The organism is Staphylococcus piscifermentans (genome assembly GCF_900186985.1).
Lineage (GTDB): Bacteria > Bacillota > Bacilli > Staphylococcales > Staphylococcaceae > Staphylococcus > Staphylococcus piscifermentans.
Genome location: NZ_LT906447.1, coordinates 2,364,530 through 2,479,872, shown reverse-complemented (window position 1 = coordinate 2,479,872; position 115,343 = coordinate 2,364,530). Strand labels below are relative to the sequence as shown.

The window sequence follows — 115,343 nt, the reverse complement described above, 5'->3', positions numbered from 1 at the left end:
AACGCTTGCTGCCAGGAGGCTATCTTTTCTTATCTGATCTCATGGGTAATCCGGAATTATTGAATAAAGTCGGCCGTTTGATAGCCACAATTTACATGGATGAGGAATTAGATGCAATCGTAACGATTGCGACTAAAGGTATATCTCTTGCTAATTCAGTGGCAAATATATTAAATTTACCAGTAGTGGTTATTCGTAAGGATAATAAAGTAACAGAAGGTTCTACAGTATCGATCAACTACGTTTCAGGTTCCTCACGCAAGATTGAAACGATGGTGCTTTCGAAACGTACGCTGCAAGAAAACTCTAACGTATTAATCGTCGATGATTTCATGCGTGCCGGTGGTTCTATCAACGGCGTGATGAATTTGATGAATGAGTTTAAAGCGCATGTCAAGGGGGTATCAGTACTTGTAGAATCTAAAGAAGTTAAACAAAGATTGATTGAAGATTATACTTCCTTGGTCAGACTTTCTGACGTAGATGAATACAATCAAGATTTCAAAGTTGAGCAAGGTAATGTATTATCTAAATTCTCATAAAGGAGCGAATAAACAACATGAACACAATTCACACTAATAAAGCACCAGAAGCATTAGGACCTTATTCACAAGCTGTTGTTATCGGCGATTTAGTTTATACTTCTGGTCAAATTCCGTTAAACGAATTCGGCGAGTTAGTCAGCAATGAAATAGCAGTACAAACAAAACAAGTGCTTAATAACTTAAGCCACGTTTTAGAAGCAGCGGGTGCTGACTTAGACTCAGTAGTGAAAACAACAATTTTCATTGCAGATATGGATGATTTCCAATATATCAATGAAGTCTACGGTCAATTTTTCAATGCACACAGACCAGCGAGAAGCTGCGTAGAAGTGGCACGTTTGCCGAAAGACGTTAAAATTGAAATAGAAGCAATCGCTCAAATAAAAGGAAAATAATTTTTAATTAAATATTGTAAGCTTCTAAAAAGATAAAAGAGAGAGATACTAGGGGGGCTCACTACATGAAAGTGACAGATGTAAGACTTAGAAAAATACAAACAGATGGAAGAATGAAAGCGCTTGTGTCTATTACACTTGACGATGCATTCGTAGTCCATGATTTGCGTGTAATTGAAGGCAACTCAGGTCTATTCGTCGCAATGCCAAGTAAACGTACACCAGATGGTGAATTCCGTGACATCGCGCATCCAATTAATTCAGACATGAGACAAGAAATTCAAGATGCAGTGATGAAAGTATACGAAGAAACTGATGAAGTCATTCCAGATAAGAATGCACAACCGTCAACAGATTCTGAAGACGGCAGTAGTGAAGAAGAAGCTTAATAATATTGATACACGAAATGAAGAGGCTCTCGGTCAAAGGATCGGGAGCCTTTTTGTCTAAATTCTTTTTCAAAAAAGAAAGCTTTGGAGAGCAGGCAACCATTAAAATTGCTTTCTGGCTCAGTCTTGAAAGTACAAGCCACGTTAAATTATAATAATATAGAAGTGTAAAATTATTGGAGGGTTAGCAGTCATGCAGAGATACGCGGTGGTATTAGCAGCTGGAAAAGGCACAAGAATGAAATCGAAATTGTACAAAGTGCTGCACAAAGTAGCAGATAAAGCGATGATTGAACACGTAGTAGACAGTGTCGCACAATCAGGCGCAGATCAGATTGTAACGATAGTCGGTCATGGTGCAGAAAGTGTGAAAGAAACATTAGGAGAACGCTCAGCTTATGGTTTCCAAGAGGAACAATTAGGTACAGCACATGCAGTGAAAATGGCGGCTGAAGAATTGAAAGATAAAGAAGGCACAACGTTAGTAGTATGCGGTGACACACCGTTAATCACAGCAGATACCTTGAATGCTTTAGTGAAGCATCATGAAGAAAGCGACGCAGAGGCGACAGTATTGTCAGCTACAGCGCCTAATCCATTTGGATATGGCAGAATTGTCAGAGACGCTGAAGGACATTTATCTAAAATTGTAGAACAGAAAGATGCTACAGCAGCAGAACAGCAAATTGATGAAATCAGTTCAGGAATCTTTGCATTCGACAATCAAACTTTATTCCGTTTGTTAGATGCAGTGAAAAATGACAATGCACAAGGCGAATATTATTTGCCGGAAGTGTTAACTTTAATATTATCTGAAGGTGGTAAAGCTGAGGTTTACCATACAGATGACTTTGAAGAAATTATGGGTGTGAATGATAGAGTGGCTTTAAGCAAAGCAGCGCAAGCAATGCGCGCACGTATCAATGAATATCATATGCGCAATGGCGTTACCATCATTGATCCGGCATCTACTTATATCGCTTCAGATGTTATAATAGGGATGGATACTGTTATCGAACCAGGGGTACATATTGGACAAGGCACACATATCGGCGAAGATACAGTCATCGGCCAATACTCGGATATCAATAATAGTACGATTGGCAATCGCACTACAGTCAAACAATCTGTCATAAATGATGCGACAGTCGGTGATGATACAACAGTCGGTCCATTTGCGCAATTAAGACCGAATGCACATTTAGGCAACGAAGTGAAAGTCGGCAACTTTGTGGAAGTGAAGAAAGCAGATATTAAAGATGGCGCTAAAGTTTCACATCTCAGCTATATCGGAGACGCAGAAATCGGAGAACGTACAAATATCGGCTGCGGTTCCATTACAGTCAACTACGATGGTAAAAATAAATTCAAAACGATTATCGGAAAAGACTCATTTATCGGCTGCAATACTAACTTAGTAGCCCCTGTGACACTTGGTGATGATGTACTGATTGCAGCAGGCTCAACGATTACAGACAATGTGCCGAATGACAGTTTAGCCTTAGCCCGTTCTAGACAAACAACGAAACCTGGTTATTTAAATAAAAATAAAGAGTAGCAAGTATTGAAGTCAGCGTATCAATTCAGTAAAATTAAATAGGATGTAATGTAACAGTTCGACTTGAACAACGCATGAATGCAAATAAATGGAGGACTATAAATGTTAGCTAATGAATATAAAAATTCATCTTTAAAGATTTTCTCGTTGAAAGGAAATGAGCCGCTTGCACGTGAAGTAGCTGATAATGTCGGTATTGAATTAGGAAAGTGTTCAGTAAAACGTTTCAGCGATGGCGAAATTCAAATCAACATTGAAGAAAGTATCCGTGGTTGTGATGTATTTATTATCCAACCTACATCTTATCCAGTTAACGTACATTTAATGGAATTACTTATCATGATTGATGCATGTAAACGTGCTTCAGCGGCTACAATTAACATTGTGGTTCCTTATTATGGTTATGCACGTCAAGACAGAAAAGCCCGCAGCCGTGAACCGATTACTGCTAAATTAGTAGCTAACTTGATTCAAGTAGCAGGTGCTGATCGTATGATCGCATTAGATTTGCACGCACCGCAAATTCAAGGTTTCTTTGATATTCCAATCGACCACTTGATGGGTGTGCCGATTTTAGCTGAATATTTCAAACAAAACCCAGATATCAACCCTGAAGAAACAGTTGTAGTATCACCTGACCATGGTGGTGTAACACGCGCTCGTAAATTAGCAGACATTTTAAAAACACCTATCGCAATTATTGATAAACGCCGTCCGAAACCGAATGTTGCCGAAGTCATGAATATTGTCGGTGATATCGACGGACGTACTGCAATTATTATTGATGATATTATCGATACAGCAGGTACGATTACTTTAGCAGCACAAGCATTGAAAGATAAAGGCGCGAAAGAAGTTTATGCATGTTGTACGCACCCTGTACTTTCTGGTCCAGCCAAAGACCGTATCGAAAATTCAGCAATCAAAGAATTGATTGTTACAAATTCAATCCGTTTGGATGAGGAACGTAAACCTGAAAATACAACTGAATTATCAGTTGCAGGATTGTTAGCACAAGCTATTGTACGTGTTTACGAAAGAGAATCTGTCAGCGTATTATTCGACTAATATTTTAAATAAAGCTGTCGCTCAGTTGAGTGGCAGTTTTTTGATGAGTCAATTTTTCAAACCTTTATTTCTTGAAGTATTTTTACGTAGTTGACGTAATTTGAAAAAATGTGTATAATAACTCCGTTCGCGACTTTAATTGCGTGAACCTATTAAACACTTGCAAGCGATAGCACATCGATGGGCAAGTGCGGAGAGATTTACAAATGTATACTTATAACAAGTGACGCTATTAAATCTCAAATACGAAAGGTGGAAAAAGGAAATGGCTTCATTAAAGTCTATTATCCGTCAAGGTAAACAAAGACGTTCTGATTTAACAGCAATCAGAAACTCAGGCAAAGTACCAGCAGTAATGTATGGTTACGGTCAAAAAAACGTATCAGTTAAAGTTGATGAAGTAGAATTCATCAAAGTTATCCGTGAAGTTGGACGTAACGGTGTTATCGACTTAGGCGTAGGTTCTAAAACTATTAAAGTAATGGTTGCAGACTACCAATTCGATCCACTTAAAAACCAAATCACTCACATCGACTTCTTAGCTATCAACATGACTGAAGAACGTACTGTTGAAGTACCTGTACACTTAGTTGGTGAAGCAGTAGGCGCTAAAGAAGGCGGCGTTGTTGACCAACCATTATTCAACCTTGAAGTTACAGCAACTCCAGAAAATATCCCAGAATACCTTGAAGCAGAAATTTCTGGTTTAGAAATCGGCGACAGCTTAGCTGTTAAAGATTTAAACATTACTGGCGACTTCAAAATTGAAAACGAACCAGAATCTACAGTTGTTACTGTAACACCTCCAACACAAGGACCAAGCGAAGCAGAAATCGAAGAAGTTGAATCAGGCGACGCTGATACTCCAGAACCAGAAGTAGTTGGAGACGACAAAAAAGAAGAAGAATAATCTACTCGATTTGATTCTTTAATAAAGAAAGATGGCTGAGACAAATTCATGTCTCAGTCATTTTTTTACAAAAAATACAGCTTCCTAAAACAAAAAGATAAAAATATGAGATACAAACGCTGAAAATGACGCAAAATTGTATTTTTTAGCAAATGAAAGTACGCAAGAAAAGCAATATAATATTCTTGTGAAGCATTGTTTTGCATACAAAATACATCTTAGATATAATACTGAACTTGAATCTGTCAAAATAATATTCACAGAGTTATAATATCATGGAGATATGAGCGTTCCCCTGATATATCTCTCATATTGAACCTCTCATGCTTAACTCGTTAAGCTGAGAGGTTTTTGTGTTAAGATAGGGTGTGAAACTATATTACATAGACCGTGCTGCCTAATTAATACGACGCAGCATCAAGGTCATTGAAACGACTATATTTCGAGAGATGGAGGAAACAAGCATGAAATGTATTGTCGGATTAGGCAATATCGGTAAACGATTTGAACAAACAAAGCATAACATCGGCTTTGAAGTTATAGATTATGTATTAGATTCCAATCAATTCAAATTAGATAAACAAAAATTCCGCGGCGCTTATACCATCGAAAGATTAGGCGGAGAAAAGGTTCTCTTAATCGAACCTATGACAATGATGAATTTGTCAGGGGAAGCAGTCGGCCCTTTAATGGATTATTATAATGTCGATCCTGAAGACTTATTAGTACTTTATGATGACTTAGATTTACCGCAAGGCCAAGTGCGTTTGCGCCAAAAAGGAAGTGCTGGCGGACATAACGGTATGAAATCAATTATTCAACATTTGGGTACAGATAACTTTAAACGTATCCGTATCGGCATCGGCCGACCAACTAATGGCATGTCTGTTCCAGATTATGTATTACAGAAATTCTCGAAACAAGAAATGGAAACTATGAACAAAGTAATAGAACATTCTGCACATGCTGTCGAAGATTATATTTCTAGTTCTCGATTTGATCATGTGATGAATGAATATAATGGTGAGGTCTCGTGAAATCAATAATTACAGATTATATAAATAAAGATAAAAGATATGAAGAACTGAGTGACGTATTCGGCCAAGAGAATGTGTTGGTAACAGGACTTTCAGGTGCAGCCAAAGCTACTATGATGGCTGAAAAGTATTTATCTTCTAATCGCCCGATGGTAGTCGTAACTAATAACTTGTATCAAGCAGACAAGTTGGAAGCCGACATCCAACATTACGTGAATGACGATGAAATCTATAAGTATCCGCTTCAAGACATCATGACTGAGGAATTCTCTACCCAAAGTCCCCAATTGATGAGTGAGCGTGTACGCACCCTTACTGGCTTAGCAGAAGGACAGCGAGGGTTCTTTATCATACCGTTAAACGGTTTGAAAAAATTACAAACGCCTGTCGATATTTGGCAATCACACCAAGTGAAACTATCAGTAGGAGACGATATCGACGTTGATGACTTTCTCAATAAATTAGTCGATATGGGTTATCGCAGAGAAACTGCTGTGTCACATATCGGTGAATTCTCCTTACGAGGCGGTATTATTGATATTTATCCGCTTATCGGCAACCCAGTACGTATCGAGCTTTTTGATACAGAAGTAGATTCTATCCGTCAGTTTGATATCGAATCACAACGCTCTGAAGAGAATCAAGATATAGTAGCAATCACTTCAGCTAGTGATTATATTATTACTGATGATGTACTCAAACGTATTAAAGTACAATTAAAAGAAGCGTATGAACAAACACGTCCTAAAATAGATAAAGCTGTCCGCAATGATATTAAAGACACATATGAGAGTTTCTTGCAATTCGACAGTAATTTCGTCGATCACCAAGTCATTCGCCGTTTAGTAGCATTTATGTATGAGCAACCTGCTACACTCGTGGACTATATCAGCAACAACGCTATTATTGCGGTAGACGAATATAACCGCGTGAAAGATACTGAAGAAACTTTGACCACTGAAGTCAATGACTTTATGACTCAATTGATTGAAAGTGGTAAAGGCTTTATCGGCCAACAGTTCATGAATGACAAAGCGTTTGAGGAACTCATCAATTCCAGACAAATCACTTATTTCACTCTTTTCACAGCAAGTATGCCTGTCAAATTGAACCATATTGTTAAATTCTCCAGCAAACCTGTACAGCAGTTTTATGGTCAGTATGATATCATGCGTTCGGAATTTCAGCGTTATGTCAATAATGGCTACACGGTCGTGGTCTTGGTAGAGACGGAAACGAAAAAAGACCGTGTGAAATCTATGATGAGTGAGATGCATATTCCAGTAGTGGAAGGTGCTGCAGGAGAACATATTGAAGGCGGCCATGCAGTGATTACGGAAGGCAGTCTTTCTGAAGGTTTCGAATTGCCTTACATGCAACTGGCGGTAGTCACAGAACGTGAATTATTTAAATCTAAGCAGAAGAAGGCTAAGAAACGTACGCCGACAATGACCAATGCCGAACGTATCAAATCTTATCAAGACTTGAAAATCGGCGATTATGTGGTACATGTCCACCATGGTGTCGGACGTTATTTAGGTGTGGAAACGCTGGAAGTCGGCGATGTGCATCGGGACTATATTAAAATTCAATATAAAGGAACGGATCAGCTCTTTGTACCGGTCGACCAAATGGATCAAGTGCAGAAGTATGTGGTTTCTGAGGACAAGACACCAAGACTCAATAAACTCGGCGGTACTGAGTGGAAGAAAACGAAGGCTAAAGTACAACAAAGTGTCGAAGATATTGCCGATGAATTAATCGAACTTTATCGCGAACGTGAATTGGCCCAAGGTTACCAATATGGAGCTGATTCGGAACAACAACACGAATTTGAAATGGATTTCCCATACGATTTAACTGCAGACCAAAGCAAATCGATTGTGGAAATCAAAGAAGATATGGAAAAAGAACGCCCAATGGACCGCTTGTTATGCGGCGATGTAGGTTACGGCAAGACAGAAGTAGCGCTTCGTGCAGCCTTTAAAGCAGTAATGGAAGGTAAACAAGTAGCTTTCTTAGTGCCGACAACTATCTTAGCGCAGCAGCACTATGAAACGTTGATTGAACGTATGCAGGATTTCCCGGTAAATATTCAATTGATGAGCCGCTTCCGTACACCAAAAGAAGTCAAAGAAACCAAGCAAGGATTGAAAGACGGCACAGTAGATATCGTCGTGGGTACACACAAACTCTTAGCTAAAGATGTAAAATATAAAGACTTGGGCTTGCTCGTTGTCGATGAAGAGCAACGTTTCGGCGTCCGTCATAAAGAACGTATTAAATCCTTGAAAACGAATGTTGATGTGCTGACACTGACAGCAACACCGATTCCGCGTACACTCCATATGAGTATGCTCGGTGTACGGGACTTGTCAGTCATTGAAACGCCGCCAGAAAACCGCTTCCCAGTTCAAACTTATGTCCTAGAACAAAATTCAAACTTTATCAAGGAAGCGTTAGAACGAGAATTATCTCGTGGCGGCCAAGCATTCTATCTCTACAATAAAGTTCAATCTATTTATGAGAAGAAAGAACAGCTGCAAATGTTGATGCCGGAAGCGAATATCGGTGTCGCACATGGACGGATGACTGAACGTGAACTAGAAGATACGATGATTGGGTTTGTTAACGGCGAATACGACATTTTGGTAACGACAACGATTATTGAAACCGGTGTCGACGTACCGAATGCGAATACGTTGATTATCGAAGATGCGGACCGCTTCGGCTTGAGCCAATTGTATCAATTGCGCGGACGTGTCGGTCGTTCATCGCGTGTCGGTTATGCTTACTTCTTGCATCCGACAAACAAAGTATTATCTGAAACAGCGGAAGAACGCTTGCAAGCTATTAAAGAGTTTACTGAACTCGGCAGCGGATTCAAAATTGCCATGCGTGATTTAAATATCCGTGGTGCCGGAAATCTGCTCGGTAAACAGCAGCACGGCTTTATTGATTCAGTCGGCTTCGACTTGTATTCACAAATGTTGGAAGAAGCGGTTAATGAAAAACGAGGCATTAAAGAAGAAACGGCAACACCAGAAATTGAAATCGACCTTAATATTGATGCTTACTTGCCGACAGAATATATTCCGAACGAACAATCTAAAATTGAAATCTATAAAAAGTTACGTCAAATTGAAAATGACGAACAATTGATGGACATTAAAGATGAACTAATAGATCGCTTCAACGAATATCCAGTACAAGTTGAACGTCTGCTCGATATCGTAGAAATACGTATTCATGCACTGAATGTCGGAGTAGAATACATTAAAGATACTGGCAAAGCCGTCGAAGTGCAGCTGTCAGAAAAAGGCACAGAAGATATTAATGGGGAAGCCTTATTCAAACAAACCTTGCCATTAGGACGTGACATGAAAGTCGGCGTTGAAGACGGCGCCATGAAGATTACCTTGACGAAAAATAAACGTGCAGGCGCTTGGTTCGACCGCTTGAAATTCTTAATGAAAGCCTTAGAAGAAAGCATGGTTATCCCAGATGAAGCGTAAGTCAGCCTTTAATGGTGTTGTCATTCTTACGCTCGCGCTGATTGCAGTTAAAATACTCAGTGCCATTTATCGTGTACCGTACCAAAACGTTTTAGGCGATGCCGGACTCTATGCTTACCAACAAGTGTATCCATTTCTATCCTTAGCAACCATTTTATCCATGAACGCCATTCCCAGTGCAGTGACACAAAATTTCGGCGAACATTGGACAGCGAAACGCATCAGCCAAGTCATGATTTGGATACAAACAGCCTGTTTCGTTATTTTCTTAGTCGTCTTTACTGGTGCACCTCTGATTGCACGGATAATGGGCGATATGCATCTTACACCGATGATAAGAATGGCCAGCTGCAGCTTTTTAGTCGTCGGCATTCTCGGCGTATTGCGCGGCAGTTACCAATCACGCCAACAAATGGAATTGCCCGCCTATTCACAAGTCATAGAACAAATCGTGCGCGTCGGCATTATACTCGTCATGATTGTCATATTTGCCATCAGCGACTGGACCATCTATCAAATCGGAAAGTGGTCTATCCTCGCTTCCGCACTCGGCTTTTTAGCCGCAGCACTCTACTTGATGTGGCAACGACCATTTCAATTTCAGTGGCACTGGCGTGACAAAGAAACCGATTGGAGAGTATGGCAACGCTTAACAGCAGCTATAATTATTTTTGCGGCCTCGCACCTGATTGTGACAACTTGGCAATTAATGGATAGTTTCAGTGTGATCCGCGAATTGCAACATTATGGATTACCGTTCAAAGAAGCGATTGTTGAAAAAGGTATTTATGATAGAGGCGCTTCCTTTATTCAAATCGGCTTAATCGTGACTACAACATTTTGTTTTGTCTTGATTCCGTTATTAACCAATGCCTTTCAAGAAGGTCGATTTGAACGCATGAACCGCTATGCGAATGCTTCTTTGAAAATCACAGTGACTATCAGTGTGGCAGCAGGTGTCGGATTAATGAATTTATTACCTTTGATGAATCGCGTATTCTTTAAAAATGATGTGCTGACAGCAACGTTAGTCATTTATATGTTAACTGTTATCTGTGTTTCACTGATTATGATTAATATTGCACTGTTAGAAGTGCGCCAGCAATCGCGGTTGATTTTAATTGCTTTTGCCTCAGGGGCAGTGTTGAAATTACTCATCAACGTACTCTTGATTCCGCGCATTGGCATTATAGGAGCGAGTATCAGTACCGTAAGTTCATTATGCTTGTTTGCAGGCGTCTTGCAATGGCGAACTTTCCAATTTTACCGTTTCCGTCACTTGCGCACCTTTGTGCTGAAACTAGTGGTTTCTATGCTTGGTATGACTTGCGCCGTTCAAGGTGTCATGTGGATCTTGCCGACTGCTGGACGCTTGACCGGAATGTTAGAATTATTAGTCGCAGCAATAGCTGGTGTAGGTGTCGTAGTTGCAGCAATCGCAGGTTTGAACTTGCTGACATATCGCGAACTGCAACATATGCCATTCGGCGACAAATTGTATCACTTTAAGAAAGGACGAAAATAATGACACATACAATTACCATTGCAGGTTTAGGCAACTATGGATTAGAGGAGCTGCCGTTAGGTGTGTATCGCTATTTAATCAACGCACCTAAAGTTTACGCACGTACATTGGAACACCCAGTGATACAAGAACTTCGCGAAACTGAAAATGCAGAGATTGAGTGGTTGAGTTTCGATGAAGTTTACGAGGCGCATGATGAATTTGCTGAGGTCTATAAAGAGATAGTGTCGCAGTTAATTGAAGCGGCTCAAACAGAAGATGTGGTTTATGCGGTACCTGGCCATCCTAGAGTTGCTGAAACGACAACCGCTATGTTGACAGCCTATGCGGCAGAGCATGACGATGTAGAGGTTCGCGTGCTGGGCGGCAAAAGCTTTATTGATGATGTCTTTGAAGCGGTACAAGTCGATCCGAACGATGGGTTTACGTTACTGGATGGTACTGCGCTCAGACCAGAACAGTTGAACATTCGTACGCACACTTTGATTACTCAAGTGTACAGTGCCATGACGGCAGGCGATTTAAAACTCACCTTAATGGAACGTTATCCTGATGATTACCGCGTATGGATTGTAGATGGTGCGCGCAGTACAGGGGCGGAACTAATTGAAACACCATTATTCGAGTTGGATCACCACGATTTATTCAGCAATTTGACCAGCGTATTTATTCCGCGAGTTGAAGATGCAGATTTAATGCATCGTGATTTCGATTTTGCCGAAAGCGTTATTGACACTTTAGTAGATGACGACACAGGTTGTCCATGGGATAAACAGCAAACGCATGCTTCCTTGAAACGTTACTTGCTTGAAGAAACCTTTGAACTTTTCGAAGCCATAGATAATGAAGATGATTGGCATATGATTGAGGAATTAGGCGATATCTTGCTGCAAGTGATGCTGCATACGAGTATCGGCAAAAAAGAAGGCTACATGGATGTACGAGAAGTTATTGAAAGTATGAATGACAAAATGATTCGACGCCATCCTCATATTTTTGGTGAAGCCCAAGCAGACAATATCGAGGATTTAAAAGAGATTTGGCAAGATGCTAAAGCAAAAGAAGGCAAAAAAGAACGCGTTAAATTTGAGAAAGTATTTGCAGACCATTTTATGGCGTTGTATGATGATATCAAAAATAAAGACTATAATGAGGCAGAACTGAAAGCCTTTTTAGAAAAGAAAGAGGGAAAATAGAGTGAGATTAGACAAGTTTTTAAAAGTTTCACGTTTAATCAAGCGCCGTACATTGGCTAAAGAAGTCAGCGACCAAGGACGTGTGCAAGTGAATGGCCACATAGCTAAAGCCGGCACAGATGTGAAAGTCGACGATGAAGTGGTAATCCGCTTCGGTCAACGTATTGTTACTATCAAAGTAACTGGATTAAACGAACATGCTTCTAAAGAAAATGCTAAAGGCATGTACGAACTCGTCAAAGAGGAACGTATTAACGACAATGATTAAGGAGGTGACATGCCATGAATAGAAAAGTAGAACATATGGAGAATCAATATATTGAAAAAGAAAACCGCAAAAAGAAACGACATGAGATGAAAAAGCGGGTTGTGAAGCGTCGTGTCACATTGTTTGCGGGTATTCTGCTGGCAATTATATTAATACTTTCTATCGTGGTCATCACCCAAATCAAAAGCAATGCAGACGATGCTGAAGAACGTAAAGCCAAAGAGGAAAAGTTTCAGAAGCAGCAAGATGAAGAAATCGCTTTGAAAGAACAGCTGAATAACTTAAATAACAAAGATTATATCGAAAAAATTGCACGTGACGATTATTATTTAAGTAATGACGGCGAAGTGATTTTCAAATTGCCTAAAGATAAAAAGTAACTGCGCAAAATGCCTCTATTAGGGGAAAATGAAATATCTAGGCGAATTAACTGATATAGCATTGTTAAATTGTGACAACAAGCATATAATAGAGTTAAATTAAAATTGAAAGAAATCGGAGGATTTATTTAGGATATGTCAATCGAAGTAGGAAGCAAGCTTAAAGGGAAAGTCACTGGTATCAAGAAATTTGGTGCGTTTGTAGAATTACCTGAAGGGAAAAGTGGCTTAGTTCACATCAGTGAAGTTGCAGACAAATATGTTGAAAATGTAGAAGAACATTTGTCTGTTGGAGATGAAGTAGAAGTTAAGGTACTATCTATTGCTGACGACGGCAAAATTAGTCTTTCAATTAAAAAAGCAAAAGATCGTCCAAAAAGACAACATCATAGAGGCGGAAACCACCACCATGGCAAACCGGCACAAAGCAAACCAGAGGACTTTGAAAAGAAATTAAGCAACTTCTTAAAAGATAGCGAAGAGAAAATGACTTCTATCAAACGTCAAGCTGAATCTAGAAGAGGCGGCAGAGGTTCAAGACGCTAATTTAAATTAATATATAATCTAAAGACTGTTTCGTGAGAGACGGTCTATTTTATTTTTTAAAAATTAAATACGTATCCCTTTGTATTGGTGTTTGAAACAGGTATAATATAGGGGCGATTTGAAATGATTATGGCCTCAGCTGCAAAGTATATTGCTAGCAGCTTTCTTCATAAAAGAACCTCACTTAATTAAAGCGATGCCCTGACGATAACTGCTTCAGTATAACGATACATAAACGATGCGAGGTGAAGCTATTGAATATTTATACGCGGGGTTGGACAGAAAACGACCACATTGCGCTTGCAGTATCCACTGGAGTGGATAGTATGGTACTGCTCAACTTATTAGCAACTGAACTTTCACATACCTATCGAAAATTAACGGTGCTGCATGTGAATCACGGAATACGTGAAGCCTCGACAGAAGAAGAAACATTTATACGTGCTTATTGCAAGGACCACCATATTCCCTTGCATGTGCATCATTTGGATTTATCAGAGCTTACGCTTCAAGGGAAAAGCATTCAATCAAAAGCGCGGGAGCAACGTTATGCGTGGTTTATGACTCAAATGGCTGAGATTGATGCGAATGTTTTAATGACTGCTCATCATCAAGATGATCAGTTAGAAACTATTTTTTATCGCATTATGACAGGCAGAACAACACGTAGTCCGTTAGGCATGTCTGAAAAGGAAGCGTACTCAGGTATCCGCTTGGTTCGTCCTTTGCTCAATGTATCTAAAGCAGAAATCAGAGCTTACCAGCAACGTCATGACGTTCCGTATCATGAAGATGCCTCTAATGAGGATAATCATTATGTACGAAATGACATTCGTAACCGTTTGTTCCCGGCAATAGATGAAAATTCACAACTAGACGTTGCACAATTATTGAAATTGAAACAGTGGCATGATGAACAATTTCAATCTTTACAGAACTTTGCGGAAGACTTTATTGCGCGGCAAACTGAAATTGAGAGTGAGCAGATAACAGTAGACCGTGCAGCCTTTAATCAGTTGAATCACTCACAAAAGACGACAATTATGGATAAATTGTTGAATAAATGGACGGAGAATCAACCGATTTCAGAACATGCTTATCGCGAATGGTTTACACAATTGGAAAGTTCAACAGTACAAGCTGTAATTTATTCGACAGATAAATGGAATATTCAAATTGTGTATGATAAATTTATAATAATGGGTTATACAGATATAGATTTAACACCGAAGCGGATTACACAACCAGGACATTATCAGTTTGGTACATATCAAATTATAATTAATAAGACGCTAGATAATACTGATTTTCCGATGACTTTACGTATCCGGCAGCAAGGCGACCGTTTTGTCTTGCCTCATCACAGTGGGCATCAGAAAGTCAACCGCTTGATGATCAATCGCAAAGTTCCAGCTTATGAACGCGATCGATTACCCATATTGCTGAATAAACAAGGGGAGATAGTCGCAGTCGGCACACTTTATACTGCGCCGAATTATGAAAAAAAACTAGAGATCACAAATTTAGGAGTGTAATCATGATGAAAGATGATTTAAAGGAAATATTACTGACTGAAGATGAAATTCAGCAGATTTGCCGCCAGCTCGGCGCAGAAATTACAAAGGACTACAGAGGGAAAGACCTTGTTTGTATCGGTATCTTAAAAGGGTCTGCCATGTTTATGTCAGATTTAATCAAGCGTATTGATACGCATTTATCTATCGATTTCATGGATGTTTCCAGCTACCATGGCGGTACTGAATCGACAGGTGAAGTCAAAATCTTAAAAGATTTAGGCAGCTCAATTGAAAATAAAGATGTATTGATTATCGAAGATATCTTAGAAACAGGTACGACTTTGAAATCTATTACTGAGTTATTGAAATCACGTCGCGTCAACTCTTTAGAAATCGTTACTTTATTAGATAAACCAAACCGTCGCAAAGCAAATATCGAAGCAAAATATGTCGGTCGCAAAATTCCAGATGAGTTTGTGGTGGGTTATGGTTTAGATTATGCGGAATATTACCGTAATCTTCCATATGTCGGCACTTTGAAACCTGAAGTTTACGAAAATAAATAAACAATTGAATAATATGTATGGTCAAGTTTTTCTTAAAGTTGAAATACTAGCCATAAAAAGTTATATTGTGTTACAATTTTTGTTAGTTTTATTATTGGAGTAGGAGGAAAAAACGCATGCAGAAAGCTTTTCGCAATGTGCTTGTAATCGCAATCATTGGCGTTTTTATATTCGGTTTATTTTCCTGGCTGAATGGTAATGGCAATATGCCAAAGCAACTTTCTTATACACAATTCTCGAATAAACTCGAAAAAGGCGATTTGAAAACTTTAGAAATCCAGCCTGAACAGAATGTGTATCTAGTAAGCGGAAAAACCAAGAACGGTGAAGATTATTCTTCAACGATGCTATATAATAACCAAAAAGACTTACAAAAAGTCACAGATGAAGCACACAAACAAAAAGATTTGAAGTTTACAGTTAAAGAAGAAGAAAAACAAAGCGTATTTGTAAGTATTCTTTCAACATTGATTCCAGTATTGGTTATTGCTTTATTATTTATTTTCTTCCTTAGTCAAGCACAAGGCGGCGGTGGCGGCGGCCGTATGATGAACTTTGGTAAATCCAAAGCGAAAATGTACGATAACCAAAAACGCCGTGTACGTTTCTCAGACGTAGCCGGTGCAGATGAGGAAAAACAAGAATTAATCGAAATTGTAGATTTCTTGAAAGACAATAAGAAATTTAAAGATATGGGCTCTAGAATTCCAAAAGGGGTACTTCTAGTAGGGCCTCCAGGTACAGGTAAAACATTGCTTGCACGTGCAGTTGCAGGTGAAGCAGGTGTGCCATTCTTCTCAATCAGTGGTTCTGATTTCGTTGAAATGTTTGTCGGTGTCGGTGCAAGCCGTGTCCGCGACTTATTCGAAAATGCTAAGAAGAATGCACCTTGTATCATTTTCATCGATGAAATTGACGCAGTAGGACGCCAACGTGGTGCAGGTGTCGGCGGCGGTCACGATGAACGTGAACAAACGTTGAACCAATTACTAGTAGAAATGGATGGCTTCGGCGAAAATGAAGGTATTATCATGATTGCCGCTACAAACCGTCCTGATATCTTAGACCCAGCGTTATTACGTCCAGGTCGTTTCGACAGACAAATCCAAGTCGGACGTCCAGATGTTAAAGGCCGTGAAGCCATTCTATATGTACATGCTAGAAACAAACCTCTAGATGAAACAGTAGATTTGAAAGCTATCGCACAAAGAACACCAGGCTTCTCTGGCGCCGATTTAGAAAACTTGCTGAACGAAGCGTCATTAATTGCAGTGCGTGACGGCAAGAAGAAAATCGATATGCGTGATATTGAAGAAGCAACAGACCGCGTTATCGCAGGTCCAGCTAAAAAATCACGTGTTATTTCTGAAAAAGAACGTAATATCGTGGCACATCATGAAGCCGGTCATACGATTATCGGTATGGTCTTGGATGAAGCAGAAGTGGTACACAAAGTTACCATTGTTCCGCGCGGTCAAGCTGGCGGATATGCAATGATGCTTCCTAAACAAGATCGTTTCTTAATGACTGAACCAGAATTGCTTGATAAAATCTGCGGCTTATTAGGTGGTCGTGTATCAGAGGATATCAACTTTAATGAAGTCTCTACAGGTGCATCGAACGACTTTGAACGTGCAACACAAATTGCGCGCTCTATGGTAACTGAATACGGTATGAGTAAGAAACTCGGACCAATGCAGTTTACTAAAGGAAGCGGTCAAGTCTTCTTAGGTAAAGATATGCAAGGCGACCCAGAATATTCTGGCCAAATTGCTTATGAAATCGATAAAGAAGTACAACGTATCATTAAAGAACAATATGAACGTTGTAAACAAATCTTGACTGAGCACTTGGATCAACTTAAATTGATTGCTAAAACATTGTTGACTGAAGAAACTTTAGTACGTGAACAAATCCATTCATTATTCTACGATGGCAAATTGCCTGAAGTGAACTATGATGACGCTAAAGTGGTCAACCATGGTAATGAAGACTTCAAAGAAGGTAAGTTCGGCAAGTCTTATGACGAAATTCTTGATGAAGTGCAAGACGAAGATAAAAAGTATCAAGAAGAAGAAGCTGAAGTAGACGAACAAGAAAAACAACAAAAAGAATACGAAGAACATAAGCGCGAAGACACACAACGTGACAACGATGCTTATGATACAAATCATCGTGATAATCATTCATCAGATTCTGATAAAAATGACCGTCGCAACGATTAATCGTTAACTTATTGTTGGAAATCAAATAATGTAGTTTAAAATCTCTTTCTGCTATCATGAGAATACGCAGGAAGAGATTTTTTGAACTGAAATAAATAAGACGAGTGAAGTATGAAATATATAAACTAAGTAAGAGGAGTAATTAAGAATGACACAAGATTATATCGTAAAAGCATTAGCATTTGATGGTGATATCCGTGCTTATGCAGCGGTTACCACAAATGCGGTGCAAGAAGCGCAAACAAGACACTACACATGGCCGACAGCATCCGCAGCGCTAGGTCGTACGATGACTGCCACAGCCATGATGGGTGCAATGTTGAAAGGCGAACAGAAATTAACAGTAACGGTAGATGGACATGGCCCTATCGGACGTATTGTAGCGGATGCAAATGCTAAAGGAGACATTCGCGGCTATGTTACAAATCCACAAACACATTTCCCATTAAATGAACAAGGCAAATTAGATGTACGTCGTGCAGTGGGTACAGATGGTACATTGACAGTCGTCAAAGATGTCGGCTTGAAAGATTATTTCTCAGGTTCAAGTCCAATTGTTTCTGGTGAACTTGGAGAAGACTTTACGTATTACTATGCAACAAGTGAACAAGTACCTTCTTCAGTAGGACTTGGTGTGCTAGTTAATCCAGATAATTCGATTAAAGCTGCAGGCGGTTTCATCATTCAAGTCATGCCGAATGCGAAAGAAGAAACAATCGATCAAGTTGAGAAAGCAATCGGCAACATGACTCCTGTTTCAAAATTAATTGATCAAGGATTGTCTCCTGAAGAGTTGTTAACAGAAATCCTTGGTAAAGAAAACGTGAAATTCTTAGAAACAGTGCCTGTTAAATTTGAATGTAACTGCAGCCATGAAAAATTCTTAAATGCCATCAAAGGATTAGGAGAAGCTGAGATTCAAGCGATGATTGATGAAGACCATGGTGCAGAAGCAGAATGCCATTTCTGCCGTGCTAAATATCAATATAGCGAAGCGGAACTTAAAGGATTAATTGAAGAACTCAATGCATAAATATTAAATGCTAAGCGGATTCAATGCTGAAATTCAAGCATTGGATTCGCTTTTTTTACGGGTTTTCTTTTTCAAAAAGAGGAAATATAAAAGAATAGAGACAATCAGCTTGTGATTTGTCATACAAGTCTGATAAAATAATAATATCCGATGAAATAGCTAAGGTATATTTGAAATAGAATTAAATATTAATTGAGATGCGATAAATGGGGCTTTAAGTATAGTGAAATCTGCATCTCGACAGTTTGTTTTTCAATATCTTTTTAACTAAAAAAGGAGTGTTTTTTTATGGCAAAGAAACCTGTAGATAATATTGTTCAAATAATTGGAGATACACCCGTTGTTAAACTACGCAATGTAGTACCTGAAGACGCAGCTGATGTTTATGTGAAATTAGAATATCAAAATCCAGGCGGCTCAGTTAAAGACCGTATTGCTTTAGCAATGATTGAAAAAGCTGAAAGAGAAGGCGCAATTAAACCAGGCGATACAATTGTAGAACCAACAAGTGGTAACACTGGTATCGGTTTAGCATTCGTTGCAGCTGCAAAAGGTTATAATGCGGTCTTTACAATGCCAGAAACAATGAGTATAGAACGTCGTAACTTATTAAAAGCATATGGCGCAGAAGTAGTATTAACACCTGGATCAGAAGCGATGAAAGGTGCAATTAAAAAAGCTAAAGAATTAAAAGAGGAATACGGTTATTACGAACCTCAACAATTCGAAAACCCTGCAAACCCACTTGTGCATGAATTGACAACTGGTCCAGAATTAGTAGAACAATTCGAAGATAGAACAATCGATGCTTTCTTAGCAGGTGTCGGTACAGGCGGAACATTGACAGGTGTCGGCAAAGTCTTGAAAAAACAATATCCAGACATTGATATTGTAGCAATCGAACCAGAAGATTCACCTGTATTAAGCGGCGGAGAACCTGGACCACACAAATTACAAGGTTTAGGTGCAGGATTTGTTCCTGATACTTTAGACACTCAAATTTATGATGAAGTTATCAAAGTAGGCAATGAAATTGCGATGGAAACTTCTCGTCGTGTTGCTAAAGAAGAAGGTATCTTAGCAGGTATTTCTTCAGGAGCTGCTATTCACGCTGCAATTCAAAAAGCTAAAGAATTAGGCAAAGGTAAAACAGTGGTTACTGTATTGCCAAGTAATGGCGAACGTTATCTTTCAACTCCGCTGTATTCTTTTGAAGAAAAATAAGCAGACGGTAATACAGCTGTCAGCAGTACACTCAAAACAGAGGGTGCTGCGGCAGCTTTTTTTATTTAAGAATTTAATTTTTGAAAACTAATACATTCGGTCATTAATCGAAGTTTGCTATAATGAGAGCATATATTTCGAAAGGAAGGTCATCATGGCACATACAAAGATTATGGGAATTTTGAATGTCACACCGGATTCTTTTTCAGATGGTGGAAAGTATAATTCAGTAGAGGCAGCTGTTGCCCGTGTGAAAGAAATGATGGATGAAGGTGTCGATATTGTGGATATCGGAGGCGTTTCCACTCGTCCAGGACATAGCGAGGTAACTTTAGAAGACGAATTAGAACGTGTCATTCCAGTAGTACGCGCACTTTCTGACTTTAATGTTCAACTTTCAGTGGATACTTTCAGAAGCGAAGTGGCAGAACAAGCTTTAGAAGCTGGTGCAACCATGATTAATGATCAATGGGCAGGCTTGTATGATTCTAAAATGTTTGAAACCGTAGCACGCTATAATGCAGAAATTGTATTGATGCATAATGGAGACGGCGAACGTGATGAACCTATTATGGATGAAATGTTATTGTATTTATTAAAACAAGCTAATCGTGCAGAAGAAGCAGGCATTGCGCATGATAATATTTGGATTGACCCAGGCATTGGGTTCGCTAAAAGCAGAGCAGAAGAGCGTACGGTAATGAATCGGTTAGATGAGCTTGTAGCAACTGAGTATCCTGTATTATTAGCAACGAGCCGTAAACGTTTCATCAAAGAAATGATCGAAACAGACTCTCGTCCAGAAGACCGCGATGAAGCAACAGCCGCTACGACTGCTTATGGTATTATGCAGGGAGTCAAAGCTGTCAGAGTACATAATGTTAAACTGAATGCGCGTATTGCTCAAGGTATAGATTACTTGAAGGAGAATGAATAATGGCAGATACGATATTTCTTAATGGCATGCGCTTTTACGGTTATCACGGAGTATTGCAAGCCGAAAATGATATCGGACAGATATTCGTTGTAGATATTACTTTGAAAGTAGATTTAATAGCAGCAGGAGCTTCAGATGCTGTAGAAGATACAGTGAATTATGCTGAAGTTTACGCAGACGTGAAAGAGATAATGGAAGGTGAACCTAAGAATTTGCTCGAACATTTAGCTACGCTTATTGCAAAACGTATAAATTCACACTATAATCGGGTATTGGAAACTAAAGTGAGAATTACAAAAGAAACACCACCTATTCCAGGTCACTATGACGGAGTGGGAATTGAAATAACGAGGGTGAATGCTGAGCATGACTAAAGTTTATTTAGGCTTAGGCAGTAATGTCGGAGATAGAGAACAACAATTGAATGAAGCACTTCGTTTATTAGATGCACAACCAGGTATTCAAGTAACTCAAGTTTCTTCACTTTTTGAAACAGCGCCAGTCGGCTATGTCGACCAGCCTGATTTTTTTAATTTATGCGCAGAAATTGAAACGCATTTAACACCGCAAGAGGTTTTAGATTGTGGTTTGAAGATAGAACAGCAATTACATCGTGTTCGCAAGGAACGATGGGGACCGCGCACATTAGATATAGATATTTTACTTTATGGTAATGAAATCATTGAAAATCAAGCACTGAGCATTCCTCATCCTAGAATGGCAGAACGTGCCTTTGTCTTGGTTCCTTTGCAAGAAATTGCACCTGAAGTGATTCATCCATTGAAACAGACGAAGATTAAAGATATTGAAGTTCCTGATGAAACTGTGACTAAGTATCATAAACGTTAGAGAAAGATTGAGAGGTAGTTATTATGTGGAAGATTGGAGATGTAGAAATCGACAATAGAGTCGTGCTTGCTCCGATGGCCGGAGTTTGCAACTCTGCATTCAGATTAACAGTTAAAGAGTTTGGCGCAGGATTAGTATGTGCTGAAATGGTCAGTGATAAGGCCATCTTGTTTAATAATCCTAAAACGATGAATATGTTGTATATTGATGAGAATGAACGTCCATTATCCTTGCAGATTTTTGGCGGAGAAAAAGAAACATTGGTAGAAGCGGCAGTTTATGTCGATCAAAATACAACTGCTGATATTATTGATATCAATATGGGATGTCCCGTTAATAAGATTATACGTTGTGAAGCGGGCGCCCGTTGGTTGTTAGACCCTAATAAAATTTATGAAATGGTCTCTGCTGTAACTGAAAAAGTCAGCAAACCAGTGACGTGCAAAATGCGTATCGGCTGGGATGAAGATCATATTTATGCTGTTGAAAATGCAAAAGCAGCAGAGCGTGCAGGCGCAGCAGCTATTTCATTACATGGACGTACACGTGTCCAAATGTATGAAGGTCACGCAGATTGGGATATTATCAAACAGGTGAAAGAAGCGGTTAACATTCCAGTTATCGGGAATGGTGATGTAACAAGCCCTGAACTCGCACAAAAAATGTTAGACGAAACGGGCGTAGATGCTGTTATGATTGGTCGCGAGGCTTTAGGAAATCCTTGGATGATTTATCGTACAGTGCATTATTTAGAAACAGGCGAATTGATGGATGAGCCTACCGTAAAAGAAAAAGTAGAAATTGCTTTATTACATTTGCGTCGACTAGTAGAATTAAAAGGTGAGAAGATTGGTGTTATGGAAATGCGTAAACACGCTTCTTGGTATTTGAAAGGCGTGAAAGGGAACGGAAAAGCCCGTAAAGCATTGAACCAAGCAAACACTGAACAAGAAATGATTGATATTCTGCAGAATTTCCAGGCAGAATCAACTGCAGCAACAGCAACCCAACAAGCTTAAAGGAGGAGCAAGATTGTTACTAAAAATATAAGCAAACGATTATAAGCATATCCAAACATATTTATAATTCAATTGAGGTGACAATGATGTATAAGACTAAAGAAATAATTGGAAAATTAAGCAGTGCTGTTTCCAAACCATCTAATCGTAAATATACAGCATACAGTCGAGATACGAACCCATCGCAATCTGATGCATTACAAAATCAATTTGAAATTTTAACACATCACCGTAACTATTCATACTTTTAGCGACTGTATCTATGGTTTTTGTCAATTGAAAAAAGAGGGTGGTAAAATATGCTGAGAGCTTTTAGAACCGAAATCAATCCTTCTTTTGGACAACGACAAACCATCAACCAAACTATCGGCACATGCCGTTGGATGTACAACAAATTTATCGAGACTAACCAGAATTTCCATAAAACCGGGCACTCATACATGAACGGTTTTGCCTTCAGCAAATGGATGAACAATGTATATCTTCCAAGTCATCCGGATAAACATTGGGTTAAACAAAGTGCCAGCAAAGCCGTCAAACAATCCATTATGAATGCACATCGTGCTTATCAGACATTTTTCAAAAATAAACAAGGTTATCCGAAGTTTAAAAAGAAATCAGGCATTGGAAGCTATTATTTGATCGGTACAATCCATGTACAACGGCATCGCATCCAATTGCCGAAGCTGGGATGGGTTAAATTAAAAGAAAAAGGTTACATTCCAACAAATAATATAAAATCTGCCACTATTGTTAAAGAATATGACAGATATTATGTCTCGGTATTAGTTGATCAACCTCCTTCTCCTGTTTTTAAATCCAAACAGACAGAAGGCATCGGTATCGATTTGGGATTAAAAGAAGCTGTATTCACACCCTCCGGTGTGAAAATCAGAAGTTTCAAAACAAATCAAATGATTGTTAAACTTGATAAATCTTTGAAACGACAGCAGCGAAAATTATCCAGAAAGAAAAAAGGCTCTCATAATTGGTATAAACAATTGTTGAAAGTACAAAGATTATACCGATGCATTAAAAACATTAAAAGAAATATCAAACGCAAAGGCATACTCTCTATTGTCCGCACAAATCCGCAATTTATTACCGTTGAAAATTTGAACATCAAAGGTATGATGAGAAACAAAAGATTGGCCAATAGTTTTCAACAGATCGGACTCGGCTGCATTGTTGAATGGTTAAAAATCAAATGTCAAGATTATGGTATTGAATTACGCCAAGTCGACAGATTTTATCCCTCCAGTCAAATATGTTCGGATTGCTGCCACATACAACCCATGCCTTTGAATCAAAGAACGTACCATTGTCCTCATTGCGGAATGATTAAAGACAGAGATATCAATGCCAGTATTAATTTAAAGCAAGCAACAGATTACACCGTGATAGTGTAATAAAAATAACGAAAGGAAAACTGCTAAAAGATTATCACACAATTTAAATGTATCTACAAAGTTTCAAACTACGGTGGGCTACATCGGAAGTAACGCTCTGGGAGAGGTTCATAGACCTGATTTCAAATGAAATCAACCTCGTTGAAAAGAGAAACTCTCTAATGACATTTAAATATGTTTTTAGTAGCAGAGGTAACAATGTCAGAAGAAATGAATGACCAAATGCAGGTCCGCCGTCAAAAATTACAAGAATTAATCGATTTAGGAATTGATCCTTTCGGTAAACGTTTTGAACGTACAGCAGATGCTGAAGAATTAAAAGAAAAATGGGATCGATTTTCTAAAGAAGAATTACATGAAAAAGAAGATGAGCCAGAAGCACACGTAGCGATTGCTGGCCGTTTAATGACTAAACGCGGTAAAGGTAAAGCGGGCTTTGCACATATCCAAGATTTATCAGGACAAATCCAAATTTATGTGCGTAAAGACCAAGTTGGTGAAGAACAATTTGCAATTTGGAAAATGGCTGATTTAGGCGACATCGTAGGTATCGAAGGTGTAATGTTCAAAACTAACACAGGTGAACTTAGTGTTAAAGCTAAATCATTTACATTGTTATCAAAATCATTACGTCCATTACCAGACAAATTCCATGGTTTGCAAGACGTAGAACAACGCTATCGCCAACGTTATTTAGATTTAATTACAAACCAAGAAAGTACACAAACTTTCATTAACCGTAGTAAAATCATCCAAGAAATGCGTAATTATCTAAATGATAAAGGTTTCTTAGAAGTTGAAACACCAATGATGCACCAAATCGCAGGTGGTGCTGCTGCACGCCCATTCGTAACACATCACAATGCATTAGATGCAACGTTATATATGCGTATTGCAATTGAGTTGCACTTAAAACGTCTTATTGTAGGCGGATTGGAAAAAGTATATGAAATTGGTCGCGTCTTCCGTAACGAAGGTGTATCAACAAGACATAATCCTGAATTTACGATGATTGAATTATATGAAGCCTATGCTGATTTCCATGATATTATGGATTTAACAGAAGGTACTATCCGACACATTTCTAAAAAAGTATTAGGTACAGCAGTTGTGCCTTATGGAGAATACGAAGTAGATTTAGATTCACCATGGAAACGTGTCCACATTGTAGACGCTGTAAAAGAAGCAACAGGTGTGAACTTCTTTGATGTAAAATCTGATGAAGAAGCACGTGAACTTGCGAAAGAACATAATATCGAAATAACAGATCATATGACTTATGGACATATCTTGAATGAGTTCTTTGAACAAAAAGTTGAAGAAACGCTTATTCAACCAACATTCGTTTATGGTCATCCAATCGAAATTTCTCCATTAGCTAAGAAAAATCCAGAAGACCCTAGATTTACAGACCGTTTTGAATTGTTTATCGTAGGTCGTGAACATGCAAACGCATTTACAGAGTTAAATGACCCTATCGATCAAAGAGAAAGATTCGAAGCACAATTAAAAGAGAAAGAGCAAGGCAACGATGAAGCACACGAAATGGATGAAGACTACATTGAAGCATTGGAATACGGTATGCCTCCAACAGGCGGACTAGGAATTGGTATTGATAGACTTGTAATGCTGTTAACTAATTCACCATCTATCAGAGACGTGTTATTATTCCCATACATGCGCCAGAAACAATAAAATTAGAAGTAAAGTGATCGGGGAGTTCGGCAGAATAATAATATATTGTTCTACCTCCCTCTAAAAGCTAACCAGAATAGAAAGAAGCCTAAAATAAATACACATTCTATTTAGATAGCTATTATCAACTCAAGAGAAAGAGACCGGAACATGATGTTATTCCGGTCTCTTTTAATATTATAGGAAGGGTAATAAACTAGTTTCAGCATCTCAAAGTGCTGATATTAAACGCATATTACAAAAGCTTAAAAGAATTTCAAAAAACTTAAGAAAAACCCTTGCATTAATTTTTAAAGCGTGTATAATTGTTAATTGTTCTGATAAATAAAGCAACAATTTATGAGCGTTTTTGCATGAATATGAATGATTCAAAAAAACATTCTAAAAAAGTGTTGACAAAGACTTTGAGATGTAGTAATATATAAGAGTCGTCAAAAAGAACGCGTTACACATTTGTAAATAAGATTTTAACTGAGTGTAAAATTGACTATTGCAAATGTTAAGAAAACCAGTTAATATAGTTTAAGTGGAAAACACGAAAAACTACATTAACAATACATTGTCTGGTGACAATGGCAAAGAGGTCACACCTGTTCCCATGCCGAACACAGAAGTTAAGCTCTTTAGCGCCGATGGTAGTCGGACTTACGTTCCGCAAGAGTAGGACGTTGCCAGGCAATATAATTCGGAGAATTAGCTCAGCTGGGAGAGCATCTGCCTTACAAGCAGAGGGTCGGCGGTTCGAACCCGTCATTCTCCACCATTTAGTAGCCGGCCTAGCTCAACTGGTAGAGCAACTGACTTGTAATCAGTAGGTTGGGGGTTCAAGTCCTCTGGCCGGCACCATCTTAATCTTTTGAGCCATTAGCTCAGTTGGTAGAGCATCTGACTTTTAATCAGAGGGTCAGAGGTTCGAATCCTCTATGGCTCATCAGTTTTCCATTATACTTACAAAATAATGCAGAAGTAGTTCAGCGGTAGAATACAACCTTGCCAAGGTTGGGGTCGCGGGTTCGAATCCCGTCTTCTGCTCCATTATTTTGCCGGGGTGGCGGAACTGGCAGACGCACAGGACTTAAAATCCTGCGGTAAGTGATTACCGTACCGGTTCGATTCCGGTCCTCGGCACCATATAAATATTAGCGCCCGTAGCTCAACTGGATAGAGCGTTTGACTACGGATCAAGAGGTTATGGGTTCGACTCCTATCGGGCGCGCCATTTATAATTTTATTACCATTACATAATTGAATGACGGGAAGTAGCTCAGCTTGGTAGAGCACTTGGTTTGGGACCAAGGGGTCGCAGGTTCGAATCCTGTCTTCCCGACTCTTATTTGATTGTTATATTGGGGGCTTAGCTCAGCTGGGAGAGCGCCTGCTTTGCACGCAGGAGGTCAGCGGTTCGATCCCGCTAGTCTCCACCATTTATATTAAAATGAACATTGAAAACTGAATGACAATATGTCAACGTTAATTCCAATTAACAAACGTCTTGGACGTTTTAAAACAAATTAGTTTTTTATGAGCTAGTCAAACAAATCATAAACTTTTATGGAGAGTTTGATCCTGGCTCAGGATGAACGCTGGCGGCGTGCCTAATACATGCAAGTCGAGCGAACAGACGAGGAGCTTGCTCCTCTGACGTTAGCGGCGGACGGGTGAGTAACACGTGGGTAACCTACCTATAAGACTGGAATAACTCCGGGAAACCGGGGCTAATGCCGGATAATATGCGGAACCGCATGGTTCCGCAATGAAAGATGGTTTTGCTGTCACTTATAGATGGACCCGCGCCGTATTAGCTAGTTGGTAAGGTAACGGCTTACCAAGGCAACGATACGTAGCCGACCTGAGAGGGTGATCGGCCACACTGGAACTGAGACACGGTCCAGACTCCTACGGGAGGCAGCAGTAGGGAATCTTCCGCAATGGGCGAAAGCCTGACGGAGCAACGCCGCGTGAGTGATGAAGGTCTTCGGATCGTAAAACTCTGTTATTAGGGAAGAATAAGTGCGTAGGTAACTATGCGCACCTTGACGGTACCTAATCAGAAAGCCACGGCTAACTACGTGCCAGCAGCCGCGGTAATACGTAGGTGGCAAGCGTTATCCGGAATTATTGGGCGTAAAGCGCGCGTAGGCGGTTTTTTAAGTCTGATGTGAAAGCCCACGGCTCAACCGTGGAGGGTCATTGGAAACTGGAAAACTTGAGTGCAGAAGAGGAAAGTGGAATTCCATGTGTAGCGGTGAAATGCGCAGAGATATGGAGGAACACCAGTGGCGAAGGCGACTTTCTGGTCTGCAACTGACGCTGATGTGCGAAAGCGTGGGGATCAAACAGGATTAGATACCCTGGTAGTCCACGCCGTAAACGATGAGTGCTAAGTGTTAGGGGGTTTCCGCCCCTTAGTGCTGCAGCTAACGCATTAAGCACTCCGCCTGGGGAGTACGGCCGCAAGGCTGAAACTCAAAGGAATTGACGGGGACCCGCACAAGCGGTGGAGCATGTGGTTTAATTCGAAGCAACGCGAAGAACCTTACCAAATCTTGACATCCTTTGACCGCTCTAGAGATAGAGTCTTCCCCTTCGGGGGACAAAGTGACAGGTGGTGCATGGTTGTCGTCAGCTCGTGTCGTGAGATGTTGGGTTAAGTCCCGCAACGAGCGCAACCCTTAAGCTTAGTTGCCAGCATTAAGTTGGGCACTCTAAGTTGACTGCCGGTGACAAACCGGAGGAAGGTGGGGATGACGTCAAATCATCATGCCCCTTATGATTTGGGCTACACACGTGCTACAATGGACAGTACAAAGGGCAGCGAAACCGCGAGGTCAAGCAAATCCCATAAAGCTGTTCTCAGTTCGGATTGTAGTCTGCAACTCGACTACATGAAGCTGGAATCGCTAGTAATCGTAGATCAGCATGCTACGGTGAATACGTTCCCGGGTCTTGTACACACCGCCCGTCACACCACGAGAGTTCGTAACACCCGAAGCCGGTGGAGTAACCTTTTAGGAGCTAGCCGTCGAAGGTGGGACGAATGATTGGGGTGAAGTCGTAACAAGGTAGCCGTATCGGAAGGTGCGGCTGGATCACCTCCTTTCTAAGGATATATACGGAACAGTTTCAACAGAAACTGACGGAATAACGTGACATATTGTATTCAGTTTTGAATGCTCATACGAGTATTCATGATTGTACATTGAAAACTAGATAAGTAAGTAAAAAATAGATTTTACCAAGCAAAACCGAGTGAATTAGAGTTTTAAAAGCTTTATTCATTTAAATGAATCGCTAGTAATCGATTTGCCTACGGCAAAGAAGATTACTCACATAATTAATAACGTGATTAAGTTATTAAGGGCGCACGGTGGATGCCTTGGCACTAGAAGCTGATGAAGGACGTTACTAACGACGATATGCTTTGGGTAGCTGTAAGTAAGCGTTGATCCAGAGATTTCCGAATGGGGGAACCCAGCACAAGTTATGTTGTGTTATCGACATGTGAATACATAGCATGTCCGAAGGCAGACGCGGAGAACTGAAACATCTTAGTACCCGCAGGAAGAGAAAGAAAACTCGATTCCCTGAGTAGCGGCGAGCGAAACGGGAAGAGCCCAAACCAATGAGCTTGCTCATTGGGGTTGTAGGACACTCTATACGGAGTTACAAAAGAATTGATTAGACGAATCGTACTGGAAAGTCGAACCAGAGAAGGTAAGAGTCCTGTAGTCGAAAGTCAATTCTCTCCTGAGTGGATCCTGAGTACGACGGAGCACGTGAAATTCCGTCGGAATCCGGGAGGACCATCTCCCAAGGCTAAATACTCTCTAGTGACCGATAGTGAACCAGTACCGTGAGGGAAAGGTGAAAAGTACCCCGGAAGGGGAGTGAAAGAGAACTTGAAACCGTGTGCTTACAAGTAGTCAGAGCCCGTTAATGGGTGATGGCGTGCCTTTTGTAGAATGAACCGGCGAGTTACGATCTGATGCAAGGTTAAGCAGCGAATGCGGAGCCGCAGCGAAAGCGAGTCTGAACAGGGCGTTGAGTATTTGGTCGTAGACCCGAAACCAGGTGATCTACCCTTGGTCAGGTTGAAGTTCAGGTAACACTGAATGGAGGACCGAACCGACTTACGTTGAAAAGTGAGCGGATGAACTGAGGGTAGCGGAGAAATTCCAATCGAACCTGGAGATAGCTGGTTCTCTCCGAAATAGCTTTAGGGCTAGCCTCAAGTGATGATTGTTGGAGGTAGAGCACTGTTTGGACGAGGGGCCCCTCTCGGGTTACCGAATTCAGACAAACTCCGAATGCCAATCAATTTAACTTGGGAGTCAGAACGTGGGTGATAAGGTCCATGTTCGAAAGGGAAACAGCCCAGACCACCAGCTAAGGTCCCAAAATATATGTTAAGTGGCAAAGGATGTGGTATTGCCCAGACAACTAGGATGTTGGCTTAGAAGCAGCCATCATTTAAAGAGTGCGTAATAGCTCACTAGTCGAGTGACACTGCGCCGAAAATGTACCGGGGCTAAACATATTACCGAAGCTGTGGACTGTCCTTCGGACAGTGATAGGAGAGCGTTCTAAGGGCGTCGAAGCATGATCGCAAGGACATGTGGAGCGCTTAGAAGTGAGAATGCCGGTGTGAGTAGCGAAAGATGGGTGAGAATCCCATCCACCGATTGACTAAGGTTTCCAGAGGAAGGCTCGTCCGCTCTGGGTTAGTCGGGTCCTAAGCCGAGGCCGACAGGCGTAGGCGATGGATAACAGGTTGATATTCCTGTACCGCCAATAATCGTTTTAAGCGATGGGGGGACACAGTAGGATAGGCGAAGCGTGCTGTTGGAGTGCACGTCCAAGCAGTAAGACTGAATGGTAGGCAAATCCGCCATTCATAAGGTCAAGCTGTGATGGGGAGAGGAAACATGTTTTCCTCGAGTCGTTGATTTCACACTGTCGAGAAAAGCCTCTAGCTAGAGATTTGGCGCCCGTACCGCAAACCGACACAGGTAGTCAAGATGAGAATTCTAAGGTGAGCGAGAGAACTCTCGTTAAGGAACTCGGCAAAATGACCCCGTAACTTCGGGAGAAGGGGTGCTCTTTAGGGTTCACGCTCTGAAGAGCCGCAGTGAATAGGCCCAAGCGACTGTTTATCAAAAACACAGGTCTCTGCTAAACCGTAAGGTGATGTATAGGGGCTGACGCCTGCCCGGTGCTGGAAGGTTAAGAGGAGTGGTTAGCTTCTGCGAAGCTACGAATCGAAGCCCCAGTAAACGGCGGCCGTAACTATAACGGTCCTAAGGTAGCGAAATTCCTTGTCGGGTAAGTTCCGACCCGCACGAAAGGCGTAACGATTTGGGCACTGTCTCAACGAGAGACTCGGTGAAATCATAGTACCTGTGAAGATGCAGGTTACCCGCGACAGGACGGAAAGACCCCGTGGAGCTTTACTGTAGCCTGATATTGAAATTCGGCACAGCTTGTACAGGATAGGTAGGAGCCTTGGAAACGTGAGCGCCAGCTTACGTGGAGGCGTTGGTGGGATACTACCCTAGCTGTGTTGGATTTCTAACCCGCGCCATTGATCATGGCGGGAGACAGTGTCAGGCGGGCAGTTTGACTGGGGCGGTCGCCTCCTAAAGTGTAACGGAGGCGCTCAAAGGTTCCCTCAGAATGGTTGGAAATCATTCATAGAGTGTAAAGGCATAAGGGAGCTTGACTGCGAGACCTACAAGTCGAGCAGGGTCGAAAGACGGACTTAGTGATCCGGTGGTTCCGCATGGAAGGGCCATCGCTCAACGGATAAAAGCTACCCCGGGGATAACAGGCTTATCTCCCCCAAGAGTTCACATCGACGGGGAGGTTTGGCACCTCGATGTCGGCTCATCGCATCCTGGGGCTGTAGTCGGTCCCAAGGGTTGGGCTGTTCGCCCATTAAAGCGGTACGCGAGCTGGGTTCAGAACGTCGTGAGACAGTTCGGTCCCTATCCGTCGTGGGCGCAGGAAATTTGAGAGGAGCTGTCCTTAGTACGAGAGGACCGGGATGGACATACCTCTGGTGTACCAGTTGTCGTGCCAACGGCATCGCTGGGTAGCTATGTATGGACGGGATAAGTGCTGAAAGCATCTAAGCATGAAGCCCCCCTCAAGATGAGATTTCCCAACTTCGGTTATAAGATCCCTCAAAGATGATGAGGTTAATAGGTTCGGGGTGGAAGCATAGCGATATGTGGAACTGACGAATACTAATCGATCGAAGACTTAATCCAATTTCAAGTTTTGATTGGTAAACTGATTTTACTTACTATCTAGTTTTGAATGTATAATCATTCTATTGTCTGGTGACAATGGCAAAGAGGTCACACCTGTTCCCATGCCGAACACAGAAGTTAAGCTCTTTAGCGCCGATGGTAGTCGGACTTACGTTCCGCAAGAGTAGGACGTTGCCAGGCAATTTCACTTTTGGCCGCTAGGTCATTTTTTTGTGAAAGAAAGCTGTTGAATTAAAAAACTTTTAAAAAAGTGTTGACTTCTCTTAAGAAAGAGAGTATAATTAATTCTTGTCAGTGAAAAAATGAACATTGAAAACTGAATGACAATATGTCAACGTTAATTCCAATTAACAAACGTCTTAAGACGTTTTAAAACAAATTAGTTTTTTATGAGCTAGTCAAACAAATCATAAACTTTTATGGAGAGTTTGATCCTGGCTCAGGATGAACGCTGGCGGCGTGCCTAATACATGCAAGTCGAGCGAACAGACGAGGAGCTTGCTCCTCTGACGTTAGCGGCGGACGGGTGAGTAACACGTGGGTAACCTACCTATAAGACTGGAATAACTTCGGGAAACCGGGGCTAATGCCGGATAATATGCGGAACCGCATGGTTCCGCAATGAAAGACGGTTTTGCTGTCACTTATAGATGGACCCGCGCCGTATTAGCTAGTTGGTAAGGTAACGGCTTACCAAGGCAACGATACGTAGCCGACCTGAGAGGGTGATCGGCCACACTGGAACTGAGACACGGTCCAGACTCCTACGGGAGGCAGCAGTAGGGAATCTTCCGCAATGGGCGAAAGCCTGACGGAGCAACGCCGCGTGAGTGATGAAGGTCTTCGGATCGTAAAACTCTGTTATTAGGGAAGAACAAGTGCGTAGGTAACTATGCGCACCTTGACGGTACCTAATCAGAAAGCCACGGCTAACTACGTGCCAGCAGCCGCGGTAATACGTAGGTGGCAAGCGTTATCCGGAATTATTGGGCGTAAAGCGCGCGTAGGCGGTTTTTTAAGTCTGATGTGAAAGCCCACGGCTCAACCGTGGAGGGTCATTGGAAACTGGAAAACTTGAGTGCAGAAGAGGAAAGTGGAATTCCATGTGTAGCGGTGAAATGCGCAGAGATATGGAGGAACACCAGTGGCGAAGGCGACTTTCTGGTCTGCAACTGACGCTGATGTGCGAAAGCGTGGGGATCAAACAGGATTAGATACCCTGGTAGTCCACGCCGTAAACGATGAGTGCTAAGTGTTAGGGGGTTTCCGCCCCTTAGTGCTGCAGCTAACGCATTAAGCACTCCGCCTGGGGAGTACGGCCGCAAGGCTGAAACTCAAAGGAATTGACGGGGACCCGCACAAGCGGTGGAGCATGTGGTTTAATTCGAAGCAACGCGAAGAACCTTACCAAATCTTGACATCCTTTGACCGCTCTAGAGATAGAGTCTTCCCCTTCGGGGGACAAAGTGACAGGTGGTGCATGGTTGTCGTCAGCTCGTGTCGTGAGATGTTGGGTTAAGTCCCGCAACGAGCGCAACCCTTAAGCTTAGTTGCCAGCATTAAGTTGGGCACTCTAAGTTGACTGCCGGTGACAAACCGGAGGAAGGTGGGGATGACGTCAAATCATCATGCCCCTTATGATTTGGGCTACACACGTGCTACAATGGACAGTACAAAGGGCAGCGAAACCGCGAGGTCAAGCAAATCCCATAAAGCTGTTCTCAGTTCGGATTGTAGTCTGCAACTCGACTACATGAAGCTGGAATCGCTAGTAATCGTAGATCAGCATGCTACGGTGAATACGTTCCCGGGTCTTGTACACACCGCCCGTCACACCACGAGAGTTCGTAACACCCGAAGCCGGTGGAGTAACCTTTTAGGAGCTAGCCGTCGAAGGTGGGACGAATGATTGGGGTGAAGTCGTAACAAGGTAGCCGTATCGGAAGGTGCGGCTGGATCACCTCCTTTCTAAGGATATTATACGGAACAGTTTCAACAGAAACTGACGGAATAACGTGACATATTGTATTCAGTTTTGAATGTTTATTTAAAACATTCATCGTGGAATGGGCCTATAGCTCAGCTGGTTAGAGCGCACGCCTGATAAGCGTGAGGTCGGTGGTTCGAGTCCACTTAGGCCCACCATTAAAATTGTACATTGAAAACTAGATAAGTAAGTAAAAATAGATTTTACCAAGCAAAACCGAGTGAATTAGAGTTTTAAAAGCTTTATTCATTTAAATGAATCGCTAGTAATCGATTTGCCTACGGCAAAGAAGATTACTCACATAATTAATAACGTGATTAAGTTATTAAGGGCGCACGGTGGATGCCTTGGCACTAGAAGCTGATGAAGGACGTTACTAACGACGATATGCTTTGGGTAGCTGTAAGTAAGCGTTGATCCAGAGATTTCCGAATGGGGGAACCCAGCACAAGTTATGTTGTGTTATCGACATGTGAATACATAGCATGTCCGAAGGCAGACGCGGAGAACTGAAACATCTTAGTACCCGCAGGAAGAGAAAGAAAACTCGATTCCCTGAGTAGCGGCGAGCGAAACGGGAAGAGCCCAAACCAATGAGCTTGCTCATTGGGGTTGTAGGACACTCTATACGGAGTTACAAAAGAATTGATTAGACGAATCGTACTGGAAAGTCGAACCAGAGAAGGTAAGAGTCCTGTAGTCGAAAGTCAATTCTCTCCTGAGTGGATCCTGAGTACGACGGAGCACGTGAAATTCCGTCGGAATCCGGGAGGACCATCTCCCAAGGCTAAATACTCTCTAGTGACCGATAGTGAACCAGTACCGTGAGGGAAAGGTGAAAAGTACCCCGGAAGGGGAGTGAAAGAGAACTTGAAACCGTGTGCTTACAAGTAGTCAGAGCCCGTTAATGGGTGATGGCGTGCCTTTTGTAGAATGAACCGGCGAGTTACGATCTGATGCAAGGTTAAGCAGCGAATGCGGAGCCGCAGCGAAAGCGAGTCTGAACAGGGCGTTGAGTATTTGGTCGTAGACCCGAAACCAGGTGATCTACCCTTGGTCAGGTTGAAGTTCAGGTAACACTGAATGGAGGACCGAACCGACTTACGTTGAAAAGTGAGCGGATGAACTGAGGGTAGCGGAGAAATTCCAATCGAACCTGGAGATAGCTGGTTCTCTCCGAAATAGCTTTAGGGCTAGCCTCAAGTGATGATTGTTGGAGGTAGAGCACTGTTTGGACGAGGGGCCCCTCTCGGGTTACCGAATTCAGACAAACTCCGAATGCCAATCAATTTAACTTGGGAGTCAGAACGTGGGTGATAAGGTCCATGTTCGAAAGGGAAACAGCCCAGACCACCAGCTAAGGTCCCAAAATATATGTTAAGTGGCAAAGGATGTGGTATTGCCCAGACAACTAGGATGTTGGCTTAGAAGCAGCCATCATTTAAAGAGTGCGTAATAGCTCACTAGTCGAGTGACACTGCGCCGAAAATGTACCGGGGCTAAACATATTACCGAAGCTGTGGACTGTCCTTCGGACAGTGATAGGAGAGCGTTCTAAGGGCGTCGAAGCATGATCGCAAGGACATGTGGAGCGCTTAGAAGTGAGAATGCCGGTGTGAGTAGCGAAAGATGGGTGAGAATCCCATCCACCGATTGACTAAGGTTTCCAGAGGAAGGCTCGTCCGCTCTGGGTTAGTCGGGTCCTAAGCCGAGGCCGACAGGCGTAGGCGATGGATAACAGGTTGATATTCCTGTACCGCCAATAATCGTTTTAAGCGATGGGGGGACACAGTAGGATAGGCGAAGCGTGCTGTTGGAGTGCACGTCCAAGCAGTAAGACTGAATGGTAGGCAAATCCGCCATTCATAAGGTCAAGCTGTGATGGGGAGAGGAAACATGTTTTCCTCGAGTCGTTGATTTCACACTGTCGAGAAAAGCCTCTAGCTAGAGATTTGGCGCCCGTACCGCAAACCGACACAGGTAGTCAAGATGAGAATTCTAAGGTGAGCGAGAGAACTCTCGTTAAGGAACTCGGCAAAATGACCCCGTAACTTCGGGAGAAGGGGTGCTCTTTAGGGTTCACGCTCTGAAGAGCCGCAGTGAATAGGCCCAAGCGACTGTTTATCAAAAACACAGGTCTCTGCTAAACCGTAAGGTGATGTATAGGGGCTGACGCCTGCCCGGTGCTGGAAGGTTAAGAGGAGTGGTTAGCTTCTGCGAAGCTACGAATCGAAGCCCCAGTAAACGGCGGCCGTAACTATAACGGTCCTAAGGTAGCGAAATTCCTTGTCGGGTAAGTTCCGACCCGCACGAAAGGCGTAACGATTTGGGCACTGTCTCAACGAGAGACTCGGTGAAATCATAGTACCTGTGAAGATGCAGGTTACCCGCGACAGGACGGAAAGACCCCGTGGAGCTTTACTGTAGCCTGATATTGAAATTCGGCACAGCTTGTACAGGATAGGTAGGAGCCTTGGAAACGTGAGCGCCAGCTTACGTGGAGGCGTTGGTGGGATACTACCCTAGCTGTGTTGGATTTCTAACCCGCGCCATTGATCATGGCGGGAGACAGTGTCAGGCGGGCAGTTTGACTGGGGCGGTCGCCTCCTAAAGTGTAACGGAGGCGCTCAAAGGTTCCCTCAGAATGGTTGGAAATCATTCATAGAGTGTAAAGGCATAAGGGAGCTTGACTGCGAGACCTACAAGTCGAGCAGGGTCGAAAGACGGACTTAGTGATCCGGTGGTTCCGCATGGAAGGGCCATCGCTCAACGGATAAAAGCTACCCCGGGGATAACAGGCTTATCTCCCCCAAGAGTTCACATCGACGGGGAGGTTTGGCACCTCGATGTCGGCTCATCGCATCCTGGGGCTGTAGTCGGTCCCAAGGGTTGGGCTGTTCGCCCATTAAAGCGGTACGCGAGCTGGGTTCAGAACGTCGTGAGACAGTTCGGTCCCTATCCGTCGTGGGCGCAGGAAATTTGAGAGGAGCTGTCCTTAGTACGAGAGGACCGGGATGGACATACCTCTGGTGTACCAGTTGTCGTGCCAACGGCATCGCTGGGTAGCTATGTATGGACGGGATAAGTGCTGAAAGCATCTAAGCATGAAGCCCCCCTCAAGATGAGATTTCCCAACTTCGGTTATAAGATCCCTCAAAGATGATGAGGTTAATAGGTTCGGGGTGGAAGCATAGCGATATGTGGAGCTGACGAATACTAATCGATCGAAGACTTAATCCAATTTCAAGTTTTGATTGGTAAACTGATTTTACTTACTATCTAGTTTTGAATGTATAATCATTCTATTGTCTGGTGACAATGGCAAAGAGGTCACACCTGTTCCCATGCCGAACACAGAAGTTAAGCTCTTTAGCGCCGATGGTAGTCGGACTTACGTTCCGCAAGAGTAGGACGTTGCCAGGCAAACTGAGACCCGTAAGGGTCTCTTTTTTTATATAGAAATTTAGATACGCTTGATAGTCATATAATTTGTGTTTATTTACTGAGTGAAGAGTTATTCTTAATATCTTGTGCAATTATTTTTTAAGGCAGACTAATGAGGAATCTCATAAGGCTGCTTTTTTAATTTGTAATATTCCTCGTCTCTGTACCTAGTTAAAGATAACCTAATGATTTACCTAAGTTGACTGTATAATTTTGTGGGCATAAAAAAACTCCTATAAAATTTCCACTTTTTCAGTGTCTAATTTCATAGGAAGTTAATTAGATCTTTCATCAATGAAATGCAGTTTTATTTTGCTTTTCTACATATATGGAAATGAGAAGGAATACAAGGCCGATTAATGTGAGTAACGGTGCTACCAAGCTTAAAGAGGCTAATGGCAAGTTTGTTACTACTAATCCGCCAACAAATGCACCTAAAGCATTTCCTAAGTTAAATGCTGATTGATTCAAGGTACTCGCTAATGTAGGAGCATCTTGAGAAATCAAGGTACTTTTAAATTGAAGTGAAGGACTCATACTGAAGCCGATAACTCCAAATAAGAAAATACCTAATACCATGAGTATTCCATTCATTTGTATGAAATACAATAATACAAAGTAAATGATAAAGGTAGAAAAAATAATTTTGAGTGCTTTGTTTAAATTCCAATCCGCTAATTTACCGCCGATTACATTACCTAATGTGACACCTATTCCGAAGATGATAAGCATATAAGAAATTAAATTTTCTTTAATATGAGAAACATCTACTAGGATAGAAGAAATATAAGTGAAATAAGCAAATACACTGCTGAATCCAAATAGTGTTATGGCTAAAGTCAGCCACAATTGTTTTTCTTTCAAGATTTTCAGTTCGTTCATTACAGAAGATTTCTGTGTTTCCTTATGATTTGGTACAAAGATAATGATTCCAATTAATGCCAGTCCGCCTATGATAGCAATAATGACGAATGTCATAGCCCAACCGAAGTTTTGCCCAATCAATGTACCAAAAGGAACGCCTAGTATATTACTGAGAGAAAGTCCCATAAACATCAAGGCCATAGCACTTGCTCTATAAGCAGCCTGTACCATACTAGCAGCCAAAATTGAGCCAATTCCAAAGAATGAACCATGTGCTAGAGAGGTGATGATTCTGCTGGTCATCATAAAGCCGTAAGTTGGACTTAATGATGCGGCAATATTACCTATCATAAAGATAATCATGAGCAAGATTAATAGATACTTTCTGTTCAATTTAATAGTAAGCATGACCAAAATAGGTCCGCCTATTGCTACACCTAAAGCATAACCCGTGATTAATTGTCCTGCTTGGCTGACAGAGACATGAAAATCTCGAGCAATATTAGGAAGTAATCCCATGATTACAAATTCTGTCATGCCGATCGCAAATGCACCGATAGCTAGCATCCATATTGCGATAGGGTATTTCTTCATATTAACACCTCCAAATTTTGCAAACATGAGAAAAATTATATTAAAAATTAAAACTTGCGTCAATGGTTTATTTTTAAACTAATATCAATAGAACTTCCTAACTTTTATTTTCTACAATGAATCATGTCATGGTAAGTGACATGACATATTGATTTCCAGCCCTACCTCCGATAACTTTTCCGGTATCTACAAAGCCGCATTTTTCGTATATATATTTTGCTTTAGGATTTCTGAAATTCACAGAGAGTACAATTTCATTGATTGTATCTGAATAGTGAGCCTGAATATAGTGAGGTAATTCAGCCAAAGCCTGTTGTGCTATTTTCTGACCTTGCATAGTTTCAGTTACGGAAAATGACTTTAAGAGTACGGAATTGGAATTCTGTGTAAGCCCATAACGTTCATCATTAAAATTTAACCTAAAAAATCCGGCAAGTGTGTGATTTGAAAAAATGAGTATAGCATCTTCCTTGTCTGCTAGGTCCTTTATTGCCTTTAAGGGTGTCAGTGCAAAGTCGCTTTCTTCATCTGCAATTGAGTAGTGATTAAGTTGTGAATCATAGCTGGATTGGTAAGGTATGAGTGTAATCATTAGCGAATTTCCTCCTAAATCGTAAGTGTTTTAAGCAATGCTTCTGTATGGGCTTTTAAATCTTCATCTTTAATGCCCCCAAAGCCAATAATAAATTTAGGGACATGTTTATTTCGGCTATTTTTTTTCATATAACGATTCAAAGGGGTTAATCTTACATGATTTTTTTTGGCTCTGTTTAAAATATCCTTTAAAGATAATCCATTTTGTACGGTGAGCGTAAAGTGCATGCCAGTAGTTGCACCTTCAATATGCAGTTGGTCTTTGTAAGGGGCTAAAGCATCTAAAATATATGTCAGCTTATAGCGATAGACTTTACGCATTTTATTCAAATGTCTTTCGAAAGAACCTTTTTCCATAAATTCTGCCACCATATATTGCATTGGTGCCGGGACAGTCGTACCTTCTTTATTGGGTAAATGATGATAGCGTTCCATTAAATCTTCTGGCAATACCATAAATGCGATGCGGCAACTTGGGAAAAGTGATTTTGAAAAGGTACTTATATAAATAACCTTTCCTGTGGTATCCAAACTTTGCAAGGCAGGAATAGGCTTGCTGAAATAACGAAACTCAGAATCATAATCATCTTCAATAATGTAGCGTTCTGGATGCTGCTGGGCCCAGTTGATTAATTGTGTACGTACCTTCAAATTCATAACATAGCCTGTTGGGAATTGATGAGAAGGCGTAACATAAACTACTTCACGCTTAGAATTTCGGATTGCTTTCATATCAATACCGCTTTTTTTAACAGGTACTCTTTTATAATTCAATCCTTTCTTGTCTAAGACTTGCTTGATTGGCGGATAGCTTGGATATTCAATGATATAAGAACGGTCCGTTAAAATATCAGTGACTTGATTGATTAATTGTTCTGTTGATGAACCAATAATGATTTGATCTGGATGGCAATTGACGCCTCTGCTATTGAAAAGGTAATGCGCTATCGCTTGGCGTAATTTGTATTCGCCTTGTTGCATACCTGGCTGCAAGATGTCAGCCATTGATTGATCGAAGACATCTCTGGCATATTTGCGAAATTGCTGCCACGGAAAGTGTTCGGTATCAATACGGGCGAGATCAAATTGGTAGCGGGTCTGCCGCTCTTCAAGGGTTTCTTTTTCCTGGAAGGAAGTTGCAGTTTCTTTGGTCACTATTGGAAGGGACTCGATATCGGAAACGTAGTAGCCTGAGCGGGGTTTGGAGTAGATATAGCCTTCATCTAGTAAATATTGGTAGGCATGCTCGATGGTGGTGTTGCTGAGTGAATGGTGTTCGGCGAGACGGCGTTTGGATGGGAAGCGGTCGCCGGATTGATATTGGCCTTCGATAATTTGTTCTTTCAAGGTTTGGTAAAGTTGCATGTAAAGCGGTTGAGACATAGAAACTGGCCTCCTAATTTTTATTGAAATTGACTCTTTAACACTATCAGTTTATCCTTTAAACTGAATTTAATCAATTAGAAAAGGGGTATTTAGTATGTCTAAACAAGTAGGTTCAGATCGAGTTAAACGTGGAATGGCTGAAATGCAAAAAGGCGGCGTTATTATGGACGTTGTCAATGCAGAGCAAGCTAAAATTGCAGAAGAAGCGGGAGCTGTAGCAGTTATGGCTTTAGAACGTGTGCCTTCTGACATCAGAGCAGCTGGTGGGGTAGCACGTGCTTGTAATCCTAAGATTGTTCAAGAAGTAATGGATGCAGTTTCCATTCCGGTTATGGCAAAATGCCGTATCGGTCACATTACTGAAGCGCGTGTGCTTGAAGCGATGGGCGTTGACTACATTGATGAATCTGAAGTATTAACACCAGCAGATGAAGAGTATCATTTATTGAAAAGCGATTATACTGTACCATTCGTATGCGGATGCCGTAATTTAGGCGAAGCTGCACGCCGTATTGGTGAAGGTGCTGCGATGTTACGTACAAAAGGGGAACCTGGAACAGGTAATATCGTAGAGGCAGTGCGTCATATGCGTCAAGTGAACTCTGAAGTGGCGAAATTAACTGTAATGCCAGATGATGAAATTATGACATTTGCAAAAGAAATCGGTGCACCATACGAAGTATTGAAATCTATTAAAGATAACGGCCGTTTACCTGTTGTTAACTTTGCAGCTGGCGGTGTTGCAACACCTCAAGATGCTGCTTTAATGATGCAACTAGGCGCAGACGGTGTGTTCGTAGGTTCAGGTATCTTTAAATCTGATGATCCTGAAAAATTTGCGAAAGCGATTGTTCAAGCAACAACACATTACACTGATTACGAATTAATCGGTAAGCTTGCTCAAGAATTAGGCGAAGCGATGAGAGGATTAGATGTTAATCAATTGTCACTAGAAGAACGTATGCAAGAGCGTGGCTGGTAAGATGAAAATCGGCGTACTCGCTTTGCAGGGCGCAGTTAGAGAACATTTGCGTCATATTGAATTGAGCGGACATGAAGGTGTCAGTGTAAAACGTGTTGAACAATTAGAGGAAATTGACGGCTTGATTCTGCCTGGTGGTGAATCAACGACATTACGTCGTTTGATGAACTTATACGGTTTTAAAGAAGCGTTGGTTAATTCAGATTTACCAATGTTTGGTACTTGTGCAGGTTTGATTGTATTAGCGCAAGACATCGTAGGCGAAGAAGGCTATTTACAAAAGCTGGATATTACGGTGGAACGTAATTCTTTCGGCCGCCAAGTTGACAGCTTTGAAGCAGAATTAGATATTAAAGGTATTGCGAATGATATAGAGGCTGTCTTTATCAGAGCACCACATATTGAAAAAGTAAATAGTGACAACGTGGAAATTTTAAGTACGGTAGATGATAAAATTGTAGCCGTGAGAGAAGGTAACTATTTAGGTGTTTCATTCCATCCTGAATTAACAGATGACTACCGTGTGACACAATATTTCATTGATCATATTGTTGCAGAATATAAACATGGGAGCGGGACAGAAATAATTTGTGATTAAAATTATTTCGTCTTCCCGCCCCGGCAAGGCTAACTAGAATAGGGAGCAGAACAGAAATAACATTGGTTAAAATTATTTCGTCGTTCTGCCCCGACAAAGCTAACTAGAATAGAAAAAAGCTTGGAACAAGTGCATTTTCTATTCAGATAGCTACTGTCAATTTGGGACAAGCGTATTTTCTATTCAGATAGCTACTGCCAGTTCAGGGAGATGGGTTGAGATATTATTACGCCCATTCTCATCATTAAAGCGAGGACTCTTTTTATAGAGTGCTCGCTTTTTTAAACTTTTCTAGAAAAATCAAACCAACATCGTCAGGCTCTTTAATACCATTCTTATAGTCATAGCCACGTTTACGATAGAAATTAACACCGGTGATAGAAGCGGGAATTTCTAAACGCTCAGCACGATGGTAATAGTAATCATCTTCTAATGTATCCATAATTAATGTACCGATACCATGTTTTTGATAATCTGGTGAGACGAAGATGGAGAAAAAACAAGATTCAGTTTTGCTGCCGTAATAAGGACCGATTGCTCCTGTCGCAATCAGTTCATTATTGAATTTGAAAACATAGAAATTAACATTTTCAGCTTTATATTGAATACTTTCAGGTGTAATATCTTTAACGTAGCTTTCGATATCTTCTGCAGGTTCATCTTGGATGTTAGTCGTTCTTAGTGTGTGAATAATAAGATCCACGACGGTTTGTGTATCGGATTCATGAAACTTATTGATTTGAATCTGATTTATGTCCATTCAATCACCTCATTTTTAATTTAAAACGTATGTATACATTCAAATTCTTCACAAACCATTATTTCTTCTTCAGAAAAAGATTGGTTGATTAAGTTGAACTCTTTCTCGAAAAAGTCCGTATGAACAGTTTTCCAGTAGCTTAATGTGCGGTCTCCTTCGCCTTCCTTATAGGCATGCATTTCTGATACTTCAGAGAAAGGGACTTGATATACTTTAGTGTTTTTAATTATACAGATAGGATTGTCTTGTGCATTTAAAACCATGCTCAAATCGCCAACTTTTGGTAACGGTTCTTGATCTGCTGTATAAAAAGATAAACCGCTTGTTGTTGCAGTTTTAATACCACGTTTAACTAAATCTGCAAGATTACTTGGATCCTCTCCAAATTGCCATGCTGTATAAGATTCATTTTGATACTCAGGCTGGCATGATACAAATGTTTTCCAGTATTCTTCAATAGTCATTTGGTTGTTCCTTTCTTTTTTATATTAGTGAAATTTTACATTACATCCTGCTGAAAAGCAATTCTATATAGTTGCCGTTATTATACAAGTATTTTTGCGTTGAATAACCAAAAAGATGACTCCCTTAAATGAGGAAGTCATCTGCTGAGATACGTGTATTTACATAAAGAATCCTGCGATTGCTGCAGAAATGAAGGACACTAATGTTGCCCCAAATAATAATTTAAGTCCGAAACGCGCAACCACGTCACCTTTTTCATTATTTAATGATTTGATTGCACCTGAGATAATACCGATTGAACTGAAGTTCGCAAATGATACTAAGAATACGGAAGTAATACCGATTGCGCGGTCCGATAAGCCGTGCATTTTTCCTAGACCTTGCATAGCAACGAATTCGTTGGAAAGTAACTTAGTTGCCATCAATGAACCAGATTTTACTGCTTCATGCCAAGGTACACCTGTTAAGAATGCAAATGGTGCGAAGACAAATCCAATTAATGTTTGGAAATCCCATTTAATATGTCCGCCTGAAACCATCGTGAAGATTCCGCTGACGATACCATTTAACAAAGCAATGATTGCGATATAACCGATTAACATCGCCCCTACGATGACCGCAACTTTAAATCCATCTAAGATATATTCTCCCAACATTTCAAAGAAGGATTGTTTGTTTTCAGTTTCTTCTACTAATAACTTGTCATCTTTTTCATCCACTGTATAAGGATTGATAATAGAAGCGATAATAAAACCGCCGAATAAGTTTAATACGATAGCTGTTACGACATATTTAGGTTCGAGCAATGTAAAGTAAGCGCCGACAATTGAGGCGGACACTGTGGACATTGCTGAAGCTGTGAGTGTGTATAAACGTTGCTTAGGTATGTAAGGAAGTTGCTTTTTTAGTGAGATAAACACTTCAGATTGTCCTAAAATAGCCGCAGCAACTGCGTTATATGATTCTAAACGACCCATACCGTTGATTTTGGAAATTAAAAATCCTAAGACATTAATCACCAACGGCAAAATTTTTGTATATTGTAAAATACCGATAATAGCTGAGATAAAAACAATCGGTAATAATACGCTGAAGAAGAATGGCGGATTTTTAGGATCCACGTATTTAAATCCTCCGAATACGAAGTTTACTCCATCAGCTGCTTTAGCCAACAGGTAAGAGAAGCCGTTTGCAATGCCGCCAATTACCGTGATTCCTATATTAGTTTTTAATAGTAGGAAGGCAAAGACGAATTGGATAACAAGCAGAATGCCGACATATTTCCATTTGACATTTTTCTTATCTGAGCTAAAAACAAATGCAAGTGCTAAAAAGAAAATAATCCCTATTAAAGCAATAATGATATGCATGTTTTTCTTCATCCTTTATTTTTTTATTTTCATACCATATCATACATTAAAATGGTAGTAAGTTACATCCCAATTTTTCACGAAAACCAAATTTTTTAGAAACATATTGGTTGAAAAAGGTCAAAGTTGGTCATATAATATAGTCAAAGAAGGTCAAAAAAGGGGTGATATCCATGCATAATATGTCCGACATCATAGAACAATACATTAAACATTTATTTGAGGAATCAAATAAGGATGTTGTTGAGATTCAAAGAGCCAATATTGCGCAACGCTTTGACTGTGTACCTTCTCAACTTAATTATGTGATTAAGACAAGATTCACCAATGAACACGGTTATGAAATAGAAAGTAAACGTGGCGGCGGCGGTTATATAAGAATCACCAAAGTTGAAACGAAAGATACAAAAGGTTATATTGACCATCTCTTACAAATTATCGGAGATTCTATTTCTCAGCAACAAGCGCACTATGTGATTGAAGGCTTGCTTGAAAATCAATATATTACTATTCGTGAAGCGAAAATGATTCTAGCAGTGGTCGATCGCGACACGCTAAGAATGGATGTAGCAGCAAGAGATATTGTACGAGCAAATATATTGAAACAGCTCTTGCCAGTCATTAATTATTATTAATAGACAAGGAGGTTGCACATGTCTGACGATAAAATAGAAGCAATAGATTCTGAAAAGCATGATGGAATGTTGAAAGAAGCATATCCTGAACATGTTGAACCTATAAAAGCAGAAAATTACGATGAAGAACCTTCATTTGAGAATCATCAAGAAGATATGGAAGGTTCATTTGTAATCAAACAAATCTTGCAGCACTTAGCGACAAAGCATGGTATTCATTTAGAAGAATTCAATGTTAAAGAAGAAAAGCGCTGCCCAAACTGCCATATGACAATTAAAGATATTGCCTATAAAGGGAAATTCGGATGTGCGCAATGCTACACGACTTTCAAAGAGGATATTGTGGATATTGTAAGACGTGTGCAAGGTGGACAATTTGAACATGTCGGTAAGACACCTGTTTCCTCAACGCATAAAATAGCACTTAAGAAATTAATCGAATCTAAAAATAAATATTTACAGCAATTAGTAGATAAGCAATTGTTTGAAGAAGCGGCTGTAGTACGCGATGAAATTAAAGCACTTCAAGCAGAAAGCGAGGGATAGCTGCATGAAAGAACATTCAATGTATATGAGTGAATGGATGGAACATGGTGAAGAAACACCTGTGGTAATGTCTTCACGCATTCGACTCGCAAGAAACTTGGATAATCATGTGCACCCCTTAATGTTTACTTCAGATATTGAAGGTCAAAAGGTAATTAATGAAGTACAAGATGCATTGCCGAAAATGCAGACTTTGCAGCTGAGCAATCTGGAACAAAGAGATAAACTTAAACTTGTAGCCAAACATTTAATTAGTTCAGAGCTGATTAAACAACCTGCCTCAGCAGTATTGTTGAATGAAGATGAATCATTAAGCATAATGGTAAATGAAGAAGATCATATCCGGATTCAAACGATGAGTACCGATATGAATCTTGAATCTTTATTTCAAAAGGCTTCAGAAGTAGACGATGAGTTAGATCGCAAACTCAGCATCAGCTTTGACGAAACACTTGGTTATCTTACAACCTGTCCCACGAATATTGGTACAGGAATGCGTGCCAGCGTAATGCTGCATTTGCCTGGTCTTTCGATTACCAAACGTATGAATCGAATCGCGCAAACGATTAACCGCTTCGGCTTCACCATCAGAGGTATTTATGGCGAAGGCTCGCAAGTGTATGGCCACGTCTTCCAAGTTTCAAACCAATTGACGTTGGGAAGAACAGAAGAACAAATTATAGAAACTTTAATAGAGATTGTACAACAAATCATTACAGAAGAATTGAATGTCAGAAAACAATTGGACCAACATAGTTCAGTTGAAATGGAAAATCGCATCTATCGTTCTTTCGGATTGTTGCGATATAGTCGCTTGATGTCACTTGAAGAAGCGGCAATGCGACTCAGCGAAGTGAAACTAGGTATAGATTTAGGGTATATTGAAATACCAGACTTTAATTTTAATGAAATGATGGTCGCTATACAAACACCATTTTTAATAAATGACACAGATGAAGTATCGATAAATGAACAAAGAGCAAATATTATTAGAGAACATATAAAATAGGAGGTTATGCTATGTTATTCGGCAGACTTACAGAACGTGCACAGCGTGTATTAGCGCATGCACAAGAAGAAGCGATTCGTTTGAATCACTCAAATATCGGAACTGAACACTTACTTCTCGGTTTAATGAAAGAACCAGAAGGCATCGCAGCTAAAGTATTAGAAAGTTTCGGTATTACAGAAGATCTTGTAGTAGCAGAAGTAGAGAAACTAATCGGACAAGGTCAAGAACAAGTCGGCACATTGCACTATACGCCAAGAGCTAAGAAAGTTATCGAACTTTCAATGGATGAAGCACGTAAACTTCACCATAATTTCGTCGGAACAGAGCATATCTTGCTTGGTTTAATCCGTGAAAATGAAGGCGTAGCAGCACGTGTGTTTGCAAACTTAGACTTAAATATTACAAAAGCACGTGCTCAAGTTGTTAAAGCACTTGGCAGCCCGGAAATGAGCAACAAAAATGCGCAAGCCGCAAAATCTAATAACACACCGACATTAGATGGTTTAGCACGTGATTTAACAGCGATTGCTAAAGACGGCACATTAGATCCTGTTGTCGGACGTGACGCAGAAATCACACGTGTGATCGAAGTATTGAGCCGTCGTACTAAAAACAACCCAGTATTAATCGGGGAACCTGGTGTAGGTAAAACAGCAATTGCAGAAGGCTTAGCTCAAGCAATTGTAAATAATGAAGTACCTGAAACATTGAAAAATAAACGTGTGATGTCATTAGATATGGGTACAGTGGTTGCTGGTACTAAATATCGTGGTGAATTCGAAGAAAGACTTAAAAAAGTAATGGAAGAAATTCACCAAGCAGGCGATGTTATCTTATTCATCGATGAATTGCACACATTAATCGGTGCAGGCGGTGCTGAAGGCGCAATTGATGCCTCTAACATCTTGAAACCAGCACTTGCACGTGGTGAATTGCAAGCAATCGGTGCCACAACATTAGACGAATATCGTAAACACATTGAAAAAGACGCAGCGTTAGAACGTCGTTTCCAACCTGTACAAGTAGATGAACCAACTGTTGAAGACACAGTATCTATCTTGAAAGGTTTACGTGATTGCTATGAAGCACATCACCGTATCAACATCTCTGATGAAGCTATCGAAGCAGCAGCACGTTTAAGTGACCGTTATGTTTCAGATCGCTTCTTACCAGATAAAGCTATCGACTTAATCGATGAAGCAAGTTCTAAAGTAAGACTTAAAAGTCATACCACACCAACGAACTTGAAAGAAATCGAACAAGAAATTGAAAAAGTGAAAAACGAAAAAGATGCAGCTGTACATTCACAAGAATTTGAAAATGCTGCTAATCTTCGTGATAAACAAACTAAATTAGAAAAACAATACGAAGACGCTAAAAATGAATGGAAAAATGCACAAGGCGGTTCTAATACAACTTTAAGTGAAAATGACATCGCTGAAGTGATTGCTGGATGGACTGGTATCCCATTGACTCGTTTGAACGAAACAGAATCTGAACGTCTGTTGAACTTAGAAGACACATTGCATGAACGTGTCATCGGTCAAAAAGATGCTGTAACTTCAATCAGTAAAGCAGTAAGACGTGCTCGTGCAGGATTGAAAGACCCTAAACGTCCAATCGGAAGCTTTATCTTCTTAGGACCAACTGGTGTAGGTAAAACAGAATTAGCTCGTGCCTTAGCTGAATCAATGTTCGGAGACGAAGATGCAATGATTCGTGTAGACATGAGTGAATTCATGGAAAAACACTCAGTCAGTCGTTTAGTTGGTGCCCCTCCAGGCTATGTAGGTCATGATGACGGCGGACAATTAACTGAAAAAGTAAGACGCAAACCTTATTCAGTTATCTTGTTCGATGAAATCGAAAAAGCACATCCAGATGTATTCAACATCTTGCTTCAAGTCCTAGATGATGGTTTCTTAACTGATACGAAAGGACGCAGAGTCGATTTCCGTAATACAGTTATCGTTATGACTTCAAACGTTGGTGCACAAGAATTACAAGACCAACGCTTTACAGGTTTCGGTGGCGGTTCATCAGAAGGTCAAGACTATGAAACAATTCGCAGCACAATGTTGAAAGAATTGAAAAATGCCTTCCGTCCTGAATTCTTAAACCGTGTAGATGATATTATCGTCTTCCACAAACTTAATAAAGAAGAATTGAAAGAAATCGTAACTAAAATGGTTAATAAACTTACAGAACGCTTATCTGAACAAGATATTAATATCAGCGTTACTGACCAAGCTAAAGAAAAAATTGCTGAAGAAGGTTACGACCCTCAATATGGTGCACGTCCGCTTATCAGAGCAATTCAAAAAACAGTTGAAGACAACTTGAGTGAATTGATTTTAGACGGCAACCAATTAGAAGGCAAAGATGTAGTTGTGGATCATAACGGCGAAAAATTCGAATATAATATCAACGACCGTGAAACAGATGAAACGGTTAAAACAGCTACAAAAGCGTAAAATCAAATACAAATTGAATAGATAGAGTAAGAGCATGCGTTGCATTGTAATATCAACGTATGCTCTTTCTTTATGCATTTGAGACCCTGTAAAAATTCAAAATCTGATATGATGGAATTTAGCATAGTAAAGGTGTAAAATAATTATGCTTTTCACAAAAAATAGGAGGTGTGATTTTGGCAAAGAAAAAAGTCATCTTTGAGTGTATGGCATGTGGGTACCAATCTCCGAAATGGATGGGTAAATGTCCGAATTGTGGAGCATGGAACCAAATGGAAGAAGTCGTTGAAAAGAAAGAAGCACCAAGCGGCAGAGGCATGCGTACACGTGAGCAGACAGCGAAAGTAACGAAGCTGAATCAAGTACAAAATGAGACGACTCCGCGTATTCAAACGAGTTCTCCTGAATTCGACAGAGTCTTAGGAGGCGGCGTTGTACAAGGGTCACTGGTCTTAATCGGCGGAGATCCAGGAATTGGTAAATCTACGTTGCTACTGCAAATCTGTTCAGCCTTATCACAAAAGAAAAAAGTTTTATATATAACTGGTGAAGAATCACTTAACCAAACCAAGTTGCGTGCAGATCGTCTGGAAGAAGATTCCAGCAATTTGAATGTATTTGCAGAAACAGATTTAGAAGTGATTAAAGAAGCGGTCAAACAGACACAACCTGATTTAGTGGTGGTAGATTCCATTCAAACAATTTATCATCCGGATATTAATTCTGCGCCAGGTTCGGTCTCGCAAGTAAGAGAAAGTACACAAATTTTAATGGGTATTGCAAAGCAGATGAATATTGCAACCTTTATAGTAGGGCATGTAACGAAAGAAGGCCAAATTGCAGGACCAAGATTACTAGAACACATGGTGGATACAGTATTGTATTTTGAAGGTGATGAACACCATGCCTACCGTATTCTGCGCGCAGTTAAAAACCGCTTCGGCTCTACTAATGAAATGGGTATTTTTGAAATGAAACATAGCGGATTGAAGGGCGTGAAAAATCCTTCTGAAATGTTCTTAGAAGAACGTTCTACCAATGTGGCAGGTTCGACTATCGTACCAACCATGGAAGGTACCAGACCGCTATTGATTGAAGTACAAGCCTTAGTTACACCGACAACTTTCAATAATCCTAGACGTATGGCTACAGGTATTGACCATAACCGTTTGAATTTATTGATGGCTGTACTTGAGAAGAAAGAAAGCTATTTATTGCAACAGCAAGATGCTTATATCAAAGTAGCAGGCGGAGTCAGATTAACTGAACCAGCTGTCGACCTAGCAATCATTGCTTCGATTGCTTCTAGTTTCAAAGATCAGCCGGTCAACGGCATGGACTGCTATGTGGGTGAAGTAGGATTGACTGGTGAAGTACGTCGTGTTTCACGTATTGAGCAGCGCGTACAAGAAGCAGCGAAACTTGGATTTAAACGTGTGATTATCCCTAAAACAAATATCGGCGGTTGGGAATTCCCTGAAGGAATCCAAGTTATCGGCGTTACAAGTGTTCATGAAGCGCTTGATTTCGCTTTGATGAAACGCTGAGACAGATAAAGAGAGGGGGACATCAGCGTGAAAATTATTAAAATGATTGTGATAGCAAGCTATGTTATTTTAGGTGCCACGCTAGGCGTTATCATTATTCCGTCAGTGGCACGCGATACAGGAATACTGCATACTTATCCTTGGCTTGCCAACAAATATATTGTCAGCTTATTCGGTATACTATTATTCTTTTTAATTTTTGGAATTTTTATTCCGCGCATCACAAAATATGTGCGGAAGCTTGAAATCTTTATCATGCGCCATAGTGCAATCGAAATTTTATTTGCAGCCATTGGTTTGATTATGGGCTTATTAATTTCTGTAATGATTTCTTTCATCTTAAATTTAATTGGTTCTTCATTATTTCTTCATGTTTTACCTATTATCATTACAGTTTTCTTAAGTTACTTAGGGTTCCAATTCGGTTTGAAAAAAAGAGACGAGATGTTGATGTTTCTGCCTGAAAAAATGGCGCGTTCTGCACAATTGAACACCTACAGTGCTGCACCTAAAATTATTGATACAAGCGCAGTCATTGATGGCAGAATTTTAGAAGTGATAGAATGCGGATTCTTAGACGGTGAGATATTAATTCCGCAAGGTGTGATTAATGAACTGCAAATTGTGGCAGATTCTACGGACAGTGTTAAAAGGGATAAAGGCCAACGCGGTTTAGACATCTTGAATCGTCTGCATGATACTGCTTATCCTACGCGTATTATACATCCGCAGAAATCTTATAATGATATTGATGCGTTGTTAATTAAATTAGCACATAAATATAAAGCAGACGTGATTACTACTGATTTTAATTTAAATAAAATATGCCATGTTCAAGGCGTGAAAGTCTTAAACGTCAATGATTTATCTGAAGCAGTGAAACCGACTGTCCGTCAAGGCGACCAGATGAACCTCTTGTTGACAAAAATAGGTAAAGAGCCTGGTCAAGGTGTCGGCTATTTAGAAGATGGCACGATGGTAGTGATTGATGATGCGAAAACATATGTGGGTGAATATGTAGATATTGAAATCATAAGTATTTTACAAACTTCGTCGGGCCGCATTATATTTGCTAAATTAATTTAAATACAATCTATTTAAAAAGAAAACTTCAGAACGCTCTACTAGATTTTTGCAAGCATTGGGCTTACCAAATAGCGCTTGTAATGCTACAATAAATAAGAATGGATACAGAATGTTTGATGATTTTTGTGTCACGAAATGAACTGTTGATTCAAGACAATGGTGTAAGACTGCAACACTGAATACACTGGCATTCTATATGAATAAGGAGAAAGCGAAGACAACAAGGAGCAACTTGCTTTTTGAGGTTTTCTTTTTCCGAAAAACAATAAAAACAGGAGTGAACGATATAATGAGTGAACGCGTAAGAGTAAGATATGCACCGAGTCCAACAGGTTATTTGCATATCGGAAACGCTAGAACAGCACTATTCAACTACTTATTTGCTAAACATTATGATGGAGATTTTATTGTACGTATTGAAGATACAGATAAAAAACGTAACTTAGATGATGGTGAATCTTCTCAATTCAGCAATTTGGAATGGTTAGGTCTTGAGTGGGACGAATCAGTGGATAAAGATAAAGGTTACGGTCCTTACCGTCAATCAGAACGTGCGAAATTCTATGATCCTTTAGTGGAACAATTATTAGCAGAAGATAAAGCTTATAAATGTTATATGACTGAAGAAGAATTAGAACAAGAACGTGAAGAACAGATTGCACGTGGTGAAACACCGCGTTACGCAGGTAAACATGCTCATTTAACACCTGAAGAACAAGAAGCGTTTGAAGCGGAAGGCCGTCAACCTTCAATTCGTTTCCGTGTGCCTAAAGGTAAAGTCTATAAATTCGATGATATGGTTAAAGGTGAAGTATCGTTTGAATCTGATAATATCGGCGACTGGGTTATTGTGAAAAAAGACGGTGTACCGACTTATAACTTCGCTGTAGCAGCAGATGACCATTACATGGAAATTTCTGATGTTATCCGTGGCGATGATCACGTTTCCAACACACCTAAACAATTAATGATTTATGAAGCGTTCGGCTGGGAACCACCACGTTTCGGCCACATTTCACTTATCGTGAACGAACAACGCAAAAAATTAAGTAAACGTGACGGTCAAATCTTGCAATTTATCGAACAATATCGTGACTTAGGTTACTTGCCTGAAGCATTGTTCAACTTTATTACATTGCTTGGCTGGTCTCCTGAAGGTGAAGAAGAAATCTTCTCTAAAGAAGAATTCATTAAAATCTTCGATGAAAACCGCTTGCAAAAATCACCTGCTTTCTTTGATAAGAAAAAATTAGCTTGGGTGAACAACCAATACATGAAACAAAAAGACTCTGAAAAAGTCTTTGAATTGGCCTTGCCTCATTTAATCAATGCAGGTTTAATTCCTGAATCTCCTTCTGAAGCAGATTTGGACTGGGGTCGCAAATTGATTGGTTTATACCAAAAAGAAATGAGTTATGCGGGTGAAATTGTACCGTTATCTGAAATGTTCTTCCGTGATGAAATTGAGTTGAATGATGAAGAAAAAGAAGTTATCAGCGGAGAACAAGTACCAGAATTGATGCATCATTTATATGGCAAGTTGGAAGCTTTAGAACCGTTTGAAGCGGCTGAAATCAAAAAAACAATCAAAGCAGTTCAAAAAGAAACTGGTATTAAAGGTAAACAATTATTCATGCCGATTCGTGTAGCTGTAACTGGTGAAATGCATGGACCAGAATTGCCGAATACGATGGAAGTATTAGGTAAAGAAAAAGTACTTACACGCTTGAAAAAATATCTTTAAAATATATTGAAGTTGCTTGAATTTTTGAAATAAACCACCTATTATTAAAGGTGATTACTGAGGATTAGTAGATAATAGTTTATGTTCAGAGAGTGTGCGGAAGCTGCGAGCACATCATAACTATTATTGAATGCACCTTGGCGTATGAAATAGTGAATACGGGATTATTTGAGAGTATGTAAGAAATCGCTTGAGCGTTATTTCAACATGCTGAAGAAGAGTGGAACCGTGCGATTGCACCTCTGACATTAAGTTGTTGGAGGTGCTTTTTTTATAATTAGGAGGGGATTACGTGTTTAGAAGAATGAGAGACGATATAAAAATGGTGTTTGAACAAGACCCTGCTGCCAGAACAGCATTCGAAGTTGCAACGACTTATGCAGGACTACATGCAGTTTGGAGTCATTTAGTGGCTCATAAATTATATAATAAGCAGCACTATGTGGCTGCGCGCATTATTTCGCAAGTTTCACGTTTTTTTACAGGTATTGAAATTCATCCAGGAGCTAAAATAGGTAAACGTTTATTCATTGACCATGGTATGGGTGTAGTTATCGGGGAGACATGTACTATCGGTGATAACGTTACAATTTATCAAGGTGTGACGCTTGGCGGTACTGGTAAAGAGAAAGGGAAACGTCACCCTGATATCGGGGACAACGTTTTAATTGCTGCAGGTTCAAAAATTCTAGGCAATATCAAAGTAGATTCTAATGTGAATATCGGAGCGAATTCGGTTGTACTGCAAAATGTACCAAGCTATACAACAGTAGTAGGTATTCCAGGACATATTGTAAAACAACATGGTAAACGTATCGGTAAAAACTTTGACCATCTCAATCTGCCAGATCCAATTTATGAACAAATGAAACAATTAGAAAAACAACTAGAGCAAGTTAAGAATGGAGAGATTCAAGATGATTACATTATATAATACTTTAACTAGACAAAAAGAACCCTTTGAACCGCTAGAACCGGGTAAAGTTAAAATGTACGTCTGCGGGCCAACGGTTTATAACTATATTCATATCGGCAACGCACGTCCTGCTATCAATTATGATGTGGTGCGCCGTTACTTCGAATATAAAGGATATGATGTCAATTACGTCTCTAACTTTACAGATGTGGATGACAAATTAATCAAACGCTCTAAAGAGTTGAATGAAAGTGTCCCTGAAATTGCGGACCGCTACATCCAAGCTTTTTACGAAGATACAGGTGCTTTAAATGTTAAAAAAGCGACTTCTAATCCGCGCGTTATGAATCATATGGATGATATTATCGCATTCATTAAAGATTTAGTAGATAAAGGCTATGCTTACGAAAGTGGCGGAGATGTTTACTTTAGAACGCGTAAATTCGAAGACTACGGTAAATTAAGCCATCAATCTATTGATGATTTGAAGGTCGGCGCACGTATTGAATCAGGTGAACAAAAAGAAGATGCGTTGGACTTTACACTATGGAAAAAAGCGAAACCAGGCGAAATCAGTTGGGATAGTCCATTTGGTAAAGGGCGTCCAGGTTGGCATATTGAATGCTCAGTAATGGCATACAATGAATTAGGTGAAACGATTGATATTCACGCAGGCGGCAGTGATTTACAATTCCCTCACCACGAAAATGAAATTGCACAATCAGAGGCACATAACCACGCACCATTTGCAAACTACTGGATGCATAATGGATTTATTAATATTGATAATGAGAAAATGAGTAAGTCATTAGGCAACTTCGTATTAGTGCATGACATCATTAAAGAAGTGGACCCAGATGTATTACGTTTCTTCATGATCAGCGTACATTACCGCAGTCCGATCAATTACAATATGGAACTGGTTGAGTCAGCTAAAAGCGGTTTAGAACGTATCCGCAACAGCTATCAAGCAATCGAAGAACGCGAAGCTATTGCAACAGATATTGAAGAACAATCTGAATATATTGAACAAATTGACCAATTGTTGGCACAATTCGAGAAAGTAATGGATGACGATTTCAATACAGCGAATGCAATCACTACTTGGTATGACTTAGCGAAATTAGCGAACAAATATGTATTGGAAAATACCACTTCTAAAAAAGTAATCGCCCATTTTAAAGAAGTCTTCCAAATCTTCAGTGATGTCTTAGGTGTTCCATTGAAAGGCAAACAACAAGATGAATTGTTGGATGAAGATATTGAAGCCTTAATTGAAGAACGTAATGAAGCACGAAAAAATAAAGACTTTGCACGCGCTGATGAAATTCGCGATCAATTAAAAGAACAAAATATTATCCTTGAAGATACAGCGCAAGGCGTGAGATTCAAACGTGGATAATAACAATAATATAAAATTGCTGAACCCATTATCATTAGCATACATGGGGGATGCAGTTTTAGATCAATTCGTCCGCAAACATATCATTTTGAAATTACGTGCAAAGCCGAATCGTTTGCATCAGCAAGCTAAACAATATGTAACCGCTAAAAGCCAAGCTGCTACATTAGATTATCTGATGCATGAAGATTGGTTTACAGAAGAAGAACAAGAAATCATACGACGAGGCCGTAATGCTAAAAGTCATACTAAAGCTAAAAACACTGACGTACAGACTTATCGTAAGAGTTCGGGGTTAGAAGCGGTAATAGGCTATTTATATTTAGAAAATAAAGAAGAAAGACTGCAAGCATTATTAGAAAGTATTGTAGCTGCAGTAGAAGAAAGGGAGTGATGGACGTGGAAGATTCAGTGATTGTCGGTCGCCATGCCGTCAAAGAAGCTATTACATCAGGACATTCAATCAACAAAATCTTAATTCAAGATGGCGTAAAAAAACAACAACTTGAAGAAATATTAAAACATGCAAAAAATCAAAAAATAGTGGTCCAAACTGTCCCAAAATCAAAATTAGATCATTTAGCTGAAGCACCGCATCAAGGAGTCGCCGCATTAGTAGCACCGTATGAATATGCTGAGTTAGACGACTTGCTCGCTCAATTGCAAGACAAAGAAGGATTGCCGACGTTGGTCATACTAGACGGATTAGAAGATCCTCATAATCTAGGGTCTATTCTACGTACCGCAGATGCTGCAGATGTTGACGGAGTCATTATTCCAAAAAGACGTTCTGTTGCCTTGACCCAAACCGTTGCCAAAGCTTCTGCGGGAGCGATTCAACATGTGCCTGTCGTACGCGTGACAAATTTATCGCAAACGATGGATTTATTGAAAGATAAAGGTTACTGGATAGCGGGAACAGCTGCTGATAATGCAACAGACTATCGACAAATGGCAGCGGACATGCCGCTTGCAATTGTCATCGGTAATGAAGGGCACGGTATGAGCAGATTGGTAAAAGAGAAATGTGATTTTTATATCAAAATTCCTATGGCGGGACATATCAACAGCTTAAACGCATCTGTAGCTGCAAGCTTAATGATGTATGAGATTTATCGCAAACGCCATCCGGCAGGTGAATAAATCATGAAGGATCGCTATTTAATTATTGATGGTTATAACATGATAGGTCAAAGCAGCTATCTTACAAATTTAGCTAAAGACAGTTTAGAAGAAGCGAGAGAGAAGTTGTTGTTATCTATAGGCAATTACAATGCTGCAGTCGCTGATGAAATTATTTGCGTATTTGATGCCTATGAACAAGAGGGCAATGAAAGCGTGAGTTACTATCATGGGATTAAAACTATTTTTACGAAAGAAAATGAGACGGCAGATAGTTATATAGAACGACTAGTGTATGATTTGTACGATAAGCACACCACGCATATTGCTGTAGTAACAAGTGATTTGAGTGAACAGCATGCTATTTTCGGGACAGGCGCTTATCGTATCCCGTCACGGGAAATGTGGCAAAATATCAAGTTGAACGAAGCAAGTGTCAGTACATCAATGAAAACCTTTGATAATAACAAGCCGAGAACTCGTATTCCTTTATCAGATGAGGTACTCACAGAATTTGAAAAAATACGGCGCGGCAACCAAGAAAAATAAAATTTTGCAAGTTGATTAACGAAGATGAATTCAGGTATGCTAATTTCACTTTCTGAGAAAGGAATAATGCCATGCCTCAGTACTCCAGTGAAATCACCTCGAAAATCACCTCGTTAATTATACGCGCTCAAGCAGAAGACAAAGAGGCCGTTAACCAGTTGCTTATCTTATTACAGCCCTTGATTCGCCAACGCATTCAAAATAAAAGTATCGCAATTTCAGATTGTGACGACTTACTTCAAGATATCTCCCTTAGAATTTGCAGAAATATAGATAAATATCAACTATCAACAAGCACACCCTTTGATCATTTTTTAAATCGCCTAATTAAAACTTCAAAGTTTGATTACTACCGAAAGCAAACTAGATTGAATCAACAACACCAATGTTTGATAGCAGAAGCGCGGAGTCAATATGAGACCGCTGTTTCAGAACAAAGAATTGAGGAAAGATTAATTATAGAAGAAGCAAGGAAAAAGTTGGATTCTTATTGCAAGAAGTTAAGCAAACTAGAACAAGAAGTAGTACAATATATATTGGACGATTATTCTCCGCAAGAAACAGCAAATGCGATGGGGATTACTGAAAAAGCAGTATATAATGCACTCTATCGCTGTAAAACAAAATTGCGCAAAGAATACAAACAAGATGAATGAAATACTAGACTTATTTTACATATAGGCACAACTTACAATTGATTAGTCGTTTGACATTGTGAGGGTTTCTTATGTATAGTAAGTGAGTATTTAATATAGGTAAGGTGAAGGTATTATGAAGAAAGTCCCGCTCAATTGTGAAGTATGCGGAAATAGAAATTATACCGTACCAAAGAACAGCGACCTTGCAGAGAGATTAGTATTGAAGAAGTATTGCAAAACCTGCAATGCACATACGATACACAAGGAATCGAAGTAGTTGCCTTGCGCCACGATGAATTTAATGACTAATTGGAGGTACGACAATGGCTGAAGATAAGAAAAAAGCACCTAAAGATAGTTTCTTTAAAGGCGTAATTTCTGAAATGGAGAAGACAAGTTGGCCGACTAAAGAAGAATTGTTGAAATACACAACTATTGTTATCGTGACAGTAGTATTCTTCTTACTCTTCTTCTATGCCTTAGATTTGGGAATCGGTGAATTAATAAAATTATTTAGTTAATATGAGGAGTGACAACATACATGTCTGAGGAAGTTGGAGCAAAGCGTTGGTATGCCGTGCATACTTACTCTGGCTACGAAAATAAAGTTAAAAAGAATTTAGAAAAACGTGTGGAATCGATGAATATGACAGAACAAATTTTTAGAGTTGTCATACCAGAAGAAGAAGAAACACAAGTCAAAGATGGTAAAGCGAAGAAATTGACGAAAAAAACATTTCCAGGTTACGTTTTAGTGGAATTAGTAATGACAGATGAATCTTGGTATGTCGTTCGAAATACACCAGGCGTAACTGGATTTGTCGGCTCAGCTGGTGCCGGTTCTAAACCTAATCCGCTGCTTCTGGATGAAGTCCGCTTTATCTTGAAACAAATGGGAATGAAAGAGAAAACAATCGATGTAGAAGTTGAAGTCGGTGAGCAAGTACGTATTAAATCAGGCCCATTTGCTAACCAAGTCGGTGAAGTGCAAGAAATCGAAGCAGATAAATTCAAATTGACTGTATTAGTAGATATGTTCGGAAGAGAAACTCCAGTTGAAGTAGAATTTGATCAAATCGAGAAACTTTAAGATTCAAATTGAACTGCATGAAACACTAAAAATGAAAATAGTGTTGATTTTACAATTTTTAAATGATATAATACTGTGGTCGTGCTCGCGAAGGGCAGGCCATTTCGTCACGAAATGTTTTAAGAGTGGGAGGGCAAAATTGAGCCCTGTGACCACATCACGATATCAAGGAGGTGCACATCGTGGCTAAAAAAGTAGAAAAAGTAGTTAAATTACAAATTCCTGCAGGTAAAGCGAACCCAGCACCACCAGTTGGTCCAGCATTAGGTCAAGCAGGTGTGAACATCATGGGATTCTGTAAAGAGTTCAATGCAAGAACACAAGAACAAGCAGGTTTAATTATTCCGGTAGAAATCAGTGTATATGAAGACCGTTCATTTACATTCATTACTAAAACTCCACCGGCTCCAGTACTACTTAAAAAAGCAGCTGGCGTTGAAAAAGGTTCTGGTGAACCTAACAAAAACAAAGTTGCTTCAGTAACTAAAGATCAAGTACGTGAAATCGCTCAAACAAAAATGCCTGACTTAAATGCGGCTGATGAAGAAGCGGCTATGCGTATTATCGAAGGTACTGCTCGTAGTATGGGTATCACTGTAGAATAATAACGTAGCAAAGAGAGCTATTCTATAATGCATCTCTTAAACGAACAAACATAACAATTTGAAACTTGAAACAAACCGGCAGATGACTCAAAGTGAATCCAATATTTATATTGCGAACAGCTGACAGCGTCATCTGCTCTTAACTTGCAGTAGCAAGTAATGTGGGAGGACATTCCGCTAAAACCACTAAAGGAGGAAATAATAAATGGCTAAAAAAGGTAAAAAGTATCTAGATGCTGCTAGCAAAGTTGACCGTAACGAACACTACAGTGTTGAAGACGCAATCAGCTTAGCTAAAGAAACAAGCGTTGCTAACTTTGATGCAACTGTTGAAGTAGCATTCCGTTTAGGTATCGATACTCGTAAAAACGACCAGCAAATCCGTGGTGCAGTAGTATTACCGCACGGAACTGGTAAAACTCAACGTGTATTAGTATTCGCAAAAGGTGATAAAGCTGCTGAAGCAGAAGCAGCAGGCGCTGATTACGTAGGTGAATCAGAATACGCTACTAAAATCCAACAAGGCTGGTTCGACTTTGATGTAGTTGTTGCTACACCAGATATGATGGGCGAAGTTGGTAAATTAGGTCGTGTATTAGGACCTAAAGGTTTAATGCCAAACCCTAAAACAGGTACAGTAACTATGGATGTTAAAAAAGCAGTTGAAGAAATCAAAGCTGGTAAAGTTGAATACCGTGCTGAAAAAGCTGGTATTATCCACGCTTCAATTGGTAAAGTATCATTCAGCACTGAAGATTTAATTGAAAACTTCAATACTCTTCAAGATGTTATTGCTAAAGCTAAACCAGCTTCTGCAAAAGGTACTTACTTCAAATCTGTTGCAGTTACAACTACAATGGGTCCTGGTGTCAAAGTAGATACTTCTAACTTCAAACTATAATATATAACTGAAATGAATGAACTAGAGAAAATAACAAGTTGTGACGTGCCGAACGAATTGATTTGAATCTGAACCTGCTTGAAATTATTTTCTCTAGTTTTTTAAAACATATTGACATATCACATCTAAACCGTTATATTGGTTAATGTGATTATTTTACCTAAGACAGTAGGAGTTAATAAATAACTTAAAATCTATATCCTACCGAGGCTAAAATTGACTTGAACGTAATCTATGATAAACTTTCAAGCACTTTTTGCCGTAGGGTGAAAGTGCTTTTTTTATTGGGATAAACCAAATGAAAAGCACCGAACTAAATTAATATGGAGGTGTCTGAATGTCTGGAATTATTGAAGCAAAAAAACAATTAGTTGAACAAATTGCAGATCAACTTAAAAATTCTGTTTCAACAGTAATCGTGAATTACCGTGGTTTAACAGTAGCTGAAGTAACAGAATTACGTAAACAATTACGTGAAGCTGGTGTTGAGTACAAAGTATACAAAAACACTATGTTACGTCGTGCTGCAGAACAAGCTGGCCTTGAAGGTCTTGACGAATTCTTAACAGGTCCGACAGCTATTGCAACAACTACTGATGACGTAGTTGCGCCTGCAAAAGTTATCGCTGGATTTGCAAAAGAACACGAAGCTTTAGAAATTAAAACAGGCGTAATGGACGGAAGCATTATTTCAGCTGAAGAAGTTGAAACTGTTGGTTCTTTACCATCACACGACGGTCTTGTATCTATGTTACTTTCTGTATTACAAGCTCCTGTTCGCAATTTCGCTTATGCAGTTAAAGCAGTTGGAGAATCTAAAGAAGAAGAAAGTGCTGAATAATCAGCAACGTAAATATTTATAAAACGGAGGAATATAATAATGGCTAATCAAGAACAAATCATTGAAGCAATTAAAGAAATGTCAGTATTAGAATTAAATGACTTAGTAAAAGCAATTGAAGAAGAATTTGGTGTAACTGCAGCAGCTCCAGTAGAAGCAGCAGGTGCAGCAGGCGGCGGCGAAGCTGCTGAAAAAACTGAATTTGACGTTGAGTTAACTTCAGCTGGATCATCTAAAATCAAAGTTGTTAAAGCTGTTAAAGACGCAACTGGTTTAGGATTGAAAGACGCTAAAGAATTAGTAGACAACGCTCCTAAAGTAATCAAAGAAGCTTTACCTAAAGAAGAAGCTGAAAAACTTAAAGAACAATTAGAAGAAGTTGGCGCTTCAGTAGAATTAAAATAATTCTAACCGCTAATTGAATTGAATGAAAAGAGAACGAGGCTAATAACCATTGTTAATATCGTGAAAATTAAGGTTTTCACAGCCTGAATTCTTTGAGAAATGAAAACCCCGTTATTGAGTTAACGGGGTTTTTCTAATGTAAGCACGTTAGAATTATCCTTTCACCTTATTGCCTTTTCATAGCTTTATAGCCTATAAATGTGTATTCTAAAGGTGGATAGAAATGCATCTGCAGAGTGTTAAATAAATGAGGTGTAAGTATGGGGCATTATTATGATAGGAATCCGGAAGTAGCAAGTCATAAAGAGAATTTTAAGTATCGTTATCAGCAGAATGAATTAAACCTTATGACTGATTCAGGCGTATTTTCCAAAGGGAAGATTGATTACGGATCCGACTTATTATTAAGAACATTTCTAAAAGAACATCCTCCTGGTCCAAGCAAAACAATTATAGATGTAGGTTGCGGTTACGGACCTATCGGATTGATGATTGCAAAAGTATCTCCGCATCATAAAGTAATACTTTTGGACGTTAATCATCGTGCTTTAGAATTGGCCAAGGAAAATAGCGAGAAGAACCACATTGATAATGTGGTGGTACAAGAAAGTGATGGATTAGCTGAAATTCCAGATGATAGTGCAGACATGATTGTAACGAACCCTCCTATCAGAGCGGGTAAATCAGTTGTACATGGAATATTAGAAGATGCATATACAAAATTAAAACAAGATGGCGAACTTTATGTCGTGATACAAAAGAAACAAGGTATGCCATCAGCCAAAAAGAAAATGGAAGCTGTTTTTGGCAATGTCACAACCCTAACTAAGGATAAAGGGTATTATATTTTAAAAAGCAAGCGTTAACCATTGACATTTATTTTTATTTCTGATATAGTTATAGAATGTAAAAATTTATGTTCAAGAAGTGTGTACTTTTACGTATAAAATAACAAAGTAAATCATTAATAACGCAGAATAGAAAATGGTGTCATCAGGTGTGCTGCCGTTTTCTTTTTGTCTTGTTACATTTCAAATTATTTTTTACAGTAAAAGGCATTCGAACAATTTTTGAGGGGTGAATCTGTTTGGCAGGTAAATTTGTCCAATATGGAAGACATCGTAAACGTAGAAATTACGCGAGAATTTCCGAGGTTTTAGAATTACCGAACCTTATTGAAATTCAAACGAAATCGTATGATTGGTTCTTAAAAGAAGGATTACTTGAAATGTTCAGAGATATTTCTCCGATTGAAGATTTCACAGGCAACCTTTCTTTAGAATTTGTGGATTACAGATTAGGTGAACCGAAATATGATTTAGAGGAATCTAAGAACCGTGACGCAACTTATGCTGCACCTCTTCGTGTCAAAGTGCGTCTCATTAACAAAGAAACAGGAGAAGTGAAAGACCAAGAAGTATTCATGGGTGATTTCCCATTAATGACTGATACGGGTACTTTCGTAATTAATGGTGCTGAACGTGTTATCGTTTCACAATTAGTTCGTTCTCCATCCGTATATTTCAATGAAAAAATAGATAAAAACGGCCGTGAAAACTATGATGCGACTGTAATTCCTAACCGTGGTGCTTGGTTGGAATTCGAAACAGATGCAAAAGACATCGTTTATGTGCGTATTGATAGAACTAGAAAATTGCCGTTGACTGTATTACTTCGTGCACTTGGTTTCTCAACTGACCAATCAATCATTGATTTGTTAGGTGATAACGAGTACTTACGTAATACTCTTGAAAAAGATAGTACTGAAAATACTGAACAAGCATTATTAGAAATTTATGAACGTTTACGCCCTGGCGAACCACCTACAGTAGAAAACGCAAAAAGCTTGCTCTACTCTCGTTTCTTCGATCCAAAACGTTATGATTTAGCGAGTGTAGGCCGCTATAAAATGAACAAAAAACTTCATTTGAAACATCGTTTGTTCAACCAAAAATTGGCTGAACCAATTGTGAACAGCGATACTGGTGAAATTGTTGCTGAAGAAGGTACTGTATTAGATCGTCGTAAATTAGACGAAATCATGGATGTTCTTGAATCTAATGCTAACATCGAAGTAGATGAGTTAGAAGACAGTATTGTAAATGAACCAGTTGAAACTCAATCAATCAAAGTTTACGTACCAAATGATGAAGAAGGACGCACAACAACTGTAATCGGTAACGCATTCCCTGATTCAGAGGTTAAATGCATTACGCCTGCAGATATTGTTGCTTCTATGTCATACTTCTTCAACTTATTGCACGGCATCGGACAAACTGATGATATTGACCATTTAGGTAACCGTCGTTTACGTTCAGTAGGCGAATTGCTTCAAAACCAATTCAGAATCGGTTTATCAAGAATGGAACGTGTGGTACGTGAAAGAATGTCAATTCAAGATACTGACTCTATCACACCGCAACAACTTATCAACATCCGTCCGGTTATTGCTTCAATTAAAGAGTTCTTCGGAAGCTCTCAATTGTCTCAATTTATGGACCAAGCGAACCCATTAGCTGAATTGACACACAAACGTCGTTTATCAGCATTAGGACCTGGTGGTTTAACTCGTGAACGTGCTCAAATGGAAGTGCGTGACGTTCACTATTCTCACTATGGCCGTATGTGTCCGATTGAAACGCCAGAGGGTCCGAACATCGGTTTGATCAACTCGCTATCTAGTTATGCGCGTGTGAACGAATTTGGTTTCATCGAAACACCATATCGTAAAGTTGACCTTGAAACTAATACTGTAACTGATCAAATTGATTATCTGACAGCTGATGAAGAAGACAGCTATGTTGTAGCCCAAGCAAACTCTCGTTTAGATGATGAAGGCCACTTCCTCAGCGAAGAAGTAGTGTGTCGTTTCCGTGGTAACAACACAATCATGGACCGAGAAAAAATGGACTACATGGATGTATCTCCTAAACAAGTAGTGTCAGCTGCGACAGCATGTATCCCATTCTTAGAAAACGATGACTCTAACCGTGCATTAATGGGTGCGAACATGCAACGTCAAGCAGTACCATTGATGAACCCAGAATCTCCATTTGTAGGTACAGGTATGGAACATGCTACTGCACGAGATTCAGGTGCTGCCGTTATCAACAAACACTTTGGTCGTGTAGAACATGTTGAATCAAATCAAATTAAAGTGCGTCGTATTATTGAAGAAGACGGCCAACAATTTGATGGTGAAGTAGATACGTACAGATTAGCTAAATTTAAACGTTCTAACTCAGGTACTTGTTATAACCAACGTCCTATCGTTAAAGATGGCGACATTGTAAGCCAAGGCGAAATCTTAGCAGATGGTCCTTCAATGGAACTTGGTGAAATGGCGTTAGGCCGAAACGTAGTTGTAGGATTCATGACTTGGGACGGTTATAACTATGAAGATGCGGTTATCATGAGCGAACGTCTTGTGAAAGACGATGTCTACACTTCAATTCATATTGAAGAATACGAATCAGAAGCACGTGATACTAAATTAGGACCTGAAGAAATCACACGTGACATTCCTAACGTTGCAGAAAGTGCACTTAAAAACTTAGATGAACGCGGAATTGTTTACGTAGGTGCTGAAGTTAAAGATGGTGACATCTTAGTAGGTAAAGTAACGCCTAAAGGTGTAACAGAATTAACTGCCGAAGAACGTTTATTACACGCTATCTTTGGTGAAAAAGCACGTGAAGTCCGCGATACTTCATTACGTGTACCTCATGGTGCAGGCGGTATCGTTCTAGATGTTAAAGTGTTCAACCGTGAAGACGGCGATGATTCATTATCTCCAGGTGTTAACCAATTAGTGCGTGTATATATCGTTCAAAAACGTAAAATTCACGTAGGGGATAAAATGTGTGGTCGTCATGGTAACAAAGGGGTTATCTCTAAAATCGTTCCTGAAGAAGATATGCCTTATTTACCAGACGGAACACCAATTGATATCATGTTGAACCCACTTGGTGTACCATCACGTATGAACATCGGACAAGTGCTTGAATTGCACTTAGGTATGGCTGCTAAAAACTTAGGTATCCATGTTGCATCACCAGTATTTGATGGTGCGAACGATGACGATGTATGGTCTACTATTGAAGAAGCTGGCATGGCAAGAGATGGTAAAACTGTATTATACGATGGACGTACAGGTGAACCATTCGATAACCGTATCTCTGTCGGTGTAATGTACATGTTGAAACTTGCACACATGGTTGACGATAAACTACATGCACGTTCAACTGGTCCTTACTCACTTGTTACACAACAACCATTGGGTGGTAAAGCTCAATTCGGTGGACAACGTTTCGGTGAGATGGAGGTATGGGCACTTGAAGCTTACGGTGCTGCGTACACATTACAAGAAATCCTAACTTATAAATCTGATGATACTGTAGGTCGTGTAAAAACTTACGAAGCAATCGTTAAAGGTGAAAACATCTCTAAACCAAGTGTTCCTGAATCATTCCGTGTATTGATGAAAGAATTACAAAGTTTAGGTCTAGATGTTAAAGTCATGGATGAAGATGATAAAGAAATTGAAATGGCAGATGTTGACGACGATGACGTAAATGAGCATAAAGTCAATATTCAACAATCTTCAATTCCTGAATCACAAAAGGAAACTACTGACTAATTCTTGCAATGTTCAATAAGCAAATAGCGTACTGAAATAATGTAAATATTAAGGTCTGCATTAGACAATGTCACTGGGGAATCCATACATTGTCTATATGCACCTTGAATATTTTTCATTTTATTGATCATTTATCAATCAAATAGCACAGCTAATCTAAATTGAAGGAGGTAGGCTCCTTGATTGATGTAAATAATTTCCATTATATGAAAATCGGCCTTGCTTCACCTGAAAAGATTCGTTCTTGGTCGTACGGTGAGGTTAAGAAACCTGAAACTATCAACTATCGTACTTTAAAACCTGAAAAAGATGGTTTGTTCTGCGAAAGAATTTTCGGACCTACAAAAGATTGGGAATGTAGTTGCGGTAAGTATAAACGCGTGCGTTATAAAGGCATGGTTTGTGACCGTTGTGGTGTAGAAGTAACTAAATCTAAAGTACGTCGTGAAAGAATGGGCCATATTGAACTAGCGGCTCCTGTATCTCATATTTGGTACTTTAAAGGTATTCCAAGTCGTATGGGACTATTATTAGATATGTCTCCTAGATCATTAGAAGAAGTTATCTATTTCGCTTCTTACGTGGTTGTAGATCCAGGTCCAACTGGTTTAGAGAAAAAATCATTGCTTTCTGAAGCAGAATACAGAGAATACTATGATAAATATCCTGGTCAATTCGTTGCTAAAATGGGTGCTGAAGGTATTAAAGACTTACTATCAGAAATCGATTTAGATGAAGAATTGAAAGAATTGCGTACTGAATTAGAATCAGCTACTGGCCAAAGATTGACACGTGCAATCAAACGTTTAGAAGTAGTTGAATCATTCAGAAACTCAGGTAACGATCCTTCATGGATGATTTTGGATGTACTTCCAATTATTCCTCCAGAAATCCGTCCAATGGTGCAATTAGACGGCGGACGTTTCGCAACAAGTGACTTGAACGACTTATATCGTCGTGTTATCAACCGTAACAACCGTTTGAAACGTTTATTAGACTTAGGTGCTCCTGGCATCATTGTTCAAAACGAAAAACGTATGTTGCAAGAAGCAGTTGATGCTTTAATCGATAACGGTCGTCGTGGTCGTCCAGTTACAGGTCCAGGTAACCGTCCATTAAAATCACTTTCACATATGTTGAAAGGTAAACAAGGACGTTTCCGTCAAAACTTATTAGGTAAACGTGTTGACTATTCAGGCCGTTCAGTTATTGCAGTAGGACCAAGCTTGAAAATGTATCAATGTGGTCTACCTAAAGAAATGGCGTTAGAATTATTCAAACCTTTCGTTATGAAAGAATTAGTTCAACGTGAAATTGCGACAAATATCAAAAATGCTAAAAGTAAAATTGAACGCATGGAAGACGAAGTATGGGATGTTTTAGAAGATGTTATTAAAGAGCACCCAGTTCTATTAAACCGTGCGCCTACGTTACACAGATTAGGTATCCAAGCTTTCGAACCTACATTGGTTGAAGGCCGTGCCATCCGTTTACACCCATTGGTAACAACAGCATATAACGCTGACTTCGATGGTGACCAAATGGCGGTACACGTACCTTTATCTAAAGAAGCACAAGCAGAAGCACGTATGTTGATGCTTGCAGCTCAAAACATCTTGAACCCTAAAGACGGTAAACCAGTAGTTACACCATCACAAGATATGGTATTAGGTAACTATTACCTTACTTTAGAACGTAAAGATGCAGTGAATACTGGAGCTATCTTTAATAACACAAATGAAGTCTTAAAAGCCTACCAAAACGGTTATGTGCACTTACACACACGTATCGGACTTCATGCAGGTTCATTAAACAACCCAACATTTACTGCAGAACAAAACAATAAAATTCTTACAACTTCAGTTGGTAAAGTTATTTTCAATGAAATCATTCCAGATTCATTTGCTTATATCAATGAACCAACACAATCAAACTTAGAAGATAAAACTCCTGATAAATATTTCGTAAGTGCTACTGAACTTGGTGAAGGCGGCTTGAAAGAGTACTTTGCTGAACAAGAATTAGTAGAACCATTTAATAAAAAATTCTTAGGAAATATTATCGCCGAAGTCTTCAATCGTTTCAGCATTACAGATACTTCTATGATGCTTGACCGTATGAAAGACTTAGGTTTCAAATATTCTTCTAAAGCCGGTATTACTGTTGGTGTATCTGACATCATCGTATTACCAGATAAACAAGAAATTTTAGATGAACATGAAAAATTAGTTGAACGTGTTCAAAAACAATATAATCGTGGTTTAATCACTGAAGATGAACGTTACAATGCTGTCATCGAAATTTGGACAGATGCTAAGGATGAAATTCAAAGTCGATTGATGAAATCCCTAGAGAAAACTAACCCAATCTTCATGATGAGTGACTCTGGTGCCCGTGGTAACGCATCTAACTTTACTCAGTTAGCCGGTATGCGTGGTTTAATGGCTGCACCATCAGGTAAAATTATCGAAATGCCTATCACATCTTCATTCCGTGAAGGTTTAACGGTATTAGAGTACTTTATCTCTACTCACGGTGCACGTAAAGGTCTTGCCGATACAGCACTTAAAACTGCCGATTCAGGTTACCTTACACGTCGTTTGGTTGACGTTGCTCAAGACGTTATCGTTCGTGAAGAAGATTGTGGAACTGACCGCGGCTTACTTGTTTCTGATATCAAAGAAGGTACAGAAATGATTGAACCATTTATCGAACGTATTGAAGGACGTTATTCTAAAGAGACAGTTCGTCATCCTGAAACAAATGAAGTATTAGTAGAACCTGATCAATTGATTACACCAGAAATTGCAAAACGTATTACAGATGCAGGTATTGAGCAAATGTATATACGTTCAGCATTTACATGTAACACACGTCATGGTGTTTGTGAAAAATGTTACGGTAAAAACCTTGCAACTGGTGAAAAAGTTGAAGTTGGTGAAGCAGTCGGTACAATCGCTGCACAATCTATCGGTGAACCAGGTACACAGCTTACAATGCGTACCTTCCATACAGGTGGGGTAGCCGGAAGCGATATCACACAAGGTCTTCCACGTATCCAAGAGATCTTCGAAGCACGTAACCCTAAAGGTCAAGCAGTTATCACTGACATTGAAGGTACAGTAGAAGATATTAAACTTGCGAAAGACCGTCAACAAGAAATCGTGATCAAAGGTGCTAACGAAACAAGATCTTATCTTGCTTCAGGTACATCACGCTTGAAAGTTGAAAAAGGACAACACGTTGAACGCGGTGAAGTCTTGACAGAAGGTTCAATCGAGCCTAAGAACTATTTAGCAGTGGCTGGTTTAAATGCTACAGAAAGCTACTTGCTTAAAGAAGTTCAAAAAGTTTACCGTATGCAAGGTGTTGAAATTGACGATAAACACGTTGAAGTAATGGTACGTCAAATGTTACGTAAAGTTCGTATTATCGAAGCTGGCGATACTAAATTATTACCAGGTTCACTTGTGGACATCCACAACTTTACTGATGCGAACCGTGAAGCATTCAAAGAACGCAAACGCCCAGCAACTGCTAAACCAGTATTGCTTGGTATTACTAAAGCGTCTCTTGAAACAGAAAGCTTCTTGTCTGCTGCATCATTCCAAGAAACAACTCGTGTTCTTACAGATGCTGCAATCAAAGGTAAACGTGACGACTTGCTCGGCCTTAAAGAAAACGTTATTATCGGTAAATTAATTCCAGCAGGTACAGGCATGAGACGTTATAGCGAAGCTAAATACGATAAACATGTCGATCCGATGGTAGAAGAAGCAATCGAAGAACTTGCTGAATCTAACACACCGCAACAATAATATATTGATTATTAAATTAAGCCGATGCTGCTTTTCTCTCACCAGAAAAGTTGTATCGGCTTTTCTGATAAATTATCGCTAAAATCGTTTGACTTACAGTGCAAATTTGTTAATATAAGAAAAGTGAGCAATATGATAACAATAGTGTTGACGAACCCTATGATAAGTGTTATTATAGTTAAGGTTGATGCAAGCAGAACTTTGGAGGATAGTCAATGTCTAATGAAAAAGTTGCACGCTTTAACAAACACCATAGTGTTGTTGGTTTAAGAGAGACGCTCAAAGCGCTCGATAGAAACCAAGTTACATCATTGATTATTGCTCAAGACGTTGAAGTCTATTTGCTTTCAGACGTATTAAGTAAGATCAATCATAGCGAAATACCTGTTTCTTTTTTCGAAAGCAAGAAAGCTTTAGGAGAATATGCAGGTATCAACGTAGACGCAGCTGTTGTTGCTCTATTGAAATGAGAATTAGTAAGTGTATGCTTACTAAATTTTATTTACTTTAAAAATGAACCACCTGGATGTGTGGGATTATAAAACAGGAGAGGAGGACATCTTAAATGCCAACTATTAACCAATTAGTGCGCAAACCTAGAAAAAGCAAAGCGAAGAAATCAGATTCACCTGCTTTGAACAAAGGTTTCAATAGTATGAAAAAACAATTTACTGACTTGAACTCACCACAAAAACGTGGCGTATGTACTCGTGTTGGTACAATGACACCTAAAAAACCTAACTCAGCATTACGTAAATATGCTCGTGTTCGTTTGTCAAACAACATCGAAATCAACGCATATATCCCTGGTATCGGCCATAACTTGCAAGAACACAGTGTTGTACTTGTACGTGGAGGTCGTGTAAAAGACTTACCTGGTGTGCGTTACCATATCGTTCGTGGTGCACTTGATACTTCAGGTGTTGAAGGTCGTATGCAAAGCCGTTCATTATACGGTACAAAACGTCCTAAAAAATAAGTTTAAGATTGCGTAAATTTTCGAGATAAATTGTGAGATTATACTATAATATGAAGGGAGGACTCTGATTATGCCTCGTAAAGGATCAGTACCAAAAAGAGACGTTTTACCAGATCCAATTCACAACTCTAAGTTAGTGACTAAATTGATTAACAAAATCATGTTAGACGGTAAACGCGGAACAGCTCAAAGAATTCTTTATTCAGCATTCGACATCGTTCAAGAACGTAGTGGTCGTGATGCAATTGAAGTATTCGAAGAAGCTATCAACAACATTATGCCAGTATTAGAAGTTAAAGCTCGCCGTGTAGGTGGCTCTAACTACCAAGTACCAGTAGAAGTTCGTCCAGAACGTCGTACTACTTTAGGTTTACGTTGGTTAGTTAACTATTCACGTCTTCGTGGTGAAAAAACTATGGAAGAACGTTTAGCTAACGAAATCTTAGATGCAGCTAACAATACAGGTGGCGCAGTTAAGAAACGTGAAGATACTCATAAAATGGCTGAAGCTAACAAAGCATTCGCACATTATCGCTGGTAAGATTAACGGTTTAACCCTGAGCGTGTTCAACTTGGTACATCCAAAGGCATGCTTAGGGCATCGCCATATCAAAGTATTTACTCAGTAATTACTGGAAGGAGAAACAATACAATGGCTAGAGACTTTTCTTTGGAAAAAACTCGTAACATTGGTATCATGGCTCACATTGACGCTGGTAAAACTACAACTACTGAACGTATCTTGTATTATACTGGTCGTATCCATAAAATTGGTGAAACTCACGAAGGGGCTTCACAAATGGACTGGATGGAACAAGAACAAGACCGTGGTATCACTATCACATCAGCAGCTACAACTGCTCAATGGCATGATTATCGTGTAAACATCATCGACACACCAGGACACGTAGACTTCACAGTTGAAGTTGAACGTTCTTTACGTGTACTTGATGGTGCTGTAACAGTACTTGATGCACAATCAGGTGTTGAGCCACAAACTGAAACAGTTTGGCGCCAAGCAACAACTTATGGTGTTCCACGTATCGTATTCGTTAACAAAATGGATAAATTAGGTGCAAACTTTGAATATTCAGTAAGCACTTTGCATGACCGTTTACAAGCGAATGCACAACCGATTCAATTACCAATCGGTGCAGAAGACGAATTTGAAGCAATCATTGATTTAGTAACAATGAAATGCTATCAATATAACGGCGACTTCGGTGAAGAAGTTGTTGAAATTGAAATTCCAGATGACTATAAAGACAAAGCTGCAGAAGCTCGTGAATCATTGATCGAATCTGTTGCTGAAGCTAATGAAGAATTAATGGAAAAATATCTTGAAGGTGAAGAAATCACTATTGATGAATTGAAAGCAGCAATCCGTCAAGCTACTTTGGATATTGAATTCTATCCTGTACTTTGCGGTACTGCATTTAAAAACAAAGGTGTTCAATTAATGTTAGACGCAGTAATTGATTACTTGCCTTCACCATTAGATGTTAAACCAATTGTTGGTCACCATGCTGATAACCCTGATGAAGAAGTTATCGCTCCAGCTGATGACGATGCAGATTTCGCTGCATTAGCATTTAAAGTTATGACTGACCCTTATGTTGGTAAATTAACATTCTTCCGTGTGTACTCTGGTACTTTAAACTCAGGTTCATACGTTAAAAACTCTACTAAAGACAAACGTGAACGTGTAGGTCGTTTATTACAAATGCACGCTAACACTCGTAAAGAAATCAGCACAGTTTATTCAGGAGATATCGCTGCTGCGGTAGGTCTTAAAGAAACTGGTACTGGTGACACTTTATGCGGTGAGAAAAATGACATCATCTTGGAATCAATGGAATTCCCAGAACCTGTTATTCACTTGTCAGTAGAACCAAAATCTAAAGCTGACCAAGATAAAATGACTCAAGCTTTAGTTAAACTACAAGAAGAAGACCCAACATTCCATGCTCACACTGATGAAGAAACTGGACAAGTTATCATCGGCGGTATGGGTGAACTTCACTTAGATATCCTTGTAGACCGTATGAAAAAAGAATTTAACGTTGAAGCTAACGTTGGTGCGCCAATGGTTTCATATCGTGAAACATTCAAAACACCAGCTAAAGTTCAAGGTAAATTCTCTCGTCAATCTGGTGGTCGTGGTCAATATGGTGATGTTCATATTGAATTCACACCTAACGAAGTCGGCGCTGGTTTCGAATTCGAAAATGCTATCGTCGGTGGTGTAGTTCCTCGTGAATACATTCCATCAGTTGAAGCTGGTCTTAAAGATGCTATGGAAAACGGTGTAGTAGCTGGTTATCCATTAATCGACGTTAAAGCTAAACTTTATGATGGTTCTTACCATGATGTCGATTCATCTGAAATGGCCTTCAAAATCGCTGCTTCATTAGCGCTTAAAGAAGCTGCTAAAGTTGCAGATCCAGTAATCTTAGAACCAATGATGAAAGTAGAAATCTTAATGCCTGAAGAATACATGGGTGACATCATGGGTGACGTAACATCTCGTCGTGGACGCGTAGATGGTATGGAAGCTCGCGGTAACGCTCAAATGGTTCGTGCATTCGTTCCACTTTCAGAAATGTTCGGTTACGCAACTTCATTACGTTCTAACACTCAAGGTCGCGGAACTTACACTATGTACTTCGATCATTACGAAGAGGTACCAAAATCAATTGCAGAAGATATCATCAAGAAAAATAAAGGTGAATAATCGTATTCATCTTTAGGTTCACAGCCAAGAATTCTTTGGCAGGGTTCCTGAATTGATTTTTTCATGCAAATGCTTTATAAAGGAATTAGTCCTTTACACAACACAACAATAGTGCTCTCATGATGGTGAGAAACTATCATGAGAGATAAAATTAAAATAACTTTTTATTAAGAAGAGGAGAGATTTCATAATGGCTAAAGAAAAATTCGATCGCTCAAAAGAACATGCCAATATTGGTACTATCGGTCACGTTGACCATGGTAAAACAACTTTAACAGCTGCAATTGCAACTGTATTAGCAAAAAATGGTGACACTGTAGCACAATCATACGACATGATTGACAACGCTCCAGAAGAAAAAGAACGTGGTATTACAATCAATACTTCACACATCGAGTATCAAACTGACAAACGTCACTATGCTCACGTTGACTGCCCAGGACACGCTGACTATGTTAAAAACATGATCACTGGTGCTGCTCAAATGGACGGCGGTATCTTAGTAGTATCTGCTGCAGATGGTCCAATGCCACAAACTCGTGAACACATCTTGTTATCACGTAACGTTGGTGTACCAGCTTTAGTTGTATTCTTAAACAAAGCTGACATGGTTGACGACGAAGAATTATTAGAATTAGTTGAAATGGAAGTTCGTGACTTATTATCTGAATATGACTTCCCTGGTGACGATGTACCAGTTATCGTTGGTTCTGCATTGAAAGCTTTAGAAGGCGATGCTGAATACGAACAAAAAATCTTAGACTTAATGCAAGCAGTTGATGACTACATTCCAACTCCAGAACGTGACTCTGATAAACCATTCATGATGCCAGTTGAGGACGTATTCTCAATCACTGGTCGTGGTACTGTTGCTACAGGCCGTGTTGAACGTGGTCAAATCAAAGTCGGTGAAGAAGTTGAAATCATCGGTATCACTGAAGAAAGCATGAAAACTACAGTTACAGGTGTAGAAATGTTCCGTAAATTATTAGACTACGCTGAAGCTGGTGACAACATTGGTGCTTTATTACGTGGTGTTGCACGTGAAGACGTACAACGTGGACAAGTATTAGCAGCTCCTGGCTCTATTACTCCACACACTAAATTTAAAGCTGATGTTTACGTTTTATCTAAAGACGAAGGTGGACGTCACACTCCATTCTTCTCTAACTACCGCCCACAATTCTACTTCCGTACTACTGACGTAACAGGCGTTGTTAACTTACCAGAAGGTACTGAAATGGTTATGCCTGGCGATAACGTAGAAATGACTGTTGAATTGATTGCTCCAATCGCAATCGAAGACGGTACTCGTTTCTCTATCCGTGAAGGTGGACGTACTGTAGGATCAGGCGTTGTTACTGAAATCCAAGAATAATTTCAGCTTAACAATAGTTGATGCTTAATATTAGAGAGCTCCTCATTGAGGGGCTCTTTTTTTTATGGAAAATTTAAGGGAGCGGGACATAATAATGTCTCAGCTCCCTACATCATTTTTATAATCTTTCAGAGTTTAAAACTTCTTCTAATTCTAATATTTTTAAAAACTCACTAGCCGCATATTTCATAGCCGCTTCATCAATATCAAAATAGGGACTATGATGAGGGTGGTCAGTTCCTTTCTTAGGGTTACCGCAACCTGTTAAGAAGAAAGCACCCGGACGCACGCGTTGATAGGCTGAAAAGTCTTCTCCGACCATCATCATATCAGCCTTAGTAAAGCGTAAATTTAACTCATCTGCAGCTTCTTTTACAATTTCATATGCTTGCGGATTATTATGCACAGGAACATATCCGCGTTCGTAATCTAATTTGTATTCGATATCATTAGCGACTGCTAAGCCTTGCAGCAACTTATCCAATTTCGCCATAATATGATTTTGAATTTCTGCATCAAATGTCCGTACCGTACCTTTACAAATCGCTGAGTCAGGAATAACACTATCCGATGATCCTGCTTGAATCATGCCGAATGTCACTACAGCCTGCTTTACAGGATCCACTGTACGAGACACAATTTTTTGTGCACTTAAAATGAATTCAGCCAAGATAACAATAGGGTCAATAGTTTCATGCGGCTTGGCACCATGCCCTCCTTTTCCAGTAATTTTTACTGTGAATTCGTCAGGAGAAGCCATCATAGCACTAGGGCGAGAATAGATAATACCTGTTGGATATCCGCTCCATAAATGATTACCGTAAACACGGTCAACCCCTTCTAGGCAGCCGTCATCAATCATTTGTTGTGCCCCTCCAGGAACAATCTCTTCGCCGTATTGGAAAATTAAAACGACATTGCCATTTAAATACGCGAGGTGTTCATTAATCACTTCCGCTACGCCTAACAAAATAGCAGTGTGCCCATCGTGACCGCATGCGTGCATACATCCTTCATTTTTAGAACGATAAGGTTTGTCATTCAGTTCTGTAATCGGCAATGCATCAAAATCAGCACGCAACGCAACTGTAGGGCCATCTCCTTGCCCCTTGAAGGTGGCGACAATGCCGTTTTTGCCGACAGGACGACGAATTTCGCATGAAAGCTGTTCTAACTGATTCACAATGTAGTCATGTGTATGACTCTCTTCAAAAGAAAGCTCGGGGTACTGGTGCAGGTGTCGTCTAATTTGAATCATGGTTTTTTCTTTATCGTGTGCAAGCTGATACCAGTTAATCATTGGTTTCAACCCCTTCATTAAAGTATAGATATACATATTATAGCACGTAGTCTCAGCAATAAACCTTATCCATTAAAAGGTGAATAATTTAAAGAATTGCAATTTATTGCGGGTTAATGATTCGCAGCTTTTATATTCTAAAAAAATAGGTTATGATAGATGTGAATTTATTTAAACAAGGGGGATTCACTTAAATGGTGCAATCATTACACAGTTTTCTCGATGAAAACATTCAATACTTAAAAGATAATGGTCTTTATAATGAAATCGATACAGTTGAAGGGGCGAATGGACCGGAAATTACAATTGACGGTAAACGTTATATCAACTTATCTTCTAATAACTACTTAGGTTTGGCAACAAATGATGAATTGAAACAAGTTGCGAAAGACGCAGTAGATAAATATGGGGTAGGCGCAGGGGCTGTGCGCTCGATCAACGGTACGTTAGATATCCACGATGAATTAGAACAAACCTTAGCAGAATTCAAAGGTACAGAAGCTGCTATTGCATACCAATCAGGCTTTAACTGTAACATGGCTGCCATTTCAGCAGTAATGAATAAAAATGATGCGATTTTATCTGATGAATTGAATCACGCTTCAATCATTGATGGTTGCCGTCTATCTAAAGCTAAAATTATTCGTGTCAATCACTCTGACATGGATGACTTACGAAAGAAAGCGAAAGAAGCAGTAGAATCAGGACAATATAATAAAGTAATGTATATCACAGACGGTGTATTCAGTATGGATGGCGATGTTGCAAAATTACCAGAAATCGTTGAAATCGCAGAAGAATACGGTCTAATTACTTATGTTGATGACGCACATGGCTCAGGTGTGATGGGTAAAGGCGCAGGCACCGTAAAACATTTCGGCTTACAAGATAAAATCGACTTCCAAATCGGTACACTATCTAAAGCTATAGGGGTAGTAGGCGGTTATGTCGCAGGTACTCAAGAATTAATCGACTGGTTGAAAGTGCAATCACGTCCATTCTTATTCTCGACTTCATTAACACCAGAATCTTCAGCAGCGATTATCGCAGCGGTAAGAAAATTAATGAACTCTACTGAATTACATGATAAATTGTGGGATAATGCCAATTATTTAAAAGAAGGCTTGAAAAAGTTAGGCTACGATATTGGTGCCTCTGAAACGCCGATCACTCCAGTAATCATTGGAGATGAAAAGAAAACACAAGAATTCAGTAAACGTTTAAAAGATGAAGGCGTTTATGTGAAATCAATCGTATTCCCAACTGTACCTCGCGGAACAGGACGTGTACGTAATATGCCGACAGCAGCGCATACTAAAGAAATGCTAGATGAAGCATTAAATGCATATGAAAAAGTTGGAAAAGAACTAGGTGTCATTTAATAGTATATGAAAGGAGGGAGTTGCGACATTAATTTGTCCCAGCTCCCTCTTTTTCTGCGCTCTATACTTATTAATTTTTAAGCGTCTGCTTCTTCTTCATTTAAATTTGAAAATCTCAATTTGGGTTTCACAGTATAAGACTTCGGTTCTTCCGCTGTTAACAATTCCTCAGTTAATTCAATCGTATAAATATCAGAACCGTAATAATCGCGATAGTAGTACTTCAATTTGCTGCAATTCATCACACATTGATATTGGGTATAATGCGGTTGACCTTCATCTAAAATAATTCCGCGCGGCACGCTGACAGTATCTAACAATTTAAATATATTATTCAACCGTTTATTGTCATCTTCCGCATCTTCAATATATTGACGGAAATAAGCAGCACGCACAAAGCGCGCAGGAGAAGTATAACCGCCCGGCAGATTTTCAGTACCTGCTTCTACCCCGATAGGCTCGATATGTTTCATACCTAATAATTGAGGAGCTGGTGCTTCCACATTAAATGTAGTATGTTGGCGTAAGTTTTGATAATGCCACTCTAAACTAGGATTATTAGTTAAGACTTGAACCGGATTATCTTGAACGACGAGTTGACCATCTACTGGTGTAATGACGACACTTTGACCCGTTTGATCTGTAACGATGAAATGCAACGGCGGTACTTTATCTAAAGTCGGGTTTACTTGCTTAAGCAAGCGGACTGTATCGATATTCTCCTTCATATCATGAATGGATGCATTCATACCTAAGAACCACACAATAAATTCTTCTGGTTCTAAATTAATATTATTAGAAGATGTCGAAGTCGCATAAGAGGCCTCTCCTGAATAATATAAGACGGCAATGGACAAGCCTTGTTCATTGATACCATCCGCAAATACTACGCCATTTACCGTCATTGCTGTGCCTACAAATCCGTAATCAAAGTTAAATGTACGGCCATTCGCAGTTTCCCATTCATAACCGCGTGGCATGACCTTAGGAAATGAATTTAATTGAAAAGCAAAATCCATGGTACGTGCAAGATAATCTGCATCATAATCTGAAGTAAAAGTAAAACTTGTACACATGATAGAGTCCCCCTGAATATGTATTCAAAAAAATAATTGTTAAAATCATGATAACATAGAGATAAATCAATAAGCGACTAAACAAGGGGGCATCTAATAATGGAAATACGTGAATTAGCATTAACAGACGAAGCTGCTTTTAATGTTTATATCAAATCTTGGGAAACAGAACAAATTGTACCGACTGCGATAAACCCTAAACGTTATACTTCATATAGTGAATTGGTTTCTGAATTGAAGCAGCGTACTTTAATTAAAGAGTGGGTCCCTAATACGACCCTTTTTCTTTTTGATAATGAAAAAATTATAGGCGCAGTCAATATAAGACATTATCTTAATGAACATTTAAAACGTATCGGAGGTCATATCGGTTATGGTGTTCGTCCTGACTATCGAAGACAAGGCTATGCGAAGAGTTTGTTGAAAGCAGGACTTAAATTCTTAAATCAACATGGTGTTGTTGATGCACTCGTAACGTGCGATAAAAGCAATGTTGCGTCAGCTAGAACAATAATAGCGTTTCATCCACAGGAATTAGAAAGTGCAATTATAGATGGGGAAACAGTAAGAAGGTTTCTTGTATCAACGGATCAATAAAAGAAGGTGAAAGTAATGGAAATAAAAGTATGTAGAGATGCTGCCGTTTTAGCAAGATTGAATGAAGCGGTTCATAGCTTGCACGCCAAGGCTTACCCGGATATTTTTAAGCCTTTTAATTATTTAGACAGCTTAGATTTCTTTCAAAAGTTATTAGAAAGAGAAGATCAGTATTTCTATGCTGTATATCAAGGCACAGAAGCTATCGGTTATATTTGGTTTCAAATTATCTCGTTAATGGAAACCCCTTTTCGTTATGGAATGAAGTCGCTGTATATTCATCAATTAAGTATTGAAGCAGCATATCGCCAACAAGGCCATGGTCACGCTTTGATGGCCTTTGCGGAAACTTTTGCGCAGCAGCAGGGATGCCAAACGGTAGAGTTAGATTATTGGGATAAGAATCTTTCTGCAGCTTTCTTTTATGAAAAAGAAGGATATGAAAATTCACGTCAGTATGGACGCAAAAAGTTATAACACCTCAAAACAGGGATAAAAACGAAAGTGAAATTAATTTCTAAATGAAAATTTGCACTTTTAAATGTAAGCGCTTTACTTATTTTTGTACGTATGGTATATACAATAGTGAGGAATTATAGTAGAATATATACAAATAATGATAGAATGTACACCTCAGAAAAACACCATGTTTATTTACTACGAACTTTTTTGAGGGGATGAATTGCATGGAAAGAATTATGATTACTGGCGCACTAGGCCAAATCGGTACGGAACTTGTATTGAAATGTCGTGAGATTTATGGAGAAGAGAATGTTTTGGCTACGGATATTCGAGAGCCGGAAGCAGATTCTCCAATTAAGGATGGACCGTTTGCGCTTTTAGATGTTACAGATATCACTCGCATGGAAGAAATTGCAGCAGAATTCAAACCTGATGCGATGATGCATATGGCAGCTCTTTTATCTGCTACAGCAGAAAAGAATCCGTTATTAGCTTGGAATATTAATATGGGTGGATTGGTCAATGCTTTAGAGGTTGCACGTGAGTATAACTTGCAATTCTTCACACCAAGTTCAATTGGTGCATTCGGTCCTACAACTCCTAAAGATAAAACGCCAGCATTAACGATTCAACGTCCAACTTCAATGTATGGGGTAAATAAAGTTTCTGGTGAATTGTTATGTGAATATTATAATAGTAAATTTGGCGTCGACACACGCAGCGTACGTTTCCCAGGTTTGATTTCTTACGTAAAAGAACCGGGTGGCGGTACAACAGATTACGCAGTAGAAATTTATTTCGAAGCTCTACGTAATGGCAAATATACAAGCTTTATTGATAAAGGTACGTACATGGATATGATGTTCATGGACGATGCCATTGATGCTATTATCAAGTTGATGGAAGCGGATGGGGACAAGATTAAACATCGTTGTGCTTATAATTTAAGCGGTATGAGCTTTGAACCAGAAGAAATTGCTGAATCCATCCGTAAACATATTCCTGATTTCGAAATGAATTACGATGTAGATCCAGTGCGTCAAGGTATTGCTGATAGTTGGCCGGACCGTATCGATGTCAGCTGTTCTGCAGACGAATGGGGATTCAAACCTCAATATGATTTAGACGCAATGACAGTAGCGATGTTAGAAGGCATTAAAGAGAAAGACGCTGCCACACAACATTAAGGCTTAAAGAATATGACGATTTTAGAAATTAACAGAATAACTTTCTATAATCAAAATGGAATCTATATAATAAAAAGACAGACGAAGCGGTATTTCTTATTAGGGAGAAGAAATAGTGTACAGTTTGTCTTTTTTGTATATCGAGAACTAATGAGAAAGAACATCCATAGTTAGGAGGAATAATAAACAATGAAGAATTTGATTAAACCTAATCACTTACAGTCTGGAGATACTGTTGCGTTTGTTTCTCCATCATCAGGATTAGCGGGGGAAGAGTTTGTATCTCATAGGGTAGAATTAGCCAAGCAAAGAATGGAAAATATATTTGGTTTAAAAGTAAAATTAATGAAACACGCTTTAGATGGTACTGACACCCTCTATAATCATCCGGAATATAGAGCGGAAGATATTCACGATGCTTTATTAGATGATAAAATTAAAGGGATTTTTTCATTTATCGGAGGAGAGGAATCAATGAGAATTGTTCCTTATTTAAACGAGAATATTATAAGAGAACATCCAAAAATTTTCATGGGGTATTCTGATGTTACATCAATCCATTTGAAATTTTATAAAGCAGGTGTGATGTCTTATTATGGACCAGCATTATTGACCGATTTTGCTGAAAATGTTGAAATGGATGAATATACAATAAAAAATATTAAAAAGGTATTATTTACTAATAATACGATCGGAAATATTCCTACTTCAAATTATTATCGAAAATTTGGATTAAAATGGAATGAAAGCAATAAAAGTGTAAGCAGAGAAAAAATAAACAATCAAACTTATGAGGTTCTGAGCGGTAAAGGGAAAGCGACAGGAACATTGATTGGTGGTTGCTTTGAGGTACTCAATAATTTAAGAGGAACAGAGGTTTTTCCAAATAAAGATGCATTTAAAGGGAAAATATTATTTGTAGAAAACTCTGAATCACAATTACCTATATATTTTTTAAAGCAAGCACTTAGATCATTAGGTTATATGGGTATATTAAAAAATATTGAAGGTATTATTGTAGGAAAACCGCAAAATGATGAAAATATTAAAGAAATAAAAGAAACATGGATGCAAGTATTGAAAGAACATCATTTAGAAGATAAGATTCTATTCTTCAATGCTAGTTTCGGTCATAATGAGCCTAAATGTATTTTGCCTTATGGAGTTGTTGCAACATTGGATGCTGAGCAATTAATATTTGAGGTAAATGAGAGTGGTTGTTCATAATAAAAGGAACATTAATATGACCGCTTCCGTTTGCATTCCCGCAATGCATATAGAATAATGAGAAGTGTAAACAGAATAATGATAGGGCTTTAAAGGGTTCAAATTATAGTAGTATTTTTTAAATTTTCTAAAAACTCATTGAATCCCAAGAGTGAGATTGCTATAATTTGAGTGTTAACACTTTATTAAGTATTTATTATAGGAGGCACAATCATGTCAGAAAAAGTAAAATTCGAAAAACGTGAAGAATTAAAACAAAAACCAGATCCAAAAAATTTAGGATTTGGCCAACACTTCACAGATTACATGTTAAGTTATGACTACGATAGCGAAAAAGGTGGTTGGCATGATTTGAAGATTACACCTTATGCACCGATTGAATTAGATCCGGCTGCACAAGGACTTCATTATGGTCAGCTTGTATTCGAAGGTTTGAAAGCTTATAAACACAATGGAGAAGTTGTGTTATTCAGACCTGACCAAAACTTCGCGCGTATCAATCAATCACTCGATCGTTTAGAAATGCCTCAAATTGATGAAGAAGAGTTATTAGAAGGCTTGAAACAATTAGTAGACATTGAACGCGATTGGGTACCTGAAGGTGAAGGACAATCATTATATATTCGTCCATTTGTCTTCGCAACTGAAGCAGGATTAGGCGTTCACCCTGCGCATAATTACAAATTATTAATTATCTTATCACCATCTGGTTCTTATTACGGTGGAGATTCATTGAAACCAACACGTATTTATGTCGAAGATGAATATGTACGTGCCGTACGCGGTGGTGTAGGTTTCGCTAAAGTTGCAGGTAACTATGCAGCCAGCTTATTATCACAATCTAATGCCAACGAACAAGGTTATGACCAAGTATTATGGTTGGATGGTGTAGAACGTAAATATGTTGAAGAAGTCGGCAGTATGAACATCTTCTTCGTAGAAAACGGTAAACTTGTAACACCTCAATTAAACGGCAGTATCTTACCAGGTATTACACGTAAAACAGTTATCGCCTTAGCTAAAGAATTAGGTTACGAAGTAGAAGAACGTCATATCTCTATTGATGAATTATTAGAGTCTTATGATAAAGGCGAATTAGAAGAAGTCTTCGGAACAGGTACAGCTGCAGTTATTTCACCAGTAGGTACTTTAAAATACGAAGATCGTGAAATCACTATCAACAATAATGAAACTGGTCCAATCACACAACGTCTATACGATGAATACACTGGTATTCAAAGCGGTAAATTAGACGATCCGCAAGGTTGGAGAGTCGTAGTTCCAGAATATTAAGTATAAGTTTCAAACACTCTATAAATAGGGGATTGAATCTCTTTAATAGTTGAAACAGGTCAGAAGCTGCTCGTGACGGCAGATGACCTGTTTTTTTCTTTCGCAGCAGTTTTTTGCTATAATTGAAATCAATTATCAATTAGAGGTGCTTGAATGAAATATTTGCTCATTACACTCGGTCTCATCTTCGCTGTCGTAGGATTTATAGGCATTGTCGTGCCTTTATTGCCGACCACGCCATTTTTATTACTGGCCGCGTTGTGTTTTTCCAGAAGTTCGAAAAAGTTTAATCATTGGCTGGTCAACACGAAGATTTACGATGAATATGTAGAAAGCTTTAAAAGAGATAGAGGATTTACTTTAAAGAAAAAGTTTAAAATTTTAATAAGCTTATATATTCTTATGGGATTTTCCATTTTGATTATCAATAACTTTTATATTCGAATCACTTTGCTGGTTATGGTCATCATTCAAACAGTCGTCCTATTTACCTTTGTAAGAACCTTGCCGAATAATCCCTCAGAAAAGGGAAAAGAATAAATATAAGATGTAGACATATAAAAATGAAATAAAAGTAAAACAGAAAGAAGCGTGTTAGCAGATGGCATTGAAATGGATATTATTTGATAAAGACGGTACATTGATTGACTTTGATATGAGTTGGATGAAAGTCGGCATTCAAATGGTCGATGAATTTGTGGAACGCTATATTTCCCCTGAAAATGCAGAGCATGCATACAAAACTTTAGGGGTAGATAAAGATCAAGACCAGGTATTGCCGGGAACTCCCATGGCATGCGGCTCTTTAGATGAAATTATTCAGAACTTCAACGCTTTAGCCGGAGAAGACGTATCTGAGTGGACACGACAAACCAGTCAATATTTGATAGACCACCGCGTTCCGGAAATTAAATGGATTGAAGGCATGACAGATGCACTAGACACACTCAAAGATGCCGGCTATCAAATCGGCATCCTTACCAGCGACACGAAAAAAGGGACAGAACAATTCATTGAAGCCACAAACACAGAGGCCTTCTTTGATTTCATTATTTCGACCGAAACCAATGCTGCCGAGAAACCCAATCCAGAAGTGCTGCGTCCGCTCTTTGACCATGCACCTGATTTAAAAGCAGACGAAATTGCGATTATAGGAGATTCGCCAAACGATATTCAAACTGCAGTGAACGCAGGATTAGGTCTTTCAATCGGCGTGTTGACTGGAGTAGGTCAAGAGCACGAATTGCAGCACGCTGATTACGTCGTGCAGTCAGCTCCCGACGCGGTAGAAGTTTTGGAAAAGAAAAACGGAAGAGACGCATAACTGTTAAAAGCAGTTCTTTTTGAAAATAGAGGTGAATGAGATGGCAGATCAACGCACCATAGTAGATGGACGTTACGCAGAGTATCAAGGAGAAATCTTTCGGGTACTGAACGATTTCGGTTCTAATTTAAAATTAGTGACAGAAAATCCAAAGGCTGAAGCATGGGGATTCAAAGCACAAACAACTAAGCATACGAATCATACGCTTTATTATAAAGAAGTCAAACGCACTGAGGTCGACGCATTGTATGAACTGAAGCATGAAGCCCGTTATGGCGGTACTTTATTTGACTTATATTACGATGCACAAGGACAAAGTTATATCGGAACTAGTGAAGCGGATAAAGCCGAAGCGTTTGGTTTGAAAGAAACAGATGAAGATTATTACAGCAAACCTGTGGAAGAAGACGACTATGAACCAGTGATTTATCGCAATGATTTAGAGTAGTTCACTTTAAAGGAGGATGCTACGATGAAACATCATTTAATTCTATTTGACTTTGACGAAACTTATTATAAACATGCGACGACAAAAGAAGATATTCCTGATTTACGTGATTTAGAAGAGACACTCAGACAAGCTGTGAAAGAAGATGGCGTCATTACGGCTTTCTTATCCGGCAGTATTTTTCCGAATATCTTGAAGAAAATGGAAAAAGCTGAGATGAAGTTTAAGCCACAATATATCTTTTCAGATTTATGTTCTCAGATGTATCAATTAGATGATCAAGGCGAGTATCATGAATGCAAAGAATATGAAGAAGCGGTCTCAGAAACACCTTTCACTAAAGAAAAAGTCGACGAAATTATTAAGAATTTTGAGCAAAAGTATGATGTAAAACTTCAACCACAACGAGAATATCGAGATAAAGAAACCTTGTACGAATATTATTTTGATTCACAAGGTGATCAAGACGAAGATATAAAAATGTTAGAGAATTTGCAGAAAGAAGCGGCATCTTATGATTATGCAGTTCATTTCAATAAGACGAATCCGTTAGCCGGAGACCCTGAAGATGCTTATGATGTGAACTTTACACCGAAGAATGCCGGCAAGTTATTCGCAGTCAAATATTTGCTGGATTTATTTGATATTCCAGCATCTGAGGTCTTAGGATTTGGGGACAGCGGCAATGATGAAACTTATTTAAGTTATATCGGCCATCCTTTCGTCATGTCTAACAGTACAGATAATGAGATGAAAGCACAGTTTCCAAACACCAAATATGAATATTACCAAGGTTTGAATGATGAAGTGAAAAAGTATTTAAAGAAGATTAAAAAAGACTAAATTAAAAAGCAATGAGAAATGTGTTTTCTCATTGCTTTATTACTATCTTGGATCGACTTCGCGATGTATTTTAATAATATTAGCGATTTTATCTAATACAGGATCAAGTGTATCTAAACTTTCATGCAAATCATATTCATTAATGTTAACGCGCACGACAGGACAAGCATTGAAGTTATAAATCCACTCGTCATAACGACGGAATAATTTCTTCCAATACTCTGGGTCTGTATCAATTTCCATTTGTCGGCCACGTTGATGGATACGATCAATGACTTCATCATAATCACACTCTAGATATACTAAAACATCTGGTTTAGGGAAATAAGGTGTCATAACCATCGCGTCAAAGAGTTGAGAATATGTTTTGAAGTCTTCTTGAGACATCGTACCTTGTTCTTCATGCATTTTCGCAAAGATATCAACGTCTTCGTAAATTGAACGGTCTTGTATGAAACCGCCTCCGTACTCAAACATGCGCTTTTGTTCTTTAAAACGTTCTGCTAAGAAATAAATTTGCAGGTGAAAACTCCAACGTTCGAAGTCATCATAGAATTTATCTAAATAAGGGTTATGGTCCACATTTTCAAAAGAAGTGCGGAAATTTAATTTTTTTGCAAGGGCGCGTGTCAGACTAGACTTGCCGACGCCTACGGTACCTGCAATTGTAATCACTGCATCTTGAGGGATACCGTAATTATTCATGTGTTGTGCCTCCTATCATTGCTTGAACAATGTTTAATATCTGTGCGTAATCATCAGGATGATTAACGAAATCAAGTTCCGTAGTATCAATCCATTTGGCTTGTTTACCTTGTGCTTTTAAGGATTGATAGAATTCCCAATACGCTTGCTTTAAATTCAATAAATAGTCATCTTCAATTTGATGTTCGAAACTACGATTACGTTTGGCAATACGTTGTTTCAGAACTTCTAAATCAGCATCTAGAAAAATAACCACATTCGGCATTCTCAAATCTTCCGTTAATATTTTATAGATGCGGCTGAATTTATCGAATTCTGTATCTGTCAAAGTTTGACGAGCAAAGATTTTATTTTTAAAAATATGATAATCACTGACAATACCAGAAGCCTGTTGCTCAAGATCTTGAACTTGCTTGTATCTGTTACATAAAAAGAACATTTCAGTTTGGAAACTCCAAGTTGAGATGTCCTCATAGAAATCAGAAAGGAAGGGATTTTCATCCACAATTTCTTGGGCTTCATGATAGTGCAGTGTGTCGCTCAAATAGTGCGCCAAAGTAGATTTTCCTACTCCTATAGGACCTTCTATGGCAATATAAGGTTGATTCATAAACAACACTCCAAGTGTTAAAATAGACAATAGTTATTGTATCACAAGGCGGGAGATAGAACATATGACTACAGATGAAAATTATATGAAATTTGCATTAGAAGAAGCAGCAAAAGCAGAACGTATCGGTGAAGTGCCAATTGGTGCAGTAATTGTGAAAAATGGTGAAGTGATTGCGCGTGCTCATAATTTACGAGAAACGGCACAGCAGCCGACCGCACATGCAGAACACATCGCCATCGAGAGGGCTGCTGAAGCAGTAGGCAGCTGGCGCTTGGAAGACTGTACATTATATGTGACTTTGGAACCTTGTGTCATGTGTTCAGGTGCTATCGTGATGAGTCGGATTCCGCGTGTAGTGTATGGAGCTGCTGATCCAAAAGGCGGATGCAGCGGCAGCTTGATGGATTTATTGCAAGAACCGCGTTTCAACCATCGTGCTGAAGTGGTCAGTGGGGTATTGGAAGCAGAATGCAGCCAATTGCTTAAAAACTTTTTTAAACAGTTGCGAGACAAGAAGAAATTAATGAAAAAATCTACAGAAAACGAATAAATTTGTATGGTATCATTACAAAAAAATAACGTTATAACTTATAAAACATCACATCTTGAGAGGGGTATGCATCATGAATTGGATTGTTTTCAGCTTTATAGTTATCACATTTGTATTTACACTTTTGGGTCAAGGATTTAAAACTATTTCTAAACGTACCATGGTGATTTGCGGGGCACTTGTAATTGTGTCATGCATCAATGTTTTTGTATCCAATATTGTATTGAAAGTATTGGTAGCCATCGGTTTGATTTCACTCTATTGGACAACTTGGTCAGACCGCAAATTATTAACGCCGCAACCTACAACTCAGCGATATGTATTTATAGCGATTATATACCTTGTTTTAATTGTCTTATTATTTATTAAGTAAAACGATGAAATAACTTTAATAAATCAGTCAAGCAGACGATAGAAATATAGGGCGATAATTTGATAGAATAACAAGTGAACTATAGGCTGGCGTGCGTATTTGGCCAACCCAACTGCAAAGGCACTTTTGGCTGCTTTTCAGCTTTCCAAAGTTTTCTTTTTCAAAAAAATAAATTTCTGCAAGTTAAAGACAATAGAAATGAGGTAAAGTCATGATTAAATTGATTGCAACTGATATGGATGGTACTTTATTGAATGCGGGACATGAGGTCTCTGAGGAGAATATTAAAGCGATTAAAGCAGCGCAGGATCAAGGGATTACTGTGGTTATCGCGACTGGACGTGCGTTCTATGAAGCGAGTTCTCCGATTGAACCTACAGGCTTGAAGGTGCCTTATATCTGCTTGAATGGTGCGGAAGTGCGTGATGAATCATTTGATATTATGCATACTTCTAGTTTGAATAGAGAGATGATTGAACAAATCACGGATGTATTGAACCAAGATGATGTGTACTATCAAGTGTATACGAATTTCGGTATTTATACGGAGGATCCTCAGAAGGACTTGGATATTTATATTGATATTGCGGAGCATGCGGGTCAGAAAGCGGATGTGGAAAAGATTCGCAATCATATCCAGCATCGTATCGATCAAGGAACGTTGAAAGTGGTCGATAATTATGATCAAATCACTGGTCGACGTGGTGAAATTGTGATGAAGATTCTTGCTTATGATGCGGATGTTGAGAAAATTGAACGTGTCAGCAAACAGTTAGCGCAACATTCTAATTTGGCAATTTCCTCGTCAGCTCGTGGCAATATTGAAATTACCAATGCTTATGCTCAAAAAGGAATTGCACTAGAAGAGATTGCGAGACAGCTGGGCATCGAGATGAAAGATGTGATGGCGATCGGCGACAATATGAATGATGTATCGATGTTAGAACGTGTCGGTTATCCAGTTGCGATGGAAAATGCGATTCCTGAAGTGAAGGAATATGCGAAAGATATCACGGATACCAACGAACATAGTGGTGTCGGCAAAGCAATCAATAAAATGCTAGTAGAAAATCAGAAGCATGAAGGATAAGTTGCTAAAGTGCGAACATTTAGTGGAGTAAAGGCACCCGCTTGAAGAGAGTCAATTTGAAAATATATTATGAGGTGAAATATTATGAAAGGCTTAATTATTGTAGGAAGTGCACGTGTGAATTCACATACGAAAGCACTTGCGCAATACTTAAAAGGACAACTAGAAGAGAAAGATGTTGAAACAGAAATCTTTGATTTGGCAGATCAGCCGATTCATACATTAGATGTGTCAGGAGCAAGCAACCCGCCTGATGAATATAAACGCAATGTCGAAGCGTTGCAGAAGAAGGCGCGTGAAGCGGACTTTATTATTTTAGGTACGCCGAACTATCACGGTTCTTACTCTGGTATCTTGAAAAATGCGCTCGATCATTTAACAATGGACGATTTCAAAATGAAGCCTGTTGGTTTAATGGGGAATAGCGGTGGCATTGTCAGTGCAGAACCATTATCACACTTGCGCTTAATCGTGCGTACTTTACTGGGTATTGCGGTACCTACACAAATCGCTACGCATGATTCAGATTTCGGTAAACTCGACGACGGCACTTTCTATTTACAAGACGAAGAATTCCAATTACGTTCACGTTTATTCGTAGAACAAATCGTGTCCTTCGCAGAAAGCCGTCCATACGAACATTTAAAATAATAGTGAAGCGGGGCAGGAGTAATGCTGTTGCCGACTTAGAAAGCAAGGATTGGAACCATTTAGATGTTCCAGTCCTTTTTTTCTTGGAATTTTTTGGGAAAAGAAAGCTTTAGAGAGAAGGTAAGAAGAGAAGAGTGCTTCTTGAGGGAAGGGGCGAGGGAGTATGTGAGAGTAGTGTGAGCGGTGTTTTTTACGAAACTGTCTAGGCAGTGAAGCGGAGCCTATACACTTAGGGGAGAAACTGTCTAGGCAGTGAAGCGGAGCCTATACACTTAGGGCCGAAACTGTCTAGGCAGTGAAGCGGAGCCTCTACACTTAGGGCTGAAACTGTCTAGGCAGTGAAGCGGAGCCTCTACACTTAGAGACGAAACTGTCTAGGCAGCGAAGCGGAGCCTCTACACTTAGGGCCGAAACTGTCTAGGCAGCGAAGCGGAGCCTCTACACTTAGGGCCGAAACTGTCTAGGCAGCGAGTTGGAGCCTCTACACTTAGGGTCGAAACTGTCTAGGCAGTGAAGCGGAGCCTCTACACTTTCAAGCTACCCATAGAAAAAGGCCAGAACATTTTTCATGTCCCAGCCTTCAACTGATTAATATCAATTTATTCTAAATTCGCATGATTTTCCTGCATTGCCGTCTCATCAATATCGAAATCCTGCATGAAGTCCAGCACGACTGCATCTAAGAAAAGTTGTGCAGATTGTTCAAACAAACTGCCGAGCGGCTGTTCTGAACCTTCAGCATCATATTTCGTACCGGCCGGCAATTCGATAACCGTATCAGCTAACTCACCGATTTTAGAATCAGGTTGAGTAGTAATCAAGGCTACTTTAGCGCCTTCACCTTTAGCTTTTTCAGCAAGCAGGCGTAAATGTTCCGTACTGCCTGAACCTGAAATGACGATGAACAAGTCGCCTTCATGAATCGAAGGCGTCGTAATGCCTCCGATGATGAAAGCAGGTTGTTCGAGTTGATTCAAACGCATCGTAAAGCCGTTTGCGACAAAGCCTGAGCGGCCTTTGCCGGCTACGAAAATATGCTTGGCATCTTTGACAGCCTGTTCAAAGTTTTCAACATCTTCATCTTTGACGTTGGATAAAGTCGTTTTCAACTCGTCCAAAATCAATGGATATTGTAGTTTGGCCATAGATTATTCACCCTTAACTGCGTCACGGCAAGTTTTCGCAGCTTCTACAGGATCGTCAGCATTTGCGATACCGCCGCCGACGATAACTAAGTCTGGTCTTTCAGCTACGATATCTTTGATAGTATCCGGTTTGATTCCGCCGGCAACCGCAACTTTGGAATTTTTGATAACAGATTTAACTTTGTGCAAGTCTTCTAAAGGAGATTTACCTTCTGCTTGCAAGTCATAACCGATGTGTACCGCAATGTAGTCAGCACCCATTTCATCTAATTCTTTTGCGCGTTTTTCAATATCTTGCACAGCAATCATATCGACTAATAATTGTTTATCGTTTTTGTGTGCTTCTTCGATAGCAGCTTTGATTGATGCATCTTCAGCCACACCTAAGATAGTCACAACGTCAGCGCCGAATTTAACTGCTTGGCTGACTTCATAGTCTGCAGCGTCCATGATTTTCATGTCTGCAAGAACTTTAACACCGTCAATATGCTCGTCCATGTATTGCACTGATGGCAAGCCTTCGTTATATATGATAGGAGTACCGATTTCTACGATATCAACATAATCTTTTACTTTGTTAGCTAATTCTGCCGCTTCTTCTTTGTTTAATAAATCAATTGCTAATTGTAGTTCCAAAATAATTCATCCTTTCATATTTTAAAATTTTTTAATACGAGTCACGATAACTAATATACCCCGCAGTAGCGAAATCAAACACGGCACATATTGCTGCATTTCCTAGACCTCGCGCCCCATATCATCCGGCGCCGCTGCATCATCTACATAAATTTCCACATTTGGATGTTCATATAAAATAGTCGCAGGCACATCAGCATCTTCAACACCGCTCGCCAACTTGGTAATAGCCGCTTTCTTTTTCTCACCAAAAGCCAGCAAGATAATCCGTTTCGCAGACAAAATAGTAGAGAGCCCCATAGAAATTGCCTGTTTCGGCACTTCATCTTCATTATCAAAATAACGGCTATTCGCACGAATCGTACTTTCAGTTAAATCTACGACGCGCGTTTTGCTCTTCTTAGATGTTCCAGGCTCATTAAAACCGATATGACCATTTTCGCCAATACCCAGAATCTGAATATCCGCTGGTCCACTTTCTTGAACGAGTTGTTCATAACGCTCAGCTTCCGCATCTAAATCCTCAGCATCACCCACAGGCACATGCACACAGCTCGCCGTGAAAAAAGGATACTGATCGAACAAGACATTCTGCATATACTGATGGTAACTTTCAGGATGCGTTTGTGATAACCCGACATACTCATCCAAATTGAACGTCTCCACTTTAGAAACATCCACATCATTCATTTTCAACAAATTGACGAAATGCGTATATACATCCACCATAGTGCCGCCAGTCGCTAACCCTAACTTACTCTCAGGCTTCCGCTCAATCTGGTTGAACAACTCACACGCTGTATAAAACGACGCATCATGGCGATTACCTAAATTAATAACTTTCAATGATATCCTCCTTCGGGAAAAAAGTAATGGGAGAGGAGCAAACTGAATAAGAGTGTCTTCTAACGTGAAAAAGAGTTTCTTTCAGTTTGTTCCAACTCTGAATACACACCTATTATAACGACGGCAAACATAAACAAATAGTAAAGCGCTTTAAAATTCCAGAAATATCACTTTAACCTCTTTAGAAACTTGCCGAACAGTTATATAATTAAAATATTGTTTCTAAATTATGAACGGCATGAGCTGGAATAAAGCAAGAGAAAAATCTTACTTGAATTGTCGGAATAAATTGAGCAAGACGATATATTTATATCCGCAGATTTAGTACAATAAAGTGATACAAGTCACGGTAACGCAAGAGTTACTGTTAATAAATACTGAATATAATGAAGTAAAATATATAAATGAATTACTGAACTAATTCTATTTGTTGCGTTTTACGCAAGGGAGTGAATGAAGTGGAACCGATTGAATACGAGAAAGTTCAAGCATTGCTTGAATCGTATGTAGACCAGCCGGTTTATCTGCATGTCGAGACGACGAACGGAGCATATGCGAATCATTTCGATCAACGCGTCTTTAATGCAGGTACTTTTTTAAGAAATATAAAGGTAGTTTTTGAACATGCCAAACTGAAAGGCGGGGGCAAAGATCCGTTCAGAGTAGGCTTGAAACTACAAGACAATGGCTGGGTTTATGTGCAAGGTTTGACGCATTATGAAGTCAACGAGAATAATGAATTTTTATTAGCAGGATTTAATTATGAAGGACAGCTAGCTGCAACATTAGAAATCAGTACTGTTCCTTTCCAAATATAAGGAGGACGTGACATGTCAGAGGAAAGCCAAGTACTCGTTATTTTTCCGCATCCTGACGATGAGACGTTCTCATCAGCAGGAACATTAGCGCGCTATATCGATAATGGCGTGCCTGTAACATATGCTTGTTTGACACTCGGTCAGATGGGCCGTAATTTGGGGAACCCACCGTTTGCGACACGAGAATCACTTCCGGAAATTCGTGAACGTGAATTGGAAGAAGCTGCGAAAGCAATTGGCATCAAAGATTTACGCAAGATGGGGTATCGCGATAAAACAGTAGAATTCGAACCTTATGAAAAAATTGATGGGATGGTGCAGTCTTTAATTGAAGAGCTTCATCCTTCATTAATTATTTCATTTTATCCAGGATATGCTGTACATCCTGATCATGAAGCCACTGCAGATGCGGTTATCCGTACAGTCGGCCGCATGCCGAAAGATGAACGACCACGTTTGCAACTGGTCGCATTCAGCAATGATGCTATTGAAGAATTAGGGGAACCTGACGTAGTCAATGACATCAGCGATTATAAAGAAATGAAATTAAACGCATTTAAAGCACATGCATCACAGTCTGGTCCGTTCTTGCAACAATTAGCAGAACCGCAAGTACCAGACGAAGCCAAAGGTTTTTTAGAACAAGAAGCCTATTGGACATATAAATTTGAATCATAAGTGGAGGCGCACACAGATGAGTGAATTTGATTTAACAACACGTGAAGGTCGTTGGAAACACTTCGGTTCTGTTGATCCAATAGAAGGTACAAAGCCTACCGTTAAAGAAGAAATGACCGACTTACAAAGTACACATAAAGATTTTTTATTCGAAATAGAAGAGGTAGGAATTAAAAATTTAGTTTATCCAGTAGTGATAGATGATTATCAAACAGCAGGCACATTTGCCTTCTCCACAAGTCTGACTCGTGAAGAAAAAGGAATCAACATGAGCCGTATTTTAGAAAGTGTCGAGAAACATTATGACAATGGATTAGAACTGACATTTAATAATTTAGAAGCTGTTTTGCATACTTTAGAAAAACACATGAAGCAAAGTTCAGCAGGCGTAGATGTATCTGGCAAATGGTTCTTCAATCGTTATAGCCCAGTTACTAATATGAAAGCGGTAGGCAACGCCGACGTAACATATGGTTTAGCTGTAGCAGGCGATCAAGTGACACGTAAAGAATTGACAATTCAAGCCACAGTTACTACATTATGTCCATGTTCGAAAGAAATCAGTGAATATTCCGCACATAACCAACGCGGGGTCATTACTGTGAAGATGTACATCGATTCTTCAGCAACTTTGCCAACAGATTATAAAGAAATTATTTTAGACGCTATGGAAGCGAATGCCAGCTCTATTTTATATCCGATTTTAAAACGTCCAGATGAAAAAAGAGTAACAGAACGCGCTTACGAAAACCCGCGCTTTGTCGAAGATTTAATTCGTTTGATTGCGGCTGATTTAGTTGAATTAGATTGGACAGAAGGCTTTGATATTGAATGTCGCAATGAAGAGTCTATTCATCAACATGATGCATTCGCAAAATTAAAATATAGAAAATAAAGCTAAAATATCACACTCTTGGGAGAGAAGACGGAAGTAAGAGTTATTTTATGTCTCTCTGTCTCAAGAGTGTTTTTTTTCATTTATAAAATCATGGTTGACTAAGCTGAAATTATTTTTCAAGTTATAGCCGAGTATCTGTGATTATTGGTTGCATAATAAAGGGGTCTACTGCACATTAAATTTCTAAGGTTATCGATTGCATAATAAAGGAGTCTTCTGTATAATAAAGTTATAATATTTCAAACACACAAAATTATTTAACACACCAAACCCCACTCATTAGTGCGATAATGAATGGGGTTATTTCTATGTATCTACAGGTGTTGGTCAATTATTTGTTATTATGTTTGTCGCTTAACCAATGCGTGAACCATGCAATAATACAATCACTTATTGTAGAAAATAGTGTTGTAATTAGAGCATAAAGAAACATTTCAAACACAGCGCATCACCTCCTTTGCGAAGGATTGCGCTATATATAATAGCGACCTTATTATTATACTACTATCTAGAGTTTAAGTATATTATTTTTAATTATTATAAATTTTATAAAAAATGATGAACTTTACGCTCTTTTTTTAACTTTTTCTCAAAGAGGACGACAGAATATGTCATAGCTCTTATCAATCAATTTTCTATAAAAAAATTATTATTATCTTCAAAAAATTGTACACAATCTCCTCTTACACAAATTTTTATAATCACAACTTATTTGTAAATTTAACCACGAAAACTACAAAATCGTTAAAAATGTTAATTATTGTATTTTTGAAAAGTTGTTGTTTGATACTTTTGAATAGTGGTATATAATTACATATGTTTTATCACTAAACGTAGAGGAGATGAAAGTACATGCGTTTTGATAAAAACAAAATTAATCGCGTGGATGCCAGTGTGGCTAAGAGGAGTGTGGTCGCAACTGGGATTGGTAACGCTATGGAATGGTTCGACTTCGGTCTCTATTCTTATTTGGCTGTTATCATTAGTAAGAACTTCTTTTCAGATGTTCAAAATGATCAATTAAAATTAGTATTTACATTTGCAACGTTTGCAATTGCATTTTTATTACGCCCTGTCGGAGGCATCGTCTTCGGTATTATTGGGGATAAATTCGGACGGAAAATTGTATTGACCATCACGATTGTGATGATGGCTATTTCTACAGTACTGATCGGTTGTTTGCCAACCTATGGGCAAATAGGAGTATGGGCACCTATTCTATTATTAGTCGGTAGGGTCATCCAAGGATTTTCAACTGGAGGAGAGTATGCAGGAGCCATGGTGTATGTAGCTGAAACGGCACCTGATAACCGACGTAATTCATTAGGAAGCGGATTAGAAATCGGTACTTTATCGGGTTATATTGCCGCTTCCGTACTATGTGGTGTTTTATTCTTCTCATTATCAGATGCGCAAATGGCCGCTTGGGGTTGGAGAATTCCTTTCTTCTTCGGTCTGATTTTAGGTTTCGTCGGATTGTACTTGAGAACACATTTACAAGAAACGCCGATTTATGAGAACGAATTATCTAGCGGTAATGAACGTGACAAAATCAGTTTTTGGACAAGCATACGTTTCTATTACAAAGATATTATCGTTTGTTTCGTAATGGTCGTATTCTTTAATGTAACGAACTATATGGTAACCTCATATTTGCCGTCTTATTTAGAAGAAGTGATCGGCGTCAAAAATGGTATGGTAACCGTCTTGATAACTTGTATTATGGCGATTATGATTCCGCTAGCATTATTCTATGGTAAAACAGCAGATAAAATCGGTGATAAGAAAGTAATGTTATTTGGTTTAAGCGGTGTAATTCTCTTCAGTATTTTGGCATTCTGGTTGATTAACTTCAAGGCCATTTTGCCAGTCGCTATCGGAATTTTAATCTTAGGTATTTTCCTAGCGACTTACGAAGGAACAATGCCAGGCACGTTGCCGACAATTTTCTTCACACACATACGTTATCGTACATTAGCAATTACCTTTAATATTTCCGTTTCTATATTCGGTGGTACTACACCACTTATCGCCACTGCACTTGTGGCAAAAACAGGTAATCCATTAATGCCGGCGTTTTATCTTACAGCCATCAGTATCATTGGTTTCTTGGTTATACTCTTTATGCATACTAATACAGCCAGCAAGTCTTTAAAAGGATCATATCCGAACGTTGATACTGAGGCAGATTTTGAAAAAGCAGCCAATAACCCTAAAGAATCATTATGGTGGGTTCAAGAAAAGAAAAAACGTGAAAAAGATACAGGTATTGATATGAAAGGCATCAATTAATTAGAAAGATAGAGGCACGGGGAGTTTTCAATGATATGGACTCTCCGTGTTTTCTTTTGACCCAAAAAATAAATAAAGCACCGCTGTCAAACCTGAAGGGACAAATCAGGCAACGGGTGAGAGGGACAATCTCGCCCGTGACAGGGTGCTCTATTTTAGGGTGAGTCTGCAAGTTATATCAGGGGAAATACAACTTACGACCAAATTAAATTCAATGATTAGATTATTAATGCAATCGCATTTCATGTTTCGTTCAGGATATGAAATTTACGTCTATTTAGGAGGTTATACGCGATTTTGATGCATTATGGATTGAGAGGGAGCTCTGACATTTAGGGTGGGCAGAAAGGTGTAACGATTACCATTAGAAATCTGTATTTAGGATTGCCTCGGATTTACATTACAGTCGCTCCCTCTACACTCATTATTGTATTCAATTTCTCTTCTAAAAACATGAGTCCTGAGTATCAACTTTTACTCCGACTAATTACCGAGAAGGTAAAAGTTGCAATTTCTGAAAAAGTTGTTCGGATGAAAACTTGGAAAGTGGTTAATACTGTGAAATGTAGAACAATGGATAAAGGGAATAAAAGAGATTTGAACCTTTAATGAGTAGGGTGGCTCGGAAAACTGTATAGGCAAGGATGGCGAGCCTCGACAGTTAGAGGCGAAACTGTATAGGCGGCGAGTCCGAGCCTCAACAGTTTGCTCTCACCAAACGACCTCTAACCCTAAAACTACCAATATTTAACTCATCCCACACAAAAAAGCTGAGACATTCGACAATGCCTCAGCCTCTATTCCATTCACTCAAAATTATACTTCTTTAACATCCACGTCGATTTTTTCGATACGGTTATAGGCACCGTGATCCACAGGACCGACGAAGTCATTCATTTTCCAACCATGTTTAATCGCAGAAGCCACAAAGGCCTTCGCATTAACCACTGCATCTTTAGGAGATTGGCCATTTGCCAAATTAGCAGTTGTCGCAGCTGCGAACGTACAGCCCGCACCGTGATTATAACTTTGTTGGAACATATCAGTAGTTAATTGGTAGTATTTGTCGCCGTCATAGTACAAGTCATAAGATTTCTCTTGATCCAACGCTTTGCCACCTTTAATGACTACATTTTCAGCACCTTGATCATAAATGATTTTCGCTGCTTTTTTCATGTCATCAATCGATTTCAAAGTACCTAAACCAGACAATTGACCCGCTTCAAACAAGTTTGGTGTTGTAACAGTTGCTTTCGGTAATAAATATTTAATCATTGCATCTGTATTGCCAGGATTTAATACTTCATCTTCACCTTTGCAGACCATTACCGGGTCCACCACAAAATATTTCGCGCCAGATTCAGTAAACGCTTCACCTGCACGTTTAATAATTTCTTCAGAACCTAACATACCCGTTTTGACAGCATCCGGTCCGATAGAAATCGCCGTTTCCAATTGCTTGTTGAACAACTCAAACGGAAGCGGAGTCACATCATGCGACCAAGTCTTCGGATCCATCGTTACCACCGCCGCCAAAGCGACCATGCCGTACGTATCCAACTCTTGGAACGTTTTCAAATCTGCTTGCATACCAGCCCCTGCACTTGTATCAGAGCCAGCAATCGTTAAAACCTTTTTCAAAGCCATAAATCATACACTCCTTCACGAACTTCTTTACAACTATTTTATCACGTTTAAATCACAAGAAACATCTTCTTGCACCCAAACCCACCTTTCAGGAAAGAAAGCTTCAGAAAGCGGTGCACCCCTAAGAGTGCTCAAATCTTTATGTCCTATGTTATGATAACGATGAGGTGATTCCATGAACTGGTCAGAAGTGTTTCATGACATTACAAGTCGACACGATTTTAAAGCAATGCATGATTTTTTAGACAAAGAATATTCAACTAAAACGGTTTATCCAGATAAAGAAAATATATATCAAGCCTTCGATTTAACATCCTTCGACAAAGTGAAAGTCGTTATTATCGGTCAAGATCCTTATCATGGCCCGAAACAAGCTCATGGTTTAGCTTTTTCAGTGCAGCCAGAAGGAAAATTCCCGCCATCTTTACGCAACATGTATAAGGAATTAGAAGACGATATCGGATGCAGACGTACGGTATCGCATTTGCAAGACTGGGCCAGAGAAGGCGTCTTGCTCTTAAACACCGTTTTAACTGTACGTAAAGGCGAAGCGGCCTCACACCGTAATATTGGCTGGGAAGTTTTTACAGACGAGATTATCAAAGCGGTTTCTGAGTATCGTGACCATGTCGTTTTCATTTTATGGGGCAAACCTGCGCAACAAAAGGAAAGACTGATTGATACATCAAAACATGCAGTGATTAAATCTGTACATCCAAGTCCCTTATCAGCTTATCGCGGTTTCTTCGGCTCTAAGCCATATTCTAAAGCGAATGCATATTTAGAAAAAATCGGCGAAACACCGATCGATTGGTGCGGAGAGGAGGCGCAGCGTGGATAAAGATAAAATTATTGCGTTGATTGAGCAAGAACTCGTGCAGGCAGATGAGGCAGGCAGCGAAACGGATTTTCAAAAACACATGTATGCCATTCACACACTGACAGCGCTGTATACAGACAGTGCGCCAGCTTCTCAATATAAACAGAGCAGACCAATAGCACAGCAATATACATCTAACCAAACGGCAGGAGCCTCTATGTCGAGCACAACCAGTACTGCACAAACTAAGGTGTCAGCTGCAGAAATCGAAGCAATGGGCGGTAAAGTGAACACATCAAATACATCGACACCACCTGGCAATTCCAATAAAATGGTAACTGATGATGAACTTGGCAACGGAGATTCCATCTTTGATTTTTAGTTAATCACAGATTATAACGAAGTTGCAGTCAGCAAATAAACGCCACTCACAAATTTTATTATTTTTATAAAGGAGATTTTCAGAATGAATCTTAAATCAATGAAAACATTTCTAGCATTAGGTGCAGGAGCTGCAGCACTTTCAGTTGCAACAGGCGCATTCGGTGCCCACGCTTTAGAAGGCAAATTATCAGAACACTATATAGATGTTTGGCAAAAAGCCACACAATACGAAATGTACCACAGCTTAGGCTTAATCGGCATCGGTATCTTAAGTGGTACAACAAAAATGAATTTGAAAGCAGCAGGATGGATGATGTTCGGCGGAATTGTCATCTTCAGCGGCTCACTTTACGTATTATCATTAACACAAATCAAACCATTAGGCGCAATCACTCCAATCGGCGGTGTTCTCTTTATTGCGTCATGGGTGACTTTATTGGCACAAGCTTTAAAAATTAAAAAATAAACCGCAAAATACGTTCAAAAACTCGCCTCACAGGGTATAATGTATCGAATGAGGTGAGTTTTTTATTATGGGACAGACAAATAAAGAAAATATCCATAAAAAAGTAGATCGTGGAGATTTACAGCAAAACCTATCAGAGAAATTCGTGTGGGCCATTGCATATGGCTCATGTATCGGTTGGGGTTCCTTTATCCTGCCGGGTGACTGGATTAAACAATCCGGTTCCATTTCCGCAGCCATCGGAATTACCATCGGGGCATTACTGATGATTGTTATCGCCGTCAGTTACGGAGCGCTCGTCGAACACTTTCCAGTTTCCGGCGGTGCATTTGCATTCAGTTACTTAAGTTTCGGACGTTATGTCAGTTTCTTCTCATCATGGTTCCTGACATTCGGTTACATTTGCGTAGTGGCCTTGAACGCCACCGCCTTTAGTTTACTGTTGAAATTTATGTTGCCAGGCGTGCTAGAACACGGCAAGCTATATACTATTGCAGGATGGGATGTTTATTTAACTGAAATCATCATTGCTACTGTTTTATTACTCGTATTTATGTTGATTACCATTCGCGGTGCCCACGTATCAGGCAGCTTGCAGTATTATTTCTGCGTGGCTATGGTCATTGTCGTATTACTCATGTTCTTCGGTTCATTTTTCGGAAAGGACTTTGCGTTCAGCAACTTGCAGCCTTTAACAGCCGCACATGAAGGATGGTTTACATCTATTATCATGATTGTCGCTGTCGCACCATGGGCATACGTCGGATTCGACAATATTCCGCAAACAGCAGAAGAATTCAGCTTTTCACCTAACAAAACCTTTAAACTGATCGTTTACAGCTTACTTGCTGCAGCAGGTACATACATTTTGATGATCTTATACACTGCATGGCTAGGCAAAAGCGGTTCAAGCTTAAACGGTAATCTATGGGTGACAGGAGCAGTTACAAAATCAGCATTCGGTTACGTCGGACTTGCAGTACTTGCGATTGCAATTATCATGGGAATCTTTACAGGACTCAACGGTTTCCTAATGAGTGCCAGCAGACTCCTCTTCTCAATGGGGCGTTCAGGCATCATGCCGAAAGTCTTCAGCAAACTGCATCCCGTCTATAAAACACCATACGTCGCGATTATCTTCCTAGTCGCATTAACCTTAATCGCACCATGGCTAGGACGTACCGCACTGACATGGATTGTCGATATGTCCTCAACAGGCGTATCCGTAGCCTATCTCATCACATGCTTATCAGCAGCGAAACTATTCAGCTATAACAAGGCAAGCAACACCTACGCACCCATCTACAAGACCTTTGCCATTATCGGTTCAATCTTTGCAGCCATCTTCCTAGGACTACTACTTATTCCAGGATCACCCGCTGCACTATCCGTACCATCCTATATCGCCTTAGCCGGTTGGTTGATACTCGGACTCATCTTCTTTGTCGTCCGTTATCCTAAACTGAAGAACATTAACAAAGACGAACTCAGTCGCTTAATCCTAGACACCAGCCAAGCTAAAGTTGAATCCATGATAGACGAACCCGATTCAGAAAAAGAAAGCCCTGGAGAGCAGGGACCCACAAAAGAGAAAAACTAATTCATAAAAATACAGAAGCGATGAAAACGCGTCTTGGTTTTCATTGCTTCTTTTTTAACTGATAAAATACCTATAATGATATTACTTGCAATGGGTTATGAAATTATATACGTTATTAAAAACAAACAAAATCACACTTTGAATTTGTTTGTTTAAAATAACTTAGGAGGAACAATATGGAAAAAATGGTCGAGCAATTTATCGATCAATTTGGGTACCTCGGTGTTTTCTTATTAATTGCTTTAGAAAACATTTTTCCACCCATCCCATCAGAGTTGATTTTAACTTTCAGCGGCTTTTTAACCCTGCATTCTAAGATGCATGTCATTGGTGTAATTATTGCTGCAACTCTTGGTTCTGTATTTGGTGCCATCGTGCTGTACTTTATTGGACGCTTCTTATCTATAGAACGTTTGCAGAAATTAGCAAATGGCAAAACAGGCAAGATACTGCGTTTTAAAGCGGAAGATTTAGAGAAAGCTGATCACTGGTTTGATAATCACGGTAAGAAAATCGTCTTCTTTGCGCGCTTTATTCCAGTTATCAGAAGTCTGATTTCAATTCCAGCAGGTACAACTAATATGCCGCTCGCATCGTTTTTAATCTTAACTACACTTGGAACACTAATTTGGAATACAGTACTCGTCCTACTTGGTCAACAAGCTGGTGAAGCATGGCCGCAGATTTCTGCCGCATTCGATTCATTCTCAAGTATTGTACTTATTGTCTTAATTATTTTACTTATTATCGGTATTATATACTTTGTGAAACAACGATTCGGCAAATCTAAATCAGATGAGTAAACAATAGCCGTTATTTCCTTAATGCTTAAAAAGGAAGTAATGGCTATCATACTTGTGTAAAAGAACTTCTGTATATTATATTGTGTTTTATATTATAATTTAAATATGTAGGTTGGCTTTGTTATTTCAAATCTAAAAAGAGAGGCACTGTTTCTGTTGAAGAAATGGGTAGGTGGCAACATGAACATCAAGAAGTTAGTCGTTTTAGTTATAATTGTTGGCGTTATACTTTTAGTGAATTATAAGTTAGATATCATTGATCCTGTCACATTTTTAAGTGGTGTATCTATTGTAATTATAGCTAGCTTATTTAGGAAACCTTTTAAATCGAAAGACAAATAATATAAATACGCATACTTCTGGTTCGTGAAAGTATGCGTATTTATATTGTAACCTTAGTTTCGCTGGTTCATGTGGTTAGTTTGAATTAGATTCAGAACAATAAAAGATAAGAAACCATATTCTAATAAATCAATACAGTTACTTTTATCTAAAAGTATAGGGCTATGTGATAAGTAATCGGTAATCATCAAATAAGATCCGCACAATAAAATGATGAGTAGTGTTGTAAAAATATCGAATGGGTTGCTTTCCAATTCATGGCATCACTTCCTTTATTTGTCAGTTATCTAGAAATGCATATAAACAGGGAACAAATCAAATTGAGAATAGATATAAATATCTTTTTCAGGAATATTTAATTTTTTGCTTATATCTTCTAAAATAACTTCCTTAGGTTCTTTGCTAAACAAATTATAATAATACTTATCGTCTTTTTCTGTTTGGTAACGCCAAGCACCAAGATATTTCAAATGACTGACGTCAGGTTTTTGACCCGTACCTTTAATAGAAACAGAATAGCTGAGATAGAGTTCATCTTCCGGTTTAGGACAATGCTTTCTGATACGACGATTGATTAAAATGTTGATAATCAATAATACTACAAAGATACCTATCATAATTTCTATGGGTATCACAAGTGTAGACGATGGTTTGCCAAGTGCAGTAAAGTAAGCCCACAACGCTACACAAATCAACATAGTGAGAACTGCTAAACTAAAAATAATACGTTTGAAAAAACTGAGATATTCATGTTCTGCAACTTTTGTATCTGCTAAATTATAAAGTGGATTATCTTTTTCTTCTAAGTAGCTGTAAAGTACTGTGTATTTAGAGTAATTCAGCTGTTTCGCAAAAACGGACAGAAATGGACTGTTTTCTTGATGGGTGTCTGCTTCTTTCAAATCCTCCGTCTTAGCAAAGGTCACTTGCAGTTGAGTATCTTTAACGGCTGGATTTTTCTCGAAAGTATAAATGCCGTTTTTAATATTCGTCAGCATATAACCTTCTTTTTGCTGTGCTTCTAAATAACGAATTTCCGAAGGGCTGCCTTTAAAATGAAATTTGAGTTTTTGCATGATGTCATTGCCTTCTTTCATTTTATGATCAATAATATTATCTCTTGATTATATTTTAAATATTCTGAATAATAACTGCAATCCTTTTCGCAAAAATATTATAAAAAAGAACAGTAAAGAAACTCAAAATGTTCACGTTCCTCACTGTTCATTCAAAATTGATTGATTTTTTTTATTTAAGAGACTGCTTTTTCAGCAAAGTGCTTTTTCCACTAACCACCAAGCGGGCAATTTGATCTGCGAATAACAAACCGGCCGCAATCGCACCGGCAATCAAAGTGACTTCTAACATTGTTTTCACTGCGTTGCCGAATTGCAGAATAACCAGACTCTTTGTAGTATCAAATGCAAGTCCTCCAGGAACAAGCGGTATAATACCAGGTACCATAAAGATGATCACAGGTTCCTTTTTAATACGGGCCATAATATGACTTAAGAGACCTAAGGCTAAACTGCCGAAGAAGGAAGCATAGATGGTATGTAATTCTAGGCCGCGGAATAAGACGATATAAACCATCCAACCACAAGCACCTACTAGGCCCGCCCACATATACATCCGTTTAGGCGCATCGAAAATAATACAGAAGAAGAGAGAAGCGATACAACTGAAAATAAAGTTTAATAACCAAAACATAAGCATTCTCCTTCTAAAAAATTAATAACATCGTGCCGACGCCTGCTCCGATGCCGAACGAAGTCACGAGTGCTTCTAAAGATTTCGTCGTAAACATCATCATATGCCCGCCGAACAAATCTTGAATCGCATTAGTAATCAACACTCCTGGTACAATCGGCATAACTGCAGCAATAATAATGGCAGATAAAGAACCATCAGGAATCATCGTATGTCCGAAAATAGCAATCGCTCCAATAACCGCCGAACCTAGAAATTCAGGAATAAACAAGGTCTTCAAATTAGCACGATACAACGATTCAACCACCAAATAACCTAAACTGCCCGCAAATATAGTGGCCAAAATATCCACAAAATTACCCGTCTGCAAATACAAGAAACTAACGGAAATAATAGCCGCCGCAATCCCTTTATAAATTAAATCATGCGTTTGTTGCGCTTTATAAATCCGCTTCAACCTCTCATAAGCTTCCTCAAGCGTCATCTGCCCAGCACTTAACTTTCGCGACACAGAATTCGTTTGAGAAATCTTAATCAAATTCGTATCTCGCGACTCAATCCGATACATTCGCGGTGTTGTCTGATTATCAAGCAGAAAGTTGATCACCGTATTCGTCACAAAACTATTACTCTCACGATACCCCAACGTTTCAGCCATCCGGTTCATCGTACCTTCCACCCGTGTACCTTCAGCACCCGATTCCAGCAAAATACGGCCCGCTAACATAATCGCATCCTTAGCCAACTTTTCCTCAGGCGTATCTTCAATATAACTATTTCTATTATCCAAAATCATCTCATCACTCATTTAATAACTATTATTTATAAATATATAATTTCCGACTTTTGTGAAAATTATAGGAGTTATTACGATTATGTCTTAAAAACTACAGATACTCAAGGAATTATTTTGTAATATTCCTGTAAAACTTTTGAAAAGAAAGATTTAAAAAGGGGCGAAAATGAAAATATTTTTCTTATCTTAAAAAGAATGATTCAAAGGAAAAAGTCTATTCTAATAACTTAGTAAATTAAGAATATAAATTAAAAATAATAGAGTGGTAGTTATGTGAAGCCTTTATAAAGCTATTTGTTTAATTATCTCTATGACTAGATTGCGTATATTTATAATTTCAGAAAATAGAAAATTTATTAGAATTAAATGTATTGAGAAATAATGTTTTAATCATTATGTTATGTTTCAAATATTTCAAAACGGTTAAAGTTAAAGTGGTTGGCTGTTGAAGCTTGTTAACTGGGTAGCGACGGTTGGCATCGTTTCACAGTTAACCAGCTAACAAGTAGTGGCAAAGTTCTCCAAGGACACTACACAAGGGATGAGCGACACTGTATTTACAAGCCATACATGTGTGCGCTTGAAAGGCAGATACTGCCGGCATTGAGAGTGAGAGATGCCTTTGGTCAGTGCCACTATTATTTGAGCTGTGTTAGACAGGCAGCGTGCATGTGGTACATAGGTGTCGCTCACTTCTTAACGTTGTGCAGTCATCTGTCTTTATTTTTCATAGAAACAATATATTTAAATAGATAATAATGAAAAAGGAACTTGCTTCTAGAGAGTAGGCAAGTTCCTTTCGTGTTCATACATAGTAAATTCTCATATTAAAAAGGACATCTCTGCTCGAGATGTCCTGACTCATATCTTATAATCTAAAGAATGTTTCTAATGTTTCTTCTGGTAGGATGTGACCTACGAAGAAGCTGCCGAAATCGCCATAACGCGCTGTTGTTTCATCAAAGCGCATTTCATATACGATTTTCTTGAATTGTAATGGGTCTTGCGCGAATAATGTCACGCCCCATTCGTAATCATCAAAGCCGACTGATCCTGTAATAAATTGTTTGATTTTACCAGCATATTTACGACCAATCATACCGTGGTCATACATCAATTTCTTACGTTCTTCCATTGATAACATATACCAGTTGTATGTTTCATTACGACGTTTATTCATAGGATAGAAACAAATATAGTCTGAATGTGGTAATTCAGGATATAAACGTGCTTTTACATGCGGATTTTCATATGGGTCTTCATCTGATTTGCCAGCCAAGTAGTTGCTGAGTTCGATGATAGAAACATATGAATAAGTAGGAACTAAATAATCCGCAATACGTAATTTATTAAGTGCGAGCTCGATTGAGTTCAATTCTTGCATTTCAGGGCGTAGCACCCATAAAAGAATGTCTGCTTTTTGACCTGTAATATTATAAAGTGCGTGGTCACCATTATGGTCATCACGTACTGATGCTAATTTGTCCAAGAAGTCATGGAATTCTTGAACGATTTGAATACGGTCTTCATCAGGTACAAGACGCAATGTAGGCCAATCTACTGCATAGAATAAATGGAGGCTATACCATCCATCTAAAGTTTCTGCTGCTTGACTCATTTAAATCGCTCCTTTTACTATCTGTTATTTCACTAAAAATTCTATCATAAAGCGTGATTGAAATCATAGATATTGATTATGTTTTACTGCGTGAAATGTTGCTGCAAATGGCGTATAATTAAGGATGGTAAAAAATAAAACTCGTAAATTTGAGGAGGACATTATGCCTAGTTTATTAAATGTATTACAAGACAAACTTTCAGGAAAAAACGTTAAAATCGTGTTGCCGGAAGGTGAAGATGAACGTGTATTGACAGCAGCAGTAAAATTACATTCAACTGATTATGTAACGCCTATTGTTTTAGGTAACGCTGACAAAGTTCAAGCACTTGCTGAAGCAAAAGGTTTAGATATTTCTGGTATTGAAATTATTACACCGGAAACAAGTGATTTGAAACCAGAACTTGTTGAAGCTTTTGTTGAACGTCGTAAAGGCAAAGCTACAAAAGAACAAGCGGAAGATATGTTGAACAATGTAAATTACTTCGGAACAATGCTTGTGTATACAGGCAAAGCGGACGGACTTGTAAGCGGTGCAGCACATTCAACTGGAGACACTGTACGTCCAGCATTGCAAATTATTAAAACTAAACCAGGTGTATCTAAAACATCAGGTGTCTTCTTTATGATTAAAGGTGACGAGCAATATGTATTCGGCGATTGTGCTATCAACCCTACTTTAGAAGCGGCAGACTTAGCAGAAATTGCAGTAGAAAGTGCGAAAACAGCTAAAAGTTTCGGTATGGATCCGCGTGTTGCTTTATTAAGCTTCTCAACTAAAGGTTCAGCGAAATCTGATGATGTAGAAAAAGTAGAATCAGCTACTAAACAAGCACAAGAAAAAGCGGAAGAAGAAGGTTTGACTGATGTCGTTATTGACGGAGAATTCCAATTTGATGCGGCTATCGTTCCTAAAGTAGCAGCGAAAAAAGCACCCGATGCAAAAATCAAAGGTGACGCTAACGTATTTATCTTCCCAAGCTTAGAAGCGGGTAATATCGGCTATAAAATCGCACAACGTTTAGGCGGATATGAAGCTATCGGACCAGTATTGCAAGGTTTGAATTCACCAGTAAACGACTTATCACGCGGTTGCTCTACTGAAGATGTCTATAATTTATCAATCATCACTGCAGCACAAACTTTACAATAATGGATTTAGTGCAAAAATATTTTAATGACTCAGATTGGCGCTACATCGATCATTCAACAGGTTTAGCGCCGATGCAGTCATTCGCGTTTGATGATACCTTTTCAGAAAGTACGGGCAAGGATTTGTCATGCAGTGTGATTCGTACTTGGATTCACCAGCACACCGTTATATTAGGGACGCATGATGCACGTTTGCCGCATTTAAGTGATGGAATTCGTTATTTGGTCGATGAATGTGGTTACAATGTGATTGTGCGCAATTCTGGCGGTTTAGGTGTTGTACTAGATCAAGGTATTTTAAATATCTCTTTAATTTTCAAAGGGAAGACTGAGGTTTCTATCGATGAAGCTTTCAATTTGATGTATGAACTCATCTGTAAAATGTTTGAAGATGAGCACGTTCAAATTGATACTAAAGAAATCGAACGTTCGTACTGTCCAGGAAAGTTTGATTTAAGTATAAACGATAAAAAATTTGCCGGTATTTCACAAAGACGTGTACGCGGCGGGATTGCAGTCCAAATTTATTTATGTGTTGAAGGCTCCGGAACTGAAAGAGCTGAAATGATGCGTCATTTCTATCAACGTGCACTGCAAGACGAAGAAACGAAATTCAAGTATCCAGATATTGACCCATTTTGTATGGCGTCATTAGAAGAGTTGCTCGGACATCCGCTCACTGTCAATGAGGTAATGTTCAAATTGCTTTATGCGCTCAAAGCGTTAGGGGCTACTTTGAATATGGATCCAGTTACTGATGAAGAATGGATGCGTTTTGAAAAATATTTCGATCGCATGATAGAACGCAACGCGAAAATTAATGCAAAAATGGATGATTAAAATAGGGAGATGTGAATAGCTGCAACGCTGGCACATCTCTTATTTGTGCGTATCGATAGAAAATAATCGTAGAGTTTTATGACAAATTTATGTCTAAATCATTTAAATCATTTGTAGTTTTAGGTAAAATAAGAGAGAAGTTTATTAGCAGGTCTTAATTTTTACATCTTAAGTACGATAGAATTGAGTAAAAGTTAAGTTATAATAAGACGGTATTTAAACATTTTCCGAAAAATTATAGTAATATTTAAGCGAAATGTTTAAAATAAATAGAGTATATAAAGACAATAAGTATATGAGAAGAATGCTTTAATTAAGAATCCAACTAGTCATTGATAAGTATAGAAAGAAAGTGGCTGGCTGTTTTGGCATGCACACAAGCGATGCATAGGTATCCTTCGAGAAATTTGGGAAAGTGTTAAAGGTGATGAGAGTATGACACGAAAAGGCTACGGGGAATCAAACGGTAAAATTATATTAGTTGGAGAACATGCGGTCACATTCGGTGAACCTGCGATTGCAATTCCTTTTTCGTCAGGGAAAGTAAAGGTCACAATTGAAGAAATGCCTGAATTAGCTGTTTCAACGATGATAAGTGATGTATATGAAGGGGAAGTTGCTTATGCTCCAGAACATCTTCATGCCTTAATCAGCAGATTCGAAGCAGAGAGTCATATCCAATCACCTGTTATGATTAAAATTGATGCCAAGCTCCCTCCATCTAGAGGTTTAGGTTCCAGTGCCGCAGTTGCAGTAGCCTTTACGAGAGCAGCTTTCAATTATTTAGACAAACCATTGAGTGATGAAGAATTAATTGAACATGTCAATTGGGCAGAAATGATTGCGCACGGCAAACCGAGTGGTGTTGATGCACAAACCATTGTTTCTAATCAACCGACTTGGTTCCAAAAAGGTGTGTTCACTTCTTTAGAATCTTTGCAACTACCTGGCTATATGGTAGTTTTGGATACCGGTATAAAAGGGAATACCAAAGAAGCTGTACATGATGTCCATGAATTAGTCGATAATAATCATGAAAATAAACAATTTATTGAACGTATCGGACAACTCGTTCACTCAGCGAATCAAGCTATTACAACGCGCAACTTTGATTTGCTGGCAGAAATATTTAACGAATGTCAGTCCTACTTAGCAACATTAACTGTAAGCCATCCAAAGATTGACAAATTGTTGAGTGCTGCCAAACAAGCAGGCGCAGTGGCAGGCAAGTTGACGGGAAGCGGACGCGGCGGAAGTATGATTACGCTTGTTAAGGATTATGCTACTGCTAAAAAAGTAGTAAAAGCAGTGACGAAAGCTGGCGCACAGCATACTTGGATAGAGAGTTTAGGAGGGTAATTCAAAGTGGCGAAAACTGGCAAAGCAAGAGCGCATACTAATATTGCGTTAATTAAGTATTGGGGAAAAGCAGATGAGGCACTCATTATCCCGATGAATAATAGTATCTCTTTGACGCTGGACAAATTTTATACAGAAACACGTGCAACCTTTGATGCAGCATTCACAAAAGATACTTTCTTTTTGAATGGCGAAGAAGCAAATGAAAAGGAAACACAAAAAATTTCTGCTTATTTAGATTTAGTCAGAGAACGTGCAGGGACTGAACTTAAAGCACGTATCGACAGCACGAACTTTGTACCGACAGCAGCGGGCTTAGCTTCTTCAGCAAGTGCCTTTGCAGCGCTCGCAGCGGCTTGTAACGAAGCGTTAGATATGGGACTTTCAAATCAAGATTTATCAAGACTTGCAAGACGCGGTTCTGGTTCTGCATGCAGAAGCATCTTCGGCGGTTTTGCTGAATGGGAAAAAGGACACGATGATGCTTCTTCATACAGCCATCCTATCGATGCAGATCATTGGGAAGACGAACTGTCTATGATTTTTGTAGTGATTAATAACCGATCTAAGAAAGTGAAAAGCCGTACAGGTATGTCTTTAACCCGTAATACTTCGCGTTTTTATCAATATTGGTTGGATCACGTTGAAGCAGATATTGCAGAAGCCGAAGCGGCAATTCAAGAGAAAGACTTTAAACGTTTGGGAGAAGTGTTGGAAGCCAATGGTTTACGCATGCATGCAACAAATTTAGGCGCGCAACCTCCATTTACTTACTTAGTTGCTGATAGTTATGAAGCGATGTCGCTTGTACATGAATGCAGAGAAGCGGGTATCCCAGCTTACTTCACTATGGATGCCGGACCTAATGTGAAAGTACTAGTTCAAAAGAAAGATCAGCAAGCAGTGATTGATAAACTCACTTCATATTTTGCTCCAGAACAAATTATTGCCAGCGACATCGGCATAGGTATTGAAATTCTAGATGAGGAAGATGCATTATGATTCAAGTCAAAGCGCCCGGTAAATTATATATCGCAGGAGAATATGCGGTGACAGAGCCCGGCTATAAGTCAGTATTAATAGCTGTGGACCGTTTTGTTACAGCTACGATTGAAGAAGCTTCAGCTGCAACAGGGACTATCCATTCAAAAACGCTGCACCATGAACCGATTACTTTTCAAAGAGAAGCAGATAAAATTGTAGTATCAGATACCAACGCTGCTAACCAATTAAAGTACGTGATTACTGCAGTAGAAGTATTTGAGCAATATGCTAAGAGCTGCGGCAAAGAATTAAAGCATTTTGACTTAGTGATTGACAGCAACTTAGATGATGCTTCTGGTCATAAATATGGGCTTGGCTCCAGTGCAGCAGTGCTGGTTTCGGTCGTAAAGGTATTAAATGAGTTTTATGAACTCGATTTAGCTAACTTGAACATTTATAAGTTGGCTGTCATCGCGAATATGAAATTACAAAGTTTAAGTTCATGCGGCGATATTGCGGTCAGTGTCTTTACCGGATGGCTCGCTTACAGCACTTTCGACCATGACTGGGTCATGCAGCAAATCGAAACTTCATCTGTAGCCGAAGTAGTAAAGAAAAACTGGCCTGGACTTTATACTGAACCGCTTCAAGCTCCCGAAAATATGGAAGTGTTAATCGGATGGACCGGCTCTCCAGCCTCTTCCCCTTATTTAGTGAGTGAAGTCAAACGTTTGAAATCCGATCCGATTTTCTACGGTCATTTCCTAGAACAATCACAATCTTGTGTGGAACGTTTGATTTATGCATTTAAAACCAATAATTTAAAAGGTGTTCAAGCTATGATTCGTCGTAATCGCTCTATTATCCAACAAATGGATCAAGAGGCGAATGTTGATATTGAAACACCGCAATTAAAATTATTATGTGATATTGCTGAGACATACGGCGCAGCTGCCAAAACATCAGGCGCAGGCGGCGGAGATTGCGGCATCGCTATTTTGGGCGAGCATAAAGAACGCGCTGCGATTTATAACAGTTGGAGAGCGTCAAAAATCAAGCCGCTACCGTTTCACGTCTATCAAGGTCAATAAAGAACGAGAAGCTGTCGAACCGCAAACAGGTGAATATGCGGCCAGGCAGTTTTTTTACGTTGTGTTTGGATGAGAGTGCTCAGGACGGTAAGTTGAAAGTGGCGCGAGAGGTCGTTAAGGTGCTCGAGGCGCGAATTTACGCTTGAAATTTTACGGAAAAAGGGTAAAATAGATAAAGTTGAAATACGATGAAAAATGAACTTAATGAGAACTTGATTAATAGATAAAGAGAGGTGGACAGAGCAGTGCAAAACAAATTCTTGATTTGTGATGATTGCCAAGCCGTCAATTGCAAATCCCTAGAAAGAAAATTGAAGAAATTAGATCCCGAAGCTGAAATTGAAATAGGGTGCCAATCATACTGCGGTCCAGGTCGCAGAAAAACATTCGCTTTCGTAAACAACCGTCCTCTTGCAGCTTTGACGGAAGACGAATTAATGGAAAAAGTTGAAAAACAACTCCAAAAACCACGCGACCCAGAAGAAGAAGAGCGCTTGCGTAAGCGTAACGAAGAACGTAAACGTCGAAAAGAAGAGCAAGATCGTAAACTTAAAGAGAAATTGGCAAAACGTAAACAAGCCAAGTGATGATAGAGAAAAGGGAACTGAGATATTCATTATTATATCTCAGTTCCCTTTATTTTAGTTGATGTGAGATTATACGGCGAGGGCTAGGTGGGTGGAAATGTGTAAACTAGACATAAGTTTCAGAGAAGTGTCTAGAAAAGGGTGTAATCTAGACACAAGAATTTGAGAAGTGTCTAGAAAAGGGTGTAATCTGGACACAAGATTTGGAGAAGTGTCTAGAAAAGGGTGTAATCTGGACACAAGAATTCGAGAAGTGTCTAGAAAAGGGTGTAATCTGGACACAAGTTTCCGAGAAGTGTCTAGAAAAGGGTGTAATCTGGACACAAGTTTCCGAGAAGTGTCTAGAAAAGGGTGTAATCTGGACACAAGTTTCCGAGAAGTGTCTAGAAAAGGGTGTAATCTAGACACAAGAATTTGAGAAGTGTCTAGAAAAGGGTGTAATCTGGACACAAGATTTGGAGAAGTGTCTAGAAAAGGGTGTAATCTGGACACAAGATTTGGAGAAGAGTCTAGAAAAGCATGTAATC

At 39.3% G+C, this 115,343-nt stretch carries 102 protein-coding genes, 9 tRNA genes, 7 rRNA genes, 1 pseudogene and 1 other annotated feature (1 of these 120 cut by a window edge); of the genes and pseudogenes, 100 read left to right on the top strand and 19 right to left on the bottom strand.

What is annotated here, in order from left to right; all coding sequences use genetic code 11:
• From purR to rrf (CKV71_RS11485), 41 genes are all read left to right on the top strand, one after another.
• A protein-coding gene (gene purR, locus CKV71_RS11680) for a pur operon repressor (RefSeq protein WP_095106953.1) crosses the window boundary here: on the top strand, positions 1 to 542 show its 3' portion. Its footprint begins 283 nt before the window's first position; the window shows 542 of its 825 coding nt (coding positions 284-825); the start codon falls outside the window, past its left edge; it ends in the stop codon at positions 540 to 542.
• 17 nt (positions 543 to 559) lie between these two features.
• Positions 560 to 940 (top strand): RidA family protein, encoded by a 381-nt coding sequence (locus CKV71_RS11675; RefSeq protein ID WP_095106952.1) that lies wholly within the window; start codon positions 560 to 562, stop codon positions 938 to 940.
• Between the two features lie 65 nt (positions 941 to 1,005).
• Positions 1,006 to 1,329, top strand: a complete 324-nt coding sequence (spoVG, locus tag CKV71_RS11670) for a septation regulator SpoVG (RefSeq protein ID WP_095106950.1) — start codon at positions 1,006 to 1,008, stop codon at positions 1,327 to 1,329.
• A gap of 193 nt (positions 1,330 to 1,522) precedes the next feature.
• On the top strand, positions 1,523 to 2,887 hold the full coding sequence (gene glmU, locus CKV71_RS11665) for a bifunctional UDP-N-acetylglucosamine diphosphorylase/glucosamine-1-phosphate N-acetyltransferase GlmU (protein ID WP_095106949.1): 1,365 nt from the start codon (positions 1,523 to 1,525) through the stop codon (positions 2,885 to 2,887).
• 102 nt (positions 2,888 to 2,989) lie between these two features.
• A complete protein-coding gene (locus CKV71_RS11660) occupies positions 2,990 to 3,955 on the top strand; it encodes a ribose-phosphate diphosphokinase (protein ID WP_095106948.1) in 966 nt (321 codons plus the stop codon).
• Between the two features lie 265 nt (positions 3,956 to 4,220).
• On the top strand, positions 4,221 to 4,865 hold the full coding sequence (locus CKV71_RS11655) for a 50S ribosomal protein L25/general stress protein Ctc (protein WP_095106947.1): 645 nt from the start codon (positions 4,221 to 4,223) through the stop codon (positions 4,863 to 4,865).
• A 464-nt stretch (positions 4,866 to 5,329) separates the two neighbouring features.
• Complete coding sequence (gene pth, locus CKV71_RS11650) at positions 5,330 to 5,902, top strand: aminoacyl-tRNA hydrolase (protein WP_095106946.1); 573 nt, start codon at positions 5,330 to 5,332, stop codon at positions 5,900 to 5,902.
• Positions 5,899 to 9,417 (top strand): transcription-repair coupling factor, encoded by a 3,519-nt coding sequence (mfd, locus tag CKV71_RS11645; protein ID WP_095106944.1) that lies wholly within the window; start codon positions 5,899 to 5,901, stop codon positions 9,415 to 9,417. The genes pth and mfd overlap by 4 nt, the downstream gene beginning before the upstream one ends.
• Positions 9,407 to 10,942, top strand: a complete 1,536-nt coding sequence (locus CKV71_RS11640) for a polysaccharide biosynthesis protein (protein WP_095106942.1) — start codon at positions 9,407 to 9,409, stop codon at positions 10,940 to 10,942. The genes mfd and CKV71_RS11640 overlap by 11 nt, the downstream gene beginning before the upstream one ends.
• Positions 10,942 to 12,138 (top strand): MazG nucleotide pyrophosphohydrolase domain-containing protein, encoded by a 1,197-nt coding sequence (locus CKV71_RS11635; RefSeq protein WP_095106940.1) that lies wholly within the window; start codon positions 10,942 to 10,944, stop codon positions 12,136 to 12,138. Before CKV71_RS11640 ends, CKV71_RS11635 begins: the two co-directional genes overlap by 1 nt.
• Before the next feature lies 1 nt (position 12,139).
• Positions 12,140 to 12,406, top strand: a complete 267-nt coding sequence (locus CKV71_RS11630) for an RNA-binding S4 domain-containing protein (protein WP_095106938.1) — start codon at positions 12,140 to 12,142, stop codon at positions 12,404 to 12,406.
• 14 nt (positions 12,407 to 12,420) lie between these two features.
• The gene (divIC, locus tag CKV71_RS11625) at positions 12,421 to 12,786 is read left to right on the top strand and encodes a cell division protein DivIC (protein ID WP_095106936.1); all 366 of its coding nucleotides are present in this window, start codon (positions 12,421 to 12,423) and stop codon (positions 12,784 to 12,786) included.
• Positions 12,787 to 12,921: 135 nt separating this feature from the next.
• A complete protein-coding gene (locus tag CKV71_RS11620; protein WP_095106934.1) occupies positions 12,922 to 13,332 on the top strand; it encodes a S1 domain-containing RNA-binding protein in 411 nt (136 codons plus the stop codon).
• Positions 13,333 to 13,577: 245 nt separating this feature from the next.
• Positions 13,578 to 14,867 carry a tRNA lysidine(34) synthetase TilS gene (tilS, locus tag CKV71_RS11615; protein WP_306669206.1) on the top strand — a complete coding sequence of 430 codons (1,290 nt, stop codon included), beginning with the start codon at positions 13,578 to 13,580 and terminating at the stop codon, positions 14,865 to 14,867.
• Between the two features lie 5 nt (positions 14,868 to 14,872).
• Positions 14,873 to 15,415, top strand: a complete 543-nt coding sequence (gene hpt / locus CKV71_RS11610; RefSeq protein WP_095107346.1) for a hypoxanthine phosphoribosyltransferase — start codon at positions 14,873 to 14,875, stop codon at positions 15,413 to 15,415.
• Between the two features lie 116 nt (positions 15,416 to 15,531).
• Positions 15,532 to 17,640, top strand: coding sequence for an ATP-dependent zinc metalloprotease FtsH (gene ftsH, locus CKV71_RS11605; protein WP_095106930.1), 2,109 nt, complete (start codon positions 15,532 to 15,534; stop codon positions 17,638 to 17,640).
• A 148-nt stretch (positions 17,641 to 17,788) separates the two neighbouring features.
• Positions 17,789 to 18,673, top strand: a complete 885-nt coding sequence (hslO, locus tag CKV71_RS11600) for an Hsp33 family molecular chaperone HslO (protein ID WP_095106926.1) — start codon at positions 17,789 to 17,791, stop codon at positions 18,671 to 18,673.
• A 288-nt stretch (positions 18,674 to 18,961) separates the two neighbouring features.
• Complete coding sequence (gene cysK, locus CKV71_RS11595; RefSeq protein WP_095106924.1) at positions 18,962 to 19,897, top strand: cysteine synthase A; 936 nt, start codon at positions 18,962 to 18,964, stop codon at positions 19,895 to 19,897.
• A 154-nt stretch (positions 19,898 to 20,051) separates the two neighbouring features.
• Positions 20,052 to 20,834, top strand: coding sequence for a dihydropteroate synthase (gene folP / locus CKV71_RS11590; protein WP_095106922.1), 783 nt, complete (start codon positions 20,052 to 20,054; stop codon positions 20,832 to 20,834).
• Complete coding sequence (gene folB / locus CKV71_RS11585) at positions 20,834 to 21,208, top strand: dihydroneopterin aldolase (protein WP_095106920.1); 375 nt, start codon at positions 20,834 to 20,836, stop codon at positions 21,206 to 21,208. Before folP ends, folB begins: the two co-directional genes overlap by 1 nt.
• Positions 21,201 to 21,683 carry a 2-amino-4-hydroxy-6-hydroxymethyldihydropteridine diphosphokinase gene (gene folK, locus CKV71_RS11580; RefSeq protein ID WP_095106919.1) on the top strand — a complete coding sequence of 161 codons (483 nt, stop codon included), beginning with the start codon at positions 21,201 to 21,203 and terminating at the stop codon, positions 21,681 to 21,683. Before folB ends, folK begins: the two co-directional genes overlap by 8 nt.
• Before the next feature lie 23 nt (positions 21,684 to 21,706).
• On the top strand, positions 21,707 to 22,702 hold the full coding sequence (dusB, locus tag CKV71_RS11575) for a tRNA dihydrouridine synthase DusB (RefSeq protein WP_095106917.1): 996 nt from the start codon (positions 21,707 to 21,709) through the stop codon (positions 22,700 to 22,702).
• 86 nt (positions 22,703 to 22,788) lie between these two features.
• A complete protein-coding gene (locus tag CKV71_RS12450; protein ID WP_157738603.1) occupies positions 22,789 to 22,953 on the top strand; it encodes a hypothetical protein in 165 nt (54 codons plus the stop codon).
• 48 nt (positions 22,954 to 23,001) lie between these two features.
• The gene (locus CKV71_RS11570) at positions 23,002 to 24,111 is read left to right on the top strand and encodes an RNA-guided endonuclease InsQ/TnpB family protein (RefSeq protein WP_095106916.1); all 1,110 of its coding nucleotides are present in this window, start codon (positions 23,002 to 23,004) and stop codon (positions 24,109 to 24,111) included.
• 198 nt (positions 24,112 to 24,309) lie between these two features.
• Positions 24,310 to 25,806: a lysine--tRNA ligase gene (gene lysS, locus CKV71_RS11565; protein WP_095106914.1), complete on the top strand. Its 1,497-nt coding sequence runs from the start codon at positions 24,310 to 24,312 to the stop codon at positions 25,804 to 25,806.
• A gap of 562 nt (positions 25,807 to 26,368) precedes the next feature.
• Positions 26,369 to 26,483 (top strand): 5S ribosomal RNA (gene rrf / locus CKV71_RS11560).
• 10 nt (positions 26,484 to 26,493) lie between these two features.
• Positions 26,494 to 26,569: transfer RNA gene (locus CKV71_RS11555), tRNA-Val, on the top strand.
• 7 nt (positions 26,570 to 26,576) lie between these two features.
• Positions 26,577 to 26,652, top strand: a tRNA-Thr gene (locus tag CKV71_RS11550).
• Positions 26,653 to 26,664: 12 nt separating this feature from the next.
• Positions 26,665 to 26,737, top strand: a tRNA-Lys gene (locus tag CKV71_RS11545).
• A 29-nt stretch (positions 26,738 to 26,766) separates the two neighbouring features.
• Positions 26,767 to 26,841 (top strand) — tRNA-Gly (locus CKV71_RS11540).
• Between the two features lie 7 nt (positions 26,842 to 26,848).
• Positions 26,849 to 26,937 (top strand) — tRNA-Leu (locus tag CKV71_RS11535).
• An 11-nt stretch (positions 26,938 to 26,948) separates the two neighbouring features.
• A tRNA-Arg gene (locus CKV71_RS11530) sits at positions 26,949 to 27,025 on the top strand.
• Positions 27,026 to 27,059: 34 nt separating this feature from the next.
• Positions 27,060 to 27,133: transfer RNA gene (locus CKV71_RS11525), tRNA-Pro, on the top strand.
• A 21-nt stretch (positions 27,134 to 27,154) separates the two neighbouring features.
• Positions 27,155 to 27,230, top strand: a tRNA-Ala gene (locus tag CKV71_RS11520).
• 124 nt (positions 27,231 to 27,354) lie between these two features.
• Positions 27,355 to 28,906: ribosomal RNA gene (locus tag CKV71_RS11515) — 16S ribosomal RNA — on the top strand.
• Between the two features lie 244 nt (positions 28,907 to 29,150).
• Positions 29,151 to 32,075: ribosomal RNA gene (locus CKV71_RS11510) — 23S ribosomal RNA — on the top strand.
• Positions 32,076 to 32,143: 68 nt separating this feature from the next.
• Positions 32,144 to 32,258 (top strand): 5S ribosomal RNA (rrf, locus tag CKV71_RS11505).
• 236 nt (positions 32,259 to 32,494) lie between these two features.
• Positions 32,495 to 34,046, top strand: a 16S ribosomal RNA gene (locus tag CKV71_RS11500).
• Positions 34,047 to 34,146: 100 nt separating this feature from the next.
• Positions 34,147 to 34,223 (top strand) — tRNA-Ile (locus CKV71_RS11495).
• A gap of 157 nt (positions 34,224 to 34,380) precedes the next feature.
• Positions 34,381 to 37,305, top strand: a 23S ribosomal RNA gene (locus tag CKV71_RS11490).
• 68 nt (positions 37,306 to 37,373) lie between these two features.
• Positions 37,374 to 37,488: ribosomal RNA gene (rrf, locus tag CKV71_RS11485) — 5S ribosomal RNA — on the top strand.
• The 16S, 23S and 5S rRNA genes sit together here with 9 tRNA genes alongside, the layout of an rRNA operon.
• A 312-nt stretch (positions 37,489 to 37,800) precedes the next feature.
• On the opposite strand, the gene CKV71_RS11480 is transcribed toward rrf (CKV71_RS11485), so the two are convergent.
• From CKV71_RS11480 to pdxR, 3 genes are all read right to left on the bottom strand, one after another.
• Positions 37,801 to 38,967, bottom strand: coding sequence for an MFS transporter (locus tag CKV71_RS11480; RefSeq protein WP_095106913.1), 1,167 nt, complete (start codon positions 38,965 to 38,967; stop codon positions 37,801 to 37,803).
• Between the two features lie 121 nt (positions 38,968 to 39,088).
• Entirely contained in the window at positions 39,089 to 39,559 is a 471-nt protein-coding gene (locus CKV71_RS11475) for a GNAT family N-acetyltransferase (protein ID WP_095106911.1), read from the bottom strand.
• Between the two features lie 14 nt (positions 39,560 to 39,573).
• Entirely contained in the window at positions 39,574 to 40,944 is a 1,371-nt protein-coding gene (gene pdxR, locus CKV71_RS11470) for a MocR-like pyridoxine biosynthesis transcription factor PdxR (RefSeq protein ID WP_095106910.1), read from the bottom strand.
• A gap of 97 nt (positions 40,945 to 41,041) precedes the next feature.
• Here pdxR and pdxS point away from each other — a divergent pair, with 97 nt between their 5' ends.
• Complete coding sequence (pdxS, locus tag CKV71_RS11465) at positions 41,042 to 41,929, top strand: pyridoxal 5'-phosphate synthase lyase subunit PdxS (protein ID WP_070704459.1); 888 nt, start codon at positions 41,042 to 41,044, stop codon at positions 41,927 to 41,929.
• Position 41,930: 1 nt separating this feature from the next.
• Positions 41,931 to 42,527 carry a pyridoxal 5'-phosphate synthase glutaminase subunit PdxT gene (gene pdxT / locus CKV71_RS11460; protein ID WP_095106908.1) on the top strand — a complete coding sequence of 199 codons (597 nt, stop codon included), beginning with the start codon at positions 41,931 to 41,933 and terminating at the stop codon, positions 42,525 to 42,527.
• Positions 42,528 to 42,789: 262 nt separating this feature from the next.
• On the opposite strand, the gene CKV71_RS11455 is transcribed toward pdxT, so the two are convergent.
• From CKV71_RS11455 to CKV71_RS11445, 3 genes are all read right to left on the bottom strand, one after another.
• Positions 42,790 to 43,287 (bottom strand): GNAT family N-acetyltransferase, encoded by a 498-nt coding sequence (locus CKV71_RS11455; protein ID WP_095106906.1) that lies wholly within the window; start codon positions 43,285 to 43,287, stop codon positions 42,790 to 42,792.
• 20 nt (positions 43,288 to 43,307) lie between these two features.
• Positions 43,308 to 43,751, bottom strand: coding sequence for an ASCH domain-containing protein (locus CKV71_RS11450; RefSeq protein WP_095106905.1), 444 nt, complete (start codon positions 43,749 to 43,751; stop codon positions 43,308 to 43,310).
• A 159-nt stretch (positions 43,752 to 43,910) separates the two neighbouring features.
• A complete protein-coding gene (locus CKV71_RS11445) occupies positions 43,911 to 45,122 on the bottom strand; it encodes a NupC/NupG family nucleoside CNT transporter (protein ID WP_095106903.1) in 1,212 nt (403 codons plus the stop codon).
• Positions 45,123 to 45,295: 173 nt separating this feature from the next.
• Here CKV71_RS11445 and CKV71_RS11440 point away from each other — a divergent pair, with 173 nt between their 5' ends.
• From CKV71_RS11440 to tuf, 28 genes and pseudogenes are all read left to right on the top strand, one after another.
• Positions 45,296 to 45,757, top strand: coding sequence for a CtsR family transcriptional regulator (locus CKV71_RS11440; RefSeq protein ID WP_095106901.1), 462 nt, complete (start codon positions 45,296 to 45,298; stop codon positions 45,755 to 45,757).
• A gap of 159 nt (positions 45,758 to 45,916) precedes the next feature.
• Positions 45,917 to 46,303 (top strand): annotated as a pseudogene (locus CKV71_RS11435) (UvrB/UvrC motif-containing protein); the annotation flags it as partial.
• 4 nt (positions 46,304 to 46,307) lie between these two features.
• Positions 46,308 to 47,312: a protein arginine kinase gene (locus tag CKV71_RS11430; RefSeq protein WP_095106897.1), complete on the top strand. Its 1,005-nt coding sequence runs from the start codon at positions 46,308 to 46,310 to the stop codon at positions 47,310 to 47,312.
• Between the two features lie 11 nt (positions 47,313 to 47,323).
• Positions 47,324 to 49,789 (top strand): ATP-dependent Clp protease ATP-binding subunit, encoded by a 2,466-nt coding sequence (locus CKV71_RS11425; RefSeq protein WP_095106895.1) that lies wholly within the window; start codon positions 47,324 to 47,326, stop codon positions 49,787 to 49,789.
• Positions 49,790 to 49,965: 176 nt separating this feature from the next.
• Positions 49,966 to 51,336, top strand: coding sequence for a DNA repair protein RadA (radA, locus tag CKV71_RS11420; RefSeq protein WP_095106893.1), 1,371 nt, complete (start codon positions 49,966 to 49,968; stop codon positions 51,334 to 51,336).
• Positions 51,337 to 51,363: 27 nt separating this feature from the next.
• Entirely contained in the window at positions 51,364 to 52,422 is a 1,059-nt protein-coding gene (locus CKV71_RS11415; protein ID WP_095106891.1) for a PIN/TRAM domain-containing protein, read from the top strand.
• A gap of 289 nt (positions 52,423 to 52,711) precedes the next feature.
• Positions 52,712 to 54,166, top strand: a complete 1,455-nt coding sequence (gene gltX / locus CKV71_RS11410) for a glutamate--tRNA ligase (RefSeq protein ID WP_095106889.1) — start codon at positions 52,712 to 52,714, stop codon at positions 54,164 to 54,166.
• 304 nt (positions 54,167 to 54,470) lie between these two features.
• Positions 54,471 to 55,100 (top strand): serine O-acetyltransferase, encoded by a 630-nt coding sequence (gene cysE / locus CKV71_RS11405; protein WP_186824455.1) that lies wholly within the window; start codon positions 54,471 to 54,473, stop codon positions 55,098 to 55,100.
• Positions 55,084 to 56,484, top strand: coding sequence for a cysteine--tRNA ligase (cysS, locus tag CKV71_RS11400; RefSeq protein ID WP_095106885.1), 1,401 nt, complete (start codon positions 55,084 to 55,086; stop codon positions 56,482 to 56,484). Before cysE ends, cysS begins: the two co-directional genes overlap by 17 nt.
• On the top strand, positions 56,477 to 56,878 hold the full coding sequence (locus tag CKV71_RS11395; protein ID WP_186824454.1) for a Mini-ribonuclease 3: 402 nt from the start codon (positions 56,477 to 56,479) through the stop codon (positions 56,876 to 56,878). Before cysS ends, CKV71_RS11395 begins: the two co-directional genes overlap by 8 nt.
• 5 nt (positions 56,879 to 56,883) lie before the next feature.
• Entirely contained in the window at positions 56,884 to 57,627 is a 744-nt protein-coding gene (rlmB, locus tag CKV71_RS11390; RefSeq protein WP_095107341.1) for a 23S rRNA (guanosine(2251)-2'-O)-methyltransferase RlmB, read from the top strand.
• A gap of 3 nt (positions 57,628 to 57,630) precedes the next feature.
• Positions 57,631 to 58,155 carry an NYN domain-containing protein gene (locus CKV71_RS11385; protein WP_095106883.1) on the top strand — a complete coding sequence of 175 codons (525 nt, stop codon included), beginning with the start codon at positions 57,631 to 57,633 and terminating at the stop codon, positions 58,153 to 58,155.
• A gap of 71 nt (positions 58,156 to 58,226) precedes the next feature.
• The gene (locus CKV71_RS11380; RefSeq protein ID WP_095106881.1) at positions 58,227 to 58,811 is read left to right on the top strand and encodes an RNA polymerase sigma factor; all 585 of its coding nucleotides are present in this window, start codon (positions 58,227 to 58,229) and stop codon (positions 58,809 to 58,811) included.
• 115 nt (positions 58,812 to 58,926) lie between these two features.
• On the top strand, positions 58,927 to 59,070 hold the full coding sequence (gene rpmG / locus CKV71_RS11375) for a 50S ribosomal protein L33 (protein ID WP_095106879.1): 144 nt from the start codon (positions 58,927 to 58,929) through the stop codon (positions 59,068 to 59,070).
• A gap of 46 nt (positions 59,071 to 59,116) precedes the next feature.
• Positions 59,117 to 59,314, top strand: a complete 198-nt coding sequence (secE, locus tag CKV71_RS11370; protein ID WP_095106877.1) for a preprotein translocase subunit SecE — start codon at positions 59,117 to 59,119, stop codon at positions 59,312 to 59,314.
• Between the two features lie 20 nt (positions 59,315 to 59,334).
• The gene (nusG, locus tag CKV71_RS11365) at positions 59,335 to 59,883 is read left to right on the top strand and encodes a transcription termination/antitermination protein NusG (RefSeq protein ID WP_095106876.1); all 549 of its coding nucleotides are present in this window, start codon (positions 59,335 to 59,337) and stop codon (positions 59,881 to 59,883) included.
• Between the two features lie 182 nt (positions 59,884 to 60,065).
• A complete protein-coding gene (gene rplK / locus CKV71_RS11360) occupies positions 60,066 to 60,488 on the top strand; it encodes a 50S ribosomal protein L11 (RefSeq protein WP_095106875.1) in 423 nt (140 codons plus the stop codon).
• 205 nt (positions 60,489 to 60,693) lie between these two features.
• On the top strand, positions 60,694 to 61,389 hold the full coding sequence (rplA, locus tag CKV71_RS11355; protein ID WP_095106873.1) for a 50S ribosomal protein L1: 696 nt from the start codon (positions 60,694 to 60,696) through the stop codon (positions 61,387 to 61,389).
• Positions 61,390 to 61,530: 141 nt separating this feature from the next.
• Positions 61,531 to 61,680, top strand: a sequence feature (ribosomal protein L10 leader region).
• Between the two features lie 46 nt (positions 61,681 to 61,726).
• The gene (gene rplJ / locus CKV71_RS11350; protein WP_095106871.1) at positions 61,727 to 62,230 is read left to right on the top strand and encodes a 50S ribosomal protein L10; all 504 of its coding nucleotides are present in this window, start codon (positions 61,727 to 61,729) and stop codon (positions 62,228 to 62,230) included.
• 39 nt (positions 62,231 to 62,269) lie between these two features.
• Positions 62,270 to 62,635, top strand: coding sequence for a 50S ribosomal protein L7/L12 (rplL, locus tag CKV71_RS11345; protein ID WP_095106869.1), 366 nt, complete (start codon positions 62,270 to 62,272; stop codon positions 62,633 to 62,635).
• Between the two features lie 260 nt (positions 62,636 to 62,895).
• A complete protein-coding gene (locus tag CKV71_RS11340) occupies positions 62,896 to 63,501 on the top strand; it encodes a class I SAM-dependent methyltransferase (protein ID WP_095106867.1) in 606 nt (201 codons plus the stop codon).
• Positions 63,502 to 63,722: 221 nt separating this feature from the next.
• Entirely contained in the window at positions 63,723 to 67,274 is a 3,552-nt protein-coding gene (gene rpoB / locus CKV71_RS11335; protein WP_095106865.1) for a DNA-directed RNA polymerase subunit beta, read from the top strand.
• A gap of 206 nt (positions 67,275 to 67,480) precedes the next feature.
• On the top strand, positions 67,481 to 71,092 hold the full coding sequence (rpoC, locus tag CKV71_RS11330; protein ID WP_231917618.1) for a DNA-directed RNA polymerase subunit beta': 3,612 nt from the start codon (positions 67,481 to 67,483) through the stop codon (positions 71,090 to 71,092).
• A gap of 215 nt (positions 71,093 to 71,307) precedes the next feature.
• Positions 71,308 to 71,562 carry a ribosomal L7Ae/L30e/S12e/Gadd45 family protein gene (locus tag CKV71_RS11325; protein WP_095106861.1) on the top strand — a complete coding sequence of 85 codons (255 nt, stop codon included), beginning with the start codon at positions 71,308 to 71,310 and terminating at the stop codon, positions 71,560 to 71,562.
• 95 nt (positions 71,563 to 71,657) lie between these two features.
• On the top strand, positions 71,658 to 72,071 hold the full coding sequence (gene rpsL, locus CKV71_RS11320) for a 30S ribosomal protein S12 (RefSeq protein ID WP_012664232.1): 414 nt from the start codon (positions 71,658 to 71,660) through the stop codon (positions 72,069 to 72,071).
• 70 nt (positions 72,072 to 72,141) lie between these two features.
• Positions 72,142 to 72,612, top strand: coding sequence for a 30S ribosomal protein S7 (gene rpsG, locus CKV71_RS11315; RefSeq protein WP_012664233.1), 471 nt, complete (start codon positions 72,142 to 72,144; stop codon positions 72,610 to 72,612).
• Between the two features lie 111 nt (positions 72,613 to 72,723).
• Positions 72,724 to 74,805, top strand: coding sequence for an elongation factor G (fusA, locus tag CKV71_RS11310; RefSeq protein ID WP_095106859.1), 2,082 nt, complete (start codon positions 72,724 to 72,726; stop codon positions 74,803 to 74,805).
• A gap of 190 nt (positions 74,806 to 74,995) precedes the next feature.
• The gene (tuf, locus tag CKV71_RS11305) at positions 74,996 to 76,183 is read left to right on the top strand and encodes an elongation factor Tu (protein WP_095106857.1); all 1,188 of its coding nucleotides are present in this window, start codon (positions 74,996 to 74,998) and stop codon (positions 76,181 to 76,183) included.
• A 118-nt stretch (positions 76,184 to 76,301) separates the two neighbouring features.
• Here tuf and CKV71_RS11300 read toward each other — a convergent pair whose 3' ends face one another.
• Positions 76,302 to 77,483, bottom strand: a complete 1,182-nt coding sequence (locus CKV71_RS11300; protein ID WP_095106855.1) for a M20 family metallopeptidase — start codon at positions 77,481 to 77,483, stop codon at positions 76,302 to 76,304.
• Between the two features lie 194 nt (positions 77,484 to 77,677).
• Here CKV71_RS11300 and CKV71_RS11295 point away from each other — a divergent pair, with 194 nt between their 5' ends.
• Positions 77,678 to 78,865 carry a glycine C-acetyltransferase gene (locus CKV71_RS11295; RefSeq protein ID WP_095106853.1) on the top strand — a complete coding sequence of 396 codons (1,188 nt, stop codon included), beginning with the start codon at positions 77,678 to 77,680 and terminating at the stop codon, positions 78,863 to 78,865.
• Between the two features lie 77 nt (positions 78,866 to 78,942).
• Here CKV71_RS11295 and CKV71_RS11290 read toward each other — a convergent pair whose 3' ends face one another.
• The gene (locus tag CKV71_RS11290) at positions 78,943 to 79,941 is read right to left on the bottom strand and encodes a choloylglycine hydrolase family protein (RefSeq protein ID WP_095106851.1); all 999 of its coding nucleotides are present in this window, start codon (positions 79,939 to 79,941) and stop codon (positions 78,943 to 78,945) included.
• A 99-nt stretch (positions 79,942 to 80,040) separates the two neighbouring features.
• Here CKV71_RS11290 and CKV71_RS11285 point away from each other — a divergent pair, with 99 nt between their 5' ends.
• From CKV71_RS11285 to CKV71_RS11245, 9 genes are all read left to right on the top strand, one after another.
• Positions 80,041 to 80,538, top strand: coding sequence for a GNAT family N-acetyltransferase (locus CKV71_RS11285; protein ID WP_095106849.1), 498 nt, complete (start codon positions 80,041 to 80,043; stop codon positions 80,536 to 80,538).
• A 15-nt stretch (positions 80,539 to 80,553) separates the two neighbouring features.
• On the top strand, positions 80,554 to 81,015 hold the full coding sequence (locus tag CKV71_RS11280; protein WP_095106847.1) for a GNAT family N-acetyltransferase: 462 nt from the start codon (positions 80,554 to 80,556) through the stop codon (positions 81,013 to 81,015).
• Between the two features lie 209 nt (positions 81,016 to 81,224).
• Positions 81,225 to 82,187, top strand: coding sequence for an L-threonine 3-dehydrogenase (locus CKV71_RS11275; RefSeq protein ID WP_095106845.1), 963 nt, complete (start codon positions 81,225 to 81,227; stop codon positions 82,185 to 82,187).
• Between the two features lie 189 nt (positions 82,188 to 82,376).
• Positions 82,377 to 83,414, top strand: a complete 1,038-nt coding sequence (locus tag CKV71_RS11270) for a S66 family peptidase (protein ID WP_095106843.1) — start codon at positions 82,377 to 82,379, stop codon at positions 83,412 to 83,414.
• A gap of 213 nt (positions 83,415 to 83,627) precedes the next feature.
• On the top strand, positions 83,628 to 84,707 hold the full coding sequence (locus CKV71_RS11265; RefSeq protein WP_095106841.1) for a branched-chain amino acid aminotransferase: 1,080 nt from the start codon (positions 83,628 to 83,630) through the stop codon (positions 84,705 to 84,707).
• Between the two features lie 153 nt (positions 84,708 to 84,860).
• Positions 84,861 to 85,247 (top strand): YbaN family protein, encoded by a 387-nt coding sequence (locus CKV71_RS11260; protein ID WP_095106839.1) that lies wholly within the window; start codon positions 84,861 to 84,863, stop codon positions 85,245 to 85,247.
• A 67-nt stretch (positions 85,248 to 85,314) separates the two neighbouring features.
• Entirely contained in the window at positions 85,315 to 86,031 is a 717-nt protein-coding gene (locus tag CKV71_RS11255; protein WP_095107337.1) for an HAD family hydrolase, read from the top strand.
• A gap of 40 nt (positions 86,032 to 86,071) precedes the next feature.
• Positions 86,072 to 86,479, top strand: coding sequence for a hypothetical protein (locus CKV71_RS11250; protein WP_095106837.1), 408 nt, complete (start codon positions 86,072 to 86,074; stop codon positions 86,477 to 86,479).
• Between the two features lie 24 nt (positions 86,480 to 86,503).
• Positions 86,504 to 87,322, top strand: coding sequence for an HAD-IIB family hydrolase (locus CKV71_RS11245; RefSeq protein WP_095106833.1), 819 nt, complete (start codon positions 86,504 to 86,506; stop codon positions 87,320 to 87,322).
• Positions 87,323 to 87,364: 42 nt separating this feature from the next.
• Here CKV71_RS11245 and CKV71_RS11240 read toward each other — a convergent pair whose 3' ends face one another.
• Together CKV71_RS11240 and CKV71_RS11235 are read right to left on the bottom strand one after the other, a co-directional pair.
• Positions 87,365 to 88,027, bottom strand: a complete 663-nt coding sequence (locus tag CKV71_RS11240) for a deoxynucleoside kinase (RefSeq protein WP_095106829.1) — start codon at positions 88,025 to 88,027, stop codon at positions 87,365 to 87,367.
• Entirely contained in the window at positions 88,020 to 88,637 is a 618-nt protein-coding gene (locus CKV71_RS11235) for a deoxynucleoside kinase (RefSeq protein WP_095106825.1), read from the bottom strand. Before CKV71_RS11235 ends, CKV71_RS11240 begins: the two co-directional genes overlap by 8 nt.
• Positions 88,638 to 88,701: 64 nt before the next feature.
• Between CKV71_RS11235 and tadA the strand changes: the two genes are divergently transcribed.
• From tadA to CKV71_RS11215, 4 genes are all read left to right on the top strand, one after another.
• Positions 88,702 to 89,190, top strand: a complete 489-nt coding sequence (gene tadA, locus CKV71_RS11230) for a tRNA adenosine(34) deaminase TadA (protein WP_095106822.1) — start codon at positions 88,702 to 88,704, stop codon at positions 89,188 to 89,190.
• A 73-nt stretch (positions 89,191 to 89,263) separates the two neighbouring features.
• Entirely contained in the window at positions 89,264 to 89,563 is a 300-nt protein-coding gene (locus CKV71_RS11225; protein WP_095106819.1) for a hypothetical protein, read from the top strand.
• 211 nt (positions 89,564 to 89,774) lie between these two features.
• Positions 89,775 to 90,653, top strand: a complete 879-nt coding sequence (locus CKV71_RS11220) for a Cof-type HAD-IIB family hydrolase (protein WP_095106817.1) — start codon at positions 89,775 to 89,777, stop codon at positions 90,651 to 90,653.
• Positions 90,654 to 90,737: 84 nt separating this feature from the next.
• The gene (locus tag CKV71_RS11215) at positions 90,738 to 91,304 is read left to right on the top strand and encodes an NADPH-dependent FMN reductase (protein ID WP_095106816.1); all 567 of its coding nucleotides are present in this window, start codon (positions 90,738 to 90,740) and stop codon (positions 91,302 to 91,304) included.
• 599 nt (positions 91,305 to 91,903) lie between these two features.
• Here CKV71_RS11215 and hxlB read toward each other — a convergent pair.
• The 3 genes from hxlB to nagB all read right to left on the bottom strand — a co-directional run bounded on the left by hxlB (position 91,904) and on the right by nagB (position 93,931).
• Complete coding sequence (hxlB, locus tag CKV71_RS11210) at positions 91,904 to 92,449, bottom strand: 6-phospho-3-hexuloisomerase (RefSeq protein ID WP_095106814.1); 546 nt, start codon at positions 92,447 to 92,449, stop codon at positions 91,904 to 91,906.
• 3 nt (positions 92,450 to 92,452) lie between these two features.
• Positions 92,453 to 93,085, bottom strand: coding sequence for a 3-hexulose-6-phosphate synthase (gene hxlA / locus CKV71_RS11205; protein ID WP_095106812.1), 633 nt, complete (start codon positions 93,083 to 93,085; stop codon positions 92,453 to 92,455).
• 102 nt (positions 93,086 to 93,187) lie between these two features.
• On the bottom strand, positions 93,188 to 93,931 hold the full coding sequence (gene nagB, locus CKV71_RS11200) for a glucosamine-6-phosphate deaminase (RefSeq protein WP_095106810.1): 744 nt from the start codon (positions 93,929 to 93,931) through the stop codon (positions 93,188 to 93,190).
• Positions 93,932 to 94,389: 458 nt separating this feature from the next.
• Here nagB and CKV71_RS11195 point away from each other — a divergent pair, with 458 nt between their 5' ends.
• From CKV71_RS11195 to folE2, 3 genes are read left to right on the top strand one after another with little or no spacing between them, the layout of a single operon-like run.
• Positions 94,390 to 94,749, top strand: coding sequence for a YojF family protein (locus CKV71_RS11195; protein WP_164711979.1), 360 nt, complete (start codon positions 94,390 to 94,392; stop codon positions 94,747 to 94,749).
• 12 nt (positions 94,750 to 94,761) lie between these two features.
• On the top strand, positions 94,762 to 95,427 hold the full coding sequence (gene bshB2, locus CKV71_RS11190) for a bacillithiol biosynthesis deacetylase BshB2 (protein ID WP_095106806.1): 666 nt from the start codon (positions 94,762 to 94,764) through the stop codon (positions 95,425 to 95,427).
• Between the two features lie 16 nt (positions 95,428 to 95,443).
• The gene (folE2, locus tag CKV71_RS11185) at positions 95,444 to 96,322 is read left to right on the top strand and encodes a GTP cyclohydrolase FolE2 (RefSeq protein WP_095106805.1); all 879 of its coding nucleotides are present in this window, start codon (positions 95,444 to 95,446) and stop codon (positions 96,320 to 96,322) included.
• 334 nt (positions 96,323 to 96,656) lie between these two features.
• On the opposite strand, the gene CKV71_RS12440 is transcribed toward folE2, so the two are convergent.
• Positions 96,657 to 96,758 (bottom strand): type I toxin-antitoxin system Fst family toxin, encoded by a 102-nt coding sequence (locus tag CKV71_RS12440; RefSeq protein WP_126557841.1) that lies wholly within the window; start codon positions 96,756 to 96,758, stop codon positions 96,657 to 96,659.
• A gap of 419 nt (positions 96,759 to 97,177) precedes the next feature.
• On the opposite strand from CKV71_RS12440, the gene CKV71_RS11180 reads away from it, so the two are divergent.
• Positions 97,178 to 98,617: an MFS transporter gene (locus tag CKV71_RS11180; protein ID WP_095106803.1), complete on the top strand. Its 1,440-nt coding sequence runs from the start codon at positions 97,178 to 97,180 to the stop codon at positions 98,615 to 98,617.
• Positions 98,618 to 99,433: 816 nt separating this feature from the next.
• Here the strand turns inward: CKV71_RS11180 and thiD are convergent.
• Positions 99,434 to 100,264 carry a bifunctional hydroxymethylpyrimidine kinase/phosphomethylpyrimidine kinase gene (thiD, locus tag CKV71_RS11170; RefSeq protein ID WP_095106801.1) on the bottom strand — a complete coding sequence of 277 codons (831 nt, stop codon included), beginning with the start codon at positions 100,262 to 100,264 and terminating at the stop codon, positions 99,434 to 99,436.
• A gap of 175 nt (positions 100,265 to 100,439) precedes the next feature.
• On the opposite strand from thiD, the gene CKV71_RS11165 reads away from it, so the two are divergent.
• From CKV71_RS11165 to CKV71_RS11145, 5 genes are all read left to right on the top strand, one after another.
• A complete protein-coding gene (locus tag CKV71_RS11165) occupies positions 100,440 to 101,105 on the top strand; it encodes a uracil-DNA glycosylase (RefSeq protein WP_095106800.1) in 666 nt (221 codons plus the stop codon).
• A complete protein-coding gene (locus CKV71_RS11160) occupies positions 101,098 to 101,466 on the top strand; it encodes a DUF5327 family protein (RefSeq protein ID WP_095106798.1) in 369 nt (122 codons plus the stop codon). The genes CKV71_RS11165 and CKV71_RS11160 overlap by 8 nt, the downstream gene beginning before the upstream one ends.
• Positions 101,467 to 101,565: 99 nt before the next feature.
• A complete protein-coding gene (locus CKV71_RS11155; RefSeq protein WP_095107333.1) occupies positions 101,566 to 101,934 on the top strand; it encodes a DUF423 domain-containing protein in 369 nt (122 codons plus the stop codon).
• 67 nt (positions 101,935 to 102,001) lie between these two features.
• Positions 102,002 to 103,534 carry an APC family permease gene (locus tag CKV71_RS11150; RefSeq protein WP_095106797.1) on the top strand — a complete coding sequence of 511 codons (1,533 nt, stop codon included), beginning with the start codon at positions 102,002 to 102,004 and terminating at the stop codon, positions 103,532 to 103,534.
• Between the two features lie 176 nt (positions 103,535 to 103,710).
• Positions 103,711 to 104,337 carry a DedA family protein gene (locus CKV71_RS11145; protein WP_095106795.1) on the top strand — a complete coding sequence of 209 codons (627 nt, stop codon included), beginning with the start codon at positions 103,711 to 103,713 and terminating at the stop codon, positions 104,335 to 104,337.
• 629 nt (positions 104,338 to 104,966) lie between these two features.
• Here the strand turns inward: CKV71_RS11145 and CKV71_RS11140 are convergent.
• The 4 genes from CKV71_RS11140 to hemQ all read right to left on the bottom strand — a co-directional run bounded on the left by CKV71_RS11140 (position 104,967) and on the right by hemQ (position 108,803).
• Positions 104,967 to 105,755 carry a DUF2812 domain-containing protein gene (locus CKV71_RS11140; protein WP_157738602.1) on the bottom strand — a complete coding sequence of 263 codons (789 nt, stop codon included), beginning with the start codon at positions 105,753 to 105,755 and terminating at the stop codon, positions 104,967 to 104,969.
• Positions 105,756 to 105,927: 172 nt separating this feature from the next.
• Positions 105,928 to 106,389, bottom strand: a complete 462-nt coding sequence (locus CKV71_RS11135) for a threonine/serine exporter family protein (RefSeq protein WP_095106793.1) — start codon at positions 106,387 to 106,389, stop codon at positions 105,928 to 105,930.
• A gap of 13 nt (positions 106,390 to 106,402) precedes the next feature.
• Positions 106,403 to 107,185: a threonine/serine exporter family protein gene (locus CKV71_RS11130; protein ID WP_095106791.1), complete on the bottom strand. Its 783-nt coding sequence runs from the start codon at positions 107,183 to 107,185 to the stop codon at positions 106,403 to 106,405.
• Positions 107,186 to 108,053: 868 nt separating this feature from the next.
• A complete protein-coding gene (hemQ, locus tag CKV71_RS11125; protein WP_095106790.1) occupies positions 108,054 to 108,803 on the bottom strand; it encodes a hydrogen peroxide-dependent heme synthase in 750 nt (249 codons plus the stop codon).
• A gap of 163 nt (positions 108,804 to 108,966) precedes the next feature.
• Here hemQ and pta point away from each other — a divergent pair, with 163 nt between their 5' ends.
• The 6 genes from pta (at position 108,967) to CKV71_RS11095 (ending at position 114,816) form a co-directional block, all read left to right on the top strand.
• Positions 108,967 to 109,956 carry a phosphate acetyltransferase gene (gene pta, locus CKV71_RS11120; RefSeq protein WP_095106789.1) on the top strand — a complete coding sequence of 330 codons (990 nt, stop codon included), beginning with the start codon at positions 108,967 to 108,969 and terminating at the stop codon, positions 109,954 to 109,956.
• Entirely contained in the window at positions 109,956 to 110,795 is an 840-nt protein-coding gene (locus CKV71_RS11115) for a lipoate--protein ligase family protein (RefSeq protein ID WP_095106788.1), read from the top strand. Before pta ends, CKV71_RS11115 begins: the two co-directional genes overlap by 1 nt.
• 435 nt (positions 110,796 to 111,230) lie before the next feature.
• Positions 111,231 to 112,154: a mevalonate kinase gene (gene mvk / locus CKV71_RS11110; protein WP_095106786.1), complete on the top strand. Its 924-nt coding sequence runs from the start codon at positions 111,231 to 111,233 to the stop codon at positions 112,152 to 112,154.
• Positions 112,155 to 112,160: 6 nt separating this feature from the next.
• On the top strand, positions 112,161 to 113,156 hold the full coding sequence (gene mvaD / locus CKV71_RS11105) for a diphosphomevalonate decarboxylase (RefSeq protein ID WP_095106785.1): 996 nt from the start codon (positions 112,161 to 112,163) through the stop codon (positions 113,154 to 113,156).
• On the top strand, positions 113,153 to 114,229 hold the full coding sequence (locus CKV71_RS11100; RefSeq protein WP_095106783.1) for a phosphomevalonate kinase: 1,077 nt from the start codon (positions 113,153 to 113,155) through the stop codon (positions 114,227 to 114,229). The genes mvaD and CKV71_RS11100 overlap by 4 nt, the downstream gene beginning before the upstream one ends.
• 245 nt (positions 114,230 to 114,474) lie before the next feature.
• Complete coding sequence (locus tag CKV71_RS11095; RefSeq protein WP_095106780.1) at positions 114,475 to 114,816, top strand: YuzB family protein; 342 nt, start codon at positions 114,475 to 114,477, stop codon at positions 114,814 to 114,816.
• The last annotated feature ends 527 nt before the right edge of the window (positions 114,817 to 115,343 follow it).

Coding starts and splice junctions, on each gene's coding strand:
- CKV71_RS11675 (WP_095106952.1), top strand. CDS start 560: ATGAACACAATTCACACTAATAAAGCACCAGAAGCATTAGGACCTTAT.
- spoVG (WP_095106950.1), top strand. CDS start 1,006: ATGAAAGTGACAGATGTAAGACTTAGAAAAATACAAACAGATGGAAGA.
- glmU (WP_095106949.1), top strand. CDS start 1,523: ATGCAGAGATACGCGGTGGTATTAGCAGCTGGAAAAGGCACAAGAATG.
- CKV71_RS11660 (WP_095106948.1), top strand. CDS start 2,990: ATGTTAGCTAATGAATATAAAAATTCATCTTTAAAGATTTTCTCGTTG.
- CKV71_RS11655 (WP_095106947.1), top strand. CDS start 4,221: ATGGCTTCATTAAAGTCTATTATCCGTCAAGGTAAACAAAGACGTTCT.
- pth (WP_095106946.1), top strand. CDS start 5,330: ATGAAATGTATTGTCGGATTAGGCAATATCGGTAAACGATTTGAACAA.
- CKV71_RS11640 (WP_095106942.1), top strand. CDS start 9,407: ATGAAGCGTAAGTCAGCCTTTAATGGTGTTGTCATTCTTACGCTCGCG.
- CKV71_RS11635 (WP_095106940.1), top strand. CDS start 10,942: ATGACACATACAATTACCATTGCAGGTTTAGGCAACTATGGATTAGAG.
- divIC (WP_095106936.1), top strand. CDS start 12,421: ATGAATAGAAAAGTAGAACATATGGAGAATCAATATATTGAAAAAGAA.
- CKV71_RS11620 (WP_095106934.1), top strand. CDS start 12,922: ATGTCAATCGAAGTAGGAAGCAAGCTTAAAGGGAAAGTCACTGGTATC.
- hpt (WP_095107346.1), top strand. CDS start 14,873: ATGAAAGATGATTTAAAGGAAATATTACTGACTGAAGATGAAATTCAG.
- ftsH (WP_095106930.1), top strand. CDS start 15,532: ATGCAGAAAGCTTTTCGCAATGTGCTTGTAATCGCAATCATTGGCGTT.
- hslO (WP_095106926.1), top strand. CDS start 17,789: ATGACACAAGATTATATCGTAAAAGCATTAGCATTTGATGGTGATATC.
- cysK (WP_095106924.1), top strand. CDS start 18,962: ATGGCAAAGAAACCTGTAGATAATATTGTTCAAATAATTGGAGATACA.
- folP (WP_095106922.1), top strand. CDS start 20,052: ATGGCACATACAAAGATTATGGGAATTTTGAATGTCACACCGGATTCT.
- folB (WP_095106920.1), top strand. CDS start 20,834: ATGGCAGATACGATATTTCTTAATGGCATGCGCTTTTACGGTTATCAC.
- folK (WP_095106919.1), top strand. CDS start 21,201: ATGACTAAAGTTTATTTAGGCTTAGGCAGTAATGTCGGAGATAGAGAA.
- dusB (WP_095106917.1), top strand. CDS start 21,707: ATGTGGAAGATTGGAGATGTAGAAATCGACAATAGAGTCGTGCTTGCT.
- CKV71_RS12450 (WP_157738603.1), top strand. CDS start 22,789: ATGTATAAGACTAAAGAAATAATTGGAAAATTAAGCAGTGCTGTTTCC.
- CKV71_RS11570 (WP_095106916.1), top strand. CDS start 23,002: ATGCTGAGAGCTTTTAGAACCGAAATCAATCCTTCTTTTGGACAACGA.
- lysS (WP_095106914.1), top strand. CDS start 24,310: ATGTCAGAAGAAATGAATGACCAAATGCAGGTCCGCCGTCAAAAATTA.
- CKV71_RS11480 (WP_095106913.1), bottom strand. CDS start 38,967: ATGAAGAAATACCCTATCGCAATATGGATGCTAGCTATCGGTGCATTT.
- CKV71_RS11475 (WP_095106911.1), bottom strand. CDS start 39,559: ATGATTACACTCATACCTTACCAATCCAGCTATGATTCACAACTTAAT.
- pdxR (WP_095106910.1), bottom strand. CDS start 40,944: ATGTCTCAACCGCTTTACATGCAACTTTACCAAACCTTGAAAGAACAA.
- pdxS (WP_070704459.1), top strand. CDS start 41,042: ATGTCTAAACAAGTAGGTTCAGATCGAGTTAAACGTGGAATGGCTGAA.
- pdxT (WP_095106908.1), top strand. CDS start 41,931: ATGAAAATCGGCGTACTCGCTTTGCAGGGCGCAGTTAGAGAACATTTG.
- CKV71_RS11455 (WP_095106906.1), bottom strand. CDS start 43,287: ATGGACATAAATCAGATTCAAATCAATAAGTTTCATGAATCCGATACA.
- CKV71_RS11450 (WP_095106905.1), bottom strand. CDS start 43,751: ATGACTATTGAAGAATACTGGAAAACATTTGTATCATGCCAGCCTGAG.
- CKV71_RS11445 (WP_095106903.1), bottom strand. CDS start 45,122: ATGCATATCATTATTGCTTTAATAGGGATTATTTTCTTTTTAGCACTT.
- CKV71_RS11440 (WP_095106901.1), top strand. CDS start 45,296: ATGCATAATATGTCCGACATCATAGAACAATACATTAAACATTTATTT.
- CKV71_RS11430 (WP_095106897.1), top strand. CDS start 46,308: ATGAAAGAACATTCAATGTATATGAGTGAATGGATGGAACATGGTGAA.
- CKV71_RS11425 (WP_095106895.1), top strand. CDS start 47,324: ATGTTATTCGGCAGACTTACAGAACGTGCACAGCGTGTATTAGCGCAT.
- gltX (WP_095106889.1), top strand. CDS start 52,712: ATGAGTGAACGCGTAAGAGTAAGATATGCACCGAGTCCAACAGGTTAT.
- cysE (WP_186824455.1), top strand. CDS start 54,471: ATGAGAGACGATATAAAAATGGTGTTTGAACAAGACCCTGCTGCCAGA.
- cysS (WP_095106885.1), top strand. CDS start 55,084: ATGATTACATTATATAATACTTTAACTAGACAAAAAGAACCCTTTGAA.
- CKV71_RS11385 (WP_095106883.1), top strand. CDS start 57,631: ATGAAGGATCGCTATTTAATTATTGATGGTTATAACATGATAGGTCAA.
- CKV71_RS11380 (WP_095106881.1), top strand. CDS start 58,227: ATGCCTCAGTACTCCAGTGAAATCACCTCGAAAATCACCTCGTTAATT.
- rpmG (WP_095106879.1), top strand. CDS start 58,927: ATGAAGAAAGTCCCGCTCAATTGTGAAGTATGCGGAAATAGAAATTAT.
- secE (WP_095106877.1), top strand. CDS start 59,117: ATGGCTGAAGATAAGAAAAAAGCACCTAAAGATAGTTTCTTTAAAGGC.
- nusG (WP_095106876.1), top strand. CDS start 59,335: ATGTCTGAGGAAGTTGGAGCAAAGCGTTGGTATGCCGTGCATACTTAC.
- rplA (WP_095106873.1), top strand. CDS start 60,694: ATGGCTAAAAAAGGTAAAAAGTATCTAGATGCTGCTAGCAAAGTTGAC.
- rplJ (WP_095106871.1), top strand. CDS start 61,727: ATGTCTGGAATTATTGAAGCAAAAAAACAATTAGTTGAACAAATTGCA.
- rplL (WP_095106869.1), top strand. CDS start 62,270: ATGGCTAATCAAGAACAAATCATTGAAGCAATTAAAGAAATGTCAGTA.
- CKV71_RS11340 (WP_095106867.1), top strand. CDS start 62,896: ATGGGGCATTATTATGATAGGAATCCGGAAGTAGCAAGTCATAAAGAG.
- rpoC (WP_231917618.1), top strand. CDS start 67,481: ATGAAAATCGGCCTTGCTTCACCTGAAAAGATTCGTTCTTGGTCGTAC.
- CKV71_RS11325 (WP_095106861.1), top strand. CDS start 71,308: ATGTCTAATGAAAAAGTTGCACGCTTTAACAAACACCATAGTGTTGTT.
- rpsL (WP_012664232.1), top strand. CDS start 71,658: ATGCCAACTATTAACCAATTAGTGCGCAAACCTAGAAAAAGCAAAGCG.
- rpsG (WP_012664233.1), top strand. CDS start 72,142: ATGCCTCGTAAAGGATCAGTACCAAAAAGAGACGTTTTACCAGATCCA.
- fusA (WP_095106859.1), top strand. CDS start 72,724: ATGGCTAGAGACTTTTCTTTGGAAAAAACTCGTAACATTGGTATCATG.
- tuf (WP_095106857.1), top strand. CDS start 74,996: ATGGCTAAAGAAAAATTCGATCGCTCAAAAGAACATGCCAATATTGGT.
- CKV71_RS11300 (WP_095106855.1), bottom strand. CDS start 77,483: ATGATTAACTGGTATCAGCTTGCACACGATAAAGAAAAAACCATGATT.
- CKV71_RS11295 (WP_095106853.1), top strand. CDS start 77,678: ATGGTGCAATCATTACACAGTTTTCTCGATGAAAACATTCAATACTTA.
- CKV71_RS11290 (WP_095106851.1), bottom strand. CDS start 79,941: ATGTGTACAAGTTTTACTTTTACTTCAGATTATGATGCAGATTATCTT.
- CKV71_RS11285 (WP_095106849.1), top strand. CDS start 80,041: ATGGAAATACGTGAATTAGCATTAACAGACGAAGCTGCTTTTAATGTT.
- CKV71_RS11280 (WP_095106847.1), top strand. CDS start 80,554: ATGGAAATAAAAGTATGTAGAGATGCTGCCGTTTTAGCAAGATTGAAT.
- CKV71_RS11275 (WP_095106845.1), top strand. CDS start 81,225: ATGGAAAGAATTATGATTACTGGCGCACTAGGCCAAATCGGTACGGAA.
- CKV71_RS11270 (WP_095106843.1), top strand. CDS start 82,377: ATGAAGAATTTGATTAAACCTAATCACTTACAGTCTGGAGATACTGTT.
- CKV71_RS11265 (WP_095106841.1), top strand. CDS start 83,628: ATGTCAGAAAAAGTAAAATTCGAAAAACGTGAAGAATTAAAACAAAAA.
- CKV71_RS11260 (WP_095106839.1), top strand. CDS start 84,861: ATGAAATATTTGCTCATTACACTCGGTCTCATCTTCGCTGTCGTAGGA.
- CKV71_RS11250 (WP_095106837.1), top strand. CDS start 86,072: ATGGCAGATCAACGCACCATAGTAGATGGACGTTACGCAGAGTATCAA.
- CKV71_RS11245 (WP_095106833.1), top strand. CDS start 86,504: ATGAAACATCATTTAATTCTATTTGACTTTGACGAAACTTATTATAAA.
- CKV71_RS11240 (WP_095106829.1), bottom strand. CDS start 88,027: ATGAATAATTACGGTATCCCTCAAGATGCAGTGATTACAATTGCAGGT.
- CKV71_RS11235 (WP_095106825.1), bottom strand. CDS start 88,637: ATGAATCAACCTTATATTGCCATAGAAGGTCCTATAGGAGTAGGAAAA.
- tadA (WP_095106822.1), top strand. CDS start 88,702: ATGACTACAGATGAAAATTATATGAAATTTGCATTAGAAGAAGCAGCA.
- CKV71_RS11225 (WP_095106819.1), top strand. CDS start 89,264: ATGAATTGGATTGTTTTCAGCTTTATAGTTATCACATTTGTATTTACA.
- CKV71_RS11220 (WP_095106817.1), top strand. CDS start 89,775: ATGATTAAATTGATTGCAACTGATATGGATGGTACTTTATTGAATGCG.
- CKV71_RS11215 (WP_095106816.1), top strand. CDS start 90,738: ATGAAAGGCTTAATTATTGTAGGAAGTGCACGTGTGAATTCACATACG.
- hxlB (WP_095106814.1), bottom strand. CDS start 92,449: ATGGCCAAACTACAATATCCATTGATTTTGGACGAGTTGAAAACGACT.
- bshB2 (WP_095106806.1), top strand. CDS start 94,762: ATGTCAGAGGAAAGCCAAGTACTCGTTATTTTTCCGCATCCTGACGAT.
- folE2 (WP_095106805.1), top strand. CDS start 95,444: ATGAGTGAATTTGATTTAACAACACGTGAAGGTCGTTGGAAACACTTC.
- CKV71_RS12440 (WP_126557841.1), bottom strand. CDS start 96,758: ATGTTTCTTTATGCTCTAATTACAACACTATTTTCTACAATAAGTGAT.
- CKV71_RS11180 (WP_095106803.1), top strand. CDS start 97,178: ATGCGTTTTGATAAAAACAAAATTAATCGCGTGGATGCCAGTGTGGCT.
- thiD (WP_095106801.1), bottom strand. CDS start 100,264: ATGGCTTTGAAAAAGGTTTTAACGATTGCTGGCTCTGATACAAGTGCA.
- CKV71_RS11165 (WP_095106800.1), top strand. CDS start 100,440: ATGAACTGGTCAGAAGTGTTTCATGACATTACAAGTCGACACGATTTT.
- CKV71_RS11155 (WP_095107333.1), top strand. CDS start 101,566: ATGAAAACATTTCTAGCATTAGGTGCAGGAGCTGCAGCACTTTCAGTT.
- CKV71_RS11150 (WP_095106797.1), top strand. CDS start 102,002: ATGGGACAGACAAATAAAGAAAATATCCATAAAAAAGTAGATCGTGGA.
- CKV71_RS11145 (WP_095106795.1), top strand. CDS start 103,711: ATGGAAAAAATGGTCGAGCAATTTATCGATCAATTTGGGTACCTCGGT.
- CKV71_RS11140 (WP_157738602.1), bottom strand. CDS start 105,755: ATGCAAAAACTCAAATTTCATTTTAAAGGCAGCCCTTCGGAAATTCGT.
- CKV71_RS11135 (WP_095106793.1), bottom strand. CDS start 106,389: ATGTTTTGGTTATTAAACTTTATTTTCAGTTGTATCGCTTCTCTCTTC.
- CKV71_RS11130 (WP_095106791.1), bottom strand. CDS start 107,185: ATGATTTTGGATAATAGAAATAGTTATATTGAAGATACGCCTGAGGAA.
- hemQ (WP_095106790.1), bottom strand. CDS start 108,803: ATGAGTCAAGCAGCAGAAACTTTAGATGGATGGTATAGCCTCCATTTA.
- pta (WP_095106789.1), top strand. CDS start 108,967: ATGCCTAGTTTATTAAATGTATTACAAGACAAACTTTCAGGAAAAAAC.
- CKV71_RS11115 (WP_095106788.1), top strand. CDS start 109,956: ATGGATTTAGTGCAAAAATATTTTAATGACTCAGATTGGCGCTACATC.
- mvk (WP_095106786.1), top strand. CDS start 111,231: ATGACACGAAAAGGCTACGGGGAATCAAACGGTAAAATTATATTAGTT.
- CKV71_RS11100 (WP_095106783.1), top strand. CDS start 113,153: ATGATTCAAGTCAAAGCGCCCGGTAAATTATATATCGCAGGAGAATAT.